Origin of the sequence: Streptococcus sp. sy018 (genome assembly GCF_007859185.1) — a bacterium.
Lineage (GTDB): Bacteria > Bacillota > Bacilli > Lactobacillales > Streptococcaceae > Streptococcus.
In genome coordinates, this window is sequence record NZ_VOHN01000004.1 from 1 (window position 1) to 99720 (window position 99720).

At 39.3% G+C, this 99720-nt stretch carries 90 protein-coding genes, 1 tRNA gene, 1 rRNA gene, 1 other RNA gene and 2 pseudogenes; 78 read left to right on the forward strand and 17 right to left on the reverse strand.

Annotated features, from left to right (window positions below; translation table 11 throughout):
* Positions 1–11 precede the first annotated feature (11 nt).
* From rrf to manA, 4 genes are all read left to right on the forward strand, one after another.
* Positions 12–127 (forward strand): 5S ribosomal RNA (rrf, locus tag FRX52_RS04175).
* A 9-nt stretch (positions 128–136) separates the two neighbouring features.
* A tRNA-Asn gene (locus FRX52_RS04180) sits at positions 137–210 on the forward strand.
* Between the two features lie 140 nt (positions 211–350).
* Positions 351–827, forward strand: a complete 477-nt coding sequence (locus FRX52_RS04185) for a sigma-70 family RNA polymerase sigma factor (protein ID WP_146538610.1) — start codon at positions 351–353, stop codon at positions 825–827.
* Positions 828–941: 114 nt separating this feature from the next.
* Positions 942–1889 carry a mannose-6-phosphate isomerase, class I gene (gene manA, locus FRX52_RS04190; RefSeq protein ID WP_146538611.1) on the forward strand — a complete coding sequence of 316 codons (948 nt, stop codon included), beginning with the start codon at positions 942–944 and terminating at the stop codon, positions 1887–1889.
* Positions 1890–1922: 33 nt separating this feature from the next.
* Here manA and FRX52_RS04195 read toward each other — a convergent pair whose 3' ends face one another.
* The gene (locus FRX52_RS04195; RefSeq protein ID WP_146538612.1) at positions 1923–2651 is read right to left on the reverse strand and encodes a pseudouridine synthase; all 729 of its coding nucleotides are present in this window, start codon (positions 2649–2651) and stop codon (positions 1923–1925) included.
* 1 nt (position 2652) lies between these two features.
* Entirely contained in the window at positions 2653–3813 is a 1161-nt protein-coding gene (locus FRX52_RS04200) for an MFS transporter (protein ID WP_146538613.1), read from the reverse strand.
* Between the two features lie 184 nt (positions 3814–3997).
* On the opposite strand from FRX52_RS04200, the gene secA reads away from it, so the two are divergent.
* From secA to FRX52_RS04230, 6 genes are all read left to right on the forward strand, one after another.
* Complete coding sequence (gene secA / locus FRX52_RS04205; protein WP_146538614.1) at positions 3998–6526, forward strand: preprotein translocase subunit SecA; 2529 nt, start codon at positions 3998–4000, stop codon at positions 6524–6526.
* 52 nt (positions 6527–6578) lie between these two features.
* A complete protein-coding gene (gene acpS, locus FRX52_RS04210) occupies positions 6579–6944 on the forward strand; it encodes a holo-ACP synthase (RefSeq protein ID WP_146538669.1) in 366 nt (121 codons plus the stop codon).
* Positions 6931–8064: an alanine racemase gene (gene alr, locus FRX52_RS04215; protein ID WP_146538615.1), complete on the forward strand. Its 1134-nt coding sequence runs from the start codon at positions 6931–6933 to the stop codon at positions 8062–8064. The genes acpS and alr overlap by 14 nt, the downstream gene beginning before the upstream one ends.
* Positions 8051–10066 carry an ATP-dependent DNA helicase RecG gene (gene recG, locus FRX52_RS04220; RefSeq protein WP_146538616.1) on the forward strand — a complete coding sequence of 672 codons (2016 nt, stop codon included), beginning with the start codon at positions 8051–8053 and terminating at the stop codon, positions 10064–10066. The genes alr and recG overlap by 14 nt, the downstream gene beginning before the upstream one ends.
* A gap of 159 nt (positions 10067–10225) precedes the next feature.
* Complete coding sequence (locus FRX52_RS04225) at positions 10226–10687, forward strand: hypothetical protein (protein ID WP_146495862.1); 462 nt, start codon at positions 10226–10228, stop codon at positions 10685–10687.
* 8 nt (positions 10688–10695) lie between these two features.
* Positions 10696–10905 carry a helix-turn-helix transcriptional regulator gene (locus FRX52_RS04230; RefSeq protein ID WP_146495864.1) on the forward strand — a complete coding sequence of 70 codons (210 nt, stop codon included), beginning with the start codon at positions 10696–10698 and terminating at the stop codon, positions 10903–10905.
* Between the two features lie 64 nt (positions 10906–10969).
* Here the strand turns inward: FRX52_RS04230 and FRX52_RS04235 are convergent, their stop codons facing one another.
* A complete protein-coding gene (locus tag FRX52_RS04235) occupies positions 10970–11929 on the reverse strand; it encodes an asparaginase (protein ID WP_146495866.1) in 960 nt (319 codons plus the stop codon).
* Positions 11930–12016: 87 nt separating this feature from the next.
* Between FRX52_RS04235 and FRX52_RS04240 the strand changes: the two genes are divergently transcribed.
* The 9 genes from FRX52_RS04240 (at position 12017) to traF (ending at position 18427) form a co-directional block, all read left to right on the forward strand.
* Positions 12017–13414, forward strand: coding sequence for a Cof-type HAD-IIB family hydrolase (locus FRX52_RS04240; RefSeq protein ID WP_146538617.1), 1398 nt, complete (start codon positions 12017–12019; stop codon positions 13412–13414).
* A 91-nt stretch (positions 13415–13505) separates the two neighbouring features.
* Positions 13506–14066: an elongation factor P gene (gene efp, locus FRX52_RS04245; RefSeq protein ID WP_146461710.1), complete on the forward strand. Its 561-nt coding sequence runs from the start codon at positions 13506–13508 to the stop codon at positions 14064–14066.
* Between the two features lie 55 nt (positions 14067–14121).
* Entirely contained in the window at positions 14122–14511 is a 390-nt protein-coding gene (locus tag FRX52_RS04250; RefSeq protein WP_146461713.1) for an Asp23/Gls24 family envelope stress response protein, read from the forward strand.
* A complete protein-coding gene (nusB, locus tag FRX52_RS04255; protein WP_146495870.1) occupies positions 14504–14938 on the forward strand; it encodes a transcription antitermination factor NusB in 435 nt (144 codons plus the stop codon). The genes FRX52_RS04250 and nusB overlap by 8 nt, the downstream gene beginning before the upstream one ends.
* Positions 14939–15040: 102 nt before the next feature.
* On the forward strand, positions 15041–15487 hold the full coding sequence (locus FRX52_RS04260; protein WP_146538618.1) for a zinc-dependent MarR family transcriptional regulator: 447 nt from the start codon (positions 15041–15043) through the stop codon (positions 15485–15487).
* Positions 15484–16170 (forward strand): metal ABC transporter ATP-binding protein, encoded by a 687-nt coding sequence (locus tag FRX52_RS04265; RefSeq protein WP_146538619.1) that lies wholly within the window; start codon positions 15484–15486, stop codon positions 16168–16170. The genes FRX52_RS04260 and FRX52_RS04265 overlap by 4 nt, the downstream gene beginning before the upstream one ends.
* An 11-nt stretch (positions 16171–16181) precedes the next feature.
* Positions 16182–16991, forward strand: coding sequence for a metal ABC transporter permease (locus tag FRX52_RS04270; RefSeq protein ID WP_146538620.1), 810 nt, complete (start codon positions 16182–16184; stop codon positions 16989–16991).
* A 75-nt stretch (positions 16992–17066) separates the two neighbouring features.
* Positions 17067–18068 (forward strand): UDP-glucose 4-epimerase GalE, encoded by a 1002-nt coding sequence (galE, locus tag FRX52_RS04275; RefSeq protein ID WP_146538621.1) that lies wholly within the window; start codon positions 17067–17069, stop codon positions 18066–18068.
* A 14-nt stretch (positions 18069–18082) separates the two neighbouring features.
* Positions 18083–18427, forward strand: coding sequence for a conjugal transfer protein TraF (gene traF / locus FRX52_RS04280; protein ID WP_146461723.1), 345 nt, complete (start codon positions 18083–18085; stop codon positions 18425–18427).
* A gap of 74 nt (positions 18428–18501) precedes the next feature.
* Here traF and FRX52_RS04285 read toward each other — a convergent pair whose 3' ends face one another.
* Positions 18502–19536 (reverse strand): M42 family metallopeptidase, encoded by a 1035-nt coding sequence (locus FRX52_RS04285; protein WP_146538622.1) that lies wholly within the window; start codon positions 19534–19536, stop codon positions 18502–18504.
* On the reverse strand, positions 19533–22055 hold the full coding sequence (locus FRX52_RS04290; RefSeq protein ID WP_146538623.1) for a bifunctional 2',3'-cyclic-nucleotide 2'-phosphodiesterase/3'-nucleotidase: 2523 nt from the start codon (positions 22053–22055) through the stop codon (positions 19533–19535). Before FRX52_RS04290 ends, FRX52_RS04285 begins: the two co-directional genes overlap by 4 nt.
* A gap of 198 nt (positions 22056–22253) precedes the next feature.
* Between FRX52_RS04290 and FRX52_RS04295 the strand changes: the two genes are divergently transcribed.
* Complete coding sequence (locus tag FRX52_RS04295) at positions 22254–24473, forward strand: bifunctional (p)ppGpp synthetase/guanosine-3',5'-bis(diphosphate) 3'-pyrophosphohydrolase (protein ID WP_146538624.1); 2220 nt, start codon at positions 22254–22256, stop codon at positions 24471–24473.
* 5 nt (positions 24474–24478) lie between these two features.
* Complete coding sequence (gene dtd, locus FRX52_RS04300) at positions 24479–24922, forward strand: D-aminoacyl-tRNA deacylase (protein ID WP_146495884.1); 444 nt, start codon at positions 24479–24481, stop codon at positions 24920–24922.
* A gap of 15 nt (positions 24923–24937) precedes the next feature.
* On the opposite strand, the gene treR is transcribed toward dtd, so the two are convergent.
* Positions 24938–25648, reverse strand: coding sequence for a trehalose operon repressor (gene treR / locus FRX52_RS04305; protein WP_146538625.1), 711 nt, complete (start codon positions 25646–25648; stop codon positions 24938–24940).
* 176 nt (positions 25649–25824) lie between these two features.
* Between treR and treP the strand changes: the two genes are divergently transcribed.
* The 5 genes from treP to FRX52_RS04330 all read left to right on the forward strand — a co-directional run bounded on the left by treP (position 25825) and on the right by FRX52_RS04330 (position 32735).
* Complete coding sequence (treP, locus tag FRX52_RS04310) at positions 25825–27786, forward strand: PTS system trehalose-specific EIIBC component (protein ID WP_146538626.1); 1962 nt, start codon at positions 25825–25827, stop codon at positions 27784–27786.
* A 105-nt stretch (positions 27787–27891) separates the two neighbouring features.
* On the forward strand, positions 27892–29514 hold the full coding sequence (gene treC, locus FRX52_RS04315; RefSeq protein ID WP_146538670.1) for an alpha,alpha-phosphotrehalase: 1623 nt from the start codon (positions 27892–27894) through the stop codon (positions 29512–29514).
* A 62-nt stretch (positions 29515–29576) separates the two neighbouring features.
* Positions 29577–31475, forward strand: a complete 1899-nt coding sequence (locus FRX52_RS04320) for a M13 family metallopeptidase (RefSeq protein WP_146538627.1) — start codon at positions 29577–29579, stop codon at positions 31473–31475.
* A 425-nt stretch (positions 31476–31900) separates the two neighbouring features.
* Complete coding sequence (locus FRX52_RS04325) at positions 31901–32185, forward strand: hypothetical protein (RefSeq protein ID WP_146538628.1); 285 nt, start codon at positions 31901–31903, stop codon at positions 32183–32185.
* Positions 32178–32735 carry a DUF6036 family nucleotidyltransferase gene (locus tag FRX52_RS04330; protein WP_146538629.1) on the forward strand — a complete coding sequence of 186 codons (558 nt, stop codon included), beginning with the start codon at positions 32178–32180 and terminating at the stop codon, positions 32733–32735. Before FRX52_RS04325 ends, FRX52_RS04330 begins: the two co-directional genes overlap by 8 nt.
* Before the next feature lie 61 nt (positions 32736–32796).
* Here the strand turns inward: FRX52_RS04330 and FRX52_RS04335 are convergent, their stop codons facing one another.
* The 4 genes from FRX52_RS04335 to FRX52_RS04350 all read right to left on the reverse strand — a co-directional run bounded on the left by FRX52_RS04335 (position 32797) and on the right by FRX52_RS04350 (position 36020).
* Positions 32797–33540: an ABC transporter permease gene (locus FRX52_RS04335; protein ID WP_146538630.1), complete on the reverse strand. Its 744-nt coding sequence runs from the start codon at positions 33538–33540 to the stop codon at positions 32797–32799.
* A complete protein-coding gene (locus tag FRX52_RS04340) occupies positions 33533–34369 on the reverse strand; it encodes an ABC transporter ATP-binding protein (RefSeq protein WP_186603344.1) in 837 nt (278 codons plus the stop codon). The genes FRX52_RS04335 and FRX52_RS04340 overlap by 8 nt, the downstream gene beginning before the upstream one ends.
* Before the next feature lie 349 nt (positions 34370–34718).
* Positions 34719–35606 (reverse strand): XRE family transcriptional regulator, encoded by an 888-nt coding sequence (locus FRX52_RS04345; RefSeq protein WP_146538631.1) that lies wholly within the window; start codon positions 35604–35606, stop codon positions 34719–34721.
* Positions 35607–35708: 102 nt separating this feature from the next.
* Complete coding sequence (locus FRX52_RS04350; protein ID WP_146538632.1) at positions 35709–36020, reverse strand: hypothetical protein; 312 nt, start codon at positions 36018–36020, stop codon at positions 35709–35711.
* 970 nt (positions 36021–36990) lie between these two features.
* Here FRX52_RS04350 and FRX52_RS04355 point away from each other — a divergent pair.
* The 10 genes from FRX52_RS04355 to FRX52_RS04400 all read left to right on the forward strand — a co-directional run bounded on the left by FRX52_RS04355 (position 36991) and on the right by FRX52_RS04400 (position 46298).
* Positions 36991–38334: a DEAD/DEAH box helicase gene (locus tag FRX52_RS04355; protein WP_146538633.1), complete on the forward strand. Its 1344-nt coding sequence runs from the start codon at positions 36991–36993 to the stop codon at positions 38332–38334.
* Between the two features lie 109 nt (positions 38335–38443).
* Entirely contained in the window at positions 38444–39259 is an 816-nt protein-coding gene (locus FRX52_RS04360) for a transporter substrate-binding domain-containing protein (RefSeq protein ID WP_398586897.1), read from the forward strand.
* 9 nt (positions 39260–39268) lie between these two features.
* Positions 39269–40057: an amino acid ABC transporter permease gene (locus FRX52_RS04365; protein WP_146495898.1), complete on the forward strand. Its 789-nt coding sequence runs from the start codon at positions 39269–39271 to the stop codon at positions 40055–40057.
* Positions 40050–40793, forward strand: coding sequence for an amino acid ABC transporter ATP-binding protein (locus FRX52_RS04370; RefSeq protein WP_146495900.1), 744 nt, complete (start codon positions 40050–40052; stop codon positions 40791–40793). The genes FRX52_RS04365 and FRX52_RS04370 overlap by 8 nt, the downstream gene beginning before the upstream one ends.
* Before the next feature lie 7 nt (positions 40794–40800).
* Positions 40801–41025 (forward strand): DUF4059 family protein, encoded by a 225-nt coding sequence (locus tag FRX52_RS04375; protein WP_146461751.1) that lies wholly within the window; start codon positions 40801–40803, stop codon positions 41023–41025.
* Positions 41026–41050: 25 nt separating this feature from the next.
* The gene (gene trxB / locus FRX52_RS04380) at positions 41051–41965 is read left to right on the forward strand and encodes a thioredoxin-disulfide reductase (protein ID WP_146538634.1); all 915 of its coding nucleotides are present in this window, start codon (positions 41051–41053) and stop codon (positions 41963–41965) included.
* Positions 41966–42089: 124 nt separating this feature from the next.
* On the forward strand, positions 42090–42767 hold the full coding sequence (locus FRX52_RS04385) for a hypothetical protein (RefSeq protein ID WP_146538635.1): 678 nt from the start codon (positions 42090–42092) through the stop codon (positions 42765–42767).
* A 63-nt stretch (positions 42768–42830) separates the two neighbouring features.
* Positions 42831–44291: a nicotinate phosphoribosyltransferase gene (locus tag FRX52_RS04390; protein WP_146496111.1), complete on the forward strand. Its 1461-nt coding sequence runs from the start codon at positions 42831–42833 to the stop codon at positions 44289–44291.
* Positions 44291–45115, forward strand: a complete 825-nt coding sequence (gene nadE / locus FRX52_RS04395) for an ammonia-dependent NAD(+) synthetase (protein WP_146495906.1) — start codon at positions 44291–44293, stop codon at positions 45113–45115. The genes FRX52_RS04390 and nadE overlap by 1 nt, the downstream gene beginning before the upstream one ends.
* Before the next feature lie 127 nt (positions 45116–45242).
* A complete protein-coding gene (locus FRX52_RS04400) occupies positions 45243–46298 on the forward strand; it encodes a zinc-dependent alcohol dehydrogenase family protein (RefSeq protein ID WP_146495908.1) in 1056 nt (351 codons plus the stop codon).
* A gap of 44 nt (positions 46299–46342) precedes the next feature.
* Here the strand turns inward: FRX52_RS04400 and pbp1a are convergent, their stop codons facing one another.
* On the reverse strand, positions 46343–48634 hold the full coding sequence (gene pbp1a, locus FRX52_RS04405) for a penicillin-binding protein PBP1A (RefSeq protein ID WP_146538636.1): 2292 nt from the start codon (positions 48632–48634) through the stop codon (positions 46343–46345).
* A 3-nt stretch (positions 48635–48637) separates the two neighbouring features.
* Entirely contained in the window at positions 48638–49225 is a 588-nt protein-coding gene (gene recU, locus FRX52_RS04410; RefSeq protein WP_146461765.1) for a Holliday junction resolvase RecU, read from the reverse strand.
* A 74-nt stretch (positions 49226–49299) separates the two neighbouring features.
* Between recU and FRX52_RS04415 the strand changes: the two genes are divergently transcribed.
* The 6 genes and pseudogenes from FRX52_RS04415 (at position 49300) to FRX52_RS04435 (ending at position 53419) form a co-directional block, all read left to right on the forward strand.
* Positions 49300–49824, forward strand: a complete 525-nt coding sequence (locus FRX52_RS04415; protein WP_146495912.1) for a DUF1273 domain-containing protein — start codon at positions 49300–49302, stop codon at positions 49822–49824.
* A 152-nt stretch (positions 49825–49976) separates the two neighbouring features.
* Positions 49977–50189: pseudogene (locus tag FRX52_RS05540) on the forward strand (DivIVA domain-containing protein); the annotation flags it as partial.
* Positions 50172–50252 (forward strand): annotated as a pseudogene (locus tag FRX52_RS05545) (cell division regulator GpsB); the annotation flags it as partial. The pseudogenes FRX52_RS05540 and FRX52_RS05545, both read left to right, overlap by 18 nt.
* A gap of 11 nt (positions 50253–50263) precedes the next feature.
* Positions 50264–50644: RNase P RNA component class B (gene rnpB, locus FRX52_RS04425), an RNA gene on the forward strand.
* A 59-nt stretch (positions 50645–50703) separates the two neighbouring features.
* Positions 50704–51864: a class I SAM-dependent RNA methyltransferase gene (locus tag FRX52_RS04430; protein ID WP_146538638.1), complete on the forward strand. Its 1161-nt coding sequence runs from the start codon at positions 50704–50706 to the stop codon at positions 51862–51864.
* A 13-nt stretch (positions 51865–51877) separates the two neighbouring features.
* Positions 51878–53419, forward strand: coding sequence for a cell division site-positioning protein MapZ family protein (locus tag FRX52_RS04435; protein WP_146538639.1), 1542 nt, complete (start codon positions 51878–51880; stop codon positions 53417–53419).
* A 29-nt stretch (positions 53420–53448) separates the two neighbouring features.
* Here the strand turns inward: FRX52_RS04435 and FRX52_RS04440 are convergent, their stop codons facing one another.
* Together FRX52_RS04440 and FRX52_RS04445 are read right to left on the reverse strand one after the other, a co-directional pair.
* The gene (locus FRX52_RS04440) at positions 53449–55254 is read right to left on the reverse strand and encodes a subtype A tannase (RefSeq protein ID WP_261379148.1); all 1806 of its coding nucleotides are present in this window, start codon (positions 55252–55254) and stop codon (positions 53449–53451) included.
* Positions 55255–55304: 50 nt separating this feature from the next.
* On the reverse strand, positions 55305–55787 hold the full coding sequence (locus FRX52_RS04445; protein ID WP_146538640.1) for an S-ribosylhomocysteine lyase: 483 nt from the start codon (positions 55785–55787) through the stop codon (positions 55305–55307).
* Between the two features lie 134 nt (positions 55788–55921).
* On the opposite strand from FRX52_RS04445, the gene FRX52_RS04450 reads away from it, so the two are divergent.
* The 17 genes from FRX52_RS04450 (at position 55922) to FRX52_RS04530 (ending at position 78245) form a co-directional block, all read left to right on the forward strand.
* Complete coding sequence (locus tag FRX52_RS04450) at positions 55922–57529, forward strand: ribonuclease Y (protein WP_146538641.1); 1608 nt, start codon at positions 55922–55924, stop codon at positions 57527–57529.
* Positions 57530–57663: 134 nt separating this feature from the next.
* Positions 57664–58290, forward strand: coding sequence for a guanylate kinase (gmk, locus tag FRX52_RS04455; RefSeq protein ID WP_146495923.1), 627 nt, complete (start codon positions 57664–57666; stop codon positions 58288–58290).
* A 20-nt stretch (positions 58291–58310) separates the two neighbouring features.
* A complete protein-coding gene (gene rpoZ, locus FRX52_RS04460; protein WP_186603346.1) occupies positions 58311–58628 on the forward strand; it encodes a DNA-directed RNA polymerase subunit omega in 318 nt (105 codons plus the stop codon).
* A 39-nt stretch (positions 58629–58667) separates the two neighbouring features.
* Entirely contained in the window at positions 58668–61052 is a 2385-nt protein-coding gene (locus FRX52_RS04465; protein WP_146538642.1) for a primosomal protein N', read from the forward strand.
* Between the two features lie 84 nt (positions 61053–61136).
* Positions 61137–62072, forward strand: a complete 936-nt coding sequence (gene fmt / locus FRX52_RS04470; RefSeq protein WP_146538643.1) for a methionyl-tRNA formyltransferase — start codon at positions 61137–61139, stop codon at positions 62070–62072.
* Positions 62062–63384 carry a 16S rRNA (cytosine(967)-C(5))-methyltransferase RsmB gene (gene rsmB / locus FRX52_RS04475; RefSeq protein ID WP_146538644.1) on the forward strand — a complete coding sequence of 441 codons (1323 nt, stop codon included), beginning with the start codon at positions 62062–62064 and terminating at the stop codon, positions 63382–63384. Before fmt ends, rsmB begins: the two co-directional genes overlap by 11 nt.
* A gap of 35 nt (positions 63385–63419) precedes the next feature.
* On the forward strand, positions 63420–64157 hold the full coding sequence (locus FRX52_RS04480; protein ID WP_146495931.1) for a Stp1/IreP family PP2C-type Ser/Thr phosphatase: 738 nt from the start codon (positions 63420–63422) through the stop codon (positions 64155–64157).
* Positions 64157–66109 carry a Stk1 family PASTA domain-containing Ser/Thr kinase gene (pknB, locus tag FRX52_RS04485; protein ID WP_146538645.1) on the forward strand — a complete coding sequence of 651 codons (1953 nt, stop codon included), beginning with the start codon at positions 64157–64159 and terminating at the stop codon, positions 66107–66109. The genes FRX52_RS04480 and pknB overlap by 1 nt, the downstream gene beginning before the upstream one ends.
* Before the next feature lie 107 nt (positions 66110–66216).
* Positions 66217–66915, forward strand: coding sequence for a cell wall-active antibiotics response protein LiaF (gene liaF / locus FRX52_RS04490; RefSeq protein ID WP_146538646.1), 699 nt, complete (start codon positions 66217–66219; stop codon positions 66913–66915).
* Positions 66912–67922 (forward strand): sensor histidine kinase, encoded by a 1011-nt coding sequence (locus FRX52_RS04495; RefSeq protein ID WP_146495937.1) that lies wholly within the window; start codon positions 66912–66914, stop codon positions 67920–67922. Before liaF ends, FRX52_RS04495 begins: the two co-directional genes overlap by 4 nt.
* Positions 67909–68547, forward strand: coding sequence for a response regulator transcription factor (locus FRX52_RS04500; RefSeq protein ID WP_146538647.1), 639 nt, complete (start codon positions 67909–67911; stop codon positions 68545–68547). Before FRX52_RS04495 ends, FRX52_RS04500 begins: the two co-directional genes overlap by 14 nt.
* Positions 68548–68585: 38 nt before the next feature.
* Positions 68586–69989 (forward strand): Cof-type HAD-IIB family hydrolase, encoded by a 1404-nt coding sequence (locus FRX52_RS04505; RefSeq protein ID WP_146538648.1) that lies wholly within the window; start codon positions 68586–68588, stop codon positions 69987–69989.
* Positions 69986–70354, forward strand: coding sequence for a S1 RNA-binding domain-containing protein (locus tag FRX52_RS04510; RefSeq protein ID WP_146495942.1), 369 nt, complete (start codon positions 69986–69988; stop codon positions 70352–70354). Before FRX52_RS04505 ends, FRX52_RS04510 begins: the two co-directional genes overlap by 4 nt.
* Positions 70355–70438: 84 nt before the next feature.
* Entirely contained in the window at positions 70439–71440 is a 1002-nt protein-coding gene (locus FRX52_RS04515; RefSeq protein ID WP_146538649.1) for an NAD-dependent epimerase/dehydratase family protein, read from the forward strand.
* A 255-nt stretch (positions 71441–71695) separates the two neighbouring features.
* Complete coding sequence (locus tag FRX52_RS04520; RefSeq protein ID WP_146538650.1) at positions 71696–72856, forward strand: glycosyltransferase family 4 protein; 1161 nt, start codon at positions 71696–71698, stop codon at positions 72854–72856.
* Entirely contained in the window at positions 72846–77732 is a 4887-nt protein-coding gene (locus FRX52_RS04525) for an LPXTG cell wall anchor domain-containing protein (protein ID WP_146538651.1), read from the forward strand. The genes FRX52_RS04520 and FRX52_RS04525 overlap by 11 nt, the downstream gene beginning before the upstream one ends.
* A gap of 138 nt (positions 77733–77870) precedes the next feature.
* On the forward strand, positions 77871–78245 hold the full coding sequence (locus FRX52_RS04530) for a hypothetical protein (protein ID WP_146538652.1): 375 nt from the start codon (positions 77871–77873) through the stop codon (positions 78243–78245).
* A 77-nt stretch (positions 78246–78322) separates the two neighbouring features.
* Here FRX52_RS04530 and FRX52_RS04535 read toward each other — a convergent pair whose 3' ends face one another.
* Positions 78323–78970, reverse strand: coding sequence for a YigZ family protein (locus FRX52_RS04535; RefSeq protein WP_146538653.1), 648 nt, complete (start codon positions 78968–78970; stop codon positions 78323–78325).
* Between the two features lie 35 nt (positions 78971–79005).
* Between FRX52_RS04535 and FRX52_RS04540 the strand changes: the two genes are divergently transcribed.
* The 13 genes from FRX52_RS04540 to FRX52_RS04595 all read left to right on the forward strand — a co-directional run bounded on the left by FRX52_RS04540 (position 79006) and on the right by FRX52_RS04595 (position 90362).
* Positions 79006–80304, forward strand: a complete 1299-nt coding sequence (locus FRX52_RS04540) for a DEAD/DEAH box helicase (RefSeq protein ID WP_146538654.1) — start codon at positions 79006–79008, stop codon at positions 80302–80304.
* Positions 80304–80966: a ComF family protein gene (locus FRX52_RS04545; protein ID WP_146538655.1), complete on the forward strand. Its 663-nt coding sequence runs from the start codon at positions 80304–80306 to the stop codon at positions 80964–80966. The genes FRX52_RS04540 and FRX52_RS04545 overlap by 1 nt, the downstream gene beginning before the upstream one ends.
* Positions 80967–81040: 74 nt before the next feature.
* Positions 81041–81589 carry a ribosome hibernation-promoting factor, HPF/YfiA family gene (gene hpf / locus FRX52_RS04550; protein ID WP_146461813.1) on the forward strand — a complete coding sequence of 183 codons (549 nt, stop codon included), beginning with the start codon at positions 81041–81043 and terminating at the stop codon, positions 81587–81589.
* Between the two features lie 126 nt (positions 81590–81715).
* Complete coding sequence (metG, locus tag FRX52_RS04555) at positions 81716–83707, forward strand: methionine--tRNA ligase (RefSeq protein ID WP_146538656.1); 1992 nt, start codon at positions 81716–81718, stop codon at positions 83705–83707.
* A 10-nt stretch (positions 83708–83717) separates the two neighbouring features.
* A complete protein-coding gene (locus FRX52_RS04560) occupies positions 83718–83954 on the forward strand; it encodes a DUF2829 domain-containing protein (protein ID WP_146538657.1) in 237 nt (78 codons plus the stop codon).
* Positions 83947–84645, forward strand: coding sequence for a 3-oxoacyl-ACP reductase (locus FRX52_RS04565; protein ID WP_146538658.1), 699 nt, complete (start codon positions 83947–83949; stop codon positions 84643–84645). The genes FRX52_RS04560 and FRX52_RS04565 overlap by 8 nt, the downstream gene beginning before the upstream one ends.
* Positions 84646–84660: 15 nt before the next feature.
* Complete coding sequence (locus tag FRX52_RS04570) at positions 84661–85110, forward strand: ASCH domain-containing protein (RefSeq protein ID WP_146538659.1); 450 nt, start codon at positions 84661–84663, stop codon at positions 85108–85110.
* Positions 85111–86079, forward strand: coding sequence for a Gfo/Idh/MocA family protein (locus FRX52_RS04575; RefSeq protein ID WP_146538660.1), 969 nt, complete (start codon positions 85111–85113; stop codon positions 86077–86079). It abuts the gene before it with no gap.
* Positions 86080–86836: 757 nt separating this feature from the next.
* Entirely contained in the window at positions 86837–87394 is a 558-nt protein-coding gene (locus FRX52_RS04580) for a hypothetical protein (protein WP_146538661.1), read from the forward strand.
* A gap of 139 nt (positions 87395–87533) precedes the next feature.
* Positions 87534–88913, forward strand: coding sequence for a bifunctional UDP-N-acetylglucosamine diphosphorylase/glucosamine-1-phosphate N-acetyltransferase GlmU (glmU, locus tag FRX52_RS04585; protein WP_146538662.1), 1380 nt, complete (start codon positions 87534–87536; stop codon positions 88911–88913).
* 9 nt (positions 88914–88922) lie between these two features.
* Entirely contained in the window at positions 88923–89468 is a 546-nt protein-coding gene (locus FRX52_RS04590) for an NUDIX hydrolase (RefSeq protein WP_146538663.1), read from the forward strand.
* 14 nt (positions 89469–89482) lie between these two features.
* A complete protein-coding gene (locus FRX52_RS05490; protein WP_186603348.1) occupies positions 89483–89656 on the forward strand; it encodes a hypothetical protein in 174 nt (57 codons plus the stop codon).
* Between the two features lie 10 nt (positions 89657–89666).
* Positions 89667–90362, forward strand: a complete 696-nt coding sequence (locus FRX52_RS04595; RefSeq protein ID WP_146538664.1) for a 5'-methylthioadenosine/adenosylhomocysteine nucleosidase — start codon at positions 89667–89669, stop codon at positions 90360–90362.
* Between the two features lie 41 nt (positions 90363–90403).
* Here the strand turns inward: FRX52_RS04595 and FRX52_RS04600 are convergent, their stop codons facing one another.
* Complete coding sequence (locus tag FRX52_RS04600) at positions 90404–90877, reverse strand: arginine repressor (protein ID WP_146495959.1); 474 nt, start codon at positions 90875–90877, stop codon at positions 90404–90406.
* Between the two features lie 220 nt (positions 90878–91097).
* Here FRX52_RS04600 and arcD point away from each other — a divergent pair, with 220 nt between their 5' ends.
* The 5 genes from arcD (at position 91098) to FRX52_RS04625 (ending at position 95789) form a co-directional block, all read left to right on the forward strand.
* Positions 91098–92507, forward strand: coding sequence for an arginine-ornithine antiporter (gene arcD / locus FRX52_RS04605; protein ID WP_146538665.1), 1410 nt, complete (start codon positions 91098–91100; stop codon positions 92505–92507).
* A 57-nt stretch (positions 92508–92564) separates the two neighbouring features.
* Complete coding sequence (locus FRX52_RS04610; protein ID WP_146538666.1) at positions 92565–93680, forward strand: aminotransferase; 1116 nt, start codon at positions 92565–92567, stop codon at positions 93678–93680.
* Between the two features lie 61 nt (positions 93681–93741).
* Positions 93742–94281 carry a 16S rRNA (guanine(966)-N(2))-methyltransferase RsmD gene (gene rsmD, locus FRX52_RS04615; RefSeq protein ID WP_261379149.1) on the forward strand — a complete coding sequence of 180 codons (540 nt, stop codon included), beginning with the start codon at positions 93742–93744 and terminating at the stop codon, positions 94279–94281.
* Positions 94271–94771, forward strand: a complete 501-nt coding sequence (coaD, locus tag FRX52_RS04620) for a pantetheine-phosphate adenylyltransferase (RefSeq protein WP_146495967.1) — start codon at positions 94271–94273, stop codon at positions 94769–94771. The genes rsmD and coaD overlap by 11 nt, the downstream gene beginning before the upstream one ends.
* Positions 94749–95789, forward strand: coding sequence for a SepM family pheromone-processing serine protease (locus tag FRX52_RS04625; RefSeq protein ID WP_146538667.1), 1041 nt, complete (start codon positions 94749–94751; stop codon positions 95787–95789). The genes coaD and FRX52_RS04625 overlap by 23 nt, the downstream gene beginning before the upstream one ends.
* A gap of 29 nt (positions 95790–95818) precedes the next feature.
* Here the strand turns inward: FRX52_RS04625 and FRX52_RS04630 are convergent, their stop codons facing one another.
* Positions 95819–96187, reverse strand: coding sequence for a glyoxalase (locus FRX52_RS04630; protein ID WP_146495971.1), 369 nt, complete (start codon positions 96185–96187; stop codon positions 95819–95821).
* Between the two features lie 190 nt (positions 96188–96377).
* Here FRX52_RS04630 and FRX52_RS04635 point away from each other — a divergent pair.
* Positions 96378–99720 (forward strand): MucBP domain-containing protein (locus FRX52_RS04635; protein WP_146538668.1); only part of this gene is annotated, 3343 nt, incomplete at its 3' end.

Genomic DNA, 99720 nt, shown 5'->3' on the forward strand with positions numbered 1-99720 from the left:
AATCAGAGTAGTTAAGTGATGATAGCCTAGGAGATACACCTGTACCCATGCCGAACACAGCAGTTAAGCCCTAGCACGCCTGAAGTAGTTGGGGGTTGCCCCCTGTGAGATAAGGTAGTCGCTTAGCTATTGATATTCCGCCATAGCTCAGTTGGTAGTAGCGCATGACTGTTAATCATGATGTCGTAGGTTCGAGTCCTACTGGCGGAGTTTAGATGACTAAAAGGACATTGTTTATATTCAATGTCCTTTTTTATATTTCTATAAAGTGACATCGATGTCCTGTTCTATAAAAGAAGTTTGACTTATACTTGAATTAGTTAAATAATAAAGGAGTGTAAGAGATGGACATGGATAATGAAAAATTTGAGGAATTATATGATAAAGTGAAGCCGATAGTGTCTAAATTGCAAAGAACTTATCAGATAAGAATTTGGCTGCATGATGATTGGGAGCAAGAAGCGATGATTAGTCTGTATCATTTATGTCAATCTTGTCCTCAAGTCTTGTGTGATGAACATTGTTTACGAATTTATTTCAAGACGAAATTTTCTAATCATGTGAAGGATGTTTTACGCAAACAATGTAGTGTGAAGCGCCAGTTTAATCAAATGACTTATGAGGAAATTGGTGAGGTTGGTCATGCAGTGAGAGCAGAAGGTATGTTATTGGAAGATTATGTGAGCTTTAAATCTTGGTTAGAGGTAGTTAGAAAGAATTTAAGTGTCAAAGAACAAGCGCAATTGGATAGGTTAATTAGGGGAGAACGTTTTGCAGGGAGAAAAGCCTTGCTTAAACAACTTAAAGAACGTTTAGCAGAAGAATAAAAAGTAGATTAGGTGACTAATCTATTTTTAGCTATTAGAGAGAAAAGATTAAGTATTGCAGAAGAGAGTGTTGTGGTGTTATAATGAAACTGAATTAAGATAAGGAGAAATAAAATGAAACAACCATTATTTTTACAAGGGACATTGCATGAGAAGATTTGGGGAGGTAATCGACTTGGTACAGTTTTTAATTATGAGCTTAATAGTGATAAGACGGGTGAATATTGGGCTATCTCAGCTCATGGTAACGGTGTTTCACAAATCTTAAATGGTCGCTTTGAAGGAATGGGTTTGGATCAACTATATCACTTAGAACCGGCTCTTTTTGGTTATCCCAAAAGTAAAGTTTTTCCTTTGTTAATTAAGATTTTAGATGCTAATGATTGGCTTAGTGTGCAAGTACATCCGGATGATGCTTACGCTTTAGCCCATGAAGATGAATTGGGTAAGACTGAATGTTGGTATGTCTTGGAAGCTGATGAAGGAGCCGAAATTATCTATGGGCACACGGCTAAGACTAAAGAGGATTTGAAAGAGATGATTATGACAGGTCAATGGGATGAGTTATTGACACGAGTTTCAGTTAAGGCAGGTGATTTTTTTTATGTGCCAAGTGGAACGATGCATGCCATTGGTCGTGGGATTTTAATTTTGGAAACTCAACAATCAAGCGATACGACCTATCGTGTCTATGATTTTGACCGTCCTGATAAAAGTGGGCAATTGAGAGAACTGCATTTGAAAGAGTCCATAGATGTGTTGACACTTGCTGAACCAAAAAATAGTCAACCTGTGGATCTTAAAGTAGGGGATTTAATGTCCACGCTTTTGGTTAGCAATGAGTTCTTTACAGTATATAAATGGGAAGTTAAAGGGCAAGCTAGTTTTACGCAAACAGCACCTTATTATTTGATGAGTGTAATTGAAGGTGAGGGAGATTTACTAATAGACAATGACACTTATTCTTTGAAAAAGGGAGATCATTTTATTCTACCAAATCATGTCGCATCATGGGAGTTTTCTGGGGATTTAACCTTGATTGTTAGTTACAGCAATGATTAAAAAAATAGCAGAGAGATAACTCTTTCTGCTATTTTATAATGCCACGTTAAAAATGTCCAAGCTAGTTATTTCTTTTGGAGTTAGACGGCGATAGTCACCTAGTGCTAAATTGGGATCCAGTTGCAAGGGGCCCATGCTTAAACGTTGTAAGTCAGTTACGGTTTTACCACAGGCTTTCACCATGCGCTTGATTTGATGGAATTTACCTTCTTTGATGGTAATTTGAACGAGGCTGGTGTTTTCTTTTTTGCTGGTTGAAAGAATAGTCAATTGGGCAGGTTGGCAGGTGAAATCTTTAAGTACGATACCTTGAGCAAATGCTTGGACATCATCTTGGGTCATGACCCCATCAATCTTGGCTTGATAACATTTATCCACATGTTTTTTTGGCGATAGCATAGCATGAGCTAGCTGGCCGTTATTGGTTAAGAGAAGAAGACCGTGGGTATCAATGTCCAAGCGACCAACAGGGAAAACATCTTTATGACGAGCGGTTTCATCAAGTAAATCAAGAACAGTAGTATGGTATTCATCTTGAGTGGCTGAAATAACTCCTTGGGGTTTATTGAGTAAATAATAAACAAATTTTTCATGGGTTAAGGTCTGTCCATTTATGGTGACGTGGTCATTTTGTTCATCAATTTGTTGTTTAGCCAGAGTTGAAATTTCTCCATTGACTAGAACTTGTTTTGTTTTTAAGAGTTTTTTGATTTCATTTCGGCTACCGATGCCACAATCTACTAAAAATTTATCTAGTCGCATGTTAGACTCTCTTTATTTCTTTGACTAATAGCAAAGCACTGATGATTCCACAAGCGATGGTATAAATATCAAAGGCACCAAGACTTGGGTTGATCTTTTCTAAAAAGTTGGGAAGTAAGGCGGCGGTTGCTCCACCGATATTACAACCCATAAGAACGATAGTCATGACAGTATTATCAAGTGGTTTTGGAGCAAGTCCAGCTGCTCGACTAAAAATAATGGTTAAAATGGTACTATAGAAGAATCCTGAAATCATTGCTCCTAATCCCAGTAACCAAAGATTATGGGCAAAGGTAATCCCAACAACGGATAGTCCAAAAATGGTATAGGCTATCCCTAACAGCCAGTGTTTAAAGCGACCAATCAATAAACTAAACAGTGTTCCAGCTAAGATTCCCATCATTTGCATTAAGCTGAGAACATAGCTAGCTTCTTGAGCTGTTCCGATTCCAGATGTGACAACGATTTGAGGAATTCTCATGGTGAGGAAGGTATTAACATTGATGACAAAAAAGGCTAGAAAAGCGAGATAAAGACTGGTTTGCCATAGGTGTTTTGTTAATTTAGGTTTAGAGAAAGAGGTATCCGTATCAGTTTGTTCTTGACCTAGGTTTTCCTTAGGCACAAAAAGAACAAAGAGCAATAAAATAACTAGGGCAAATAGATAGGCTGCAAAAGCAAATTGCCAGCCAAAACCTAAGAGATAACCAACAAGGGTAGTCAAGCTGGCGCTACCTAATACTTCAGCTGAGCTGCGTAAGCCCATCATCTGTACCCCTTCTTGACCTGTAAAAAAATGTCCAATGATGTTGATGGCACGAGCATTGATAAGTCCGATTCCCAAGCCAAGTAAAATTCTGGCAAAAAGAACTAGCGTAAAGCTAGGAAAAAGAACTGGCATCGAGCCACCAATTGCCATTAAAAATAAACCTAAAATGATGATAGAGCGCTCTGATAAAAATCGGACGATAAGACCATTAGACAATAGGCTAACCATAATGGCAAAAGACGTAATCGTAATGAGGTTTTCTACTTGACTAGACGAAATCCCTTCTTTTGCAAAATGACCAATCATTTGGGGCAAGGCAGGGGAAACGGCAAAAGTGGATACTAGCATGGTAGAGAGTGCGAGTAGGCTGATTTTTTCTAAAATTCGTTTCATGGAATCTCCTTTTTAATTGATAGTTATTATTAGTATAACAAATTTCAATGAGATGAGATAGGGACTTGGGACAAGAAGTTTCAAAGAGAAGAGATTGCTTAGCGACATTATAGCCCACTCTTGAATAGCAGTTTATTTCGTGGTATAATAACATGATAATGTATCGTAATTGAGAGGAACTAAAATGGCAAATATGCTACGCACACTTATTGAAAATGATAAGGGTGAAGTGAAAAAATTAAGAAAAATAGCAAAGAAAGTTGAATCTTATGCCGATGAGATGGAAAGCCTGTCTGATGAGGCATTGAAGGCTAAGACGGAAGAATTTAAAAAACGTTATAATTATGGCGAAACCTTAGATGATTTACTGCCAGAAGCTTTTGCTGTTGTACGTGAAGCTGCCAAACGTGTCTTGGGGTTGTTTCCTTATACAGTTCAAATCATGGGGGGGATTGTCCTTCATCATGGTGATGTGCCTGAAATGCGTACTGGTGAGGGTAAGACCCTAACGGCTACCATGCCAGTGTACTTAAATGCCATTTCGGGAGAAGGTGTCCACGTTGTTACGGTCAATGAGTATCTAGCAACTCGTGATGCCATGGAGATGGGTGAGGTTTACAGTTGGCTTGGTTTGTCAGTTGGGATTAACCTGGCTGCAAAATCGTCTTTGGAAAAACGTGAAGCCTATAACTGTGATATTACTTATTCAACCAACTCAGAAATTGGATTCGATTATCTTCGTGATAACATGGTGCAACGTCGAGAAGATATGGTGCAACGTCCGTTGAACTTTGCTTTGGTCGATGAAGTTGACTCAGTCTTGATTGATGAGGCGCGTACACCATTGATCGTTTCAGGTGCTGGTGGAGCAGATATTGATCAGCTTTATATCCGAGCAGATATGTTCGTTAAGACCCTTAAACGTGAAGATTACGCCATTGATGTACCGACTAAGACCATTGGTCTAAAAGATTCTGGTATTGACAAAGCTGAGCAGTATTTCAATTTGGATAACCTTTATGACCTTGAAAATGTGGCCTTGACCCATTATATTGACAATGCTCTTCGTGCCAATTATATTATGACCTTGGATGTGGATTATGTGGTCAGTGAAGAGGGTGAGATTTTAATCGTTGACCAATTTACAGGTCGTACCATGGAAGGTCGTCGTTTCTCTGATGGTCTTCACCAAGCCATTGAAGCTAAGGAAGGTGTCGAGGTTCAAGAAGAAACCAAGACAAGCGCGTCAATCACCTACCAAAACATGTTCCGTATGTATAAAAAATTGGCAGGGATGACAGGTACTGGTAAGACGGAGGAAGAAGAATTCCGTGAAATTTACAACATGCGAATCATTCCAATTCCAACGAATCGTCCAGTCCAACGTATTGACCATCCAGATTTGCTTTATCCAACCTTAGATGCGAAGTTTCGTGCGGTTGTAGCTGATGTCAAAAAGCGTTATCAGACAGGTCAACCTATTCTAGTCGGAACAGCTTCTGTTGATACTAGTGATTTGCTGTCAAAAATGTTGGTTAAAGAAGGTATTCCACATGAAGTTTTGAATGCCAAGAACCATTTTAAAGAAGCACAAATCATTATGAATGCCGGTCAACGTGGAGCAGTTACTATTGCCACCAATATGGCTGGTCGTGGTACCGACATCAAGTTGGGAGAGGGTGTACTAGACCTTGGTGGTCTTTGTGTTATCGGAACAGAGCGTCATGAGAGTCGCCGTATTGATAATCAGTTGCGTGGTCGTGCCGGACGTCAAGGAGATAAGGGAGAATCTCAATTCTATCTATCTTTAGAAGATGACTTGATGAAACGTTTTGGTTCAGAGCGTATTAAAGCCTTCCTTGACCGTATGAATCTCGATGAAGAAGATGCTGTTATCAAGTCTAGCTTGTTGACCAAACAAGTGGAAAGTGCCCAAAAACGTGTTGAGGGTAATAACTATGACGCTCGTAAACAAGTCTTGCAGTATGATGATGTCATGCGCGAGCAACGGGAAATTATTTACGCTAACCGTTATGAAGTCATTACAGCTATTCGTGACTTAGGACCAGAAATTAAGGCCATGATTCAACGTACGATTGATCGTCAAGTTGATGCTCATAGTCGTTTGGATAAGGATGAAGCCCTAGAGGCGATTGTGACCTTTGCTCAAAATAATCTGTTGGATGAAGAAGATATTAGCGTGTCTGACTTACAATCATTGAGCTTTACGGAAATTAAAGAAGAATTATATGATCGTGCTATGGAAGTTTATCAACGACAAATGGCAAGATTAAAAGATGAAGACAAGATTTTAGAATTCCAAAAAGTACTTATTTTGATGGTTGTGGATAATCGTTGGACCAGTCATATTGATGCCTTGGATCAATTGAGAAGTGCGGTTGGTCTGCGTGGTTATGCTCAAAACAATCCAATTGTTGAGTACCAATCAGAAGGTTTCCGCATGTTCCAAGATATGATTAGTACAATTGAGTTTGATGTGACGCGTACGATGATGAAGACACAAATTCATGAACAAGAGCGTGAGCATGTGTCACAAAATGCGAGAACAACTGCTCAAGGTAATATTGCAGCTCAAAAACTTGATTTTGATAGCTTAACTGAGTATGATTTTACTGGTGTGCGTCGTAATGATGCTTGTCCATGTCAATCTGGTAAGAAATTTAAGAATTGTCACGGACGTCAAAAATTTTAAAATAGAAAAGAAGAGAGCGAGCATGGTCTTAGCTCTTTTCTTGGAGAGAAGGATGATTGTAGGGCATGGGATTGATTTGCAAGAGATTTCTGCTATCGAAAAAGTCTATGATAAGCGGCCCAATTTTGTAAAAAAAGTACTGACACCTAAGGAATTAGTTAGGTTTGATCAATTACCTAAAAAAAGGGCAATGGCCTATCTAGCAGGTCGTTGGGCAGCCAAGGAAGCCTTTGCTAAGGCAATGGGAACAGGAATTGGAAAACTAAATTTTTTAGCTATTGAAATCCTATCTGATGAGAAGGGAGCACCAGTAGTGACCCAGTCACTGTTTCCTGGTCATGTTTTTGTTTCCATCAGTCATAGTGGTCAATTGGCTCAAGCCAGTGTTATTTTGGAGGAAGAAAATGGTAGCAAGTAAGCATAGACCAACGAGAGCGATTGTTGATTTGGCAGCAATTCAAGCCAATGTTGAGGTTATTAAAAGTTGTCTAAGAGAAAAGATACAGACCTTTGCAGTGGTCAAGGCTAATGCCTATGGTCATGGTGCGGTAGAGGTTGCGAAGAGCTTGCAATCTTTTGTTGATGGTTATTGTGTGTCGAATTTGGACGAGGCTTTGGAGTTACGACAGGCAGGTTTGACACAAGCTATTTTGATTTTGGGAGTGATTGAAGCTGAAGATGTGGGTCTAGCAATTCGTCATAATCTCATGCTAACGGTAACGAGTCAGGAATGGTTGGACCGTCTTTTGTCAACGCAAGACCAACAAGATTTAGAGGGCTTGCAAGTACATCTCAAGATTGATTCAGGTATGGGACGTGTTGGTTTTCGTGAAGCTGATGAGATCAACAAATCTATGTCTGCCTTAGATAAGGTTGGTGCTAGAGTTGTAGGGATTTTCACGCATTTTGCAACGGCTGATGAGGCAGACGATAGTAAATTTCAAGAACAATTAGCACGCTTTAAGAGCATCTTGTCAAACTTGATTCAAATTCCTGAATTGGTTCATGCTAGTAATTCAGCCACTACCCTTTGGCATAAGGACGGTATTTTTAATGCCGTTCGCTTAGGTGTGGCGATTTATGGTCAGAATCCTAGTGGATTAGAGTTGCCACTTCCTTTTGACTTAAAACCAGCCTTACGTTTGGAGAGTCAGTTGGTTCAAGTCAAACAACTGAAAGCTGGTCAGTCAGTTGGTTATGGTGCAACCTATGTGACTCGTGAAGATGAGATTATTGCGACGGTACCAATTGGTTATGCAGATGGCTGGTTGCGGCGTTTACAAGGAGCAAAAGTTTTAGTGGATGGTCAATTTTGTGAAATTGTTGGTCGTGTTTCCATGGATCAGATAACACTCCGATTACCCAAGGCATATCCTTTGGGAACAAAAGTGACATTGATTGGTCAAGATAGGGACCAACTTATTACGGCAACTGACTTAGCACAATTTTCTCAGACCATCAATTATGAAATTCTATGTTTGATTAGTGAACGCGTGCCAAGAATTTATCAACAAGGATCAGCTCATGAAATTGGATGATCAAATAGCGAGCTTGAAAGGTTTTGGTCCTAAAACAGCAGAGAATTTTCTAAAACTTGGGATTGAAACCATTGAAGAGTTGCTCTGCTATTATCCCTTTCGTTATGAGGATTTTCAGCGTCGGTCAGTAGCTGAGCTGGTGGATGGAGAAAAGGCGCTCGTCTTAGGAACGGTTGTGACACCAGCAGTCGTGCAATATTATGGTTTTAAGCGTAATCGGTTGACTTTTAAGATGAAGCAAGGTGATGATGTCTTGGCTGTCAATTTTTTTAACCAACCTTATTGGCAAGACAAGATTCAACTAGGACAAGAGGTGGCTGTTTTTGGAAAATGGGACAGTAAGAAGGCTAGTTTAACTGGTATTAAAATTCTAGCCCAAGTCAGCGACGAGATGCAGCCAGTGTATCATCTTGTTAAGGGGGTCTCGCAAGCCAGTTTGGTGAAAGCCATTAAATCGGCTTTGGATATGGGATATTTGCAGCTTTTACCAGAAAATATCCCCCAGTATTTGTTGGATAAATACCGTTTGTTAGATCGTCAAACCGCCGTTTTAGCCATGCATTTTCCAACGGATTTAACCCATTATAAACAGGCTTTAAGGCGATTAAAGTTTGAAGAATTTTTCTATTTTCAACTGAAATTACAAATCTTAAAAACCAGTCATCAAGTGGAGAATTCAGGTACGGTGTTAGCCTATGATGAGCGGCGATTGGCAGAGCGTCTGGCTAATTTGCCCTTTACCTTAACCTCGGCTCAAGAACGTAGTTTATCTGAGATCTTAGCTGACATGAAATCAAGTAAGCACATGAACCGACTGTTACAAGGAGATGTGGGTTCAGGCAAGACCATTATCGCTAGTTTAGCCATGTATGCCGCCCATACAGCGGGCTATCAGTCAGCTTTAATGGTGCCAACAGAGATTTTAGCAGAACAGCATTACATGACTTTATCTGACCTTTTTCCTGATTTGACCATAGCACTTTTAACGTCTGGCATGAAGGTGGCAGCTCGTCGAACGGTATTGGCAGGCATTGCTGAGGGTTCGATTGATTTGGTTGTGGGTACTCACGCGCTAATTCAAGAAGGGGTATCGTATCATCGTTTAGGTTTGGTGATTACAGATGAGCAACATCGCTTTGGTGTGAAACAACGTCGTTTATTTAGGGAAAAAGGAGTTAACCCAGATGTTTTAATGATGACTGCAACGCCGATTCCACGAACTTTGGCAATCACAGCTTTTGGTGATATGAACGTTTCGATCATCGATCAATTACCTGCTGGTCGAAAACCCATTATCACACGATGGGTTAAGCATGAACAGTTAGCTCAAGTTTGGGATTGGTTATTAGAAGAAGTCGCTAAACAATCCCAGATTTATATCATTTCGCCCTTGATTGAAGAATCCGAAGTCTTAGATTTGAAAAATGCAGAAACACTGCATCAAGAATTGATCGCTTTATTTGATGAAAAGGCTAGGGTGGCCTTGATGCACGGTCGTATGAAGTCAGATGACAAAGAGCAGATTATGACAGCCTTCAAAAATCATGAACTAGATATTTTGGTCTCAACCACAGTCATTGAGGTTGGAGTTAATGTCCCTAATGCCAGTATTATGATTATTATGGATGCTGACCGTTTTGGTTTGAGTCAACTCCACCAATTACGCGGACGTGTCGGTCGAGGAAATAAACAATCCTATGCCATTTTGGTCGCTAATCCTAAAACCGATACAGGTAAAGAACGCATGCGAATCATGTGTGAAACAACAGATGGTTTTGTACTAGCAGAAGCAGATCTTAAGATGAGGGGTTCGGGTGATGTTTTTGGTACCAAGCAGTCAGGCATTCCAGAATTTAAGTTAGCTGATTTGGTGCAGGATTATCCAATTTTGGAAGAAGCCAGAAAGGTAACACAAGCTATTGTTTCAGAAGCAAATTGGCAGGACAATCCTCGTTATGCCCCTATCCGACCTTACCTAGTCATTGAGAAAGAATTTGACTAGGTAAAGAGATATCAAACATCAAAATTTATCGTTTTTCGATAAAAAATAGTTGCAAAACAAAATATTTCTGTTATACTAATAGTATCATATGATAATTATTAAATAGAGCTCATTTAATGGTAACCCTTTATTTGTAAGATGAGAGAGGAAATATTTAAGATGAAAAATAAGGATATGTCTTATTTGAAATACGGTGTGTGGTTATGTAATATTTTGATTGCTATCCACTTGATGATTGCGATTGGCTTAGTCATTTTTAGTATGATTGGTGTTGTTAACAATGGCTATTTGACAGATTGGTTGGCTAATTTCCAAAAAACCAATGTCTTGCTATCTGGTTTATCAGTGACGATTTTTGGTGTTATTTTTATGTTGTGGAATTTGGTATTACCAATTGCTATTTTGATTTGTATTCGTCAATTTTTCAAAAACATTTTAACCAATCATGTATTTATTTTTCAAAATGTCCGTTTGGCACGTATCTTAACAGTGTTAACCGCTGTGGTTGGTATTGTCTCAATGAACTTGACTTATGTTTTAATTGCTGGTTTGATTTGGGCAATGTCTAAGGTGATTGAGCAAGCTAATGTCATTGCAGAAGAAAATAAATTTATTATTTAGGAGTAGATATGATTATTGTCAATCTCGATGTTGAACTAGCTAAGAAAAAAATGAAGCTAGGCGAATTGGCTGAACGTATTGGTATCACCAATGCCAATCTGTCTATTCTAAAGACAGGAAAAGCCAAGGCTATTCGCTTTACAACCTTAGAGGCTATTTGTCGTGAGCTAGATTGTCAACCAGGAGATATTTTGGAATATGTCGCTGACGAACAATAGTCATCTATCATCTCAAAAAAAAAACCTTGATACTTATCAAGGGGTTTTCTATTGTCTATTTTCATTAGCCTTCAATATAATCTTTTAATGCTTGTCCACGCAAACCAGCATTTAGGGCAATGAGTAATTTTAATCTGGCTTTTTGGGCATTGAGTTCTTTGACAAACATCACCCCTTGTTCAGCAAGTAAGACGCCACCACCCTTATAAGCATATACTGGTTCAGCAATACCGTTGAAACAACGAGATACAAGAACGACAGGGATTTGCTGTGCTAAAAGCTGACTTAAGGCAGGAATCGTATCAGGTGGCATATTGCCAGCCCCGAGTGCTTCAATAACGACCCCATCAATCTTATCAGGAGTCAATAAGCTAATGATGCCATCCCCCATGCCAGCATAGGCCTTGATGATTGGGACAGTGCCTTCAATCTTTTCCAAGTCAAAACGAACCCTAGGTTCTGCTGTTTGAAAGAAAAGAACATCATGTTTCATGATAATACCCAAGGGACCATGAGTTGGTGTTTGAAAGGTAGATACATTAGTCGTATGGGTTTTGGTCACATACTTAGCTGCGTGAATTTCATCATTCATAACAACCAAGACTCCCTTATCATAAGCCTTGTCATGACTGGCAACACGAAGGGCAGAAAGATAATTATAAATGCCATCGCTTCCCAGTTCATTGGATGAACGCATAGCTCCTGTAATGACAATTGGGATTTGTGGAAGAGTCATGGTATCCAAAAAATAAGCCGTTTCTTCCAAGGTATCTGTCCCGTGGGTAATAACCACCCCATCAATCTGTTTTGCCTTTTCTTTAATCAATTGATAAAGTTTTAGCATGTGACTGGGTCTAACATGTGGACTGGGTAGGTTAAACAGGTCTAGAACTTCCAAGTCTAGATTATCAAGAGTCAGTCCCACATGGTTCATAGGGTTAGTAGTTTCAGGTCTGACCTTACCAGTGTCATCAGCTTGCATAGAAATGGTGCCACCTGTATGGAGCACAAGAATTTTTTTCATAAGTCTTCTTTCAATTCCTAAAATATGTTATTATTATTATTGTAACATATCGTAAAAAAAGTGTGAAGCAAGAGATGAGGGATTGAAATGGCAATAAAAGCAGTATTTTTTGATATTGACGGCACTTTGCTAAACGATGTTAAATCTGTGCAAAAATCCACACAAGCAGCCATTAAAGACTTACATCGTCAAGGTATTTTGGTTGGTGTGGCAACTGGTCGTGGACCAGGTTTTATCAATCGCTTTATGGAAAATCTAGAGTTAGATTTTGCTGTTGCTTATAATGGTCAATATATTTTTACAAGAGATCGGGTACTTTATGAAAATCCCCTGCCAAAATCTGTAGTTTATCGCACTATTAAATATGCCTCTAGTCGAAAACGTGAAATTTCCTTGGGAACAGCAACTGGCTTGGTTGGTTCTAACATTATTAACCTAGGCACCAGTCGTTTTGGCCAAGTTATCAGTCGTGTGGTGCCTAAAAGCTGGGCTAAGATGGTGCAAAAAACGTTTAAGCATGCGATTAGACGCTTTAAACCTCAACGTCCTGCTGATTTATTGACCATCATGAAAGAGCCGATTTATCAGGTAGTCTTAGTTGCGACTCAAGATGAAACCGATCAATTAAAAGAGAAATTTCCACAATTGACCATCACAAGAAGTAGCCCCTACTCAGCCGATTTGATTGCTAAGGGGATGTCGAAATTAAAAGGTATTGAGAAGGTCGGTGAATTTTTTGGTTTTGCCATTAACGAAGTTATGGCTTTTGGTGATTCCGATAATGATTTAGAAATGCTATCAGGTGTGGGAATTGGTGTGGCGATGGGAAATGGTAGTCAAGAAGCCAAACAAACTGCAACCTATACGACAACTAGTAACAATCAGGATGGTATTGCTAAGGCACTAGCTCACTATGGTTTGATTCATTTAGGAAGCGAGTCTAATTTTACAAGTAGTGATGATAATTTCAATAAGGTTCGTGATTTCCATGAACTGATGGATGGCAGTTTGCGTGATTTACCAAAAGCATTTGATAGTCATGAGGCTAGTCGTCGAGTTAATTTCAAAGCAGAAGAGCTCGTTGAGTTTCTATATGCTAGTCAGTCTAGTCTAGATGCTTTTCAAGAGCAAGTGGCAGCCCTACATCAAGCGATTGATCAGGCTGTCGTTAAAGTTAGTCAAAAACCAGCAACAGATGATCAGATGGTTGGTCAAGTAGATGCTTTAGCAGATCTTTTGTATTTTACTTATGGGTCGTTTACGCTGATGGGTATTGATCCTAAACCTATCTTTGATACGGTTCATGAGGCCAATATTGGCAAAATTTTTCCAGATGGCAAGCCTCATTTTGACCCAGTAACGCATAAGATTTTGAAACCTGACCAATGGCGAGAACCAGAGCCTGCAATTAAGTTAGAGTTGGATCGCCAAATCCGTAAGGCTCAGGCGCGACAAATCCAAAAAGAAAAGTCACTAAAGAACTGACTAAGGGTGTCTTATTTTATTAAAACATTTGAGTCTTGATGGTTTTTGTGGTAAAATGAAGTGATAATAATTTGAATAAAGAGGTATCATTATGATTGAAGCAAGTAAATTAAAGGCAGGAATGACCTTTGTAACAACAGATGGCAAGTTGATTAAAGTATTAGAAGCTAGCCACCATAAACCAGGTAAGGGAAATACCATCATGCGAATGAAATTGCGTGATATCCGTAGTGGTTCAACTTTTGATACGAGTTATCGTCCAGAGGAAAAATTTGAGCAAGCGATTATTGAAACACGTCCAGCTCAATACCTTTACAAGATGGACGACACAGCCTACTTCATGGATACTGAAAGCTACGAACAATATGAAATTCCAGTAGCTAACGTGGAAAATGAATTACTTTACATTCTAGAAAATTCAGATGTGAAAATCCAATTCTACGGTACAGAAGTTATCGGTGTGACCATTCCAACAACAGTTGAATTGACGGTTGCTGAAACTCAACCATCAATCAAGGGGGCAACCGTGACAGGTTCAGGTAAACCAGCGACTATGGAAACAGGTCTTGTTGTCAACGTACCAGATTTCATCGAGGCTGGTCAAAAATTGGTCATCAATACAGCTGAAGGGACTTATGTCTCACGCGCTTAATTAGTCAAGGATTGGAGCAATTCCAATCCTTATTCAGAAGTGAAAGGATTATGCTATGACAAAGGAAGTAATTGGAGATATTATTATTTCTCCACGTGTACTAGAAGTCATTACAGGTATTGCGACAAGCAAGGTAGAAGGGGTTCATTCTCTGCAAAATAAAAAAATGGCAGATGGTTTGAGCAAAAAAAGTTTGGGTCGTGGTGTCTATCTTGAAACCGCTGAAGATGGTAGTTTAACGGTTGATTTATATGTTGATTTGCAATATGGTGTCACAGTGCCAACCGTCTGCCTTGCTATTCAACAAGCTGTCAAATCAGCTATCTATGATATGGCAGAAGTAGTGGTTAATCAAGTCAATGTTCATGTCGTTGGTATTGTGCCAGAAAAAACACCTAAGCCAGATGTGAAATCATTGTTTGATGAGGATTTCTTGAATGACTAAGTTATTTGATAATTCAAGACGAGATTTGCGTGAGCGTGCCTTTCAAACCCTATTTGCTCTTGAGTTTGGTGGTCAGACTCTTGACCAATCTCAGTTTGCTTATAGTTATGATAAGGATTTAGCTGAGGATGATGTTCTGGATACACCTGCTTTCATTCTCAATTTGGTGACAGGTGTCTGTGATCATTTGGAACCATTGGATCAGGTGATTACGCAACATCTTAAGTCAGATTGGTCCTTGGAACGTTTAACCTTGACAGATAAAACCCTCTTACGTTTGGGACTTTATGAAATGACTTATTTTGACGAAACGCCTACGCGTGTAGCCCTTAATGAGATTATTGAAATAGCTAAAAAATACTCCGATGAAACGTCTTCACGTTTTATCAATGGGCTATTGAGTCAGTTTGTCGAAGATGAAAACTAAAGGCTGGTAAAACCAGTCTTTTTTTATTGACTGGTATTTGAAGATACCGTTCTGTTTTTGATTATGATATAATTAACTGGTTAAGTAAAAGGAGAAAGTTATATGGAATTAGCAACTTCTATTGACCATTTGGTTAATAGTATTTTACTCAAAGCAGAAAATCAGCATGAATTTCTTATTGGTGCTTGTCAAAGTGAGTGGAGATTGACCAGTACACAAGAGCATATTCTCATGCTGTTAACTGAGGAAAGTTTGACAAACTCTGACTTGGCCAAGTGTTTATCTATTAGTCAAGCAGCAGTCACGAAGGCCGTCAAAGGACTCATTGGCCAAGGACTTTTAGAAAGTCAAAAAGCTAGTGGTGATGCGAGAAGTAATCAGTATCTTTTGACAGAACAAGCTCTTTTCATTGCTCAAGAACATGCTAACCATCATCACCAGACGCTTTTAGCTTATCAAGAAATCATAGACAAGTTTTCTCAAAGTGAACAGGAAGTTTTATCACGATTTATGGAAGCCTTGGTGCTTAGATTGGAGAAGTCATCATGAGATATCTTACAGTTAGTGGACTTAGTTTTCAATATGACCATAATCCTGTTTTAGATGAGATCAATTACCATTTAGACAGTGGTGAATTTGTGACCTTGACAGGAGAAAATGGAGCCGCTAAATCAACCTTGATTAAGGCGAGTCTTGGTTTGCTTAATTTGCAAAAGGGACAAGTAACCATATCTGATACCAATATTAAAGGAAAAAAGCTACGTTTAGCCTATTTACCACAACAAATTGCCAGTTTTAATGCAGGATTTCCTAGTACAGTAGAGGAATTTGTTCGTTCAGGTCGTTATCCAAGAAAAGGTTGGTTTAGTCGTTTAGATGCCCATGATGAAGAACATGTGCGAGCTAGTTTGGAATCAGTTGGAATGTGGGAGAGTCGTCAAAAAAGAATCGGGCAATTATCAGGTGGTCAAAAGCAGCGTGTTGTGATTGCTCGACTGTTTGCTTCTGATCCAGATGTCTTTGTCCTTGATGAGCCGACAACAGGAATGGATGCAGGAACCAGTCAGAGTTTTTATGACCTCTTACACCATAATGTCAAGCATCATAGCAAGTCTGTGTTGATGATTACTCATGACCCAGATGATTTGGCACCCTATGCGGACCGTAACATTCATCTGGTGCGTAATCAGAATTTGCCTTGGCGTTGCTTTAACGTGCATAAGGAAGAGTAAGAGGAGAGATAATGTTTGACTTATTAACCTATGATTTTATGTTGCGGGCTTTTTTAGCAGTGCTTGCCATGAGTTTGTTTGCTCCTATTCTAGGTGTCTTTCTGATTTTGCGTAGCCAGAGTTTAATGAGTGATACCCTTAGCCATGTGTCCTTGGCAGGTGTAGCAATAGGCGTGGCAATGGGGCTATCACCTACTTGGACAACTCTAATAATTGTTAGTTTAGCAGCCATTTTTTTAGAATATCTGCGAAGTGTTTATCAGCATTATATGGAAATTGCGACAGCTATTTTAATGTCTGCTGGTTTGGCCCTGTCTTTAATGATTATGAGTAAGGCGGCAAATGCTTCCAGTCTGAGTTTAGACCAGTATCTTTTTGGTTCGATCATTACCATTAGTCACCATCAGGTTTTAGCTCTTTTTGCCCTAGCCTTTCTTATCTTACTCTTAACTGGTTTGTTTATTCGTCCCATGTATTTACTAACTTTTGATGAAGACACTGCCTTGGTTGATGGTTTACCAGTTAAATTAATGTCTATTTTGTTTAATATAATCACAGGTATTGCTATTGCTTTGATGATTCCAGCTGCAGGAGCACTCCTTGTTTCTACCATCATGGTCTTGCCAGCCAGTATTGCCATGCGTTTGGGAAATAGTTTTCGTCAAGTCTTGCTGATAGCCTTATTAACCAGTTTTATGGGGATGGTTAGTGGTCTTTTATTGTCGTATCATTTGGAAACACCAGCTAGTGCGACCATTACTATGGTATTTGTTAGTTTATTTCTTTTAGTTAGTGGTATTAAAAGAGGCGCTAAGGCTTAGTCTATTAGTTCTTTTAGTTGAAGAATTAGGCTTAAATGGGTATAATGAAAGTAAGAATATTCAAAGGAGAAAGAGATGACAGTATTGATTTTAGGTGGAGCAGGCTATATCGGCTCACACATGGTTGATCGTTTGATTGAAACTGGAAAAGAAAAGGTTGTTGTCGTTGACAACTTGGTCACAGGTCACCGTGCAGCCATTCATCCAGATGCTCTGTTTTATGAGGGAGATTTGGCTGATAAGGTATTTATGCGTCGTGTCTTGACAGAAAATCCAGATATTGATGCGGTGATTCACTTTGCAGCTTACTCTTTAGTTGCAGAGTCTATGGAAAATCCGCTTAAGTATTTTGATAATAACACGGCTGGTATGGTTAGTCTATTAGAAGTGATGAATGAGTTTGGCATTAAAAATATTGTCTTTTCATCGACTGCTGCTACCTATGGTATTCCAGAAGAATTACCAATCAAAGAAACAACCCCTCAACGCCCAATCAATCCGTATGGTGAAAGCAAGCTCATGATGGAAACCATGATGAAGTGGGCAGATCAAGCTTATGGGACAAAATTTGTTGCCCTACGTTATTTCAATGTGGCAGGAGCTAAGCCAGATGGCAGCATTGGAGAAGATCATGGTCCAGAAACGCATCTATTGCCAATTGTCTTACAAGTTGCTCAAGGGACACGAGATAAAATCATGATTTATGGTGATGATTATAATACACCAGATGGTACCAATGTTCGTGATTATGTTCATCCTTTTGATTTGGCAGATGCTCATATTTTAGCTGTGGATTACTTGCGTGCAGGGAATCCTTCGTCAGCCTTCAATCTCGGATCGTCAACAGGATTTTCTAATTTAGAAATTCTTGAGGCAGCTCGTCAAGTGACGGGTCATCCGATTCCAGCTGAGATGGCAGATCGTCGCCCTGGCGATCCAGATACCTTGATTGCTGAATCAACGCGAGCGCGTGATATTTTAGGATGGAAACCAGCATTTGATGACATTAAGAAGATCATTGAAACAGCTTGGGCTTGGCATTCTAGTCATCCAAAAGGTTATGATGATCGTGATTAAGGTAAGGAGAATAAATGAAAACTTTTGCAGAAATTGTTAGTAACTTCAATCCTACAACTGTGGAAACTCTCCAATCAAAGTTTGTCCAGGGTGAAAAAGTGGTGCTTTTCTTAGGTCGTGCGACCTGTCCTTATTGTCAACGTTTTGCTCCTAAATTGGCCAATGTCGTTGAAGCAGATGGTCTGACTATTGATTTTATCAACAGTGAAGAGGCAACTCAGTTAGAGTCCATTCAAAACTTTCGTCATCAGTACGAGATAAAGACAGTTCCAGCACTCTTGGTTGCAGAAAATGGTCAAGTTAAGGTGGTTTGTGATTCTTCTTTATCAGAAGACGAGATTCGTACGTTTATTGGATAACATAGAAAAACTGACTTGATTGAATAATCAAGTCAGTTTTTAATAGAAAGGCTAGGGTAACTGTCCTAGTTTTTTTATTGACTGAGAGGGCTGTTTAGATAGATGTCAATCAATTGTTCGGTGGCTTGAATTGAGTCTAAGTGTGTTCGCTCGTAAGCATGACTTGATTCAATACCAGCTCCTAAGAGAGCGTGTCGCACCTCAGCACCTGCCGTCATAGCAGCAGACGCATCACTTCCATAGTAAGGATAGATGTCTAGTTGATAGGGGATTTGCTGTTTTTCTGCTAATTGAACCAAATGTTGACGCAAGCCAAAATGGTATGGGCCAGAAGCATCTTTGACGCAGATTGATACAGAATATTCATCTGTAGCTTGATCATCACCAATAGCGCCCATATCAACAGCCAAATATTCGACCACTTCCTTGGGGAGACTAGAGTTTGCTCCATGCCCAACCTCTTCAAAACTAGAAAAGTAAAAATGAGTGGTGTAGGGAAGGAGCGTGTTTTCCTTGGCATAATTTTTTAATAAATTAAGTAAAATGGCAGCTGATACCTTATCATCTAGGTGACGTGATTTGACAAAACCACTAGTGGTCACTTGGGTACGGGGATCAAATGAGATAAAATCTCCAACCCGAATCCCAAGAGCTGATGTTTCATCAGCAGATGTTACTTTTTCATCCAAACGAACTTCCATATTATCTTGATTGCGTTCCAATTTGCCTGAATCTCGGTAAACATGGACACTGGTTTGATGTAGGAGAATAGTACCGCTGATTTCTTTACCATTTTGGGCAAGATGAACGGTGCAATTTTCTCCCTCAATCGCATTGTAATTAAAGCCACCAACTAAGGCGATTTTCAAGCGACCATCTGGCTTAATGGCTCTAACCATGGCTCCCAAGGTATCCAGATGAGCAGTGACTAGGCGATGTTCTTTTTGATTATGACCGTCTAAGCTAACGAGAACACCATCTTTGGCAGTGCGTTTAGGATTATAGCCAAGATGAATTAACTCTTCAACCAAATAATCCATAATGGCTTTGGTATAGCCTGTTGGTGAAGGAATACTAGTTAGTTTGGTTAGGTAGTCTAAGGTTGTCATTTATTGTCTTTCTTTTTGTAACCAAATTTTGCGGCTAGACCAATCAAACTTAATCCCATGACTTGAAGAAGGGCAGATGTACTTGTACCTGTATTTGGTAGGCTGTGTTTTTCAGCTCGTGAATAATTAACAGGTTTAGCAAGGTCTTTACTTGAACTTGTCTGATGTGCAACTAATGGTTGTTTTTCAGGAACAACCCCTATGTTTGTCATAGGTGTCTTAGTTGGTTTTCCTGAAGTTGTTACGGTTGTTTGGTCTTGTTTTGGCGTGCTAACTTCTACAGCCTGTTCTGGAGTTTTGATTTCCACACTTGGTTTTGGAGTGGATGGTGTGTTTTGTGTATTTTCAATCACTTCTTCAGTCACCGTTTCTTGCGGCTCAAGATAAGTGAATCGGAAAGTGCCAAAACCTTCTAAACTGTTTGGTTCTAAATAGCTAATGCTTTGATCGGTACCAAGTAAGCTCTTAGCATAATCAGCAGTTCTAAAGCGTAAATCAAGTCCCTTGATAGTGTCAGCAAAACGCCAGTTATTGTCAGCACTTGGGTTGATCATTTTTTCAGAAACGATGTAGTTGATAATAGCTTGGCGATTTTCCAAGTTAAGGATGCGGTTTAGACTTGCATTTTTCACACCAGGGAAAGTACCGCTAGCACGGTAGTTGTTAGTGACTACAATAAATTCTTGTGCGTCGTCAATTTCTTTACCTTGGTAACGAAGATTTTTCACACGGTTGGCTGTTTCGTTAACCAATTTACCATCACGATCATATTTGTTTGGTTGAGTGATGTCATATTCATAAGTCAAACCGTCAATGATGTCAAAATTATAGGTACGGTAGTCGGTGTTGACCAAATCTTGTGGCTCTGTTTTATTTGGATCCACTTGGTTGAATTGACCAGCAGACATTTCTAACCATTCACGAAGGTCGGCACCTGTCACTTTAAGAATAGCAGTGACATTGTCATAAACATAAAGGTCAGCAACATTTTTGATTGCCAATGGTCCAGCTGGGATGTCTGTGTAGGCTGTTGGATCATTACGGGCTCCAGCCTTAAATGGTGCAGCAGCAGAAAGAAGTGGCAATTCGCCTTCAGGAGTACCAGTTAGTTCTTGTTTAACATACCAAAGTTGAGCATTATTAACGATTTGAACAGATGGGTCATCTTGAACAAGGGCAAAGTAGCTGGTGATTGGAGCAGTTGTTGTTCCGACTTGTTGACGAACATAAGCAACTGTTTTGTCATGTGTTTCTTGAGCCATTTGAACAAGTCTTTCATCAACGACTTCTGACTTGTTATCAATTTTACGTAGGCTACCTTGGCTCAACTCTTTATTGACTTGCCATTTACCATCAGTGTAAGTCACATTAAGATCAATGACTCCTAGACGGTCGCCGTATTTACCAGCCATGACAACAGGTGTTCCATTGATCGTTCCTTTTTCTAGGTCAACACCTGCAAATTGGCCGTAATAACTAGATGGAAATTCCGCGTGAGAGTGTCCTGTTACAAGCGCATCAACACCTTCTAGACTAGCTAGCTGGTAGCTGACATTTTCTTCCCCAACTGTGTATTCTTCATCTCCGATACCTGAATGGGCAGTGACTAAAACGAGATCTGCCCCAGCTTCACGCATGGTTGGAATCAATTCTTTAACGGCTTCAACAGCATCGCGAACAAGAACTTTACCTTCAAGGTTAGCCTTGTCCCAGTTCATGATTTGTGGTGGTACAATGCCTGTAATTCCGACTTTAAGTGAAACTTTTTTGCCATCAACATCTGTGAAGGTCTTAGTGACGACTTCATAAGTCTTAAAGATTGGTTCGTTGGTTTTCGCATCAATGACATTGGCATTGAGAATAGGTAGTGAAGAAGCTCCTACTACGCTCTTTAAAAATTCTAAACCGTAGTTGAATTCATGGTTACCGATATTGGCAGCATCATAATTTAATAATTCCATAGCAGCATACATAGGATGTTTTTCCCCTTCTTTGACAGGATCAACTGTCGCTGCATAAGTTCCTAGTGGTGTTCCTTGAATAGTATCTCCACTATCGATTAGGATTGTATTGCTATTTTCAGCCTTGGCTTCGTCAATTAGGACAGAAGTTTTTGCCAAACCGATATTTTGTGAGGTTTTATCTTGGTAGTAGTCGTAGTTGATGAGGTTGGTGTGGAGGTCAGTTGTCGAGAGAACACGAACATTGACATTTTGCCCTTCAACAGGTGCTAAATCTTCAGTTTCAGCTTCGGTAACAGCCATTGTAGTAACGACAGGCTCTGCTGATGTGCTTTCTTCTGTCACAGGTGTGTCACTGTCTGTACTAGCCGTTGAACTTTCAACTACTGGACTAGGGTTATCAACTGTTTCACCTGTAGTGCTCATTTCATTGGTAACAGATGTAGGTGGTGTCGTTGTATCCGTTATTTCTTGAGCTTGAACCAACTGGCTTGCTCCCATACTGGCAGCTACCAAGGATAAGAGTAAGGCACTCTTAGATAGATAGTATTTTGACATATAAAGCCTCCTTAAAATTTTCTTAACACCTCTATTTTAATCCTAAATGACGAAATTAGCAACTACTTTTTAGAAAACGATTTCATTTTTTATCTGGTCTTGATTTTTGGCAAGAATCGCATGATTTTTTATCATAAAAATGGTAAAATAGTCTATTATCAATCAAGAAGAAGACCTATTTGAAGGAGCCTATGCCAAATGGTAAAAGAAAAGAATTTAACAGGACAAGAAGTGGTTGAATTAACGGCAAGCTACTTGAGTGAAACAGATGTTGCTTTTGTTGAGAAAGCTATGAACTATGCGGTAGCTGCCCATACTGGCCAGTTTCGCAAATCAGGTGAGCCTTATATTATTCATCCTATTCAAGTGGCGGGTATTTTGGCAAACTTGCATTTGGATGCGGTAACAGTGGCCTGTGGCTTTTTGCATGATGTGGTAGAAGATACTGATATTAGTCTGGACGATTTGGCCTTTGACTTTGGTTCAGACGTTCGTGTCATTATTGATGGTGTAACTAAGCTTGGTAAGGTTGAATACAAATCTCACGAAGAGCAGTTGGCTGAAAATCATCGCAAGATGCTCATGGCAATGTCTAAGGATATTCGTGTGATCTTGGTAAAACTGGCTGACCGTTTGCATAATATGCAGACCCTTAAACACTTGCGTAAGGATAAGCAAGAGCGTATTTCGCGTGAAACGATGGAAATCTATGCACCGCTAGCTCATCGCTTGGGAATTAGCCGAATTAAGTGGGAGTTAGAGGACATGTCGTTTCGTTATTTGAACGAGACAGAGTTCTATAGAATTTCTCACATGATGAAAGAAAAAAGGCGAGAGCGTGAGGCCTTGGTTGAAGAGATTGTTGGGCGGATTACTTCTTACACTAATGAACAAGGCCTTTATGGTGACATTTACGGTCGTCCCAAACACATCTACTCGATTTACCGTAAGATGCGCGATAAGAAAAAACGCTTTGACCAAATTTATGATTTGATTGCCATTCGTTGTGTCATGGAAACGGCTAGTGATGTCTATGCCATGGTCGGTTATATTCACGAACTTTGGCGTCCTATGCCAGGGCGGTTTAAGGATTACATCGCAGTACCTAAGGCCAACGGTTACCAGTCTATTCATACTACAGTTTATGGCCCCAATGGCCCGATTGAGATTCAAATTCGGACTAAGGACATGCACCAAGTGGCTGAATATGGTGTGGCAGCCCATTGGGCTTATAAAAAGGGCATAACTGGTAAGGTCAATCAGGCTGAACAAGCTGCTGGCATGAACTGGATTAAAGAGTTGGTTGAGTTACAGGATGATTCCAGTGGTGATGCGCGTGAATTTGTAGATTCTGTTAAGGAAGATATTTTTACTGAACGCATTTACGTTTTTACACCAACTGGAGCTGTCCAAGAATTGCCAAAAGATTCTGGGCCAATTGATTTTGCTTATGCCATTCATACCCAAGTAGGTGAAAAGGCGACTGGTGCCAAAGTCAATGGGCGTATGGTGCCTTTAACAGCTAAGCTTAAAACAGGCGATGTGGTAGAAATTATCACGAATAGTAATTCCTTTGGGCCAAGTCGTGATTGGATTAAAATTGTTAAAACCAATAAGGCCAGAAATAAGATTCGCCAGTTTTTCAAAAATCAAGACCGTGAGTTGTCTATCAATAAAGGACGAGAGTTGCTAGTTGCTTATTTTCAAGAGCAAGGCTATGTGGCCAGTCGATTTTTGGATAAAAAGCATATTGACATGATCTTGCCTCGCTTGAGTGTCAAAAGTGAGGAGGCTCTGTATGCAGCCATTGGTTTTGGCGAACTAAGTGCCATTAGCGTTTTTAATAAATTGACCGAAAAAGAGCGCCAAGAGGCTGAACGAGCTAAGGCCAAGGCAGAAGCCGATGAGTTGGTTAATGGCGGCGAAATCAAACAAGACAATCGTGAAGTCTTAAAGGTGCGTAGTGAAAATGGCGTCATCATCCAAGGGGCAAGTGGTTTGTTAATGCGGATTGCCAAGTGTTGTAATCCCGTTCCAGGTGATAGAATTGACGGCTACATTACCAAAGGACGTGGAGTGGCGATTCACCGTAGTGACTGTAACAATATCAAGAGTCAAGACGGTTATAATGAACGCTTGATTGAGGTTGAATGGGATGGTCAGGATACGCATAAGGAATATGTGGCAAACATTGATATTTACGGTCTGAATCGTAGTGGACTTCTCAATGATGTTCTCCAAATCCTATCGACCAGAACCAAGAACATTTCTTCGGTCAATGCTCAATCAACCAAGGATATGAAATTTGTCAATATTCACTTGAGTTTTAGCATCCCGAACCTAGCTACCTTGATGGCTATTGTGGATAAGATTAAGGTTGTGCCAGATGTTTATAGTGTGAAACGAACGAACGGGTAAGTAAGATGAAAATTATTGTGCAACGTGTCAAAGCTGCCAGCGTTCATGTAGCAGAACAAGAAATCTCAAGTATTGACCAAGGTTTACTACTTTTGGTTGGTATTGGTCCTGATGATAATCAAGATGACTTGGCTTATGCTGTTCGTAAATTAGTGCATATGCGAATTTTTGCTGATGAGGCAGATAAGATGAATCGATCTGTTCAAGATATTGGCGGTCAGATTTTATCGGTGTCCCAGTTTACGCTTTTTGCCGATACTAAAAAAGGCAATCGCCCAGCATTTACAGGAGCAGCCAGTCCAGACTTTGCTAAAACATTTTATGAAACGTTTAATCAGCAACTCTCCCAATACGTTCCAGTTAAAGCTGGTATCTTTGGTGCTGATATGCAAGTCAGTCTGGTTAACGATGGCCCAGTGACCATTATTTTAGATACAAAAAACAGGTAAGTTAATTTACCTGTTTTATTTTTTTCGTTTAGCAAAGTCAACAAATTTGAACTTGTCGAGCTTATGTCGGCTTTCAGTAAATTGAAATTGTTGACCATCAGCGAGAAATACTTTGGATTTGACAGAAACTACATGCTGATCGCCATGTAAATCAAGATAAATCTGATCGGTAGCTGTCACTTGCTCAATCGTGATTTCTTTTTGAGCGTAGGCAATATCTAGTTTTAACATATGTTCCAAGTAGGCATAGATAGAATATTGGGCAATATCTTTATTGATATTTGGTACCAGTTGCTTATCCAAGTAATCAATATCTAATACGGAAGCAACTCCATCTACCTGTCTTTGACGAGTGATTCGCCAAACGATTGCCTTGTTGGTAAAACCAGTTGTTTGAGCTTGCTTATCATCAAGGATAACCTTGTCCAAACTGATGACTCGTGTTTTTGAAGGCATGCCTAGATGTTGGACTAATTCTTGATAGCTGGTCAATTCAGAAATTGGAAATTGAATCTGCTGTCTGTGAATGACCTTAGTGCCCACACCTTGTGTGCTTTCAACAAGACCGGCCTCATTCAACAGGCGAAGCGCCTTTCTGATGGTGTCACGACTGGCTGAATAGGTTTTAGTTAGGGTCAATTCGGAAGGTAAATACTGACCAACAGGATAGTGTTGTTTTTTAATCTTATCTTGTAAGTCCTTAAAAATGATTTCGTATTTTTTCATTTGTTTCTCTCAATGATTACTTGTCTGTTTTTTAGCAGACAAGAGTTTTATTTTACCAAAAAAATGATAAAAAATAAAGCATACAAGTTGCATACAGAAATAAAATCGCTTACAATAGGGTTAGAAGTAACTTTATAGACCATTTTTGGTTGTTAAAAAATATGAGGAGTCATCAAATGGGAAAATTTGAAAAAGAAGCCAAATTGCTGCTTGATGCAGTAGGTGGCAAGGATAATATTTCTGCTGTATCGCATTGTGCCACACGGATGCGTTTTGTGTTGTTTGACGATAGTAAAGCTAATGTAGCAGCGATTGAAAAAATTTCAGCCGTTAAGGGTACCTTTACAAATGCAGGACAGTTTCAAGTCATTATTGGTAATGATGTGCCAATTTTTTACAATGACTTTACAGCCGTTTCAGGCATTGAAGGGGTGTCAAAAGAGGCAGCTAAGGCAGCAGCCAAGAGTAATCAGAATGCTATTCAGCGTGTGATGACCATGTTGGCTGAGATTTTCACGCCAATCATTCCAGCCATTATCGTCGGTGGTTTGATTCTAGGTTTCCGTAATGTCCTAGAAGGTGTACAATGGTCATCTCTAGGGGGTAAAACCATTGTTGATGTATCGCCATTTTGGAGTGGTGTCAATCATTTTCTTTGGTTGCCAGGTGAGGCCATTTTCCACTTCCTACCAGTTGGGATTACTTGGTCAGTAGCACGTAAGATGGGAACCACTCAGATTTTAGGGATTGTTTTGGGGATCTGTTTGGTTTCGCCACAGTTGCTAAATGCCTATGCCGTAGCAGGCACACCAGCTAAAGAGATTGCAGAAAACTGGGTGTGGAACTTTGGTTCGTTTACTATCAACCGTATTGGTTATCAAGCACAAGTTATTCCAGCCCTTTTGGCAGGTCTATCACTATCTTATCTAGAAATCTTCTGGCGTAAACGCATTCCAGAAGTAGTATCGATGATTTTTGTGCCATTCTTGTCTTTGATTCCAGCCTTGATTTTGGCTCATACGATCTTAGGACCATTTGGTTGGGCAGTTGGTAAAGGTTTGTCAGCGATTGTTTTAGCAGGTTTGACAGGTTCCTTGAAATGGTTGTTCGGCGCAATTTTTGGAGCTCTGTATGCACCGTTTGTTATCACAGGCCTACATCACATGACCAACGCGATTGACTCACAGTTGATTGCTGATGCAGGTGGTACAGCCCTTTGGCCAATGATTGCCCTATCAAATATCGCTCAAGGTTCAGCCGTACTAGCTTACTACTGGATGAATCGTAAAAATGAACGTGAAGCACAAATTTCGCTGCCAGCGACCATTTCAGCCTACCTTGGGGTAACTGAGCCAGCTCTTTTTGGGGTCAATGTCAAATACATCTACCCATTCGTAGCCGGGATGCTTGGTTCAGGTCTAGCAGGTTTGTTGTCAACCATGTTCAATGTGACTGCTAATGCCATTGGTATCGGTGGTATTCCTGGTATCTTGTCAATTCAGCCAAAATACATGCTTGCTTTTGCAGGTATTATGTTGGTGGCGATTGCCGTACCATTTATTCTAACCGTATTCTTCCGTAAAGCTGGTATCTTAACTAAGGTAGAAGATGCTGCAATGAAACTAAGTCAGGAAGAAGCAGTTGCCGAAGCTAAAAAAGAATCTACTTCAGTGGGGCATCTCGTTGACTTGTTTAGCCCAATGGCAGGTGAAATCAAGCCTTTGAGTCAAGCAACAGATCCAGTTTTTGCTTCAGGTGTGATGGGGCAAGGGGTTCTTATTGAACCAAGTGATGGTAAAGTCGTTGCGCCATTTGATGGAACGGTGTCTGTCTTATTCCCAACCAAGCATGCAATTGGTTTAGTATCCGATGCAGGAGTAGAAGTGCTAATTCATATTGGTATGGATACCGTTAGCTTGGATGGCAAAGGCTTTGAAGCTTATGTCAAACAAGGTGAGCGTGTCGCAGCAGGTGATACCTTAATTAACTTTGATTTGAATGTGATTAAAGCTGCTAATCTAGTTAGTGAAACACCAATTATTGTAACCAATCAAGAACAATTCCAACCAGATGTTGTTGGTCAACTACCTCGCCAAATTAAACGTGGTGAAAGCTTGCTAACAGCTAGTCGTATTTAAGTGGATTAGCTAGCATTTAAAAGAAAAAAGAGGGTCAAGATGTCGATAGCGGCTTCGCCATATCGCCTTGGCCCTTTTGAAATGAATAAGGAGAAAAATACGAACATGGCATTTGATAAAAGTCAGGTAGTTTATCAAATTTATCCCAAATCTTTTAAAGATACTACTGGAAATGGTGTCGGAGATTTACGAGGCATCATTGAAAAACTTCCCTACCTCGCCGAACTAGGAATCGATATGGTCTGGCTCAATCCGTTTTATCCTAGTCCACAACGGGATAATGGTTATGACATCTCAGATTACAAAGCAGTCAACTCTCTTTTTGGCACGATGGCTGATTTTGAAGAGATGATTGCCAAAGGTCGAGAATATGGCATTAACTTTATGTTGGACATGGTACTCAACCATTGTTCAACGGAGCACGAATGGTTTCAAAAGGCCTTGGCTGGCGATAAATTTTATCAAGATTTTTTCATTCTTCGAGATGAACCAACAGACTGGGTGTCAAAATTTGGTGGCAACGCTTGGGCACCTTTTGGTGATACTGGCAAGTATTATCTTCATCTATTTGATAAAACCCAGGCAGATCTCAACTGGCGTAATCCCCATGTGCGACAAGAACTGATTGATGTTGTTAATTTTTGGAAGGTAAAAGGGGTCAAAGGGTTTCGTTTTGATGTGATTAACTTGATTGGTAAAGATGAGATTTTAGAAGATTGCCCAATCAATGATGGCAAGCCAGCCTATACTGATCGTCCGATTACCCATGACTATCTGCATGAACTCAATCAAGCTACCTTTGGTACAGAAGCAGGGTTTATGACAGTAGGGGAGATGTCGGCAACAACCATTGAAAACTGCCTACTTTATACAGCCCCAGAACGAGAAGAACTCTCTATGGCCTTTAATTTCCATCATCTCAAGGTGGATTATGACCAAGGTCAAAAATGGACGATTAAAGCCTTTGATTTCAAGGAACTGCAAGGACTTTTCCACAGTTGGGGACAAGAAATGAGTGAGGGAAATGGTTGGAATGCTCTCTTTTATAACAACCATGACCAGCCACGAGCCCTTAATCGCTTTGTTGATGTTAAGAACTTCCGTGAGGAAGGAGCAACCATGCTGGCAGCGTCAATTCATCTCTCACGAGGGACACCCTACATCTATATGGGTGAAGAAATTGGCATGCTAGATCCTGATTATGATAGCATGGCTGATTATGTTGATGTTGAAAGCATCAATGCCTATCAAATGTTATTAGAGCAAGGTTTATCAGAAGACGAGGCTTTTGCCATCATCAAGGCCAAGTCCCGTGATAATTCACGCACACCAATGCAATGGGATAGTAGTAAGCACGCAGGGTTTTCAACCACGACACCATGGCTTAAGGTCGGTAAGACCTATCAAACCATCAATGTGGAAACAGAAAAACAAGGCAAGATTTTTCCATTTTATCAAGACTTGATTCGCTTGCGTAAAACCATGCCTTTAATTGCTGAGGGAGAATATCGGGCTGCTTATGTCGATAGTAATGAAATCTACGCCTTTGAACGTCATTTAGGGCAAGAACAATTACTGGTGTTGAATAATTTCTTTGGTCATGAGGTGACAGTAAATCTTTTGTCAGATTATCAAAGCGGTCAAGTGCTTTTAAACAACTATTCAGATGTGGTTTTAGGTGAAAAAATAACCTTGAAACCTTATCAAACCCTGGCAATTTTAAATTAAAAACGGTCAGTAACTGAAAATTTTGATAAAATAGGTCTAAGACAAAACAAGGAGGCTATTATATGGTACGTTTACAAGATGATTTTTATCAAGCGGTCAATGGAGCTTGGGCTGAAACAGCAGTGATTCCAGATGACAAACCAGCGACAGGGGGATTTGTTGAGCTGCACAATGAGATTGAAGCACTCATACTAGAAACAACAGAGAATTGGTTGGCCGGTAAAGATTTGCCAAAAGATAATCCTATTTTAGAGAACTTTATCAAATACCACCGACTCATCAGTGATTTTGAAACTCGAGAACAATTAGGTGTGACACCTGTCCTGCCCTTGATTAAGGAAATGCAGGAACTGACTTCTTTTGCTGATTTTACCAGTAAGATTGCTGAATATGAACTAGCCGGTAAGCCGAATCTCTTTCCCTTTGGCGTAGCACCAGACTTCATGGATGCCACAACAAATGTCCTTTGGGCAGAAGCACCAAGTCTGATTCTGCCAGACGTGACTTATTATGAAGAAGGGCATGAAAAAGGTCAGGAATTGTTAGCTATGTGGCGTCAAGCGGCGACAGACTTACTTAGTCAATTTCCATTTTCACAAGAAGAAATAGCTAAGATTTTAGATCAGTTTATTGCCCTAGATGCCAAGCTAGCCAACTATGTCCTATCCAATGAAGAAAGTTCTGAGTATGCCAAACTCTATCATCCTTATGACTGGGCTGACTTTACCAAGTTAGTACCAGAATTGCCATTGGATGAGATTTTCTCTAAGATTTTGGGGCAACTGCCTGATCGGGTGATTGTGCCAGAAGAACGTTTTTGGTTAGAGTTTGCTAAGGAGTATTTCTCAGAAGAAAATTGGCCAGCCCTACAGGCGTCTTTAATCTATGCTGCAGCAACCCAGTGGACTAGTTATTTGACAGATGACATCCGTGTCCTAGCAGGAGCTTATCGTAGGGCCTTATCAGGTACGCCAGAGGCCATGAATCCACAGAAAGCAGCCTACTATTTGGCAGAAGGTCCATATAGTCAAGCCTTGGGGCTTTGGTATGCTGATAAAAAATTCTCCAAGGAAGCCAAGACTGATGTTGAGAAAAAAGTAGCGACCATAATTGAGGTGTACAAGGAACGACTAGCTAAGAATGACTGGTTGGCTCGAGAAACCATTGAGCAGGCCATCGTTAAACTGAATGGCATAACAGCCCATATTGGCTATCCAGAAAAGTTACCAGAAACCTACGCTCAAAAAATGATTGATGACAATCAGTCACTCTTAGAAAATGCTCAAAAATTGGCGCAAATCTCTATCCAGCATAGTTGGAGCAAGTGGAATCAACCCGTTGACCGTGATATCTGGCACATGTCAGCCCATGTGGTCAATGCTTATTATTCACCACAACAAAATCAGATTGTTTTTCCAGCAGCGATTTTGCAGGCACCTTTTTATTCACTAAATCAATCATCATCCGCCAATTATGGTGGGATTGGTGCGGTGATTGCCCATGAAATTTCCCATGCTTTTGATACCAATGGCGCATCCTTTGATGAACATGGTAGCTTGAGAAACTGGTGGACAGATGAGGACTACCAAGCCTTTACTCAAAGAACCGATCAAGTGGTCGCTCAGTTTGATGGTTTGGATTCTTATGGTGCCAAGGTGAATGGTAAATTAACGGTTTCTGAGAATGTTGCTGATTTGGGTGGCTTGGCAGCGTCTTTAGAGGCAGCCAAACAAGACAAGGATTTTTCAGCAGTTGATTATTTTACTAATTTTGCGAAGATTTGGCGACTCAAAGCTCGTCCAGAGTTTATGCAGATGCTAGCGAGTGTAGATGTTCACGCACCTAGTCATTTGCGTACCAATGTTCAATTACCAAACTTTGCTGACTTCCACCAAGCCTTTGACATTAAGGAAACAGACGGCATGTGGCGAGCAGAAAAAGATCGTGTGATTATTTGGTAAGCCATTTATTGATACAAAATAAAAAGAGAGTTTTCCTAGCTCTCTTTTTATTCTTGTTTTTCCAAACGGGTTTTATCTCCTCACAGTTGTGATAAGCATATTTCCAAAGGGAGTTATCCATCTCACAACTTATTTTAGTTTTGCTCCTTTTGGGCAAAGCTGCTCACAAGACTTTTGTGCTTTTCCCAAAAAGGGCAGACGTGCTCACAGCTGTGAGGAGCATATTTTCAAAGGGAGTTGTCCTCCTCACAAGGTTTTTGTTTTTATCCTAAGAAAAAATTAGCAATCATGATATTTTGCAAGAATAAGTCATTTTACCAAAAGATGTGATAAAATAAAGCTATAAAGTAAATAATTAAGTGGAGACTTGAACGGTTATTAGCAGAAGAATAGCAATAAGAATTTAGCATGTAAGGGAGAAAACAATGGATTGGTATCATTATATGATAGAGGCGGCTCAACAGTCACGTTTTAATGCTAGTCACTGGTTTCGTTATTTGCGAAAAGTTATTTTTGAAGACTATTCTTATTTAACTAATGAAGATGTCAAAAAATTACTTTCTTCCAAAGAACTGACAGATTTTCAAAAGGTTAGTTTAAAATACGCTGTTCAAGAGAATAGCCCAACTCATGACTATGTGGTGTCCTTAAATAAACCTGCCAAGTTAGCTAATGTTCAAAAGTTGATGGAGAAATACAAACATGGATAAAATGAAACCTGTTTTTGAAGCCTTAAATCATGAGTTATCTCAAGAAAATCTTCAGTTAACGATTATTTGTGTTGGTGGTTATGTTTTGGAATACCACGGATTACGTGCCACACAAGATGTGGATGCTTTTTATGAAGAAAGTCAAAAAGTAACGGAGCTTATCGCTCGTGTAGGTCAGCAGTTTAATCTTAACACTTATGAAGAACTATGGCTCAACAATAGTGTTGCTAGTATGAACAAGCAGCCCCCTTTAGATGTATGTGAAACCTTATATTCATTTGAACAGTTGACTGTTTTAATGGTTTCGATTGAATATGTTCTGGGAATGAAGATGGTTAGTATCAGAGAGCAAGACTTGAAAGATATTGGTGCGATTATTAAGTATAAGAGTCTTCATTCACCATTTGACACTTTTGATGCTTTGAAAAAGATGGGCTTTGATAAACTTGATTTTTCTGTACTTTTAGAGGGATTTAGTTATGCTTATGGTATGGAGTGGCTAGAGAACTTCTTTAAGGATAATCAGGAAAAATTGAGAAAGTATTATTGAGAATTTGAAGATAAAAGGCTACTTCCTTTTGGAAGTAGCCTTTTATCAGATTTTCATCAATTTATTTTTTCCATGGTAAAACTTGTAGCTTATTAGGCTTAACGTTAACCTTACTTTCTCCTAGTTTCTTACTTTTCTTAATTGCGACATAGCTAAGTGCAACTAAAAGGATGTTCCAAAGGACAAGAACCTTAATAGATTGATCACCAAGAGAGAAACCTGTATCTGTAAAGAAACGGGTATAGGCACTCATAAAGGTATAATCGACAAATTCATTAAGACTCTCATTGGCACTAGCAAACATAGGTAGCAGTGCAACCAGGAAGGTAAACGGAAGAGCATTGACTTGAGCTTTAGCTTGTGTTGATGACAACAAACCGATACACATATTGATAAGCATTACAACTAATGAAGTCAGTGCAGTGACGACAATATATTCCCAATACAATCCATCTAATTTAGATTCTGTTAAAAAAGGCAACAAAATCATTGTAATTACGGTCATCAGTACCGGATGGATTAAAACAGATAGGATATATTCGTTATATCGAACGCCACTCAAAAGCAATGTTTTTAACATGTTTTTTTCTTTTTCTTCTGCGATGATGGTAGAAATCATACCACCAATAGACATTGAAATTGCCATAGACAAGCAGACGAACATCAAAGTCATTCCAGAAGCATCCATAAATTTTTTGTAGAGGAACAAAAGCATATATGGCAATAACATTTGAATCGATAGATTTTTATTACTGATCAAAATTTGATTTCTTAACCAGACTAAGGCATTTATTCTTCTAAGCATTTAATTTCTCTCCTGTTAATTTGATAAAGATATCTTCTAATGTCGGTTCACAAGAATGAATAGCGATAACATGAGATAAATCAGTTTGATTTAGCTGAGCAAAAAGGATTTCTTCTTGTTCAAAATCAGAGTAGGTCAATTTGACTTTTTTGTTTTGATTATATTTTTGAATAATATCTCTAGGTTCACCTCGTTCAACTAAATGACCTTTATTTAATAAGACTAATTCATCACAAAGCAAGGTTGCCTCATTCATGTCATGTGTTGTAAGGAATATAGCAGTTCCTTTGTTTTTTAAATCCAGTAGTAATTTATGAATAGACTGAGATGTAGTTGGGTCTAATCCACTAGTAGGCTCATCAAGAAACAACACTTTAGGTGCGTTAATCAAGGCACGAGCGAGTAACATCCGTTGTTTCATTCCAGTTGATAATTTCTCTGCAAGTGTTTGCTTGCTATCGTAAAGTCCTACACTTTTTAATAGTTCATCAATTTTACTATTAGGAACACCATATAATTTTCCGTAGAGTTGAAGATTTTTCTCTAGTGATAACTTTTCGTAAAAACCACTTTTATCACTAACAATTCCGATAGTTTCTAAGTCAGAGGCTGATAGATGTAATGAGTATTTATCAAGCAGCATGCCTTGTCCTTCATTCGGAGATAGCTGACCTGTTAAGATATTAATCATGGTTGTCTTACCTGATCCTGATGGACCTAGGAAACCGAAGATTTCCCCTTCATAGACTTTGAAACTAATACCATTTAAAGCAACGTTATTGCCAAATGATTTTGTGATGTTATCAGATACAATCATTGCTTTTTTCATACTCATACTCCCTCTCGTTATAATTCTAAAACATCTATTGTTTTAATTTTTTCTTCTTGATCATAAACAAGTTCTGCCACTTCTTGAGACTCTAAGTAGATAATTTTGAATAGCTTATTATTTACTGTAACCCGACATAAACTACTCTTATTTGTCTCATTTTTGATAATAACTTTTTGACATTCGACAAAATCGGTGACAAGTTCATACTTCATCCAGAGTACCAAAGAACTGCGACTAACAGGGCCATCATAATCATAGCTATTCTCCTTTCTCTACTTAGTTTTAAGTTATCTTTTTGATGATTCTAGTATAAGATAAAAATAAAAAAAGTAACATGACATTGATGTCAGGTTACTAAATCATTGTCGCGTTCTTTCTCTAAATTTTTAACTAATACATCGTCATTTAACATCTTAGCAAAAATAATAGCTTTTTCATAAAGTTCTACACTCTTGTTTTCATTATTTTCTACCTTAAAATAATATTTAGCTTCAAATAGATAAACTAATGGTTTATGTTGAAAATGATTAGATTCTTTAATAATTTCACGTAGTACCTTGGTATAAGTTAAATAATCTGATTCATTTATTTGAGAAAGTATAGAAATAACAATACGCTCTAGTAAATACATTGAATCAAGATCACTATAATCAATGTACTTTAGTATTTTTTTAGAAAGTGTATCAAAATGTTTTCGGTCTTCTAATCCTAAAGCACAACAGAGAAAATAGACATTTATAATAAGCAAATCATTGTAAGTATATTTTTTCTTTTTTAGGACCTGATGAAAATATTCTTCTAAGAGACCTATACCAAACCCAGAATCTAGGCTACTAAATACGTTGGCATGAACTTGTAGTACTTCTACTAAGAGTTGTTCTTCTTCTGGCAAAAAGTCGTAAAATTGATTATAAATTTCATCAAACATTTCCTCTTGCTTAGCAATTCGTTCCGCATCACCATAAGTATGAAATCTAATAAGTTTATTTTTTAATTCCAAATAACGTTTAGGAAGTTCAATATGATGGATATCTACCAATTCATTGATGCTGACTTCTAACTGATTAGATAAATAGATTAACTTAGGAATGGTCGCCATAGACTGTCCATTTTCAATTCGAGCTAATTGTCTAATGGTTATTTCTGACTCGTCATTACATATGTCAGCTTGAGTCAATCCTTTATTCGTCCGAATCGTTTTAATTCTTTTACCAATCTCTACTTTTATATCCACACTTGACCTCTATCTGAATTTTTTCATCAATAATAACAAAAAGTGATTAGAAATTCAACCACATCTTGTTCAAATTATTGGGGTTGCAAGATTTAAGGAGTTTCAATCGCTTATTAGATAATCTTTTTTCAAAATCTCAATCATTCCTGACATAACCTTGTCAGAAAAGAGTTTTGTTTTAGGTAATTTTATATTGATTTGTTCTTTCAAAGAAACAAAGTTAGCATCCTTATTTTCAGAAAAACATTTATTTATCAACAATATCAAATCATCTCGTTCTTTTAGAGTCAATTCATGTTGTAAACAAAATAAACTAAAGGAAATTGGTCGTGTTGATGAATGGCCATTTAGTTCTGCTAATTCAGAAACAGCACTTTCCAGTAAATATAAATGTTCTAAAATATCTTTGTCCATAGACATCTTTCTCCTTTCAAGTACTGATAATCAGATTCTTACGGTGATTGAATGAGACTAACATCACTTTCTGAAAACACACCTTCTCCAGTTTTTATAGGTATATCATACAATAAATGCAACAATAATGTGATTAAAAGTGAAACCTCGTTACTATAGAAATACAACATCAGAAGATAAAAAAGAACGGTTAGATAAAGTTGAGCAAGATCTATTGGCTGAAATGAGAAAAATAACGTTATATTGCTATAGCCTCATTAGTCAAATAGATCCTGTATAAAATTTTCTATTTCATCTTTTTAAAGCCTAATAAAACGCCAATAGTGTCTGCAAATGATAGTAGAAGATCAATTAAATTTCCCATAAAATTCTCCTATTGATTATCTTTAAGGTTTAGTTATTATTATTCTAGGGTTTTTAAGGAACGAAGTCAATGAAAAAATAAGCCGATTACGATTGATTCAAACGTCGCAAGCTAGTCTGACGAGCTAACGGCTGTCTGTCTAAAAAGGACAGAGGTTATCACAGTAGTGATAAATATATTTCCAAAAGGTTTTACTCATCTCACAAGTTATTTTAGTTCTGCCCTTTTTGGGCAGAGCTGCTCACAAGACTTTTGTGCTTTTCCCAAAAAGGGCAGACGTCCTCACAGTTGTGATGAGTATATTTCCAAAGGAAGTTGTCCTCCTCACAAGGTTTTTGTGTTTGTCCCAAAATGGGCAAGTTAGCTTGCCGTATATTTTTCTTCATTTCCAAAAGAGGTTCATGAACTTATTTGATTTTTGCAATCAAGTGTTTTAAGAAATAGTGGCTAGGAAAAGTAATGCGTAGAGTCATAGTAAAGATTCTTCGTCAAAAGGTCTAATCATCAAATCAATAAAGCAGGTACTTGCTTTTTTATCAGCAATTTTCTAGCTGAATAAAGCCTAAAGTTTTTGGTTTATCAGCTTTTTTTGTTATAATCAAAGGTATGAAGTTTACAGATTTTAAGTTTAAATCCTATATTCAAGAGGCTTTAGCTGACTTGAATTTCCAAGAACCAACGCCAGTTCAGGAAAAATTGATTCCCTTGGTGCTATCAGGTCGTGACATTGTCGGTGAATCGAAGACAGGGTCAGGTAAGACCCATACCTTTTTATTGCCGATTTTTCAGACCTTAGACGAAGATAGTTCTGAGGTGCAGGCGGTTATTACGGCACCTAGTCGTGAGTTGGCAACACAGATTTATAAGGCTTGTCAGCAGTTAGCAGCTTTTTCATCAGTTGATGTTCGCTTGGCTAACTATGTTGGTGGGACAGATAAGGCTCGACAGGTTGAGCGTTTGCAGAGCCATCAGCCACATATTGTTATTGGTACCCCTGGACGCGTCTATGATTTGGTACAATCAGGTCACCTTGATATTCATCGTGCTAAGACCTTTGTGGTTGATGAAGCTGACATGACCTTAGATATGGGCTTTTTAGATACCGTGGATCGTATTGCTGCTCGTTTGGCTAAGGATGTGCAGATTTTGGTCTTTTCAGCGACGATTCCACAAAAACTCCAGCCTTTCTTAAAAAAATATCTGACCAATCCAATTATGGAAAAAATCAAGACGCAAACTGTTATTGCTGATACCATTGATAACTGGTTGGTGTCAACCAAGGGACGTGATAAGAATGGTCAAATTCTTGAAGTGATTCAGTCGATGCAACCCTATTTGGCGATGATTTTTGTCAACACCAAAACTCGTGCAGAAGAACTCCATCAGTTCTTGATCAGCAATGGTTTGAAAGTGGCGAAGATTCATGGGGATGTCCCACCACGTGAACGTAAGCGTATCATGAATCAAGTCAAAAATCTGGATTATCAATATATTGTGGCAACTGATTTAGCAGCCCGAGGCATTGATATTGAAGGCGTCAGCCATGTCATCAATGATGAAATTCCACAAGATTTGAGTTTTTTTGTTCACCGTGTGGGACGTACGGGTCGTAATGGTTTAAGTGGCACAGCTATTACCCTATATAAACCAAGTGATGACTCTGACATTCGTGAGTTGGAGAAACTGGGCATTAGTTTTGTCCCTAAAATGCTAAAAGATGGGCAATTCCAAGACACCTATGACCGTGATCGTCGTTTGAACCGTGAAAAAACACGTCAAAAACTCGATACTGAAATGATTGGTTTGGTTAAAAAGAAGAAGAAAAAGATTAAGCCAGGTTACAAGAAAAAAATTCAGTGGGCAGTTAATGAGAAAAGACGCAAGGAAAAACGAGCAGAATTACGAGCTAAGGGTCGTGCTGAACGTAAGGCGAAAAAACAAACTTTTTAAGCTAATCATGGCTTGATAATCAATTGTTATCACCTCCATAAAAAAATCTTATTGGGCAAGAAGAAACTCTTGTGCTATACTAAGAACACTGATAAAAGGAGGGTCGTCGATGATGAAAAAGTTACTCAAGTTAACATTGCTGATAGGTGTGTTGGGACTTAGTCTATGTCGTCAAGTGTCAGTGGTTGCAAAGACAGAAGTTGTCGTAGCAACCGATTCAGATACGGCTCCTTTTACTTTTAAGGACGAGAGTCGTTTTACTGGTTACGATATTGATGTTTTACGAGCTGTTTTTCAAAATCAAAAGGATTATCAACTGACTTTTGAAACAGTCCCTTTCTCGTCTATTTTGACAGGCTTGAATGCAGGTCGCTATCAACTGGCTGCCAATAATTTTAATTATAGTTCAGAACGAGCAGCAAAGTACTTGTATTCCACACCAATTTCTAAGTCCAATTACGCCATTGCTAGTCAAGATGGTTATGCTAGCTTGACTGAGTTGTCTGGTAAGTCAACCTCGGCTTATACTGGTGCCAACTACACCAAGGTCTTAGAAGATTGGAATCAAGCCAATCCTGATAAAGAACCGATTGAGATCAATTATGTTGCCAATAGTGTGCCTTTGGCACAACGTTTACAAGATGTGGAATCGGGTAAGATTGATTTTATCTTATTTGATGCCATTTCGCTCCAAACCCTCAGTCAAGATCAAGGGATTGATGTGACGATTAAAACCGTTACAGAGCAAGTTGGGACAGATAAAGATGGCTTGGAGTATTTTCTCTTTGCCAAGGATAAGGAAGGCAAGGCCCTACAAGCCTTTGTCAATCAACGTTTGGCGATTTTAGAAAAAAATGGTGTCTTACAAAAACTCAGTCGTCAGTACTTTGGTGATGATTTTGTGACACCAATTAAGAAAAAATAAAGGAAAAATATGGATAAATTAGTTGCAGCAGGTTGGTATGCCAATCTGGTAGCCGGTCTGCCTGATGGAAAATTATTTAGTTGGCGAGCAGTTTTTAATGCTATTCCAAGTATTTTGGAGCAGTTGCCCATTACCTTGGGACTGACTCTAGGTGGAGCTGTTTTTGGTCTGCTTCTAGCCCTACTTTTTGCCATTGTTAAAATCAATCGGACCAAAGTGCTTTATCCGATTCAAGCAGTTGTGGTTAGTTTCTTACGCGGAACGCCGATTTTGGTGCAACTCATGTTGAGTTATTATGGGATTCCCCTGTTGTTGAAAGCTCTTAATCAATCTTATGGTTTGAACTGGAATGTTAACAGTATTCCAGCTTCTGTGTTTGCCATTACGGCCTTTGCCTTTAATGAAGCAGCCTATACGAGTGAAACCATTCGTGCAGCCATTCAAGCGGTCAATAGTGGTGAGATTGAAGCGGCTAAAAGTTTAGGGATGACATCTACTCAGATTTACCGTCGTGTCATTATTCCCAATGCAGCCGTGATTGCAACACCAACCTTGATTAACACCCTAATTGGTTTGACCAAGGGGACATCTCTGGCATTTAATGCGGGAATCGTGGAAATGTTTGCTCAGGCTCAAATCCTTGGTGGGCGAGATTACCGTTATTTTGAACGTTTTATCTCGGTAGCTATGATTTATTGGTTGGTCAATATTGTGATTGAATCTGTTGGTCGTTTCTTGGAGAAGAAAATGGCTATTCCATCACCAGAACAGGTCAAACAAGGAGGTCGTCATGATTAAAATTAGTCATTTGACCAAGGAATTTTCAGGTCAAAAGGTCTTGAATGACTTGAATTTAGAGATTAAAAAAGGTGAAGTCATTGCTTTGGTAGGGGCATCAGGTGCTGGAAAATCAACCTTTCTACGTAGCCTAAACTACTTGGAACAAGCTGATTCTGGCACCATTGAAATTGAAGATTTCAAGGTAGATTTCACCAACATTAGCAAGGACGACATCATTACCTTGCGTCGTAAGTTGGCCATGGTTTTCCAACAATTCAATCTCTTTGAACGCCGTACAGCCCTAGACAATGTCAAGGAAGGTCTAAAGATTGTCAAAAAATTATCAGATGAAGAAGCAACTCAAATTGCCAAAGTAGAATTGGCAAAGGTTGGTCTGTCTGATCGTGAAAACCATTATCCCCGTCACCTATCAGGTGGGCAAAAGCAACGGGTGGCGCTAGCTCGTGCCCTTGCCATGAAACCAGATGTGCTTTTACTTGACGAACCTACGTCTGCCCTTGACCCTGAGTTAGTCGGTGAGGTGGAAAAATCAATTGCTGACGCAGCCAAGGCAGGTCAAACCATGGTTTTGGTTAGTCATGACATGAATTTTGTCTATCAAGTGGCAGATAAGGTGCTATTTTTAGAAAAGGGACATATCTTGGAACAAGGTAGCCCAGAAGAGATTTTCCGTAACCCTAAAGAAGCTAGAACCAAGGAATTTTTCGCTTCTTATAACAAACAATACATTTAATACACTTATGCTCATCAATATTTTTAATTTTTATTTACAAGGTCTGTTGTGGGCGATTGTCTTTACGCTTGTTGTTGCGATTATTTGGCTACTTTATCGGGTCAATCGCAAGTTAGATCCGACAGTAAAGGAAAGACAGGCTGCCCTGTATGACACCATGATGATGGTTTTGATTAGTATTCCCATTTTATCATTTGCCTTTATGGCCCTGATTTTGATGATTAAGGCTTAGAAACTGGTTAAGAAAAGGAGAAAGCATGTACGACACGCTAGTTATTGGTGCAGGTCCAGCTGGGATGACTGCAGCCCTTTATGCAGCTAGAAGTAACCTCAAGGTAGGTCTGTTAGAACAGGGAGCACCTGGGGGGCAGATGAATAATACGGCTGATATTGAAAATTATCCTGGTTTTGACTTGATTTCTGGACCAGAGCTATCGATGAAGATGTTTGACCCCTTAGAAAAACTGGGTGTTGAACACCTCTATGGTATTGTGACGACCATTCAAGACTTGGGTCAAAGTAAATTGGTCAAGACCATGGATGGTGAATTTGAGGCCAAGACTGTGATTCTTGCAACAGGTGCCAAACACCGCTTACTTCAGGTGCCAGGTGAAGACACCTATGCCAGTCGAGGGGTTTCCTACTGTGCAGTCTGTGATGGTGCATTTTTCCGAGATCAAGATCTTCTTGTTGTTGGTGGAGGTGATTCGGCAGTTGAAGAAGCTCTATTTTTGACACGTTTTGCCAAATCAGTGACCATTGTTCATCGCCGTGATCAACTCAGAGCCCAAAAACTTCTACAAGACCGAGCTCTTGCCAATGAAAAAATCAACTTCATTTGGGATAGCGTGGTCAAAGAAATCAAGGGGAACGATGTTAAAGTGACTAGCGTTGACATTGAGAATGTCAAGACTGGTCAAGTGACCAATCACGCCTTTGCAGGTGTTTTTATCTACATCGGACTTGATCCAGTATCGCAGATGGTAGCTGACTTGCAAATGACAGATGACAATGGTTGGATTCCAACAGACGATAAAATGGCAACCAAGGTGCCAGGTATCTTTGCCATTGGTGACGTTCGCCAAAAAGACCTACGTCAGATTACGACAGCTGTCGGTGACGGAGCGACCGCAGGTATTTCAGCCTATCACTACCTAACAGAACACAATTAAAGCAGAGAAAACTCTGCTTTTTTTGATGTGAAAGAGTTGACAAAAGAATTACTCAGTAGAATGTTAATAAACCTTTCTAACCGCCTTAAAATATGCTATGCTTAAAGAAAGGGAGGTGCTTTTAATGATTGATTATTTATTTGTTTCTCCACTTGGCTGGAGTCAACATGTTTGGGACAAGTTGTTAAAATTTCCAGTTTTCGCTAAGGGTAAATGCGATTTTGTTAATTTTTTAGATGAATCTTTTTCAGCAATTACTCAAGAAGAAGTAGAAGCAAGTTTATTGGAAAAAATGAAAAACTTATCTTCTAGTGGGACAGTGATTGCTTCTTCTTATGGCAGTTTAGTCACCTTATCTGTTTTGGCAAAAGCCCAGTTGCCGATTGCTCGCTTGGTTTTAATTTCAGGATTAGAAGAAGTGCCATCACAAGCAGATTTGGATGAGATGTTTCAAAAGGTTGTTGACGAAAGTTATACCGACATATCAGGGTATTTGGACATGATGTTGACAGGAGAAGAACAAAAAGACAGTATTCTTTGTCAGATTCTTGAGTATAATTTACAGAAAAAAGAAGAAAGTTTCCAACCACTTCTTAGTCAATTTAATATCTATGCTTACTTGAGTATTTATGCTGGACTTAATCCTAGCTATCTTTTGGAACAAGTGAATCAACTGGTTAAGCAGCTAACAGTTTTTTCAGAGCAGACTTTGACCGTTTCTCATATTAAGATTCTTCCAGAAGATCATCTGTTGATGTTAACTCAACCTAAACTTTTGTATCACCATCTCATCAACCCTTAGCGTCTATTTTTCACTTAAATTATGCTATAATGATAAGGATAAGGAGAAGATTGACAACTTATGATATATACAGATGATAGTTTGACCCTACATACGGATCTGTATCAGATTAACATGATGCAGGTTTATTTTAATCAAGGGATTCACAATAAAAAAGCCGTTTTTGAGCTTTATTTTAGAAAATTACCTTTTGCCAATGGCTATGCTGTTTTTGCAGGTCTGGAGCGAATTGTCCGATATTTAGAAAATCTCAAGTTTTCAGAAACAGACCTTGCCTACTTGCGTGAGCTAGGCTACCAAGAAGATTTCTTGACCTATCTTAAAAATTTCAAGTTGGAGTTATCCATAAAGTCAGCCCAAGAGGGAGATTTGGTTTTTGCCAATGAACCCTTAGTTCAAGTTGAAGGTCCACTTGCTCAAGGACAATTACTAGAAACAGCTCTTTTGAATATTGTAAACTTCCAAACGTTGATTGCCACTAAGGCTGCACGAATTAAGTCAGTGATTGAAGATGAGCCACTTTTGGAATTTGGTACTCGTAGGGCTCAAGAAATGGACGCAGCCCTTTGGGGAACTAGGGCTGCTATGATTGGTGGTGCTGACGCTACCAGTAATGTTCGAGCGGGTAAAATTTTTGGGATTCCAGTTTCTGGAACCCACGCGCACGCCCTTGTTCAAGCCTATGGCAATGATTACGACGCTTTTAAGGCCTATGCCAGCACTCATAAAGACTGTATCTTTTTGGTTGATACCTATGACACGCTTCGCCTAGGTGTGCCTGCTGCGATTAAGGTTGCCAAGGAATTTGGCGATAAGATCAACTTCAAAGGTGTGCGAATTGACTCAGGTGATATGGCTTATTTGTCTAAGAAAGTCAGAAAGCAACTAGATGATGCCGGCTATCCTGATGCTAAGATTTATGCGTCTAATGATTTAGATGAAAATACCATTCTCAACCTTAAAATGCAAAAAGCTAAGATTGATGTTTGGGGTGTGGGAACAAAGCTCATTACAGCCTATGATCAACCCGCCTTGGGAGCCGTTTATAAGATTGTGTCCATCGAAGATGACAAGGGGCAAATGCAAGACACCATTAAGTTGTCTAATAACGCTGAAAAAGTTTCTACCCCTGGTAAAAAACAAGTTTGGCGAATTACCAGTCGTGCAAAAGGCAAGTCAGAGGGTGACTATTTAACTTTTTCTGATGTTGATGTTAACCAATTAGACGAAATCCACATGTTCCACCCAACCTATACCTATATTGACAAGTGGGTCAAGGACTTTGATGCTGTGCCACTCTTAGTTGATATTTATGACCAAGGAAAATTGGTCTATGACTTGCCAAGTTTGACCGAAATTAAGGCCTATGCCAAGAAAGAACTCGATGCCTTATGGGACGAATACAAACGTGTACTTAATCCACAGGAGTATCCAGTGGACTTGGCAGGCGATGTGTGGAAGAATAAGATGGATCTGATTGACCGAGTGCGTAAGGAAGCATTGAGTAGAGGAGTGGAGGTCTGATGTCACTACAAAGAGAAATCGTTAAAGCCTTAGGCGTAAAAGCGCAAATTGACCCCAAAGAAGAAATTAGAAAATCTATTGATTTTCTCAAAAGTTATCTATATAAACACCCCTTCTTGAAAACCTTTGTTTTGGGCATTTCTGGTGGTCAAGATTCAACCTTGGCTGGCCGACTCGCCCAGCTAACCATGGCAGAAATGCGAGCTGAAACCAAAGATGACAGTTATCAATTTATTGCAGTTCGTCTGCCTTATGGGGTACAGGCTGACGAAGCAGATGCCCAAAAAGCTTTGGATTTTATTCAACCAGACCAACTGCTGACAGTCAACATTAAAGAGGCAGTTGATGGCCAAGTGGCAGAACTAGCTAGGGCAGGTGTGAGCATTTCTGATTTTAATAAGGGAAATATCAAGGCTCGTCAGCGTATGATTACCCAGTATGCCATTGCAGGCCAATATCAAGGAGCTGTTATTGGGACTGATCATGCTGCAGAAAATATTACTGGTTTCTTTACCAAATTTGGTGATGGTGGTGCAGACATCTTGCCCCTATTTCGCCTAAACAAACGTCAAGGAAAAGCTCTCTTGAAAGAGTTAGGAGCAGAAGCAAGTCTTTACAACAAGATTCCTATTGCTGATTTGGAAGAAGATAAACCAGGCTTGGCAGATGAAGTGGCTTTAGGAGTGACCTATAACAATATCGATGATTACTTGGAAGGGAAAAAAATTACATCCCAAGCCCAAGAGATCATTGAAAATTGGTGGCAAAAAACAGCCCATAAACGTCACCTGCCGATTACGATTTTTGATGATTTTTGGAAATAAAGTAAATTCTACTAACTGGTTTAGTAGAATTTTTTTTGAAGAAAATACAAAAAACTATTGCAAACGCTTTCCAAAAATGCTATAATAAGATTGTTAAAAAGATAACAAACTATAGAGGAGGCTTACTATGAAAGCAGCAACTTATGTCAATAAAGGTCAATTAGAATTAGTTGAACAACCTAAACCAACGATTGTTAATCCAACTGATGCTATTGTACGAATTGTGAAAACCACGATTTGTGGAACGGATCTTCATATTTTAGGTGGAGATGTACCAGCTTGTAAACCAGGAACAATCTTGGGTCATGAGGGAATTGGAATCGTAGAAGAAGTCGGAGAGGCAGTTAGCAATTTCAAGGTTGGTGATAAAGTTATTGTTTCTTGTATCACTTCTTGTAACACTTGCTACTATTGTAAGCGTCAATTGCCGTCTCACTGTGAAAGTGGTGGATGGATTTTAGGACATCTCATCAATGGTACACAGTCTGAGTATGTTCATATTCCTCATGCAGATGGTAGTCTTTATCACGCACCTAAGACAGTAGAAGATGATGCTCTTGTGATGTTGTCTGATATTTTCCCAACTTCCTATGAAATTGGTGTTCAACCATCTCATGTTAAACCAGGAGATAGCGTGTGTATCGTCGGTGCAGGTCCAGTTGGTTTAGCAGCCTTGTTGACAGTTCAATTCTATTCTCCAGCTAAGATTATTATGGTTGATTTGTCTGAATCTCGTCTTGAAGCCGCTAAGAAATTTGGTGCAACACATACGATTTGTTCATCTGATGTGGAAGAAATCAAGGCTAAGATTGATGAGTTGACAGATGGTCGTGGTGTTGATGTTAGTATGGAGTGTGTTGGTTATCCAGAAACCTTTGATGTTTGTCAAAATGTTGTGGCTATCGGTGGTCACATTGCCAACTTGGGTGTTCATGGTAAGCCAGTTGACTTTGCTTTACAAGATTTATGGATTAAGAATGTGACTTTATCAACTGGTTTGGTTAATGCTAATACCACTGAAATGTTGCTTAACGTTGTGAAGTCAGGAAAAATTGATGCAGGCCAGTTAGTAACGCACCACTTCAAACTATCTGAAATTGAAAAAGCCTATGAAGTCTTTAAGAATGCTGGTAAAAACGAAGCACTTAAAGTTATCATTGAAAATGATATTACACCAGCTTAGTTACAGTTGACCAAAGAAAAAATCCCTCATCTGAGGGATTTTCTTTATTCTTCAATTTCCTCTTCATAGAATGGAACAGTTTCTGTTGCTGAACTAGAAGTGTTCTCTCTAGTTGTTGCATTACTTGAAGCAATTGATGTCGATGCAACGGCTTCAAGTTCATCTTCGGTTTCGGTATCTGTTTCTGAGGCTCTACTAGAAGAAGTTGAGCTACTTTCTTTTGAAGAGCTACTTGTTTCATTCTGACTACTACTGCTGATTTCGTTAGTAGTGACAGTTGTAGAATTTGTTGTGTGATTGCTACGATTATTAGTTGCCCGTGAGTTAGAATAATAATCTCTATTATTAGTACTATAACCATCTAAATAAAGCATACCATTGCTACGATATAGTCCTTCAGGCATTTCCCAATCATCACTATAACCACCAGTGAGATAATACATGACTGTTCGATAGATTTGAGCAGAGATTTTTAGCCCATTACCATAAAGTGGGGTTAGACGGTTTTTATAACCCGTCCAAACAGCCATTGAGTATTGTGAGGTGTAGCCGACAAAGTTAGAATCTGGTGCAATTGTTCCAACATTTTGTGTGTAAAGTCCAGTTTCTGCAGCAATAATATCTAACTCGTCATCACTGTAGTTTGATGTTCCTGTTTTACCAGCTTGTGGCATTGAACCAATTGCAGCTTCTGTACCTGTTCCGTAAGTTAGAACGGTTTTCAGCATATCTGTCATCATGTAGGCTGTGGTTTCTTTCATCGCACGAGAGCCTTCAGGTTTGTAAGATTGACTTGAACCGTCATTAAATTCAATCTTATTGACGTATTGTGGCTTATAATAAGTACCACCATTTGCAAAAGCAGCATAGGCAGCAGCCATTTTCTCGCTACTAGCACCGTACTTAGAATCATTGACGGTTGTGTTACTAGAGATGGCGTTAGAATATAGCATTTCAGGATAATCAATTCCTAATTTGTTAAGGAATTTGAGAGAGGTTTCTAATCCAGCCGCTTCCAAAGCTCGAATTGCTGGAATGTTACGCGATTGCATCAAAGCTGTTTGAATGGTCATCCAGCCATAGTATTGACGATCCCAGTTATAGACTTGGGTATAAGTACCAGGCCAATAGTAGATAGAATCGTTAGTTGATTGAGCGGTAGAGGTATAGACTCCACTATCAAGAGCAGGCCCATAGTCTGTGATTGGTTTCATGGTTGACGCCCAGTCACGATCGGTTAAAACAGCTTGATTGGTACCAAATGAGATATCATCGTTTTGATTTCTAGCGCCTAGTTGGGCAATGACTTGACCAGTGTTAACATCCATGATGGTTGAAGCTACTTGCATTTCATCATCTGGATAAGCGATGTAGTCATAGGTGTTATAAACATCCCATAGGTAGCTTTGTAAGTTTGAATTAACATTCGTATAAACTTTTAAACCAGACGTAAAGATGTCTTTACCTGTTTTTTCTTCAACTTCTTGAATGACTTGTTTGAGATAGTTATCTAGATATTTTTCATAGCTAACTTTCTTTTGTAATGGTTTAAGGCCATCAGTAACAGGAGTAGCTAAGGCTTCCTCATAGACCTCTTTACTAATCTTACCGTAATTAAGCATTTGAGATAACACAGTATCGCGTCGAGCTTGAGCGGTTTCGGCATTGGTATAAGGGTCATATTGGCTAGGAGCTTGTGGAATACCAGCAAGTAAAGCTAATTGAGCGATAGACAATTCTGGCAAATCTTTGCCATAATAGTTTTTAGCCGCTGTTCGCATACCATAGTAACCATTTCCCATATAAACCTTGTTAATATAGAAGGTTAGAATTTCTTGCTTGGTATATTTTTTCTCCATTTGTAGTGACAACCAAGCTTCTTGAGCCTTACGTTTAAGGTTTTGGTCACGTTCAGTGGTTGAGAAATATGCTAGCTTAATCAATTGCTGATCAAGGGTTGACCCACCTTGAGTGGTGTTGCTGGTTAGATTATGCCAAGCAGAACCTAGGATACGGAAAATATCAATTCCTCGATGTTCAAAGAAACGGCGATCTTCAATAGCTGTCACAGCATTAACCAAATCAATTGGAATGCTATCAGCCGTTACGCTCTCACGTTGTTCAGCTCCTAAATCAGCAATTTGATTCCCCTCGCTGTCAAATACCAAGCTGGAATTAACAGCCCTCAATTTGTCTTCAGAGAGAGACGGAGCGGTAAGGACAAAAAAGCCAAAAACTAAGGCACCTATAACAACTAGGAAAATGATAAAACTGAGTAGTGCTCCTACTGCATATTTAATAAGGTTTAAAATAGATTTCGATTTGATAGTAATCACCGCCTAAAAGAATTTTTCAATAATATCAAGATAAGGGACTTGAGGAAGAATAGAGTCAGCTATGCGATAACCTTGTTTTTTGATATAATCAAGTGGCATAGATTTGCTTCCTTGGTCACGTTTGTAGTGGTCAATTAAAGCTTGAGCTGGTAAGAAATAGGTTTCTTTCAACGAAGAAAAATGCAAGAGAACAAAGCAAATGCCATCTTGTCGAAGCACTTGTTTCATGTGTTCAATCTGATGCTCGTGAAAATTTTTCATGGGCATGGCAGTTTTTTGCCGGGTTTCCTTGGCTTCAAAATCAATGTAACGTCCCTTATAGACACCAGAATAGTCAGTGGTTGAGGCTTGTCTAAAATAAGCTTCAACAATTTTCGCCCGACTGCGTTTAGGGTAATCGACTTTGACGATCTGAACGGGTGTCGGTTTTTTATGAATGACTGCTAGTTCTCGTGTCAAATAGTAGGCGTTAGTCGCATTGATACTAGCTTCAAAAGACATGCCACGATTGGCAAAGTCAGTTTGAGAACGGTTCTGTTTCAAGTGTTTTGAAACAGCTTGTCGCTTTAATCGATGAGGGTAGTTAACCATATCGCTCCTAATCGCTTAATTAAAATAACACATTTCAACCTATTATAGCATATTTTTAGAAAGGATAGCAAAAAATGTCCACAATTCTTGTCTCAGGTTACCGAAATTTTGATTTGGGTATTTTTCAAGAAACAGACCCACGGCTACAAGTGATTAAAAAAGCTATCGAAAAAGATTTGGAGTATCTGTGTGAACAAGGCTTAGAGTGGTTGATTTTCACAGGTAATTTGGGTTTTGAATATTGGGTTTTGGAGGTTGCTAAAAACATGCAGAAGGACTACAGGTTTCAGATGGGGGTCATTTTTCCATTTGAAGACCATGGTCAAAGTTGGAACGACAATAATCAAATGGTTTTAACTGCTTTTAAGCAACTGGATTTTGTCAAATATAGTTACCCTAGTTATCAAAGCCCACAGCAGTTAAAAGCTTATCAAGATTTTTTGCTTAACCATACAGATGGAGCTTATCTCTTTTATGACGAGGAGCATGAAACCAATTTGAAATATTTATTTAATCGAATAAAAACGTTGTTAAATTACGACATCAAACGCTTAGATTTTGGTCGTCTTAATGATTTGGCACAGGAAATAGAGTCTTAACTCAATTAAGTAAAATTCTTGATTTTTCTTCTATCTTCTTGTATAATCAAAAATGAGTGAATGCTCTTTTAGATTGATTAGTATGGAGAAATAGAATGGCAAGTATTATTTTGAGTCCAAAAGACATTTTTGAACAAGAATTTAAGACCGTGATGCGTGGCTTTGATAAAAAAGAAGTGGATGAGTTTTTGGATGATGTGATTAAAGACTATGAAACCTTTAGTGCTCAGATAGCTGCCCTTCGTGAAGAAAATCAAGCTTTGAAGAAACAATTGGCGAATAGTTCTACTGAAGTTAAGACACAACCTGCAGTAACAGCAGCACCAACTAGTCAGTTTAGTAGTCATCAGACGGCGACAAATCTTGATATTCTCAAGCGTATTAGCCGTTTAGAAAAAGAAGTTTTCGGCAAACAGATTGTAGAATAAAATAATGTGCAATTTTTGGATAATCGCATGGTAAATGAGTTGCCATGAGGAAAGTCCATGCTAGCACTGGCTGTGATGCCGGTAGTGTTTGTGCTAGGCGAACCAATAAGCCTAGGGACTTGTCCTTGAGATGAGTTACGGCGGATAAAATGGCTAAGTCTTTGATATGCCAGAGTCATCCTGAAAGTGCCACAGTGACGTAGTTTTCATGGAAACGTGAAAAATGGAACGCGGTAAACCCCTCAAGCTAGCAACCCAAACTTTGGTCGGGGCATGAAATAGCTGGAATCCGAACAGACTATTTTGACTGCAAGTTTATCCTTGTAGTAGACAGATGATTATCAAGGGAGGCAAGGCCTAGTTGCTTCCTGAACAAAACATGGCTTATAGAAAATTGCATAATAGGTGAGCTAGCACTTGCTAGCTTTTATTGTAGATTATGAAAGAAGATATGAAAACATCATTTAAATTAGTGGCCACAGCTGCGGCAGGTTTAGAAGCTGTTGTTGGCCGTGAAATTCGAGCGTTAGGCATTGATTGTCAGGTAGAAAATGGGAAAGTCTTGTTCCAAGGTGATTTGGAAACGATTATCAAAACAAATTTATGGTTAAGAGCAGCTGATCGCGTCAAGATTATCGTTGGTCAATTTCCAGCGCGTACCTTTGAGGAACTGTTTCAAGGGGTTTTGGCATTAGATTGGGAAAATTATCTGCCTTTGGGAGCGAAGTTTCCGATTAGTAAGGCCAAGTGTGTGCGTTCTAAATTGCACAATGAACCAAGTGTTCAAGCCATTACCAAAAAAGCAGTGGTTAAAAAATTACAAAAACACTACCATCGTCCTGAAGGAGTACCTTTACAGGAGATTGGTGCAGAGTTTAAGATTGAAGTGTCGATTCTGAAAGACCAGGCAACCTTAATGATTGATACCAGTGGTGATAGTTTGTTCAAACGGGGCTATCGAACGGAAAAAGGTGGTGCGCCTATCAAGGAAAATATGGCGGCGGCAATCTTACAACTATCTAATTGGTTTCCAGATAAGCCTTTGATTGATCCGACTTGTGGTTCTGGTACTTTCTGTATTGAGGCAGCGATGATGGCCATGAATATTGCACCAGGCTTTAATCGCCAGTTTGCTTTTGAAAAATGGGACTGGGTAGATAAGAAACTGGTACAAGAGGTTCGTGATCAGGCTGAGAATGAAGCTAAATATGATCTTGTTTTAGATATTTCTGGTTTTGATATTGATGTCAGAATGATTGAAATCGCAAAAAGAAATGCAGAAGAAGTGGGTTTGGCAGATGCCATTACCTTTAAGCAAATGCGATTGCAGGATTTACGAACAGAGAAAATCAATGGGGTTATTATCTCTAATCCCCCTTATGGTGAACGTTTGCTCAAGAGTGAGGAAGTTGATGACCTCTATGCTGATATGGGACGTGTGTTTGCTCCGCTGAAAACATGGAGTAAGTTTATTTTGACCAGTGATGAGGCTTTTGAACAAAAATATGGCACGCCAGCTGATAAGAAGCGAAAACTCTATAACGGTACTTTAAAAGTTGATTTGTATCAATACTTTGGTCAACGTGTTAAACGATCAGAAATGAAGCAGTAAGAAAGGAAGTATGATGACAAAAAATAAGAAAAATATGTTTAAAAATAAGGACGGTTTGGATTTAAATCGTGTAAAAGATTTAACGGTAGAAGAGACGATTCGTAAGGAATCTGAAATCAAGGCAGGTATTACAGATACTGATGGTATTTTAGACAAATATATTAAACAAAACCGTGAAAAAGTTGAATCAAAGAAATTTGATAAGATTGATTTAGAGTCATTGGATACAGGTGTTTTAGATAATTTTATCAAGCAACAACGTGAAGAATTGGCTCAAGCTGGCTTGATTGAAGATACCGTTGTCGCTGATACAGTAGATACGGTTGAAGAAGTGACTTTGACTGATTCTGTTACCCCAACACCAGTTCCAACGAAAAGCTCAATTTTTGATGAAGTGGAATTGACCGAGACATCTGCTCCTATGACTAAGGATGTTGATGATTTTGTTTTAGGTGACGCAGATGATGTGCAACCAGTTTACAAAAACAAAAAATGGATTATTGGTGGTCTAGCAGCTTTGGTACTTGGTATTTTTGGGGCAGGTTATGGTCTTAATCAATTAAGTAAACAAGCTACTTCGGTTACCTCGACAAGTAGTAGTTCAACTAGTTCTTCGTCGTCATCTACCCAAAGCAGTACAGATACGGCGACTGCCAAAGCAGATTATAATAGCTTTACGGAGCTTTATGGTACATTTTTCGCAGATAGTGAAAAGACCAAGTTGAAAAATAGCGAATTTGCTAATTTACCCAACTTAGAAACAGCTCTTAATAAACTCAAAGGAACTAGCTATTATGACAAGGCTAAGGCAGACTATGATAAATTGAGCAAATCAATCGCAGCAGTTCAAGCGATTAACAGTAAATTTGAAACAGACGCGATTGTAGATGGTGAAAAAGTGGCAACTAGCTTGAAAGCAGATGCTAATCTTGATGATTTATCAAGTGATGTCTTAAATACAGGTAACGCTTCGCTTGATACACTGTTGCAATCAGTCGTTTCAGAAGCAAGAACCAATGCAGGAATTGTGTCAGCCTCTGTTAACACAGATACAGAAACGGCTACAAGTGGTGATGCGGCAATGACTGATCAGGCGACAACTGAACAAACTACTGTTGCTGCAGACCAAGTTGCGACAACGCAAACTCCTGCAACAGAAAATACAGCAACAACTTCAGAGCAAACCACAACAGCTCAAGCTGGTGTGACAACAGACGCAGCAACCAGTGCAGCGACAACGAGCGTGATTGGGTCAGATTCGTCTGTACTTCAACGTAACTTGACTCGTGTGCCGTATAATGATACAGCGATTGCGGATACTACCAATCCAGCATGGGCCTTTAATCCAGGTGTTTTGGAAAATATCATCAATATCTCACGAGCTCGCGGTTACTTTACAGATAACAACTACTATGTTGAGCCGGTTAATATTATTAACGGTAATGGCTATTACAACATGTTCAAGTCGGATGGAACGTATCTCTTCTCGATCAATGCGAAAACAGGTTACTTTGTCGGAAATGCCCCAGGTAATGCTGATAATTTAGACTATTAAAAAAGAAGCCGTAAGGCTTCTTTTTTTAATTATTGAGCAAGAGATTCATTGACCCAAGAAATAAAATTGTCGCTAGAATTTCCTGATATTTCAGCTTGAGTGTGAGCTTGGCCCCAAACTGTTGCAAAATCAACAGAATCAATACCATATTGTTTTAAAGCTAGAGCTAAATTAATTTCAGTGGTTAGAGCAGTATCTCCTTGATTAATACCTGAACGAATTCTCCAGAATCTAGCAACATTTGCAGTTCCTTTACCGTCATAAGAATCTAAAAGATAGTATAGTGGTGTATACATATTAAGACGGGTAGTAAGATCAGTTCCTAATTCGTCAGTCTTCTTTAAATCATCAGAATAGCTAGTGGCATAGTCAGTATCTTTGAGTAACTTAGCCATAGTTGCGTCCCAATGCACACTTGTACCATTTGACCCAAATAATTGGTTTTCTCCTTGAGATGCATCTAAAGCATCAAAGGCTCCAACCGATTTACTAGCTGATTTAAGGTATTTGGCAAAATCAGCAATGCTAGAAATGGTAGCAGTATTTGTTTTTTCATCGTAAGTTACCCAATTTGTTTCAGAATTTAGGGCTTCAATATAGTCTTGGGCTGTATTGTAAGTACCTGTTAAACTAAGAGTGCTTGATGATGTTTGGGTACGTTGAATATTATCGATTGTTTCGATAGCACTACTTTCGCTAGTTTGTGTTGTTGTCATTTCGCTTGGTAAATCAGATGGCGCTTCTCCAGATGGTGCCTCCCCAGACGGCGCTTGGCCACTTGGCATACCCATGCCACTATTTTGAGCAGAACTAGAGGCATCGTAAGGGAAAGTAGTTGTAGCTAAGAAAGTATTTAAAGATTGTTCAATGGTTTCTTTAATATAATCATAATAAGTTCCTGCTTGATAAATCCCTGTTTTTGAACTATCTAGTGTTAGGTTTGTGTCGCCATTAGTTAAACCTAATTGATTGATATAATCAGCAAAAGCTGTAGCTAAGTCATCTGATAATTGTTGACTCTCACTATCAAGATCTGTACGTGTACTTCCCATGTTCCATTCATAAGCTTCATTGGCAGAGTCTAAATTCGTGATAGGACACCAAGCCATTGTTCCAGCAACGCTATCTGATACCCCTTCAACAGCTCCGATAGCTTTTAAATAGGGGTCATATAAGGCGCTATCACCAGAGGCTCCGATGATGGCTGATTGTGCACCACCTTCACTCATTCCGTAAACAAAGATATTATCGGTATTGCCAGCTAAGGTATCTGCACTATATCGTAAATAACGAATAGCAGCTTTGGCATCGGTTACACCTAGAGGTGCTCCTGAGTCACGTCCACGCAAACCAGCCGAAACATAAACAAATCCTTGATCAGTATAAGTTTTAGCATCACTGGTGTAATCTGTTAGGGCACTCATGGCAGAATAACCAGGTGTATTGATTGGCATAACGATTGGAGCTGTTTTTATAGTATATTGGTTAATTTTAGTATCTGAATTTAATTTGGCAGTATAAGTACCATCTCCGTTATCGGTAGTTGTCAGATAATCACCAGGAATAAAGATAGAGAGAGTTTGTTCTTGAGAGTTAACAGGTGTTGCCGCATAGGGAATACCTAATTGGTAATAGACATTGTCCTCGGCATTATATAACCATTTGCTTTGATCAATTTTTGCTAGTGTCGTTTTGACTTCACCACTGGATAATTGACTAACAGTTGTTGTTTGCTTGTTGTCTGTTTTTTGGGTACTAGATTGGTTACTACAGGCTGTTAATAATAAACCAGCTGCTAGTAAAATAGTGCCACTGATAATCGTATGTTTTTTCAAAATATAATCCTCCAAAAGATAATAATATAATACAAATAAAACTTAATTTTTTAAATCACTCGACGTTCAAAGGGGTCAGTCGAGATGCCTTGCTCAAGAATCAATTTCGCCCATTCTTTTGCAGAAAATAGGCTGTGATCTTTGTAGTTGCCACAAGATTCAATGGTTGTACCAGGGACATCTTCCCAACTAGTCACTTGAGCGATTTCTTCTAGTGATTCTTTAATGACTTTGGCGATGATGTCTGAACTATGACGTCCCCACATAATTAAGTGAAATCCAGTACGGCATCCAAAAGGTGAACAGTCAATCATGCCATCAATACGTTGACGAATCAGCTTAGCAAGCAGATGTTCAATGGTATGAAGGCCACTGGTTGGCATGGCATCTTGGTTGGGTTGAACTAAACGAATATCAAAGTTGGTGATGACATCTCCAACAGGGCCACTTTCTTCAGAAATCAAGCGAACATAAGGGGCTTTAACAGCCGTATGATCTAATTCAAAACTTTCTACAATAACTTCTTTTGTCATGAGAACTCCTTATTTTATTTTACCTTATCATACCATAAAGTTGGTCAGTCAATCTAGTTTTAGATTGAGAAAAAAGTTAAATTGTGTTAAAATGTAATTTGGCTTATGCCAAAAAATAAATTGAGGTAAAAAACATGTTACAACTAATTTTAGGCCTTGTTTCTTCCCTCATTGGTTTGTTGATTGGTTATGTAGTGATTTCGGCTAAGATGAAAACGGCCAAAGAAACTGCAGAACTGACTCTTTTGAATGCAGAACAAGATGCAGTGAATCTAAGAGGTTTAGCAGAAGCAGAGGCTGACCAGATTAGACAAGCTGCCCAGCGTGATGGTAATGCTCAACGAAAAGAATTACTCATCGAAGCACGAGAAGAGGCTAGACGTTATCGTGAAGCCATTGACCAAGAATTTAAGACTGAGCGACAGGAGTTGAAGCAGATGGATAACCGTCTGACTCAGCGTGCCAGCTCACTTGACCGTAAGGATGAAAACTTGGCCAATAAAGAAAGACTTTTGGAACAAAAGGAACAAAGTCTGTCTGATAGGTCTAGGCATATTGATGAGCGTGAAGAAGAAGTTGCTCAATTGGAGTCGCAAAAATCAGAAGAATTGCAACGTGTGGCTCACATGTCTATCGCTGAAGCACGAGAGATTATTTTGACGGAAACAGAAAATAATCTCACTCAGGATATTGCCAGTCGTATTAAGGCGGCTGAACAGGAAGTGAAGGATCGAGCTGATAAGACAGCTAAGGAACTACTCTCTCAAGCCATGCAACGTTTGGCGGGGGACTATGTGACTGAACAGACGATTACGACGGTTCATCTGCCTGATGATAGCATGAAGGGACGTATTATTGGTCGAGAAGGCCGTAATATTCGTACTTTGGAGAGTTTGACGGGAATTGATATTATCATTGATGACACACCAGAAGTGGTTATGTTATCTGGATTTGATCCGATTCGCCGTGAAATTGCTCGGCTAACTTTGGAGGCCTTAATCAAAGATGGCCGTATTCATCCAGCTCGTATTGAAGAGTTGGTGGAGAAAAATCGTCTAGAACTTGATCAACGTATTCGTGAGTATGGTGAGGCAGCAGCTTATGAAATTGGGGCACTTAATCTTCATCCAGATTTGATTAAGATTATGGGTCGTTTGCATTTCAGAACAAGTTATGGACAAAATGTTCTTCGTCACTCGGTTGAAGTTGGTAAGCTAGCAGGTATTTTAGCAGGTGAGTTAGGTGAAAATGTTGCCCTAGCTCGTCGTGCAGGTTTCTTGCATGATATGGGCAAGGCCATTGACAAGGAAGTCGAAGGTAGCCATGTTGAGATTGGCACGGAATTTGCACGTAAGTACAAGGAACATCCTGTGGTTGTCAATACCATCGCGAGTCATCATGGCGATGTGGAAGCAGAAAGCGTCATTGCGGTTTTAGTGGCGGCAGCAGATGCTCTAAGTTCAGCTCGACCAGGTGCTCGTAATGAATCCATTGAAAATTACATCAAGCGTTTGCGTGATTTGGAAGACATTGCGACTAACTTCAAGGGAGTTAAGCAAAGTTATGCCCTCCAGGCAGGTCGTGAGATTCGCATTATGGTTGAACCAGAACGTGTATCAGATAAACAAGTCACCATCTTAGCCCATCAGGTGCGTAAGAAGATTGAAAATGAACTGAATTACCCAGGTAATATCAAGGTAACAGTCATTCGTGAATTGCGAGCAGTAGATTATGCCAAATAAAAGAAGCTGAGATTTTCTCAGTTTCTTTTTTAATAAAAAACTGCTTGGTGAAAGCTAGACTTTTCTTGATATTGTCTTGAAAAAATACTTAGATTTTGTTAAACTGTTAAGTGAGAACAAACAAGGAGTGTAAGATGTCTGAACGTGGGCTGTTAGTTGTTTTCTCGGGACCTTCGGGTGTCGGTAAAGGGACAGTGAGGCAAGAAATTTTTTCAACCCCAGATCATAAATTTGAGTATTCGGTATCAATGACCACCCGTCCGCAACGTCCAGGTGAGGTTGATGGCGTTGATTATTTTTTCCGTAGTCGTGAAGAATTTGAAGAGCTAATTCGTCAGGGGCAAATGCTGGAATATGCAGAGTATGTCGGTAACTACTATGGAACACCATTGACCTATGTTAATGAAACTTTGGACAAAGGAATTGATGTTTTTTTAGAAATCGAGGTACAAGGTGCCTTGCAGGTCAAAAAGAAAGTTCCAGATGGTGTCTTTATTTTCCTAACGCCACCAGACTTAGAGGAGTTGCAAAACCGTTTGGTTGGTCGAGGGACAGATAGTCAAGAAGTGATTGCTCAACGAATCGAGCGAGCTAAGGAAGAAATCGCTTTGATGCGAGAATATGACTATGTGGTTGTTAATGATGAAGTATCACTAGCTGCTGAAAGAGTCAAACGCATTATTGAAACGGAGCATTTTCGTGTCGAGCGTGTGATTGGTCATTACGATCAAATTATTAAAGCGACAACAGCCAAGAGATAAAGTTAGAAAGAGTAAATCTTATGATGTTAAAACCGTCAATCGATACCTTATTGGATAAGGTGCCGTCAAAGTATTCGTTAGTCATGTTGCAAGCTAAACGAGCTCATGAATTAGAGGCTGGAGCTGAGGCAACAATGACATTCACCTCAGTTAAGTCAACCTTGCAAGCCTTGGAAGAGATTGAGGCAGGTTTGGTCACTGTGCACCCCAATCCAGAAGAAAAACGTGCACAAGCACTTTTGAAAAAAGAACAAGAACGTCTTTTCCGTGAAGCTGAAGAGCAACGGATTAAAGAGCAAATTGCTAAAGAAAAAGAAGAAGAAGGTGGAAAAATCTAAGATTTTAATCTTAGATTTTTCATTATATAGGGAGGATAAATGAAAGTTGCCCAAGTTATTGTGGATATTCCCTTGATGCAGACGGATAGACCCTATTCTTATTTGATTCCAGATGAGCTTTTGTCCAATATTGAGTTGGGGAGCCGAGTGCATGTTCCATTTGGTCGAGGTAATCGTTTGCTGCAGGGGTTTGTGGTTGATATTACAGAAAATCAGTCATCTCAAGACTTAAAAGCAATTGTGGCTGTCCTTGATTTTTGGCCAGTATTGACAAGTGAACAGCTGTATTTGGCTAATCAGCTGCGTCATTCAGTCTTTTCTTATAAAATTTCGATTTTGAAAGCCATGCTGCCCAATCTTTTGAATTCTAATTATGACCGATTGTTGCAACCGACAGACCAGTTACTACCAGAAGATAGGCAGGCTATTTTTGGTGATAAGACTGAAATACCTTGGTCCAAGGTAAATCCTGTTTTACAGACTAAGGTCAATCAATTGGTTAAGCAAGGTCAAATCCTTACTTCTTACCAGGCCAAAGATAGAAAAACCTTGAAAATAGAACGTTATTACCGAGTTAAATTAGACCATCTACTTGACTTGGAAATCTCTAAACGGGCTAAGAAACGCTTGGAATTGCGTGATTATATAATAACTCATTCAGATGGTTTGCTTAAATCTCTTTATCATGATTTTTCTCGAGATCAGGTGGGCTATTTTATTGATAAGGGTGCTTTGGAGATTTCAGAAAAAGAAGTTAGCCGTAGTCAATTCTATTTTGAGCAAGTTGAATCGTCAAGTCCCCTTCAACTGAATGTGGAACAACAGAAGGCTTTTGAGCGAATTGTCGCTAAAATAGGTCAAACTGTGCAGACACCAGTTTTATTACAGGGCATTACTGGCAGTGGTAAAACGGAAGTTTATTTGCAGGTGATTGCGGAGGTCTTAAAAGCATCTAAAACAGCGATTGTCTTGGTTCCTGAGATTTCCTTGACTCCTCAAATGACCAGTCGGTTCATTTCACGATTTGGTCAGCAGGTCGCTATTTTACATTCAGCCTTATCAGATGGCGAAAAATTTGATGAATGGCGAAAGATAAAAACAGGTCAAGCCAAGGTGGTTGTGGGGGCTCGTTCAGCCATTTTTGCTCCTTTGGATAATATTGGTGCGATTATTATTGATGAAGAACATGAAGCCAGCTATAAACAAGAATCCAATCCTCGTTATCATGCGAGAGATGTGGCTCTTTTGCGAGCCAAATATCATCAAGCGGTATTGGTTTTGGGTTCGGCAACACCTAGTTTAGAAAGTCGAGCCAGAGCCAGTCGTGATGTCTATGATTTGGTCTATCTTAAAGAACGAGCCAATCCTAAGGCTAGTTTGCCTACCGTTCAAATCGTGGACTTTCGTGACTATCTTGGTCAACAAGAAATGGCTAATATCACCCCTCTTTTGCTAGATAAGATTAAAGAGCGGCTAGCTAAAAATGAACAGGTGGTTTTACTACTCAATCGTCGAGGTTATTCTAGTTTTGTCATGTGCCGTGAATGTGGTCAAGTAGAAAATTGTTCTAATTGCGATTTATCGCTTACCTTGCACATGGACACGAGATCTTTAAAATGCCATTATTGTGGTTGGCAAAAAGGGATTCCTGCTAACTGTCGTCATTGTGGTAGTCGTCATATTCGTTATTACGGCAGCGGCACTCAAAAAGCCTACGATGAATTGCAGCGGCTGTTGCCGACAGCCAAGATTTTACGCATGGATGTTGATACAACTAAGAAAAAAGGAGACCATCAACGTATTTTACAGGCGTTTGGAGAACATAAGGCAGACATTCTTTTGGGAACGCAAATGATTGCCAAGGGGTTAGATTTTGCTAATGTGACTCTAGTTGGTGTGCTCAATGCTGATACAGCCATCAATTTACCAGACTTTCGAGCGGCGGAGCGCACCTTTCAACTCTTGACCCAAGTAGCTGGTCGAGCTGGTCGGGCAGAGAAAAAAGGGGAGGTCCTTATTCAGACCTATAATCCTAAGAATTTTGCTATTCAATTTGCTAAAAACCAAGATTACGAAGGTTTTTATACTTATGAAATGCAAAACAGAAAACAGCTAGGCTATCCTCCTTATTACTATACAGTGGTGTTAAATATTTCTCATAAAACAGAAGAAGTCGCTATTGAAAAGTCTTACGAGGTCCTAAGCTATCTTAAAAATGTTCTATCTGATCAAGTTCGATTTTTGGGCCCTACCCCAAAAGCAGTGGCTCGAACCCACAATCTTTATCATTATCAAATTTTGATCAAATATCGTTTTGAATCTAAGTTGGAAGAAGCCCTGAACCATATTTTAGCCTTAACGCAATTACCAGAAAATCGCGAGTTGCGTCTAGTGATTGATAGTGAACCCCAACAGTTACTATAATCATCTTTTAGGTGCTAATTTTTAAAAATTATGCTAAAATGAGTAGATATTATAATAGCTAATTTAGCAAGATAAGGAGTAGGAATGACCAAACTAATCTTTATGGGAACCCCAACATTTTCGGCCACGGTTTTAGAAGGTCTTTTAGCTGATGACCGTTACCAAGTGCTTGCTGTTGTAACGCAGCCGGATCGTCTAGTCGGGCGTAAAAAGGAATTAAAAGAAACGCCAGTTAAAGAAGTGGCACGTCGTTATGATTTGCCGTGTTATCAGCCTGAAAAATTATCGGGTAGTAAAGAGATGGCTGATTTGATGAATTTAGGAGCAGATGGGATTATAACGGCTGCTTTTGGTCAGTTTTTACCTGAAAAATTGTTGCAGTTGGTAAGTTTTTCTGTCAATGTTCATGCGTCGCTGCTACCCAAGTACCGTGGTGGTGCACCGATTCATTATGCCCTTATCAATGGTGAGAAAGAAGTTGGGATCACCATTATGGAAATGGTCAAAAAGATGGATGCCGGTGACATGATTTCTAAAGCTAGTATTCCCATCTTAGATGAGGATAATGTGGGTACGCTTTTTGACAAGTTAGCTGTGGTTGGTCGTGACTTACTCTTGAAAACCTTACCCGCATATCTTTCTGGTGACTTAAAACCAGAACCTCAAGATGAGAGTCAAGTGTCCTTTGCTCCTAATATCAAACCTGAAGAAGAAATCTTGGACTGGAATAAGCCCGCAAGGAACTTGTTTAATCAAGTACGAGGGATGAATCCTTGGCCAGTCGCCCATACTTTCTTGGCTGGTCAACGCTTCAAAATTCATCAAGTAACAGTGGTTGACGGTCAAGGTCAGCCTGGGCAAATTATTGAAAAAACCAAAAAGAGTTTAGTGGTGGCGACTGGTCAAGGGGCAATTTCCTTAGTGACAGTTCAACCAGCAGGCAAGCCTAAGATGTTGATTAGTGATTTTCTCAATGGGCTTGGTCGAGACTTGAAGGTAGGAGATTATTTTGGTAAATAAGTGGCGAACCAGTGCGCGTGGGCTAGCTCTGATTATTTTACAAGAGATTTTAAGACAGGATGCTTACACGAATCTCGCTCTTAACAAGCATTTAGCTAATAGCCAGCTATCCTCACAGGATAAGAGTCTAGTTACAGAACTTGTTTATGGGACAGTGGCTCGTAAAATCACTTTAGAATGGTATTTGTCGCATTATTTGACAGACCGTAATCAACTAGAAGATTGGGTTTATGACTTGCTTTTGCTGAGCAGCTATCAGTTGATTTATTTAGATAAACTGCCAGCTCATGCTATTGTCAATGAAGCTGTTGAGTTGGCTAAAGCTAAGTCAAGCCATCAAGGTGCAGACAAACTTATCAATGCGGTTTTACGGCGAATGAGTCAAGAAGAATTACCCAATCCCAAGACGATTAAACGCGTCAATAAACGTTATTCAATTGTCTATTCCTTGCCAGTTTGGTTGGTGTCTAAGCTAATTGAACAATTTGGTCAAATTAGAGCAGAAGCTATTTTTGAGAGTTTATTGCTTAGAAGTAAGGCGAGTGTACGAGTGACCAATCCAGCCAATTTAGCCAGATTGGCTCAAGAATTTGAAGCAAAAGTGTCTGTACTGTCAGAAGTAGGGCTAGTCAAGACCACTGGTTATTTTGCAGGGACAGAAGCGTTTCAAAAAGGGGAGTTGACGATTCAAGATGAGTCGAGTCAATTGGTTGCTCCAACCTTAGCCTTGCAAGGTCACGAAACAGTTCTTGACGCTTGTAGTGCCCCAGGTGGTAAGACCACGCATTTAGCGAGCTATCTTACAACAGGACAGGTGACAGCACTGGATTTGTACGACCACAAACTAGCTCTAGTACAAGACAATGCCAAGCGTCTAGGGCTTTCAGATAAGATAGTCACCAAACGCTTAGACGCCACTCAGGTGCATCAGGTGTTTGCGCCAGATACTTTTGATAAAATTTTAGTGGATGCCCCTTGTTCAGGGATTGGTCTGTTGCGTCGTAAGCCAGATATTAAATATAATAAATCGCTACAAGATTTTGCAAGTTTACAAGAAATTCAGCTCGCCATTTTAGATAGTGTTAGTCAGGTACTAAAAAAAGGTGGCTTATTGACTTATAGTACTTGTACGATTTTTAAGGAAGAAAACCAAGACGTTTTAAGACAGTTTTTGGCTAGCCATCCTAATTTTGAACAGGTGGTATTAAGTCATCCCCAAACAAATATTGAACAGGATGGTTGTTTGGTTATCACACCTGAACTATACCAAACAGATGGATTTTTTATAGGTCAGCTAAGACGAAAGTCATAGAATGAAAGGAGACTGACTCGGTCAGGAGAAAACACATGAAATTAGCACTTTTAACAGATATTGGCCAGAAACGGTCAAGCAATCAAGACTATATCAATAAATACGATAATAAAGCAGGTATCACTCTATTATTATTAGCTGATGGTATGGGTGGACATCGAGCTGGTAATATTGCCAGTGAAATGACTGTGACAGACTTGGGTCGAGAGTGGGTTAATACAGATCTGACAGATGTCAGTCAAATTCGTGACTGGCTCAATGATGTTGTTGAAAAAGAGAACCAGAAGATCTATGACTTGGGTCAGCATGATAATTATAAAGGAATGGGAACAACCATTGAGGCGCTTGCTATTGTTGATAATAGTATCGTTTATGCTCACTTAGGAGATTCACGAATTGGCTTGGTTCGTCAACAAACCTACACACTCTTGACTAGTGATCATTCTTTGGTGAATGAACTGGTTAAAGCTGGTCAAATCACTCCTGAAGAAGCCGCTAATCATCCACAAAAAAATATTATTACCCAATCTATTGGGCAACATAAACCTGTTGAGTTGGAATTAGGTATGCAAACTTTGGAACCAGGTGATTATTTGGTTGTTAATAGTGATGGCTTGACCAATATGATTTCAGAACAAAACATTATTGATGTTCTTGAACAGGACATGGATTTACAAAATAAGGCTAAATTATTAGTGTCTTTAGCCAATGAAGCAGGTGGACTTGATAATATTACAGTAGCCTTATTGCACCTAGAAAGTGAGGAAGGGTAATGATACAGATTGGCAAATTATTTGCTGGTCGTTATCGTATCCTAAAATCAATCGGACGTGGTGGTATGGCGGATGTTTATCTTGCCAAGGATCTGATTTTAGATAATGAAAGAGTAGCCATCAAGGTACTTAGAACCAATTATCAAACTGATCAGGTGGCGATTGCACGTTTTCAACGTGAGGCGCGTGCCATGGCAGAACTTAGCCACCCTAATATTGTTGCGATTCGAGATATTGGAGAAGAGGACGGTCAGCAATTCTTAGCAATGGAATATGTTGACGGTGCAGACTTGAAAAAGTATATTTCAGAGTATGCTCCCCTTTCTAATCAAGAAGTGGTGCGAATCATGAAAGAAGTCCTATCAGCGATGACTAGGGCACATGAACAAGGTATTGTACACCGTGATCTTAAACCACAAAATATTTTATTGACCAAGGATGGTACGGTTAAGGTGACAGATTTTGGTATTGCTGTTGCCTTTGCTGAAACCAGCCTAACTCAGACCAATTCAATGCTAGGTAGTGTTCACTACTTGTCACCTGAACAAGCTAGAGGCTCCAAAGCGACCATTCAAAGCGACATTTACGCTATGGGGATAATGCTCTTTGAAATGTTAACAGGGCAGATTCCTTATGATGGTGATAGTGCAGTGGCCATTGCTCTTAAGCATTTCCAAAACCCCTTGCCTTCTATTATTGAGCGTAACGCTCAGGTTCCTCAAGCCTTGGAAAATGTGGTCATTCGAGCGACTGCCAAGAAAAAGGAAAATCGTTACCGTTCAACTGATGAGATGAGTAAAGATTTGGAAACGGTTCTTAATACGCAACGGTTGCGTGAAAAGAAGTTGATGTTTAATGATGATGCCACAACTAATAAAATCAAACCTCAACTTGAGAATAGCACAGCTAAATCAACCACAGAGCAGTTATTAAAGCAACCCAAAAAGATGGCATTTAGTTCAAAACTAGCACCGAAGTCAGTGCCAGTTAAGAAAAAAAACACTAATAAAAAACGAAAGCTACTTCCAGCAACTCTCAAGATTTTGTTTGCCTGCTTTGCCTTATTAACGCTATTGCTTGCTTTTTTCCTATTAACTCGACCACAAACGATAGCTGTTCCTAATTTAGCTGAACAGGATTTGGCGACAGCTAAAAAGGCCTTGGCAGATACAGGCTTGACCTTAGGAAATGTCTATGAAGAAGAAAATGAAAAAGTTGCTTCTGGACAAGTCATTCGAACCAATCCAGTAGCAGGGACAGAGCGTCGTGAAGGGGCAAAGATAGACCTTTATCTTTCAACTGGTTCAGCCAAACCTTCAGAGGATACGTTTACCATGCCTGATTATTTTGAAATGGATTACCAAACAGCTGTCAGTGATTTGGTTGCGAATTATAATGTTTTGGAATCTCAAATTGAAGTTAAGTATCAGGTTAACGAGGAGTATTTAGCAGGAACAGTTCTTTCACAAACTCCTAAAGCAGGCAGTCAATTCGACCCACAATCAAAGAAAAAGATTGTTTTTCAAGTAGCAACGAGTGAAGAAGTGATGATGCCAAGTTTAGTTGGGCTTAGTTACGAAGAAGCCCTAAATCAATTGACAGATTTGGGAATCTCAACATCATCTATTACCGCCTATACAGCTGATGGCAGTCAAGTGGTAACCTCGCCAAACGCAGACACGCTTGTACTTGCCCAATCACCTTACTATGGTGACACGATTAGTCTGTCTAATTCAGATGGTATCAGCCTTTATTTAGAAGTGCTAGAAGTTTCTTCACCAAGCTCAAGCGTTAGTCGTAACACAACGACAACGACTGTTTCTGAATCGACAAGTACTAGTCGTTCCAGTGGCACAATTGATTCAACTTCATCGACATCAACCAGTCTGGATAAAGAAAGTTCTTCTAGTCAGATTGAATCAGAAACGGAATCAAGCAGTTTGGGAGAATAATAAAAAAAAACTGAGTCTAGACTCAGTTTTTTTGTTTGTAGTAATGAAAGGGAAATGAATTTTTTTTATTTTTTTGATAAAATAGCAAGAAGTAGGAGGACAGCCTGGTGAAAAAATTTCAATTGTTTTTAGTCGTTGAGAGTTTACTCTTAACCATGGCTTTTTTAACCATTTTGGCCAGTGATTTCTCAGCAGCAGTCTGTATTTTGGTCATGGTTCTCTTAGTCTTGCGTTTTTATAATTTGGGAAGTCGTAGCAATTTTCTATTGACCGCTGGTCTTTTATTGCTTTTTTTGATTTTTATGCTCAATCCCTATGTGATTGCCGCCATTCTTTTTGCGGTTGCCTATATCTTAATCAATCATTTTTCTCAAGTGAAGCAAAATAACCGCAGGGCCCTGATTCAGTTTGAAAAAGACGAACTAGATGTTAGACCAAAACGTAACAAGTGGATTGGTAGTAAACAACATTTAATAAGTGATGATTATTGTTTTGATGACATCAATATTATTAGGGTAACAGGAAGTGACACCATTGATCTTTCTCAAGTCATTATTAAAGGCAAGGATAATGTGATTGTGATTCGTAAAGTTTATGGTCCCACCCAAATTCTTGTCCCCCTTGATGTAACGGTCAAATTAGATGTCAGTGCGGTGTATGGCAATGTGACGTATTTTGATTTTCCAGCTTATGATTTGCGTAATGAAAGTATCAAATTAAGTCAGCCAGCCGATCAAGATTTACTCAAATCAGTCAAGTTGATTGTCAGTGTGATTGCTGGTTCAGTTGAGGTGAAACGCCTGTGAGAAAATCTTATTTAGTACTATTGTTCATCTACTCCTCGCTAGCCATCTTTTCTATGGTTTTTACCATTATTACCAGCTTGGAATTAGATGTCTTTCAGCTCATCAACAATACCTGGATTTTAGAACGCTTTTTGTTTTCAATCACCCTGTTAATTTTCTCCTTGTTAATTTTATTGGTCTTGCTTTGGGTCATCATGGATGACAGTAGTAAGCGTCATCTCAACCATAATTTACGACGAATTTTAAATAACCAAGCCATTCCTCAACAAATTGATAGCGAAACAGGTCGTAATCTCATGCGATTGTCAACCAAGGTTAATCGTTTAACCACGAGTTTACAAAATACTGAAAATGCCCGTATCTTGAACAGTCAGGAAATTGTCAAACAAGAACGACGACGAATTGCAAGAGACCTTCATGATACAGTTAGTCAGGAACTCTTTGCGTCTTCCATGATGATTTCAGGTCTTTCTCAGAGTTTAGATGGTTTAGAAACAGACCAACTCAAAACTCAATTGCTTGCTGTGGAAGAGATACTTGGTAAGGCTCAAAATGACTTGAGAGTGATGTTGCTGCATCTCAGACCAACTGAGCTAGAAGATAGAACTCTGGAACAAGGTTTGGCCATGATTTTACGCGAACTGACCGATAAGAGTAATATTGAGGTTACTTATCATAAATCAATTGGTAAACTTCCTAAAGTGATTGAAGATAACCTTTTTCGGATTGCTCAGGAATTTATCAGTAACACCTTAAAGCATGCTCAAGCGACTCGTTTGGAAGTTTATTTACAAGAAAAAGAAACAGAAGTTGAGTTGAAAATGGTGGATAATGGTCGTGGTTTTGATCTCAATGTTGCTCGTGAATTAAGTTATGGGTTGACTAATATACAAGAACGAGTTGACGATCTTGCAGGCACGATGACTTTTTTAACCAGTCTTGGTAACGGGGTGTCTATGGATATTCATGTGCCAATAGTGAAAGGGAAAGAAGATGGAAAAAATTAACGTGATTTTGATTGACGATCATGAAATGGTGCGTCTAGGCTTGAAAAGTTTTCTCAATTTACAAGCTGATGTGGAAGTCATCGCTGAAGCTTCTGACGGTAAGACAGGTGTGGAACTCGCCTTAGAATTAAAACCAGATGTGGTGGTTATGGATTTGGTTATGCCAGAAATGGATGGTGTCGAAGCCACCTTAACCCTCTTAAAACAATGGAAGACAGCTAAAATCTTAGTCTTGACCTCTTATTTGGATAATGAAAAAATTTACCCCGTCATCGAAGCTGGAGCCAAGGGTTACATGCTCAAAACCTCTAGTGCAGCAGAGATTCTCCACAGTATCCGTAAAGTAGCCCAAGGCGAGCTAGCCATTGAAACAGAAGTGGACAAAAAAATCAAATATCATGATGAACATCCTGATTTACATGATGAGTTGACAGCGCGTGAACGTGATGTTTTGAAACTCTTGACCAAGGGGTATGACAATCAAACCATTGCTGATGAACTCTTTATTTCCTTGAAAACGGTTAAGACCCATGTATCAAACATCTTAGCCAAATTGGAAGTAGAAGATCGCACGCAGGCAGTCGTTTATGCTTTTCGTCATCACTTAGTTGCTCAAGATGATTAAGATGATATAATAGAAGTAGTGAATGGAGAGAACATAAAATGGATATTAAAACAAAATACAAGGCAAAAAAAATCAAAGCAGTCTTTTTTGATATTGATGATACTTTACGAGTTAAGGATACAGGCTACATTCCTGAAAAGATTACCATGGTTTTTGAGCAACTGAAAGCTAAAGGGATTTTGACAGGGATTGCATCAGGACGTAGTATGTATGGTGTTGTTCCAGAAATTCGTGACCTGAAACCAGATTACTTTGTGACCTTAAATGGTGCCTACGTTATCGACAAAAAAGGTAAGGAGATTTTCAATCAACCTTTTAAGAAAGAACAAGTGGCAGCCTTTGTGGCTTGGTGTCAAGAGCTGAATATAGCTTACGGATTTGTTGGGAAAGAAGGACAGCCAGTCGTGTCTGAATCAAGCCCAATCATTGATGAGGCCTTGGTGCCCGTTTATGGTGATTGTCCTGTTGTGCCAGATTTTTATCAAACCAATGCGGTTTATCAGATGTGGACTTTTACAAAAACCAATGCTGACCTTGTGCTACCTGACTGTTTAGCTCAAGACATGCGTTTAGTTCCTTGGCATCCGCATTCTTCTGATTTGGTTCAAACCGGCATGTCCAAAGCACGAGGCTTGGAAGAAGTACTGGCGACAGAAAAGCTGAAAGTAGAGCAGATTTTGTTCTTTGGTGATGGTCTGAATGACCTGGAGATGTTTGATGTTGTCGGTCTAAAAATTGCTATGGGCAATGCGGTTGATGCCCTGAAAGCCAAGGCTGATTACGTGACAAAAACAGTGGAAGAAGACGGGATTTATCATGCCTTGGTCGAATTAGGTTTAATTGAAGCTCAACTTAGCTTGCCTCAATTGCATCTAGATCAAGTTCAAGGAAGTAAAGCCATTATTAAAACCAATATGGGCGACTTATCCTTACAATTATTTGATGACTTGGCACCCAAAACAGTTGCCAACTTTCTTGCTTTGGCAAAGGAGGGCTATTATGAGGGGGTGATTTTCCATCGTGTAATCAATGATTTTATGATTCAAGGTGGTGATCCAACTGGAACTGGTATGGGTGGCCAGTCGATTTACGGCGATAGTTTTGAAGATGAATTTTCTGAAGAACTCTACAATCTTCGTGGTGCTTTGTCGATGGCAAATGCAGGGCCAAATACTAACGGTAGTCAGTTCTTTATTGTGCAAAATCAGCATTCTCCATATAGTGCCAAGGAATTGATGAGAGGTGGCTGGCCAAAAGAGATTGCTGAGCGTTATACTAAGGGGGGCACTCCCCATCTGGACCGTCGTCATACCGTTTTTGGTCACTTGTTAGATCAAGCTTCTTATGAGGTTTTGGATAAGATTGCTGCAGTGGAAACGGATTTTGCTGATAAACCTAAGGAAGACGTCATCATCACAGCTATTGAGGTTATTCAAACATGAAAATTGGAGATAAACTAAACGGTCAGATTGTGGGTATCAAGCCTTATGGTGCTTTTGTTGAGCTGGAAAAAGACAAAATTGGTCTGATTCACATTTCAGAAGTTAAGGCAGGTTATATTGATAACATTTACAAAAATTTAAGTGTCGGTCAAAAAGTGACGGTTCAGATCATTGATTTGGATGAATATAGCCAAAAAATCAGCCTATCCCTGCGTAGTTTGGAAGAAGAGGGTTATATCTCTCAACCCAAACATCGTTTTTCCAATAGCCGTTATAAAATTGGTTTCAAACCTCTAGCTAAAGCCCTGCCCAATTGGATTGATGAAAGTCTGGCATTTTTGAAAAAAGATACCCCAACGAATTAACGATTAGTTAATTCGTTTTTGTTTTCTAAATTATTTAATATAAACAAATAATTTGACAAAATAGAGGGGGGGGGTAAAATTAAGGTGATTGGTATTGTCATTATTGGCTATAAGAATAATACTAATAAGAATTTTCCATTATTTGCAGCCTTAGGAAGTTCTGATGAAAAAGATCGATCAAGCGAAAGAAAAATGAATATTTTAGTAACAGGTGGACTAGGTTATTTAGGTTCACATCTTTGTCTAGCCTTAAAAAACCATAAGTTATTCGTTGTTGACAATGAAAAAAGTCATTCAATCACGGCGGAGCATTTGCAAAATCTTGTACCGTTTACTTATTACAAAAGAGATATTAGAGAACCGTTAGACGATATTTTTCAAAACCATCAAATTGATGTTGTTTTTCATATGGCATCATTAAAATCAATAGGGGACTCAATGGAAGACCAAGATAACTATTACGATAATAATTATACTGGTTCTGTTAATCTGTTGAATACGATGATGACCTATCATTGTGACTATATGATTTTTAGTTCATCAATTTCTGTTTATGGTGAGACGGATATCATTACAAAAGAAACGGATGAGCCTAAACCAAATAATCCATATAGCCAGTATAAATTAGATTTTGAACAGGTGTTACAACACAGCTCGATCAATGCAACAATATTTAGATATACCAATCCAGCAGGCTGTCATCCTTTACTCAATCAAAAAGATCAAAGTCTTTTTTCAAAATTGAATCAAGATGATTTTTTGATGATTTATGGAGGTGATTATGCAACGGAAGACGGAACAGCTAGAAGAGATTATATTCATGTTGATGATTTAGTTGAGGCGCATATTAAGGCATTGAATTTAAGAGGATTTCATCTCTTTAATTTAGGTAGTGGTCAAAGTGTTTCAGTATTAGAGATTGTTAAACAGATAAAAAAACCTTATCAGATAACAAGCCGGCGAGCTGGTGATGTCGCCATATCGCAAACTAATATCGAAAACATTAAAAAGACTTTGAACTGGCACCCCAAAAAGTCAATCAAAGATATTCTTCAATCTTATGAAAATATCAGCAAAAGAGACTAGAAATGACCTCTTAGTCTGATATAGACGATCAATCAAAACATCAAGTTGACCTGAAACATGAGGTACTATACCAAGACTGATTTGCTCAACCACTCAGATGAAACTAAGGAGGTTTTGCAAAGTAAATCTCAAGCCTTGGTTAGTCATCTAACCGTTAGTTACAACATCAATTATCAATTGTGACCTGATGAATAGTCACCAGATCTTGAAGGGTGTAACAACAAATTTAATAAAAGTATATTTGGAACAAATTTTATGACGGTTTACACTATATTTTATCGTTTTCCTAATACGGTTACTGGTTTTGTCAGTACTTTTCAAACTAGACAAAAGATGTGTAACCAGTTGAAAATTTCACATAAATTGATTTTGTCACAATTGCCTTATAAGCCCAATAAACCCTGGTTTTTACACTTTAAAGGTGTCAACAAATACCATAGTGTGCTCGATAAATCATCCATATCAAGAGATTTTTTATCAGTAAAAAAAGAAGACATTCCTTTTCCGATAAAGGAGTGTTGCGAGGTAGATGGGTATGTGTTGTGGGCGGTTGATGATGACGGAGTATTTCACTATTACACCAGTCAAGAACTATATTCTTATAACTTAAGCTCATATACTCTATATGATAAAAACGGTATGATTGAGCAAGGGACAAATGACACCTTGTTAGAGTCTATGGTGGATTATCTAGTTGATAATTGTAACAGTAGTGACGTCATTATTAGTGATGAAGTCATTGGACAACCTCTAAAAATAAAAAGATTTGTTGTCAATACCAATAAGAAATTTTTCACAGTGCTACACCATAACGTTTTATCTCCAAAAATGAGGGCTAGTATTTGCCGATGGTCAAAGATCATCTCGTCATCAGAAGTTCTACAAGAACGACTGGAAAAGGTGGATATTAAAACCACGTTTTTACCACCCATCACAGTTGATAAGGTTGAGAGAAAAACTTATCAAAACCTTGACAACTTTTGTACGGTTGGCGTGTCAGATGTCAAACGGGTAACAGAACTAATTGATTATTTTGGGCAACAGCTACCAGATAAAACCTTGACAGTATATGGTAATGAAACGATTTATAAACAGTATGACAATGTTGTCTATGCTGGAATTTTAGATCAAGTACCTTACGAAAAACATCAAGCCTACATCTCCAACTCTGAGAGTGAATGCTTTGCAAATTCAGCTATTGAAGCGTCAGCTCATGGATTGGTGTTGTTCTTATCAAAGGTCGATTTAGCACATAACTACTATGCCAAAATGGATTCAAACATTGAGGTATTTGAAAACTTGAGTGAGTTAGAATTCAAAGACTATCATCACTCGTCAACGATAGCTGAACATTATTTAACAGAAAAACATCTAACTGCGTATCAACGCATACTAGGAGGTACTTATGCAAACTAAAGAAATTTTTTCGTTGAGAAAATATAAAAATGGTCGAACAGAATCGGCTAAACTGGGAACGTTAGCTTTCGTTTTGGGAGCAGCAGCTGTGGCAGCTCCGTCTGTATCAGCTGATACGACAATTACAGATACTGTAGATAATGATACAGTGACGTATTCGGCTGTTGTTGAATCAGGAGAGACTGCTCCAGCAGTTTTAGATCACACAGGGGACGCAGAAGGAACAGTTACCTTAGATTATACAGAAACAACTACAATTTCATACGTCAAAGAAGGCACAACGGTAGAATTAGAGCCAAACGTTGAAGTATCATCAAGTGGAACAATTGACGTTGATTATGATAAAGAAGGTATGAATGCTGAAACGGATGGTAAAGCCTACCGTGGTAACGAAACAGTCGCAGCTTCTACTGTAGATGAGCAACGTAAAGAAACCATTGAAACATCTGACAGAACCTATGAATATGTTAGCACAGAAAAGGTTCAAGGTAACAAAGTAACTGAAACGGCATTTAACGAGATTAAAGTAAGCACAAGTGTTGAAAATATGCACTTAGCTAACGGTGGAGTAAACTATAATAATGTCAGCGGTAAAACTTACATTGTTGAAGAACTCACTGATGGTCAATATGGCAATGTTGTCGAAACAGACAGTGCTACTGATGATGCGAGTGTTCTTTCTGCTTATCAAAATGGTACGAAAAAAGATCTAAGTGCGATCACATTTACTCCTAATGACAATATTATTGTCGTTGAACGAGATTTACTAGCAGAGAAATCGGTTGTAGAGGGTGAAGCACTTGACAAAACTTATACCTATCGAGGTTCGACATGGTATATTGGTGGAGACACAACATGGCCGTTTGTGTATGAAAACAGCTTTGGGGAACAGTATTATGCTGACTATGAGGATAGAGTAAGTGACCTTGTAACTACCTATTTCCGTGATAAGAAGTTGACCGAATTACCAAGAAGAGTTGCTTTGGAATACATGGTCAATGGTCGAGTGTTTGGTGGATTTGCTAGACCAGAGAATTACCCATTCACGAGCATGACCATGGTCAAAACTGACGAAGGTTTTAGACGAGAAGGTTTTAATGCAGGAGTTTATGATGGCTCTGAATCTGGCAAACAAACTCCTTGGGCTACAAGAGGCGACCAGTTCACAACTTATGCTGAAAATAACGTGACAGATACAGTATTTGATTCAACAACTGATGAAGAGTTCATCGCAAAACTGAATCAAATGTTGCCAGAATTTGACCTATTCAAACAATATGCTTTGGCTTTACCTGAAACATTGACGGCTAAACAAGTTGTAGAACAAATCTCAAAAATAGATTCGGTTGTTCAAGCATACATGAAACAGGAAGCAAAAGTAGAAGCTGAAAAAATACGTCAGACTTACGACGGTCGCTTCACAGCAACAGCTTCAACAAGTGTCGATGGTATAGATGCAACAGAGACGACAACAGCTGAACCACTTAACGAAACTTGGTCAGCTACAGAGAGAGATGTGACCTTTACTGGTAAAGATGCTGATACAACAACCTATACCGGTCGAGAAATCTATGGAGTAGTTCGTGCTTATAAGGTCGTAGATGATACGCCAGCTCGCATCATTCACTACTATAGAGAAGTTGAGCCAGTTGAAAGTCCAGAAGGTGATGTAGTTGAAACAAGCGGTCGAGTTCTTGTTCAATACCTAATCGAAGGTACGGAAACACAACTGAAAGATGAAGTTGTGGCAAAAGAGGCAGTCGTTAGTCGTACCCAACATTATGTGACTAAATCTGGTAATGTCTTAGTATCAGAAAGAGACGAAACAACAGCTACTAACGAAACGTATGACACCAAGCCATTCACAGAACAAACCATTACTGCGGATAATGGATTAGTTTATGAATTAGTTCAAAAACGTTCAGGTGAAGAAACAGGCACGTTGTCAGAAGGAGAATTGGTTGTTATTTATGACTACCGTTTGATGACTGAAGAAACGGCAGAAGGTGAGCCAACTGAAGTTACGGGGACAGTGGTTGTTGAGTACTTGATAGAAGGAACAGACACAGTAATCAAGGACGAAGTAGTAGCCAAAGAAGGTGTTGTCAGCCGTACCCAAACGTATGTCACAAAATCAGGAGATGTTGTTCTCTCAAGTCGTGACGAAGTAACACCAACGGAAGAAAACTATGATGTTACCGATTCAGTACCAAGCAGCATTACAGCAGCAGATGGTAAGGTCTATGAACTTGTTCAAAAACGTTCAGGTGAATCAAGTGGTCTTCTTACAGAAGGTGAAACTCGAGTAGTTTATGACTACCGTCTAGTAACGGAAGAAACGGCAGACGGCGAGCCAACTGAAGTTACGGGAACAGTGGTTGTTGAGTACTTGTTAGAAGGAACAGACACAGTAATCAAGGATGAAGTAGTAGCCAAAGAAGGTGTTGTCAGCCGTACCCAAACGTATGTCACAAAATCAGGAGATGTTGTTCTCTCAAGTCGTGACGAAATAACAACAACTGGTGAGAACTATGATGTCACTGATTCAGTACCAAACAGCATTACAGCAGCAGATGGTAAGGTCTATGAACTCGTTCAAAAACGTTCAGGTGAATCAAGTGGTCTTCTTACAGAAGGTGAAACTCGAGTAGTTTATGACTACCGTCTAGTAACGGAAGAAACAACAGACGGCGAGCCAACTGAAGTTACGGGAACAGTGGTTGTTGAGTACTTGTTAGAAGGAACAGACACAGTAATCAAGGACGAAGTAGTAGCCAAAGAAGGTGTTGTCAGCCGTACCCAAACGTATGTCACAAAATCAGGAGATGTTATTCTCTCAAGTCGTGATGAAGTAACAACAACTGGTGAGAACTATGATGTCACCGATTCAGTACCAAGCAGCATTACAGCAGCAGACGGTAAGGTCTATGAACTTGTTCAAAAACGTTCAGGTGAATCAAGTGGTCTTCTTACAGAAGGTGAAACTCGAGTAGTTTATGACTACCGTCTAGTAACGGAAGAAACAGCAGACGGTGAGCCGACTGAAGTTACAGGAACAGTGGTTGTTGAGTACTTGTTAGAAGGAACAGACACATCAATCAAGGACGACGTAGTAGCCAAAGAAGGTGTTGTCAGCCGTACCCAAACGTATGTCACGAAATCAGGAGATGTTGTTCTCTCAAGTCGTGACGAAGTAACACCAACAGAAGAAAGCTATGATGTTACCGATTCAGTACCAAGCAGCATTACAGCAGCAGATGGTAAGGTCTATGAACTTGTTCAAAAACGTTCAGGTGAATCAAGTGGTCTTCTTACAGAAGGTGAAACTCGAGTAGTTTATGACTACCGTCTAGTAACGGAAGAAACAGCAGACGGTGAGCCAACTGAAGTTACAGGAACAGTGGTTGTTGAGTACTTGTTAGAAGGAACAGACACATCAATCAAGGACGACGTAGTAGCCAAAGAAGGTGTTGTCAGCCGTACCCAAACGTATGTCACAAAATCAGGAGATGTTGTTCTCTCAAGTCGTGACGAAGTAACACCAACAGAAGAAAGCTATGATGTTACCGATTCAGTACCAAGCAGCATTACAGCAGCAGACGGTAAGGTCTATGAACTTGTTCAAAAACGTTCAGGTGAATCAAGTGGTCTTCTTACAGAAGGTGAAACTCGAGTAGTTTATGACTACCGTCTAGTAACGGAAGAAACAGCAGACGGCGAGCCAACTGAAGTTACAGGAACAGTGGTTGTTGAGTACTTGTTAGAAGGAACAGACACAGTAATCAAGGACGAAGTAGTAGCCAAAGAAGGTGTTGTCAGTCGTACTCAAACGTATGTCACAAAATCAGGAGATGTTGTTCTCTCAAGTCGTGACGAAGTAACACCAACAGAAGAAAGCTATGATGTTACCGATTCAGTACCAAGCAGCATTACAGCAGCAGACGGCAAGGTCTATGAACTTGTTCAAAAACGTTCAGGTGAATCAAGTGGTCTTCTTACAGAAGGTGAAACTCGAGTAGTTTATGACTACCGTCTAGTAACGGAAGAAACAGCAGACGGCGAGCCAACTGAAGTTACAGGAACAGTGGTTGTTGAGTACTTGTTAGAAGGAACAGACACAGTAATCAAGGACGAAGTAGTAGCCAAAGAAGGTGTTGTCAGTCGTACTCAAACGTATGTCACAAAATCAGGAGATGTTGTTCTCTCAAGTCGTGACGAAGTAACACCAACAGAAGAAAGCTATGATGTTACCGATTCAGTACCAAGCAGCATTACAGCAGCAGACGGCAAGGTCTATGAACTTGTTCAAAAACGTTCAGGTGAATCAAGTGGTCTTCTTACAGAAGGTGAAACTCGAGTAGTTTATGACTACCGTCTAGTAACGGAAGAAACACCAGAGCCGACTCCGGAACCAACGCCAGAGCCGACTCCGGAACCAACGCCAGAGCCAACTCCGGAACCAACACCAGAGCCGACTCCGGAACCAACGCCAGAGCCGACTCCGGAACCAACACCAGAGCCGACTCCGGAACCAACGCCAGAGCCGACTCCGGAACCAACACCAGAGCCAACTCCGGAACCAACGCCAGAGCCGACTCCGGAACCAACGCCAGAGCCGACTCCGGAACCAACACCAGAGCCGACTTCGGAACCAGCGCCAGAACCAAGCAAACCAAGCAAACCAAGCAAATCAACTAAATCAGTTGAAGTTCCGAAGACAAGAACATCGAACTCAAAAACTCCAACAAGTAAAGAAACTCATAATACACAAGTACTACCAAATACAGGTGATACAAGTTCAGTTGCAACAACCTTGATGGGATTGAGTTCAGTGCTAGGATCATTGGGAATGGCTTTACGCAAACGTCGTAAATAACGATTAAAAACGAATTAACAATCTGTTAATTCGTTTTTTTTTTGATGAAAAATTTAATTTTTTTCCTTACCCCCCTTGACAAAATGGGGGGGGGGTGCATGTATAATAGAAATGATAAAAATAATAAGGAGATTGATGATGACAAGAGAAGAAAACTTGCCATTTGATAAAGGCTTTTGTCCGACAGGGGTTTATATTCCTGATCCATCTAAGTATAGCGTCTATATTGCTTTTGCTGAAACCCTACCAGTTGATTTGCAACAAGAACATTATGAGTGGTATAAAGGGATGCTAGTCTGTCTTGACGGTTTTGACCCATACGCTTTCCAAAGTCGTGAAGAAGTAGATCAGCGTACCTCAGAAGTTGGTGCAAAATTCTGGACGTTCAAAGATATGGAAGAATATAACGCTTATTTGAAAGAGCGTGATACTACAATCAGAGAGCAGCGTAAAATTCTTGAAGCAAAATATGGTGTGCCTGTTTCCAAAGTGCAGGACAAACATGTAGATTAGAAAAAACACAGAGTGATGATAGCAATTTATCATCACTTTTTGTTTTGATTTAGTTGAGAGAAGAAATCAAAATATCCTTAAGATGTTTTTTCTGTGTTAATAGGTACCTCCACCACTCGACGACCAATCTCCTGACTACTCACTTTACCGTGATAAAATTCCGTCAGGCTATCAAGAACATCTTGTATCTTACCTTTATCTAAGTAGAGATGAGTGGTGACATTGACGGAAAAATCAGGGTCAAATTCTTGCAGTTCTTGACTCTCTAAAAAGTTGGCAAAGGTCTGATACTGGGGATAAGTCATCTCAATAGCTAACCCTTGTAATTCTTTGACTTCAACCACACCAATTTCTTTGATGGCATGTGCCACACTACCGGCATAAGCCCTAATCAAGCCCCCAGCTCCCAGTTTGATCCCACCAAAATAACGGGTAACAACGGCAACGACATTGGTTAGCCCTTGTTTTTCAAGCACGGTCAGCATAGGCACACCAGCGGTGCCACTCGGCTCACCGTCATCACTAGAACGTTTAATTTCACTATTTTCCCCAATAATCATGGCAGAGCAGGAGTGGTTGGCCTTGTAGTGTTCTTTTTTGATTTGGCTGATAAACTGACGCCCCTCTTCTTCTGAGTTGATACGTTTCAGATGGCAAATGAAACGTGATTTTTTAATGACTTCTTCACAGATGCCGTCTGCTTTGATTGTTTTGTAATTCTTCATAGGAAAATTTTAACATATTTTACGAATAAATAGACATGAAAGATGTTGCAAATTACTACGGTCGCCTAGTGCCACAAGATGAGTTACCAGTTGAGTTTCTTGGTTTGGCAAAAAGTCTGCCCACCATGTTCAAGCAAAATGGAAAATGGTCGTGTCAACGTTGTCACAGTCGGATTAAAGACAATTGGAGTTTGCCAGATAAGACCTTTTATTGCAGAGCTTGCCTTGTTTTTGGTCGTCTAGTTAGTGACCAGCTTCTTTATTACCTACCACAAGAGCCGTTTACTAGGGGAGATTTTTTGGTTTGGCAAGGTCAATTAACCCCATATCAAGCTCAGGTATCGGAGGAGCTGCAAAAAGCTATTGATAAAAAAGAAAATATTCTAGTTCATGCAGTGACGGGGGCAGGCAAGACCGAGATGATTTATCGCCCCTTGGCTAGTTTACTCAATCAAGGGAAGTCTGTTGCTGTTGTCAGCCCACGAATTGATGTCTGCATTGAGCTTTACCACCGCTTAACACGTGATTTTTCTTGTCCTATTAGCCTACTTCATGGTGAATCAGAAGCCTATGAACGGTCTCCTTTAGTCATCGCAACCATTCATCAACTCTTTAAGTTTTATCAGGCTTTTGACGTGATTATTATCGATGAAGTGGACGCATTTCCTTTTGTTGATAATGATTTTCTTTATCGAGCTGTGGCATTAGCCTTAAAGCCTGATGGTAACAAGATTTTCTTGACAGCAACATCAACCGATAGATTAGATAGAGCAGTTAAAACTGGTCAATTAAGACGTGTTCAGTTAGCTAGACGTTTTCATGATAGTCCCTTGGTTGTACCAAGTCTAACTTGGCTAGACGACTTGTTAGAAAACATGAAACAAAAGCGTTTACCAAAGAAATTACTTGAGATTATTGAACGACAACAACTAACAAGCTATCCCTTGTTGATTTTCTTTCCTCATATCCAACTAGGGCAAGAATTTTACCGTCTTTTGATAGATTTTTTACCTGATAAAAAAATTGGGTTTGTATCTAGTCAGACACCTGAACGAAAAGACTTGGTTGAGCAGTTTCGACAAGGAGACTTAGATGTTTTAATTTCCACAACCATTTTAGAACGTGGTGTAACCTTTCCTTGCGTGGATGTTTTTGTCCTTTGGTGCAATCATAAACTCTATACACGCTCTTCTCTTGTGCAGATTTCAGGGCGAGTAGGGCGAAGTCAGGAGCGCCCGACAGGTCAACTCATCTTTTTTCATAATGGTAAAACTAAAGCGATAGTAGCGGCTATTAAAGAAATTAAAGCCATGAATCAAGTGGGAGGTTTTTGATGCGATGTTTATTGTGTGACGAAGCGTTAAGTTCTTCATTTTCCTTTACAGACTTATTTTTATTAAAACCGTCAAAGACAAATTTGTGCTTTACTTGTAGCAAAAGTTTTGTAAGCATTTCAGAAAAACATTGCCCTTCTTGTTATAAGTCAGATATTGCTGAGCGTTGCTCTGATTGCCATGCTTGGCAAGAACAAGGAGAACAAGTAAATCATGTTGCCCTTTATCGTTATAATGATGCCATGAAGGCTTATTTTAGTCAGTATAAGTTTGAGGGAGATTATCTATTGCGAAAGGTGTTTAGTCAAGATATCAAACAAGCTCTCAAAAAATATAAGGGTTATGCCTTTCTACCAATTCCACTTAGTCCAGAAGGTCTGAACAAGCGTCGTTTTAATCAAGTGACAGGTTTTCTAGATGAGGCAGGTCTGCCTTATCTGGATCTTTTAGGTAAACATGATAGTATCAAGCAGTCCAGTAAGTCTAGACAGGAACGTTTAGCCAGTCAGCAAACCTTCTATCTCAAAAAAGATAAAGTCTTACCAGACAAGATACTCTTGATTGATGACATTTATACCACAGGAGCTACCTTAGTTTTAGCCAAGCAAGTGCTTTATCAAGCAGGTGTTAAAGACATTAAAACTTTCTCGTTAGCTCGCTAAATTCTTGCCAAAATATTCTGAAAGCGTTATAATAAAACTATAGAAAAGACTGACATAGAAAAGAGGTACTGCTTATGATTAAATATAATGTTCGTGGTGAAAACATTGAGGTTACTGAAGCCATTCAATCTTATGTAGAAAACAAATTAGCAAAGGTTGAAAAATATTTTCATGCAGACCAAGAGTTAACTGCCAAGGTCAATTTAAAGGTTTACCGTGAAAAAACAGCCAAGGTTGAAGTGACAATTCCATTAGGTAACTTAACCCTTCGTGCTGAGGATATGTCACAAGACATGTACGGCTCGATTGATTTAGTTGTCGATAAGATTGAGCGTCAAATTCGTAAGAACAAAACTAAAATCATGAAAAAGCATCGTGAAAAAGTGGCGACAAGTCAAGTCTTTACACCTGAATTTGTGCAGGAAGTTTCAGAAGACACTACAGAATTGAAAGTTGTACGAACTAAAAACCTAGATTTGAAGCCAATGACTTTAGAAGAAGCGTTGTTACAAATGGAACTCTTGGGTCATGATTTCTTTATCTATGTTGATGCAGAAGATGGCAAGACCAATGTGCTTTATCAACGTGAAGATGGTGATGTTGGGTTGATTGAAGCAAAATAGTTGATGAAACAGGCTGTTAAATCAGTCTGTTTTTTCTTGTCCTACTCAGTATTCAAGGTAGGTTTTGCCTTTATTTTATGATATAATAGACTGATTATATTTGAGATGATAACAAGGAGAAAGCTAATGGCAAAGGAATCATTTTATATTACAACACCGATTTATTATCCTAGTGGTAAACTTCATATAGGGTCAGCCTACACGACGATTGCTTGTGATGTTTTAGCACGTTATAAGCGTTTGATGGGCTACGATGTGTTTTATCTGACTGGATTGGATGAGCATGGTCAAAAAATTCAAGATAAGGCAAAAGAAGCTGGCTTAGAGCCACAAGCCTACGTTGATCAGATGGCAGCAGGTGTCAAGGAATTATGGCAGTTATTAGATATTTCTTATGATAAATTTATCCGAACAACAGATGCCTATCATGAAGAAGTCGTGGGTAAGATTTTTGAACGTTTGTTGGCCCAAGATGATATTTATTTGGGGGAATATTCTGGTTGGTATAGTGTGTCTGATGAAGAATTTTTCACAGAAAGCCAACTTGCAGAAGTCTTTCGTGATGACAATGGTCAGGTGACAGGTGGTATTGCACCGTCAGGCCATGAAGTTGAATGGGTGTCTGAAGAGTCTTATTTCTTACGTCTAAGCAAGTATGCAGATCGTTTGGTTGCTTTTTATCAAGAGCATCCAGAGTTTATGCAGCCAGCAGGTCGCATGAATGAAATGTTGAAAAACTTTATTGAACCAGGCTTGGAAGACTTGGCAGTTTCACGAACAACTTTTACTTGGGGAGTGCCGGTACCATCAAATCCTAAGCATGTTGTTTATGTTTGGATTGACGCCTTGGTCAACTATATTACGGCCTTGGGTTATGGACAAGACGACACAAGCCAATTTGAACAATTCTGGCCAGCAGATGTGCACATGCTAGGTAAGGATATTTTGCGTTTCCACTCGATTTACTGGCCGATTATCCTTATGGCACTTGATTTGCCAATGCCAAAAAAATTAGTGGCTCATGGTTGGTTTGTCATGCAAGATGGTAAAATGTCCAAGTCTAAAGGCAATGTCGTTTATCCAGAAATGTTGGTTGAGCGTTATGGCTTGGATTCTCTTCGTTACTATCTCATGAGAAGTTTACCCGTAGGTTCAGATGGGACCTTTACCCCTGAAGATTATGTTGGTCGTATTAACTATGAATTGGCTAATGACCTTGGTAATCTGCTCAATCGAACAGTGGCAATGATTAACAAATATTTTGATGGTCAGGTGACGACCTTTGTCAGTCAAGTGACAGCCTTTGATGCTGACTTGGAAACTTGTGCAGCAGAAGCAATTAAGAACTTCCATGCCTACATGAATGGTGTGAATTATCCAAAGGCTTTGGAAGAAGTTTGGAGCTTGATTGCTCGTACCAATAAGTATATTGATGAAACAGCTCCTTGGGTATTGGCTAAGGAAGCTAGTAAAGAAGATGAACTGGCGAGTGTCATGAGTCATTTAGCAGCTAGCTTGCGCGTGATTGCCCACTTGATTGAGCCGTTCATGATGGCGACTAGCCAAGCTGTGATGGAACAGTTGGGCATGAAGAAAGTGACATCATTGTCAACTATTAACTTATCTGATTTGCCAAGTGGTTTGACTGTTGTTGCAAAAGGGACACCGATTTTCCCACGTCTGGACATGGACGATGAAATTGCTTATATTAAAGAACAGATGGCAGCTAACAAACCACAAGAAGAAATCGAGTGGGATCCAGAAAAAGTTGAATTGACATCCAGCAAGTCAGCTATCAAATTTTACACCTTTGATGCGGTGGAAATCCGTGTGGCAGAAGTAAAGGCTGTTGAAAAGGTTGAAGGGTCAGATAAATTACTTAAGTTTAGATTGGATGCAGGAGATGGTGAAGATCGTCAAATCCTATCGGGAATTGCTAAATATTATCCTAATGAGCAAGAATTGTTAGGTAAAAAGTTGCAGATTGTTGCCAATCTAAAACCAAGAAAAATGATGGGCTTGATTAGTCAGGGGATGATTTTGTCTGCCGAACATGAAGGCAAATTAACCCTGTTAACTGTTGATGAACAAGTACCTAATGGTAGTGTAATTGGTTAAGGAGAAAAAGATGACCTTTGAAGAAATTTTACCAGGCCTTAAAGCCAAGAAAAAATACGTTCGTACAGGCTGGGCTGGGGCTGAAAATTATGTTCAACTGTTTGATATCATTGAGGTTAATGGTCAAAAATTGGAAGCAACACCTTATTTTCTCATCAATGTTTCAGGGGATGGCGAGGGATTTTCAATGTGGAGCCCTACCCCTTGTGATGTCTTGGCAACAGACTGGGTAGCAGTTGATGACTAAGACGGTATTGGTGACAGGAGTGTCAAGTGGTATCGGCCTTGCTCAAGCCTCTAGTTTTCTAGAACAAGGCTATCGAGTAGTCGGTGTGGATAGGACTTATGCCCCCAACTTGACAGGAGATTTCCAATTTATCCAACTAGATTTACAAGAGGACTTAGCTCCTCTTTTTCAGCAACTGCCAAGCGTGGATATTCTCTGTAATACGGCAGGGATTTTGGATGACTATCAACCTTTGCTAGCTTGTTCAGAAGAAGTCTTTGAGCAGGTTTTTGCGGTAAATTTCTTTGCAACGCTGAAATTGATTCGCCATTATCTACCAGATATGATTGAACGAAAAGAAGGCATCATCATCAATATGTGTTCGATTGCTAGTCAGCTAGCAGGTGGGGGTGGTGCAGCCTACACCTCTAGTAAGCATGCCTTGGCTGGCTTGACCAAGCAGTTGGCCTTGGACTATGCCTTGGAGGGAATTCAAGTCTTTGGGATTGCTCCTGGGGCTGTCCAAACAGGCATGACCCAAAGTGATTTTGAAGAGGGCGGCATGGCTGACTGGGTTGCCGAGCAAACGCCGATTGGACGTTGGACGCAACCTCAAGAAATAGCAGATTTAACCTTGTTTTTAGCCAGTGGCAAGGCACAATCCATGCAAGGACAGATTATTGGGATTGATGGTGGTTGGAGTTTGAAGTAGGAAAAAGAATTTGTTATGACAATAGAAGAAATGATAAGAACCTATCAAGCAATCAATCCTGATTGTGATAGCCACATAGAAGCTTGGCAATTTGGAGCTGAGCCAGATCAATTGGCCCAGTTGGTCTTGGATGGTAAAAAAACAGCAACAGCATCGGCTTATGATGAGTATTTACTTCATGATGAACCGCTTGTCAAGGTCGGCGATCATAGCATTATTTTGAATAGTCAAGATGACCCGGTGTGTATGATTAGGACAACCAAGGTGACCGTCGTTCCTTTTAAGGAGGTATCGGCAGAGCATGCCGACAAAGAAGGAGAAGGTGATCGTAGTCTAGCTTACTGGCGTCAAGTGCATTGGGACTTGTTTAGTCAATGGTTAAAAAAAGGTCACTTGACCTTTACTGAAAATAGTTTGGTCGTTTGTGAAGAATTTGAGGTGGTCTATCGACCAGAAGGAGTATAAATGAAACTAGGAATTTTAGGAACAGGCATGATTGTCAAGGAAGTCTTGCCTGTCTTGGCGGAGATTGAGGGGCTTGAGCTAGTAGGTATCTTATCTACCCCAAGGAGTTTGCCTTTGGCAAAGGAATTGGCACAGACCTATCAACTTCCACTTGCAACCAGTGATTATGAAGAACTTTTGGCAGATGAGCGACTTGATACCATTTACGTTGCCCTGCCTAATCACCTTCATTATGAGTATGCCAAAAAGGCCTTGTTGGCTGGCAAGCATGTCATTTGTGAAAAGCCTTTTACCATGACAGCAGACGAATTAGAAGACTTGGTGGTCTTGGCTAAGGAGCGTCAACTTTTGCTCTTGGAAGCTATTACCAACCAATATTTGCCAAATTTCACCTACTTAAAAGAGAATTTACATCAGTTGGGTGAGATTAAGGTCGTGACTTGTAATTACTCTCAGTATTCATCACGTTATGATGCCTTCAAACGTGGCGAGATTGCCCCAGCTTTTGATCCTAAACAAGGTGGTGGGGCTCTTAGAGATTTGAACATTTACAACATTCACTTGGTGGTCGGTTTATTTGGTGCACCACATAGCGTCCAGTATTTGCCCAACATGGATCAAGAAGTGGATACGTCAGGACTTTTGGTGATGGATTATCAAGACTTTAAGGTGGTGTGTATCGGCTCTAAAGATTCTAGTGCAGCCATTACCTCAACCATTCAAGGGAACAAAGGGTCTTTGGTTGTCAATGGTCCAACCAATAGTCTGCCACAAGTGTCGCTAGCCCTAAATGGTCAGGACATACAGGTGATTAACCAAAACGCAGCTCATCACCGTATGGCAGATGAATTTATAGCTTTCAATGAGATGATTACGACAAAAGATTATCAAAAAGCTCAAACCTATTTGGATCATAGCCGAGCAGTGATGCAGGTGCTAGACCAAGCCGCGTTATCAATGAAAGGTTAATAGATTATCATAAAAAACAGCTCTTATCTCTTATGGAAAGGGCTGTTTTTGGTTGCTGGAAGAAGTCATTTTTGACAAAAACTTAAAACGGTTTTTTCGACTTATTTGGTGTAGAAAAGACACACGAATAAAAATATCTTGCCCAAAAAGGACAGAAGAGAATGATGAACAAGAGTGTCTTGCCCAAAAAGGGCAGAAGAGAATGACGAACAAAAGTGTCTTACCCAAAAAAGACAGAAGAGAATGACGAACAAAAGTGTCTTGCCCAAAAAGGGCAGAAGAGAATGACGAACAAAAGAGCTTTGCCCAAAAAAGGCAGAAGAGAATGGCGAACAAAAGAGTTTTGCCCAAAAAGAGCAGAAGAGAATGACGAACAAAAGTGTCTTGCCCAAAAAGGGTAGAAAACAATGACGAACAAAAGTGTCTTGCCTAAAAAGGGCAGAAGAGAATGACGAACAAAAGAGCTTTGCCCAAAAAAGGCAGAAGAGAATCACGAACAAAAGAACTTTGCCCCAAAAAAATGAACGAATCAATCAGAATCATGATAAGGACTTGTAGAGTAGTTGGTGTAATCGCTTTTATTTTTTTAGAAATTCCTTGGTAGCTATGCTATAATGAACTTGAGATTAGAAAGGCGTATTAGGAATGAAAAAGAAGCAAGTGATTTATCAATCTTTCTTTCCAGTCTTGGCAGTTCAACCCAAACCTTTAATCAATCTTCAAACGTTATTTAACAAACAACATGAAGCGAGGTTTAATGATTAAAAAGACTTTACTACTCATCGTTACTATAAGTTTACTGTATGGCCTATCTAAGCTTTATATCGCCTATAACTTATCGCATTATGCCGGTTATTATGTTCAACAACTACCAAGGAAAAAAGGCACTAATCCAGAATTAGCTTTAGTAGTAGATTATGTTGGTCAGATTAAAGAACCCGATCAAGATAATATTTTCTTTAGATTTAAAGGTCGTGGAACAATCTATAATGTTATACAACAAAATCGAGAACTTGCATTGCTGGCTTATCAAGAAAATGATGATGAGTATTATCTAATGTATAGTTTTAATTATGATCAAAAAGGTAACAGTATTTCTGATGATAGTTATTGGTTTAATGAGAAAGGTCAATTTACTTATTATGATCATAGTGAAGAAGGCAATTCATTTCAATCAAAAGATATAAAATATCGAGATAAAGCTAGTCAACTCTCATCAGAAATCATTTCTCCAGTTTTGGCAGTTCAACCCAAACCTTTAATCAATCTTCAAACGTTATTTAACCAAAAACATGAAGCAAGGTTTAATGATTAGGTATATTATGATGAGGCTTCCTAACGCCAGTTGGGAAGTTTTGTTATTGACGAGGAGCAATCTCATGGAAAAATGAGAAGATAACTGAAAATATGATATAATGTAAGAAGTATCTTGAAAGAATGGAAGACTAGTTAGTATGAGTAATTATGCAATCATTTTGGCAGCTGGCAAAGGCACACGCATGAAGTCAGATTTACCAAAAGTATTACATCAAGTGGCAGGAATCAGTATGCTAGAGCATGTGTTTCGTAGTGTATCAGCCATCAACCCTGAAAAAATGGTGACGGTTGTTGGTCATCAAGCAGAGTTGGTACAACAAGTTTTAGGAGAGCAAACCGAGTTTGTTCTTCAAACCGAGCAGTTGGGAACAGGTCATGCGGTTTTAATGGCTGAGGAACAGTTGGCAGCCTTGGAGGGCCAGACCTTAGTCATTGCTGGTGACACCCCCTTAATCACAGGAGAGAGCCTAACAGCCTTGATTGATTTTCATGTTAGTCATAAAAATGTTGCCACTATTCTCACAGCCCAAGCAGATAATCCGTTTGGTTATGGCCGTATTGTCCGTAATCAGATTGACGAAGTGGTTAAGATTGTTGAGCAAAAAGACGCCTCTGATTTTGAGCAACAAATCAAGGAAATCAACACAGGTACTTATGTTTTTGATAACAAACGCCTGTTTGAAGCCTTGAAAAACATCAATACCGATAATGCCCAAGGTGAGTACTATTTGACAGATGTTATTGGTATTTTCAAAGAGGCAGGAGAAAAGGTTGGTGCCTATAAGCTACGTGATTTCAATGAAAGTTTGGGTGTCAATGACCGTCTAGCCTTAGCAACTGCTGAAAAAGTCATGCGTCAACGCATTAATCAAACCCACATGCTAAATGGGGTGACCTTTATCAATCCAGAAGCGACCTATATTGATATTGATGTGGAGATTGCTGCGGATGTGACACTTGAGGCTAATGTTGTCCTTAAAGGGCAGACCAAGATTGCCAGTGAGGCCATTTTGACCAACGGAACTGTGGTGGTTGATTCTGTTATTGGTCAAGGGTCTGTCATCACAAGCTCAATGATTGAACAGTCTCAAGTTGGAGCTGATGTGACGATTGGCCCTTACGCTCATATTCGACCAGACTCAGTTTTGGCCAATAAGGTGCATATCGGTAATTTTGTGGAAGTTAAATCCTCATCAATTGGAGAAAATAGCAAGGCAGGTCATCTGACTTATATTGGCAATGCAGACGTTGGCTCTGATGTCAATATTGGTGCTGGTACTATCACCGTCAACTATGACGGTCAAGGAAAATATGCAACCCATGTCGGCAAGGGAGCCTTTATTGGTAGTCATTCAACTCTCATTGCTCCCCTGTCAGTAGGAGATTATGCCTTAACAGCAGCAGGGTCGGTTATTACAGATGATGTGGCTACAGATGCCCTGGCCCTTGGACGTAGTCGTCAGGTAACTAAAGAAGGTTATGCGACTAAGTTCCCACATCATCCCCAACAAAAATAGGGTAACAAGATGGATTTTGAAGAAAAAACAATTAAACGTGAGAGCGTTTTTCAAGGTAAGATTTTTGAAGTTGCAGTAGATCTGGTCGAACTTCCTAATGGTCTTGGAAGGAGTCAACGGGAGTTGGTTTTCCATAAGGGAGCAGTAGCCGTTTTAGCTGTGACAAAAGAAGATAAAATTATCTTGGTTAAGCAGTACCGAAAAGCGATTGAAAGGATTTCTTATGAAATCCCAGCAGGCAAGTTGGAACTTGGCGAGGCTCATTCAGAAGAAGCAGCGGCCTTGCGAGAATTGGAAGAAGAAACGGGTTATACAGGTGACCTGACCTTTCTCTATGAATTTTACACGTCCATTGGTTTTTGTGATGAAAAAATTAAACTCTATTTGGCTAATCAGTTGGTCAAAGTAGAAAATCCTCGTCCCATGGATGATGATGAGATGATTGAAGTTTTAGAATTAAGTTATGAAGAGTGCATGGAATTGGTTAAATCAGGGCAACTACAAGATGCCAAGACCTTGATTGCCCTACAATATTATGCCCTTCATTTATGCTAAAAGAGGTGAGTAAAATGACTAAAACAAGGTTTTCAGATGATTTTTCAACCCCTAAACAAACAGGTCCAATCAAGAGTCGTCGTCAAGCACAACTTCAACGAAAGAAGTTTCAATCTAAACTCAATCTGATTTTAATGATTGCCTTAATTTTGCTAGGACTCTTGATTTATGCAATTTTGAAATGGTAGGAATAAAGCGATGAAAATAGGAATTATTGCGGCTATGCAAGAAGAATTAAAGGTCTTGGTAGAAGCACTAGATGAAAAGGTTACCCAAGAGGTTTTAGGCCATACTTACTATCAAGGGAAACTAGGAGATCATGACGTTGTTTTGGTTCAAAGTGGTGTTGGTAAGGTCATGTCAGCCATGAGTGTTGCTATTTTAGCCGAGAATTTTGGGGTCGAAGCCATTATCAATACTGGCTCTGCTGGAGCGGTCGCTCATGGATTGGCGATTGGAGATGTGGTTGTGGCAACACAGTTAGCTTATCATGATGTGGATCTTACAGCTTTTGGCTATGCCTATGGTCAAATGTCTATGCAACCCTTGTATTTTGATTGTGATCCGTCTTTTGTTAAGACATTTGAACAAGTTTTGGACAAGCATGAGACAAAGAGTCACCTTGGTTTAATTGTGACAGGAGATAGTTTTATTGCCGGTCAAGATAAAATTGACGTGATTAAGTCACATTTTCCCGAGGTTCTAGCAGTTGAAATGGAAGGAGCAGCTATCGCCCAAGCCGCTTATAGTTGTCACTTGCCTTTTATTGTGGTTAGAGCAATGAGTGACACAGCTGCTCATGATGCTAATATGACCTTTGATGAGTTCATTCAGATGGCAGGTAAACAATCCGCACAAATCTTACTTAGTTTTTTAGAAGTCTTAGCTGAATAAAGCATACCCCCTTTTCTTAAATAGAAAAGGGGGTTATTAACTTATTTATCACCCAAGAAAAAGAAGGGTGGAGTGTATTGGCTAATTTCTTTGAAGCAACGTTTGGCAGCGTCATTATCTTCACAAATAATCAAACAAGTATCATCGCCGCAAATGGTAGCGAGAACGTCAGAAAATTGCATGGCATCAATAATTGAACCGAAAGAAGGAGCTAGACCAGGCAAGGTTTTTAAAATAACCTGATGTTGAACGGGTCTGAGCATGATTAGAGCGTCTTCCATATAAAAACGCAAGCGTTGTTCCCAGTGAGCAGGAGACACGGTATGAATTTCGTAGTGGGAGTTTTCTGAAGCAACTTTGACGAGATTGAGTTCTTTCATATCTCGAGATAGTGTGGCTTGAGTTACCTCCACACCATTGCGTTTTAAGGCACGTTGTAATTCCAGTTGGGTGTGTATTTTCGTCTCAGAAATGAGGGATCGAATCAATTGGTGGCGGGCATCTTTTTTATTCATTTGAACTTCCTTTCTAAATAAAAGTCTCTCTCATTTTAAGTATAGCAAAGAAAAAATATAAAGTAAACAGAAAACAAAGTCTATACAAAGAAAATGTAAGCGTCAACAAAACTTATATTTTATCAAAAAATCATATTTTTTGTAAAAAATATAAAAATAATCTTGCAAAAAACGAGATGGTTTGGTATGATTATAAAAAAGTTAATTTAGGAGAATAACTATGTCGAAAGATTCTAAGAAATTAGGAGTTTTTGCACTGACAGCCTTAGTCATTTCTTCTTCCATTGGTTCAGGAATTTTTGCCATTCCAACAGATATGGCATCAGCAACTGCACCAGGGGGAGCATTGATTGGTTGGCTAGTAGCAGGTGTGGGGGTTTTGACCCTTTGTTTATCTATTGTATATATTGGACAGAAAAAACCAAATTTGGCTGGTATTGTCAGCTATGCTGAAGAAGGCTTTGGTCCGTTTAACGGTTTTATCAGTGGATGGGGCTATTGGTTGTCTGCTTGGCTAGGAACTGTATCAGTTGTCATCATGATGATGAAAACTCTCTCTCGCTTACTTCCGGTTTTTGGTAATGGTGATAACTTCTTATCTATTGTGGTTGGTTCGTGTTTACTTTGGTTCTTATGCTACTTGGTTAATCGAGGGGTTGAGAGTGCCATTGTCTTAAATACGATTATTGCCGTTTGTAAGATTGTTCCTTTAGCGCTGTGTATCATTTTGGCCTTTGTCTTTTTTGATATGGATACCTTTATGACAAATTTCTGGGGAACACAGTCAGGTCAATTTGAACTAGGTAGTGTGGCTAGTCAAGTTAAAAATTCAATGATGACGATTATGTGGGTTTTTGTCGGAATTGAGGGGGCAGCGATGATGTCCGATCGGGCTAAAAATCAATCAGTAGTTGGAAAATCAACAGTTTTTGGCTTGATTAGCTTGGCAATTATTTATGTATCAGCATCGATTTTGCCTTATGGTATTTTAACTCAAGATCAAATTGCCAACTTACCAAGTCCAGCCTTGGGCTATGTCTTTACTAAGGATGTTGGCAACTGGTTTCCTGTAATGGTTAATATCGCCTTGATTATCTCCCTATTTGGTTCATGGTTGTCTTGGATGATGTTGCCTGTTGAAACAACTGCGATTATGGCTCAACGTAAACTTTTATCAGCTAAATTTGCAGAGTTGAATGACAAAGGGGTACCAACCTTCTCGCTAGTCTTTATGACAGCTTTAATTCAAATTTTTATGTTGACGTTGTTGGTTACAGATCAAGCCTATCAATTTGCTTATACGCTTTGTACGGCATCAATGTTTATTTCTTGGCTTTATGTGGTGCTTTATCAAGTTAAACTAGCTTACCAACATAAAAATATGCCACAAGTAATCCTTGGTTTATTAGGTTCTGCCTTCTTTATTTGGATAATCTGGGTTGCAGGATTTGATTATGTGTTGCTTTGTTTGATTGCTTACCTAGTAGGTATTGTCTTTTATATTAAAGCACGTCAGGCAGCAGGTGAGAAGAAAATTTTCACAACAGGTGAGTGGTTATTAGTGGCTATTTTAGTCTTAGGTGCCCTTCTTGCCCTAGTTCGTTTGATGACTGGACAAATTGTAATTTAATGAAAAAGAGTTTGGTTTTCAAGCCAAGCTCTTTCGCTTAAAATGAAAGGATAAGTTATGGAGATTCAAGCTTTTGGAGTGGAAGAATGGTTAAATGTTTGGGAGAATGATGCTCGCTATGACATTGCGGGTAGTTCGATTGCTTCTTTGACCCTAGATGACATCTTAACGCTTGGCAATCAAAAAGAAAGACTATTGGAGCAACTAGCAGCAAAAACCATGAATTATGGCTGGATTGAGGGTTCGCAAGCCTTTAAGGAAGAAGTGGCTAGTTTGTACCAACAGGTCAAGCCTTCTCAAGTCTTACAGACCAATGGAGCGACAGGTGCCAATCACTTAGCTCTTTACGCCCTGATTGAGCCAGAAGACCATGTGATTTCCCTTTACCCAACCTACCAACAGCTTTATGATATTCCAAAATCTTTAGGAGCTGACGTCTCCTTTTGGCACATTAGGGAGGAACAAGATTGGTTGCCATCTTTGGCTGAATTACGCCAGTTAATCCGTCCAAACACTAAGATGATTTGTATCAACAATGCCAACAATCCAACAGGAGCGGTTATGGATCGCTCTTTCTTAGAAGAATTAGTTAGTATTGCTAAAGAAGTGGACGCCTATATCCTATCAGATGAAGTGTATCAACCTTTAGAGAAAGATTTAGACGTGCCTGCTATCGTTGATCTTTATGATAAGGGGATTTCTACCAACAGTTTATCCAAGACTTATTCTGTTCCTGGAGTTCGGATTGGCTGGGTCGTGGCAAATGAAGAGCTGACGGATATTTTTAGAAAATATCGTGACTATACCATGATTTGTAGCGGTGTCATTGATGATTTTTTGGCAGTTCATGTGTTGAAACATCGCGAAACGATTTTATCACGTAATCGTGCTTTGGTGGCTAAAAACTTAGCCATTGTCAAAGACTGGGTGGCAAAGGAAAAACGTGTGTCCTTGATTTTTCCACGTCATGTGTCAACCTCGTTCATCAAACTTGATATTCCAGAAGAAACCGAAAAGTTCTGCATTCGTCTGTTGAAAGAAAAAGGGGTCTTGCTTGTTCCAGGAAACCGTTTTGACATGCCAGGCTATGCAAGGCTAGGTTATTGTACTTCGACAGACACTCTAATCAAGGGATTAGCAGGTTTGTCTGAATTTTTAAGGCAGTATGATTAAAACCAAGTGAGGACTTGGTTTTTCTTTAGCTTTTAAGCCAAAATTTGATATAATAAAATTTATGAGAGTTGTAGCAGGAGAATTTGGTGGCCGTCCCTTGAAAACCTTGTCTGGTCAGACAACACGACCGACCACAGACAAGGTCAAAGGAGCCATGTTTAACATGATTGGGCCTTATTTTGATGGGGGCAGGGTTTTAGATTTGTTTGCTGGTAGTGGTGGCTTGGCTATTGAAGCCATTTCACGTGGAATGAACCAAGCCGTCTTAGTTGAAAAAGACCGCAAGGCTCAGCAAATTATAGAAGCGAATATTCAGATGACTAAACGACAAGCTGCTTTTCAATTGTTAAAAATGGATGCCAATCAGGCTTTAAGTCAATTAACAGGTCAATTTGATCTGGTCTTGTTAGATCCTCCTTATGCTAAAGAAGAAATTGTTAAACAAGTCACGTTATTGGAAGAAAAAGGGCTTTTAACAGAAGAAGTGATGATTGTCTGTGAAACTGATAAGGCAGTAGCTTTGCCAGAAGAATTTAGTCAATTTGGTATTTGGAAACAAAAAATTTATGGAATTAGTAAGGTAACCGTCTATGTCCGCTAAAATAGGTCTTTTTACAGGAAGCTTTGATCCAATTACCAAGGGTCACCTTTCTATTATTGAACGAGCCAGTCAATTGTTTGATAAACTCTATGTAGGACTCTTTTATAATCAAGAAAAAAAAGGATTTTTTGACATTAACCAGCGTCAAATCTTTTTACGAGATAGTCTAGCACACTTGTCTAATGTTGAAGTTATCGTCGCTCAAAACAGTTTAGCAGTTGATGTTGCCAGACAGTTACAGGTGACACACTTGGTGCGTGGTTTACGTCATCAAGCTGATTTAGATTATGAAATGAGCTTGACTTATTTTAATAAGCAATTGGCTCAAGAGTTGGAAACTGTCTTTTTCTTGACTGATTTTCAATACCAGTATGTGAGTTCTAGTCGGGTGCGTGAACTGATTGCTTTTGAAACAGACATCAGTCCCTATGTTCCCGACCCAGTTTCAAAGAAAGTGAAAAGTAGTTATGAAACGCATCAAAAAATTTAGATGGTGGTTAGGAGTTAGTTTAGTCTTAGCTATCTTGTTTACCTTGTTTTATCCGCTACCTTATTATATCGAAACGCCAGGCGGTGCTTATGATGTACGAACAGCTTTAACAGTAAATAACAAGGATGATGAAGCACAAGGCTCTTACAATTTTACAGCAGTCAGTGTCAGTCGAGCAACGCTTGCCCGTATTTTATATGCCCTAGCGACTCCTTTTAGTGAAATAGCGTCAGAAGAAGGCACAACAGGTGGTTACAGTGAAGAAGAGTTTATGCGGATCAACCAGTTTTACATGGAAACGTCACAAAATGGAGCTATTTACCAAGCTCTAACCTTGGCGAATCAACCGGTTAGTCTAAACTTTTTAGGTGTTTATGTGTTAGATGTCGCTAGTGATTCGACATTTAAAGGCATTTTAAACCTAGCTGACACGGTGACAGGAGTTAATAATCAAACCTTCAAAAGCTCTAGTGAATTGATTGACTATGTTGGTGGCCTTAACTTAGGTGATAAGGTCTCTGTCCAATATACTTCTGATGGGAAAGAAAAGTCAGCTCAAGGTAAAATCATCAAACTCTCTAATGGCCGTAACGGTATTGGTATAGGTTTAGTAGATCATACGGAAATTGTAGCTGACGTAGATGTTCAATTCAAGCTAGAAGGTGTGGGTGGACCAAGTGCTGGCTTGATGTTTACTCTGGCGATTTATGATCAGTTGATTGATGATGATTTGCGTCAAGGACGTGTCATTGCCGGAACGGGAACAATTGAGCAAGATGGTTCCGTTGGTGATATTGGTGGCGCAGCCTTCAAGGTGGCGGCAGCCGATGCGATTGGTGCAGATGTTTTCTTCGTTCCCAACAATCCAGTTGACAAGAATGTCTTAAAAACCTATCCTGATACGAAAACCAATTATGAAGAAGCCTTAGAAGCAGCCCAACAATTAGGAACCAAGATGAAGATTGTTCCTGTTAAAACGGTTCAGGAAGCTATTGATTACTTAAAAGATAATAAATAAGGTTGAGAAAACTCTCAACCTTATTTTAATTAGACTTCTCTAACGGCATAATACTGTCCGCTAGGAGCTTGGAAATTAAAGTTTTTGAAAGGTTGCTCCTGAATCGGGCTGACTTGGGCAGAAACTTCCTTGACCCGAGCATGTAACCCAACCAAATCACTACTTTCAAATAAAATACTTGGCTGATTATCAGCTACCTCTGGTGACATTTTTTCAATAAAAGATAAGTCAAAAACGGTAAAGGTGACAGGAGAGTTAGGCTCGACCTTCATATCAAAGGTTGGGTAGCCCATGATGTCCTCCTTTTCTATAATCACAAAACCAAGTGCCTGCCAAAATGTTTTTTCAGCTAGAACGTCCTTACTGTAAAGCATCAAACTAAATGTACTGTTCATCATCAATCACTCCTTTTTCTTGATGGTTTATTTTAACATAATGTCATTTTTTTAGATGATAACGGTTGTATTTTTTGAATTAAAATGAATATTTCATAAAAAATCTAAAATAGTTGACAAAATAGGGGGGGGGGGGTATATTATGTAAGTAAGTGTCTATTATACACAAATTTTATAAAAAGGAGTAGGATAATTGTTTAAAGATAATAAGCATAAGGACACAGCTCAACGTTTCACGATTAAGAAGTTTAAGTTTGGTGCTGCGTCAGTTTTAATCGGTACAGTCTTTGCAGTTTTTGCAGGTGCTGCTCAAGCCGAAACAGAAACATCAGTAACTGAAAGTACAACGTCAACGACGCTTGTGTCAGAAACTGAGGTTTCATCTACGGAAGTATCAGCAGTAGAAACACCTGTTGTTGCAGAAGAAGTGGTTTCTGAGCCCGTAGCAAGTTCAGAAGAAACAGTAGCTTCATCAGAAGTTGCAACATCAAGTGAGGAAGTTTCTGAAGAAAGCAAGTCAGAAACATCAGCGTCTTCAAGTGAAGAAACTGCTAAAGAAACGAAAGCAGAAGCAACGACAACTGCAACTTCAGCTTCAACAAGTGCATCAGTTGTGACACCTTCTCGTGTTGTAGCGACCACTTACAAAGTGACTTATACAGATGTTGACACTGGTGTAGTGATTTCCAATGGTCGTAGCAAGTCAACAGTTACTACAACAAGTTTGCCAGTTGAAGAGACCGACAAGGTAACGTTTGAAGTCACTGAGAAAGCGAACATGTCACTGCCAGAATTGACTGGCTACAAGTTGGCAGCAGGTCAAGCCGAGGTTCAAGCAGCCATCATTACTTATGGTGATTCTAAGAGTCGTATCCTCAACTTTAATGTGGTTAAAGAAGATGTAGCAGCTGCAGGTGGTAACAATGATAATGAGCTAGAATTAGCTGGTTTCCGTGCAACTGATTCAACAACGACGACTTCTAGTGATGAGGTTGAAGAGCAAGATACAGGCTTGTATGCAGCAGAAGACAAATTCACCAACAAAGATGGTGTTGTATATGCTATTGATTGGACTACTGGTAGTATCATAGAGATGGATGTCAAAGAAGGTGTTGAAAGTATCATCGCTTCAGGTCTTGATCAGAAGTCTGATATTGGAACCCTCCAAAGTTACATCGACAAATACAAAGCTCTATATGCAGAAGATTATGACAACTATAGCCCTAGAGGTTGGAAATTTAATAGTTTAGGGCTTACTGATAATGGTAAAGAAGCCTATGTTATTTTACATGCTCAAGGAATCAATAGACAAGCAGTGGATTATCCAGTAGCTATAGCTATCTTAAAATTTGATGTAGATAAGGGAGAGTGGACAGCTGTTTCTGACTACAAGTCATGGGATGGAGCAAACCTTATTGATACAAGTAATAACAGTATAACCATGGGAACGGTGGATCCAACGACCGGTCTTTACTATTTTGGTACATCAGAGTTCGGTTATAACCCGTCGTTCTCAGAAGTTATTCCTGCAACTAAAGAAGAGTCAGAAACAGACGAAGCAAAAGCAAAAGCAGATATTATTTTGCGTTTATGGACATATAATCCTGAAACAGGTCAAGTGATTAATGCAGGTTATATCAAAACAGGTATTAATCAATATAATGGTCCAGGAGTGTCCACTAATGGTGACTTTGCTTTTACGCAAGATGGTGATTTAACGATTGTTTTCCGCCCTGCATCTGGTAATTTAGCAACTAACAAATTATCAATTGCATATACAGTTGATGCAGAAACCATCACAGCGGCTGGAACTTCTGGTAGCAAATATAACAAAATCGAAGGTAAACTATCAACACCGTTCTATGTTGCTGATGTGACTAATGGTGTTGGTGTAGATTCAGAGGGTGTTATTTACTATTCTACAGGTTACAGTACGGTTGGTAAAATTGTTCCTCAGGGAGATGGTAATTATACTGCTGAGTCTGCAATTTTCAAAACAAGTTTCACAGAAGATACTTCTGACTTGGCTGCTGTAACTTATCGTGCACCAGGTACAGTTGAAATTACTTATGTTGATATTGACACGGGTGAAACCATCAAGGAAAAAATACAAGATCCAAAAAATGGTAAACGTGGTGACACTTATGATACAACAACAGCAGATAAAAAATTAACAACAATTACAACAACAGATGGTAAAACGTATGAATTAGTACCAGAAGAAACAACTGTTGTAAACCCTGATGGCTCAGAAGGAACTGAAACAGGTCGTTTGAAATCAGGAAAAACTGTAGTATCTTACAAATATCGTGAAGTTAAGGGTGACGTTGTTGTCAATTATGTAGATAAAGAAGGCAACGTTCTTCAAGCACCAGTAGAAGACACGACAGACGCTTCAACTGGCACTGGCTACGACACAACCGACAACAAACCAGAAACAATTGTTACAGAATCAGGTAAAACGTATCGTTTGGTCTCTGATTTAACAGAAGGTAACGAAACAGGGACAGTAACTAAAGGTACAACTGAAGTAACCTATGTTTATGAAGAAGTAAAAGGAACAGTCGTTGTTAATTACACAGATACTGAGAGTAATGTCATTAAGTCTCAAGTAACCGATACGCCAGAAAGTTCGACTGGAACTTACTATGAGACAACCGACAACAAACCAGAAACAATTGTTACAGAAGATGGTAAGACTTACCGTCTAGTATCAACAAAAGGTACAGAAAAAGGTAATGTAACCGAAGGTACAACTGAAGTAACTTACGTTTATGAAGAAGTAAAAGGTACAGTAGTTGTTAATTACACAGATACTGAAGGGAATGTCATTAAGTCTCAAGTAACTGACACATCAGAAAGTTCAACTGGCACTGATTACGACACAGCAGACAACAAAGAAACAACCATTACTAAAGATGGTAAAACCTATCGTCTTGTTCCAAGTAAAACTAAGGGTAATGAAACTGGCAAAGTAACTGAAGGCACAACTGAAGTAACCTATGTTTATGAAGAAGTAAAAGGTACAGTAGTCGTTAACTATGTTGATGAAAATGGTAATGTTCTTCAAACGCCAGTAACAGACACAACAAACGTTTCTACAGGTACTGAATACGACACGACAGACTACAAACCAACAACCATTACTAAAGATGGTAAGACATATGAGTTGGTTAAAGTTGCAGACGAGAGTGCTTCTGAAACAGGAACAGTAACTGAAGGTACAACTGAAGTAACTTACGTTTATAAAGAAGTAACTCCAGCGAAGACAGGTACAGTAGTTGTTAACTATGTTGATGAAAATGGTAATATTCTTCAAACGCCAGTAACAGATACAACAAACGCTTCTACAGGTACTGAATACGATACGACAGACTACAAACCAACAACCATTATTAAAGATGGTAAAACATATGAGTTGGTTAAAGTTGCAGACGATAGTGCTTCTGAAACAGGAACAGTAACTGAAGGTACAACTAAAGTAACTTACGTTTATAAAGAAGTAACTCCAGCGAAGACAGGTACAGTAGTCGTTA

Excerpts from the sequence above, each read along its gene's own strand:
- FRX52_RS04185 (WP_146538610.1), top strand. The coding sequence starts at position 351 with ATGGATAATGAAAAATTTGAGGAATTATATGATAAAGTGAAGCCGATA.
- manA (WP_146538611.1), top strand. The coding sequence starts at position 942 with ATGAAACAACCATTATTTTTACAAGGGACATTGCATGAGAAGATTTGG.
- FRX52_RS04195 (WP_146538612.1), bottom strand. The coding sequence starts at position 2,651 with ATGCGACTAGATAAATTTTTAGTAGATTGTGGCATCGGTAGCCGAAAT.
- FRX52_RS04200 (WP_146538613.1), bottom strand. The coding sequence starts at position 3,813 with ATGAAACGAATTTTAGAAAAAATCAGCCTACTCGCACTCTCTACCATG.
- secA (WP_146538614.1), top strand. The coding sequence starts at position 3,998 with ATGGCAAATATGCTACGCACACTTATTGAAAATGATAAGGGTGAAGTG.
- acpS (WP_146538669.1), top strand. The coding sequence starts at position 6,579 with ATGATTGTAGGGCATGGGATTGATTTGCAAGAGATTTCTGCTATCGAA.
- alr (WP_146538615.1), top strand. The coding sequence starts at position 6,931 with ATGGTAGCAAGTAAGCATAGACCAACGAGAGCGATTGTTGATTTGGCA.
- recG (WP_146538616.1), top strand. The coding sequence starts at position 8,051 with ATGAAATTGGATGATCAAATAGCGAGCTTGAAAGGTTTTGGTCCTAAA.
- FRX52_RS04225 (WP_146495862.1), top strand. The coding sequence starts at position 10,226 with ATGAAAAATAAGGATATGTCTTATTTGAAATACGGTGTGTGGTTATGT.
- FRX52_RS04230 (WP_146495864.1), top strand. The coding sequence starts at position 10,696 with ATGATTATTGTCAATCTCGATGTTGAACTAGCTAAGAAAAAAATGAAG.
- FRX52_RS04235 (WP_146495866.1), bottom strand. The coding sequence starts at position 11,929 with ATGAAAAAAATTCTTGTGCTCCATACAGGTGGCACCATTTCTATGCAA.
- FRX52_RS04240 (WP_146538617.1), top strand. The coding sequence starts at position 12,017 with ATGGCAATAAAAGCAGTATTTTTTGATATTGACGGCACTTTGCTAAAC.
- efp (WP_146461710.1), top strand. The coding sequence starts at position 13,506 with ATGATTGAAGCAAGTAAATTAAAGGCAGGAATGACCTTTGTAACAACA.
- FRX52_RS04250 (WP_146461713.1), top strand. The coding sequence starts at position 14,122 with ATGACAAAGGAAGTAATTGGAGATATTATTATTTCTCCACGTGTACTA.
- nusB (WP_146495870.1), top strand. The coding sequence starts at position 14,504 with ATGACTAAGTTATTTGATAATTCAAGACGAGATTTGCGTGAGCGTGCC.
- FRX52_RS04260 (WP_146538618.1), top strand. The coding sequence starts at position 15,041 with ATGGAATTAGCAACTTCTATTGACCATTTGGTTAATAGTATTTTACTC.
- FRX52_RS04265 (WP_146538619.1), top strand. The coding sequence starts at position 15,484 with ATGAGATATCTTACAGTTAGTGGACTTAGTTTTCAATATGACCATAAT.
- FRX52_RS04270 (WP_146538620.1), top strand. The coding sequence starts at position 16,182 with ATGTTTGACTTATTAACCTATGATTTTATGTTGCGGGCTTTTTTAGCA.
- galE (WP_146538621.1), top strand. The coding sequence starts at position 17,067 with ATGACAGTATTGATTTTAGGTGGAGCAGGCTATATCGGCTCACACATG.
- traF (WP_146461723.1), top strand. The coding sequence starts at position 18,083 with ATGAAAACTTTTGCAGAAATTGTTAGTAACTTCAATCCTACAACTGTG.
- FRX52_RS04285 (WP_146538622.1), bottom strand. The coding sequence starts at position 19,536 with ATGACAACCTTAGACTACCTAACCAAACTAACTAGTATTCCTTCACCA.
- FRX52_RS04290 (WP_146538623.1), bottom strand. The coding sequence starts at position 22,055 with ATGTCAAAATACTATCTATCTAAGAGTGCCTTACTCTTATCCTTGGTA.
- FRX52_RS04295 (WP_146538624.1), top strand. The coding sequence starts at position 22,254 with ATGGTAAAAGAAAAGAATTTAACAGGACAAGAAGTGGTTGAATTAACG.
- dtd (WP_146495884.1), top strand. The coding sequence starts at position 24,479 with ATGAAAATTATTGTGCAACGTGTCAAAGCTGCCAGCGTTCATGTAGCA.
- treR (WP_146538625.1), bottom strand. The coding sequence starts at position 25,648 with ATGAAAAAATACGAAATCATTTTTAAGGACTTACAAGATAAGATTAAA.
- treP (WP_146538626.1), top strand. The coding sequence starts at position 25,825 with ATGGGAAAATTTGAAAAAGAAGCCAAATTGCTGCTTGATGCAGTAGGT.
- treC (WP_146538670.1), top strand. The coding sequence starts at position 27,892 with ATGGCATTTGATAAAAGTCAGGTAGTTTATCAAATTTATCCCAAATCT.
- FRX52_RS04320 (WP_146538627.1), top strand. The coding sequence starts at position 29,577 with ATGGTACGTTTACAAGATGATTTTTATCAAGCGGTCAATGGAGCTTGG.
- FRX52_RS04325 (WP_146538628.1), top strand. The coding sequence starts at position 31,901 with ATGGATTGGTATCATTATATGATAGAGGCGGCTCAACAGTCACGTTTT.
- FRX52_RS04330 (WP_146538629.1), top strand. The coding sequence starts at position 32,178 with ATGGATAAAATGAAACCTGTTTTTGAAGCCTTAAATCATGAGTTATCT.
- FRX52_RS04335 (WP_146538630.1), bottom strand. The coding sequence starts at position 33,540 with ATGCTTAGAAGAATAAATGCCTTAGTCTGGTTAAGAAATCAAATTTTG.
- FRX52_RS04340 (WP_186603344.1), bottom strand. The coding sequence starts at position 34,369 with ATGAAAAAAGCAATGATTGTATCTGATAACATCACAAAATCATTTGGC.
- FRX52_RS04350 (WP_146538632.1), bottom strand. The coding sequence starts at position 36,020 with ATGGACAAAGATATTTTAGAACATTTATATTTACTGGAAAGTGCTGTT.
- FRX52_RS04355 (WP_146538633.1), top strand. The coding sequence starts at position 36,991 with ATGAAGTTTACAGATTTTAAGTTTAAATCCTATATTCAAGAGGCTTTA.
- FRX52_RS04360 (WP_398586897.1), top strand. The coding sequence starts at position 38,444 with ATGATGAAAAAGTTACTCAAGTTAACATTGCTGATAGGTGTGTTGGGA.
- FRX52_RS04365 (WP_146495898.1), top strand. The coding sequence starts at position 39,269 with ATGGATAAATTAGTTGCAGCAGGTTGGTATGCCAATCTGGTAGCCGGT.
- FRX52_RS04370 (WP_146495900.1), top strand. The coding sequence starts at position 40,050 with ATGATTAAAATTAGTCATTTGACCAAGGAATTTTCAGGTCAAAAGGTC.
- FRX52_RS04375 (WP_146461751.1), top strand. The coding sequence starts at position 40,801 with ATGCTCATCAATATTTTTAATTTTTATTTACAAGGTCTGTTGTGGGCG.
- trxB (WP_146538634.1), top strand. The coding sequence starts at position 41,051 with ATGTACGACACGCTAGTTATTGGTGCAGGTCCAGCTGGGATGACTGCA.
- FRX52_RS04385 (WP_146538635.1), top strand. The coding sequence starts at position 42,090 with ATGATTGATTATTTATTTGTTTCTCCACTTGGCTGGAGTCAACATGTT.
- nadE (WP_146495906.1), top strand. The coding sequence starts at position 44,291 with ATGTCACTACAAAGAGAAATCGTTAAAGCCTTAGGCGTAAAAGCGCAA.
- FRX52_RS04400 (WP_146495908.1), top strand. The coding sequence starts at position 45,243 with ATGAAAGCAGCAACTTATGTCAATAAAGGTCAATTAGAATTAGTTGAA.
- recU (WP_146461765.1), bottom strand. The coding sequence starts at position 49,225 with ATGGTTAACTACCCTCATCGATTAAAGCGACAAGCTGTTTCAAAACAC.
- FRX52_RS04415 (WP_146495912.1), top strand. The coding sequence starts at position 49,300 with ATGTCCACAATTCTTGTCTCAGGTTACCGAAATTTTGATTTGGGTATT.
- FRX52_RS04430 (WP_146538638.1), top strand. The coding sequence starts at position 50,704 with ATGAAAACATCATTTAAATTAGTGGCCACAGCTGCGGCAGGTTTAGAA.
- FRX52_RS04435 (WP_146538639.1), top strand. The coding sequence starts at position 51,878 with ATGACAAAAAATAAGAAAAATATGTTTAAAAATAAGGACGGTTTGGAT.
- FRX52_RS04445 (WP_146538640.1), bottom strand. The coding sequence starts at position 55,787 with ATGACAAAAGAAGTTATTGTAGAAAGTTTTGAATTAGATCATACGGCT.
- FRX52_RS04450 (WP_146538641.1), top strand. The coding sequence starts at position 55,922 with ATGTTACAACTAATTTTAGGCCTTGTTTCTTCCCTCATTGGTTTGTTG.
- gmk (WP_146495923.1), top strand. The coding sequence starts at position 57,664 with ATGTCTGAACGTGGGCTGTTAGTTGTTTTCTCGGGACCTTCGGGTGTC.
- rpoZ (WP_186603346.1), top strand. The coding sequence starts at position 58,311 with ATGATGTTAAAACCGTCAATCGATACCTTATTGGATAAGGTGCCGTCA.
- FRX52_RS04465 (WP_146538642.1), top strand. The coding sequence starts at position 58,668 with ATGAAAGTTGCCCAAGTTATTGTGGATATTCCCTTGATGCAGACGGAT.
- fmt (WP_146538643.1), top strand. The coding sequence starts at position 61,137 with ATGACCAAACTAATCTTTATGGGAACCCCAACATTTTCGGCCACGGTT.
- FRX52_RS04480 (WP_146495931.1), top strand. The coding sequence starts at position 63,420 with ATGAAATTAGCACTTTTAACAGATATTGGCCAGAAACGGTCAAGCAAT.
- pknB (WP_146538645.1), top strand. The coding sequence starts at position 64,157 with ATGATACAGATTGGCAAATTATTTGCTGGTCGTTATCGTATCCTAAAA.
- FRX52_RS04500 (WP_146538647.1), top strand. The coding sequence starts at position 67,909 with ATGGAAAAAATTAACGTGATTTTGATTGACGATCATGAAATGGTGCGT.
- FRX52_RS04505 (WP_146538648.1), top strand. The coding sequence starts at position 68,586 with ATGGATATTAAAACAAAATACAAGGCAAAAAAAATCAAAGCAGTCTTT.
- FRX52_RS04510 (WP_146495942.1), top strand. The coding sequence starts at position 69,986 with ATGAAAATTGGAGATAAACTAAACGGTCAGATTGTGGGTATCAAGCCT.
- FRX52_RS04520 (WP_146538650.1), top strand. The coding sequence starts at position 71,696 with ATGACGGTTTACACTATATTTTATCGTTTTCCTAATACGGTTACTGGT.
- FRX52_RS04525 (WP_146538651.1), top strand. The coding sequence starts at position 72,846 with ATGCAAACTAAAGAAATTTTTTCGTTGAGAAAATATAAAAATGGTCGA.
- FRX52_RS04530 (WP_146538652.1), top strand. The coding sequence starts at position 77,871 with ATGACAAGAGAAGAAAACTTGCCATTTGATAAAGGCTTTTGTCCGACA.
- FRX52_RS04535 (WP_146538653.1), bottom strand. The coding sequence starts at position 78,970 with ATGAAGAATTACAAAACAATCAAAGCAGACGGCATCTGTGAAGAAGTC.
- FRX52_RS04540 (WP_146538654.1), top strand. The coding sequence starts at position 79,006 with ATGAAAGATGTTGCAAATTACTACGGTCGCCTAGTGCCACAAGATGAG.
- FRX52_RS04545 (WP_146538655.1), top strand. The coding sequence starts at position 80,304 with ATGCGATGTTTATTGTGTGACGAAGCGTTAAGTTCTTCATTTTCCTTT.
- hpf (WP_146461813.1), top strand. The coding sequence starts at position 81,041 with ATGATTAAATATAATGTTCGTGGTGAAAACATTGAGGTTACTGAAGCC.
- metG (WP_146538656.1), top strand. The coding sequence starts at position 81,716 with ATGGCAAAGGAATCATTTTATATTACAACACCGATTTATTATCCTAGT.
- FRX52_RS04560 (WP_146538657.1), top strand. The coding sequence starts at position 83,718 with ATGACCTTTGAAGAAATTTTACCAGGCCTTAAAGCCAAGAAAAAATAC.
- FRX52_RS04565 (WP_146538658.1), top strand. The coding sequence starts at position 83,947 with ATGACTAAGACGGTATTGGTGACAGGAGTGTCAAGTGGTATCGGCCTT.
- FRX52_RS04570 (WP_146538659.1), top strand. The coding sequence starts at position 84,661 with ATGACAATAGAAGAAATGATAAGAACCTATCAAGCAATCAATCCTGAT.
- FRX52_RS04575 (WP_146538660.1), top strand. The coding sequence starts at position 85,111 with ATGAAACTAGGAATTTTAGGAACAGGCATGATTGTCAAGGAAGTCTTG.
- FRX52_RS04580 (WP_146538661.1), top strand. The coding sequence starts at position 86,837 with ATGATTAAAAAGACTTTACTACTCATCGTTACTATAAGTTTACTGTAT.
- glmU (WP_146538662.1), top strand. The coding sequence starts at position 87,534 with ATGAGTAATTATGCAATCATTTTGGCAGCTGGCAAAGGCACACGCATG.
- FRX52_RS04590 (WP_146538663.1), top strand. The coding sequence starts at position 88,923 with ATGGATTTTGAAGAAAAAACAATTAAACGTGAGAGCGTTTTTCAAGGT.
- FRX52_RS05490 (WP_186603348.1), top strand. The coding sequence starts at position 89,483 with ATGACTAAAACAAGGTTTTCAGATGATTTTTCAACCCCTAAACAAACA.
- FRX52_RS04595 (WP_146538664.1), top strand. The coding sequence starts at position 89,667 with ATGAAAATAGGAATTATTGCGGCTATGCAAGAAGAATTAAAGGTCTTG.
- FRX52_RS04600 (WP_146495959.1), bottom strand. The coding sequence starts at position 90,877 with ATGAATAAAAAAGATGCCCGCCACCAATTGATTCGATCCCTCATTTCT.
- arcD (WP_146538665.1), top strand. The coding sequence starts at position 91,098 with ATGTCGAAAGATTCTAAGAAATTAGGAGTTTTTGCACTGACAGCCTTA.
- FRX52_RS04610 (WP_146538666.1), top strand. The coding sequence starts at position 92,565 with ATGGAGATTCAAGCTTTTGGAGTGGAAGAATGGTTAAATGTTTGGGAG.
- rsmD (WP_261379149.1), top strand. The coding sequence starts at position 93,742 with ATGAGAGTTGTAGCAGGAGAATTTGGTGGCCGTCCCTTGAAAACCTTG.
- coaD (WP_146495967.1), top strand. The coding sequence starts at position 94,271 with ATGTCCGCTAAAATAGGTCTTTTTACAGGAAGCTTTGATCCAATTACC.
- FRX52_RS04625 (WP_146538667.1), top strand. The coding sequence starts at position 94,749 with ATGAAACGCATCAAAAAATTTAGATGGTGGTTAGGAGTTAGTTTAGTC.
- FRX52_RS04630 (WP_146495971.1), bottom strand. The coding sequence starts at position 96,187 with ATGATGAACAGTACATTTAGTTTGATGCTTTACAGTAAGGACGTTCTA.